Source organism: Leucobacter sp. UT-8R-CII-1-4, from assembly GCF_030010235.1.
Lineage (GTDB): Bacteria > Actinomycetota > Actinomycetes > Actinomycetales > Microbacteriaceae > Leucobacter.
In genome coordinates this window covers 230,687-346,029 of record NZ_JASCRS010000003.1, presented here as the reverse complement: position 1 = coordinate 346,029, position 115,343 = coordinate 230,687, and the positions used below count along the sequence as shown (strand labels likewise).

General features: G+C 58.9%; 107 protein-coding genes, 2 tRNA genes and 1 riboswitch (2 of these 110 running past the window's edge). Of the genes, 44 read left to right on the top strand and 65 right to left on the bottom strand.

Features of this window, described 5'->3' with window-relative positions:
- Positions 1-1,029, bottom strand: partial view of an FAD-binding and (Fe-S)-binding domain-containing protein gene (locus QBL02_RS08925; protein ID WP_282726066.1) — the 5' end (the start) only. 1,818 nt of this gene lie to the left of the window's left edge; the window shows 1,029 of its 2,847 coding nt (coding positions 1-1,029); the start codon lies at positions 1,027-1,029; the stop codon falls past the left edge of the window.
- Positions 1,030-1,150: 121 nt separating this feature from the next.
- On the opposite strand from QBL02_RS08925, the gene QBL02_RS08920 reads away from it, so the two are divergent.
- Positions 1,151-1,834: a GntR family transcriptional regulator gene (locus QBL02_RS08920; RefSeq protein WP_282726065.1), complete on the top strand. Its 684-nt coding sequence runs from the start codon at positions 1,151-1,153 to the stop codon at positions 1,832-1,834.
- A gap of 6 nt (positions 1,835-1,840) precedes the next feature.
- On the opposite strand, the gene QBL02_RS08915 is transcribed toward QBL02_RS08920, so the two are convergent.
- Positions 1,841-2,440 carry a methionine ABC transporter permease gene (locus QBL02_RS08915; protein WP_282726212.1) on the bottom strand — a complete coding sequence of 200 codons (600 nt, stop codon included), beginning with the start codon at positions 2,438-2,440 and terminating at the stop codon, positions 1,841-1,843.
- 59 nt (positions 2,441-2,499) lie between these two features.
- On the bottom strand, positions 2,500-3,561 hold the full coding sequence (locus QBL02_RS08910) for a methionine ABC transporter ATP-binding protein (RefSeq protein ID WP_282726064.1): 1,062 nt from the start codon (positions 3,559-3,561) through the stop codon (positions 2,500-2,502).
- Positions 3,562-3,745: 184 nt separating this feature from the next.
- Between QBL02_RS08910 and QBL02_RS08905 the strand changes: the two genes are divergently transcribed.
- Positions 3,746-4,696, top strand: coding sequence for a MetQ/NlpA family ABC transporter substrate-binding protein (locus QBL02_RS08905; protein ID WP_282726063.1), 951 nt, complete (start codon positions 3,746-3,748; stop codon positions 4,694-4,696).
- A gap of 76 nt (positions 4,697-4,772) precedes the next feature.
- Here QBL02_RS08905 and QBL02_RS08900 read toward each other — a convergent pair whose 3' ends face one another.
- The 12 genes from QBL02_RS08900 to QBL02_RS08845 form a co-directional block, all read right to left on the bottom strand.
- Positions 4,773-5,684 (bottom strand): alpha/beta hydrolase, encoded by a 912-nt coding sequence (locus tag QBL02_RS08900; RefSeq protein WP_282726062.1) that lies wholly within the window; start codon positions 5,682-5,684, stop codon positions 4,773-4,775.
- Positions 5,681-6,433, bottom strand: coding sequence for a 3-hydroxybutyrate dehydrogenase (locus tag QBL02_RS08895; protein ID WP_282726061.1), 753 nt, complete (start codon positions 6,431-6,433; stop codon positions 5,681-5,683). The genes QBL02_RS08900 and QBL02_RS08895 overlap by 4 nt, the downstream gene beginning before the upstream one ends.
- Complete coding sequence (locus QBL02_RS08890) at positions 6,430-7,122, bottom strand: TetR/AcrR family transcriptional regulator (RefSeq protein WP_282726060.1); 693 nt, start codon at positions 7,120-7,122, stop codon at positions 6,430-6,432. Before QBL02_RS08890 ends, QBL02_RS08895 begins: the two co-directional genes overlap by 4 nt.
- On the bottom strand, positions 7,115-8,740 hold the full coding sequence (locus QBL02_RS08885) for an AMP-binding protein (RefSeq protein WP_282726059.1): 1,626 nt from the start codon (positions 8,738-8,740) through the stop codon (positions 7,115-7,117). Before QBL02_RS08885 ends, QBL02_RS08890 begins: the two co-directional genes overlap by 8 nt.
- Positions 8,741-8,787: 47 nt before the next feature.
- Positions 8,788-9,939, bottom strand: coding sequence for a branched-chain amino acid ABC transporter permease (locus tag QBL02_RS08880; protein WP_282726058.1), 1,152 nt, complete (start codon positions 9,937-9,939; stop codon positions 8,788-8,790).
- The gene (locus QBL02_RS08875) at positions 9,936-10,811 is read right to left on the bottom strand and encodes a branched-chain amino acid ABC transporter permease (RefSeq protein ID WP_282726057.1); all 876 of its coding nucleotides are present in this window, start codon (positions 10,809-10,811) and stop codon (positions 9,936-9,938) included. The genes QBL02_RS08880 and QBL02_RS08875 overlap by 4 nt, the downstream gene beginning before the upstream one ends.
- Positions 10,808-11,524 carry an ABC transporter ATP-binding protein gene (locus QBL02_RS08870; RefSeq protein WP_282726056.1) on the bottom strand — a complete coding sequence of 239 codons (717 nt, stop codon included), beginning with the start codon at positions 11,522-11,524 and terminating at the stop codon, positions 10,808-10,810. Before QBL02_RS08870 ends, QBL02_RS08875 begins: the two co-directional genes overlap by 4 nt.
- Entirely contained in the window at positions 11,521-12,285 is a 765-nt protein-coding gene (locus QBL02_RS08865) for an ABC transporter ATP-binding protein (protein WP_282726055.1), read from the bottom strand. The genes QBL02_RS08870 and QBL02_RS08865 overlap by 4 nt, the downstream gene beginning before the upstream one ends.
- Positions 12,286-12,415: 130 nt before the next feature.
- Positions 12,416-13,597: a substrate-binding domain-containing protein gene (locus QBL02_RS08860; RefSeq protein WP_282726054.1), complete on the bottom strand. Its 1,182-nt coding sequence runs from the start codon at positions 13,595-13,597 to the stop codon at positions 12,416-12,418.
- Positions 13,598-13,817: 220 nt separating this feature from the next.
- The gene (locus tag QBL02_RS08855) at positions 13,818-14,990 is read right to left on the bottom strand and encodes an acetyl-CoA C-acyltransferase (RefSeq protein ID WP_282726053.1); all 1,173 of its coding nucleotides are present in this window, start codon (positions 14,988-14,990) and stop codon (positions 13,818-13,820) included.
- 2 nt (positions 14,991-14,992) lie between these two features.
- Positions 14,993-15,637, bottom strand: coding sequence for a CoA transferase subunit B (locus QBL02_RS08850; RefSeq protein ID WP_282726211.1), 645 nt, complete (start codon positions 15,635-15,637; stop codon positions 14,993-14,995).
- Positions 15,637-16,362 carry a CoA transferase subunit A gene (locus tag QBL02_RS08845; protein ID WP_282726052.1) on the bottom strand — a complete coding sequence of 242 codons (726 nt, stop codon included), beginning with the start codon at positions 16,360-16,362 and terminating at the stop codon, positions 15,637-15,639. The genes QBL02_RS08850 and QBL02_RS08845 overlap by 1 nt, the downstream gene beginning before the upstream one ends.
- Before the next feature lie 156 nt (positions 16,363-16,518).
- On the opposite strand from QBL02_RS08845, the gene QBL02_RS08840 reads away from it, so the two are divergent.
- Both QBL02_RS08840 and QBL02_RS08835 read left to right on the top strand, forming a co-directional pair.
- On the top strand, positions 16,519-17,298 hold the full coding sequence (locus tag QBL02_RS08840) for an IclR family transcriptional regulator (RefSeq protein WP_282726051.1): 780 nt from the start codon (positions 16,519-16,521) through the stop codon (positions 17,296-17,298).
- A 106-nt stretch (positions 17,299-17,404) separates the two neighbouring features.
- Positions 17,405-18,658 (top strand): hypothetical protein, encoded by a 1,254-nt coding sequence (locus tag QBL02_RS08835; protein WP_282726050.1) that lies wholly within the window; start codon positions 17,405-17,407, stop codon positions 18,656-18,658.
- A gap of 4 nt (positions 18,659-18,662) precedes the next feature.
- Here the strand turns inward: QBL02_RS08835 and QBL02_RS08830 are convergent, their stop codons facing one another.
- Positions 18,663-20,039 carry a M20/M25/M40 family metallo-hydrolase gene (locus QBL02_RS08830; protein ID WP_282726049.1) on the bottom strand — a complete coding sequence of 459 codons (1,377 nt, stop codon included), beginning with the start codon at positions 20,037-20,039 and terminating at the stop codon, positions 18,663-18,665.
- A 122-nt stretch (positions 20,040-20,161) separates the two neighbouring features.
- Between QBL02_RS08830 and QBL02_RS08825 the strand changes: the two genes are divergently transcribed.
- Both QBL02_RS08825 and QBL02_RS08820 read left to right on the top strand, forming a co-directional pair.
- Complete coding sequence (locus QBL02_RS08825; protein WP_282726048.1) at positions 20,162-20,617, top strand: DUF3817 domain-containing protein; 456 nt, start codon at positions 20,162-20,164, stop codon at positions 20,615-20,617.
- 49 nt (positions 20,618-20,666) lie between these two features.
- The gene (locus QBL02_RS08820) at positions 20,667-21,035 is read left to right on the top strand and encodes a hypothetical protein (protein WP_282726047.1); all 369 of its coding nucleotides are present in this window, start codon (positions 20,667-20,669) and stop codon (positions 21,033-21,035) included.
- A 37-nt stretch (positions 21,036-21,072) separates the two neighbouring features.
- Here QBL02_RS08820 and QBL02_RS08815 read toward each other — a convergent pair whose 3' ends face one another.
- The 3 genes from QBL02_RS08815 to QBL02_RS08805 are packed head-to-tail and all read right to left on the bottom strand — an operon-like array spanning position 21,073 to position 25,504.
- Positions 21,073-22,728, bottom strand: coding sequence for an amidohydrolase (locus QBL02_RS08815; RefSeq protein ID WP_282726046.1), 1,656 nt, complete (start codon positions 22,726-22,728; stop codon positions 21,073-21,075).
- Complete coding sequence (locus QBL02_RS08810) at positions 22,725-23,984, bottom strand: amidase family protein (RefSeq protein WP_282726045.1); 1,260 nt, start codon at positions 23,982-23,984, stop codon at positions 22,725-22,727. Before QBL02_RS08810 ends, QBL02_RS08815 begins: the two co-directional genes overlap by 4 nt.
- 2 nt (positions 23,985-23,986) lie before the next feature.
- Positions 23,987-25,504: a sodium:solute symporter family protein gene (locus QBL02_RS08805; RefSeq protein ID WP_282726044.1), complete on the bottom strand. Its 1,518-nt coding sequence runs from the start codon at positions 25,502-25,504 to the stop codon at positions 23,987-23,989.
- Positions 25,505-25,716: 212 nt separating this feature from the next.
- On the opposite strand from QBL02_RS08805, the gene QBL02_RS08800 reads away from it, so the two are divergent.
- The 4 genes from QBL02_RS08800 (at position 25,717) to QBL02_RS08785 (ending at position 30,197) form a co-directional block, all read left to right on the top strand.
- Positions 25,717-26,886 carry a helix-turn-helix domain-containing protein gene (locus QBL02_RS08800; protein WP_282726043.1) on the top strand — a complete coding sequence of 390 codons (1,170 nt, stop codon included), beginning with the start codon at positions 25,717-25,719 and terminating at the stop codon, positions 26,884-26,886.
- Positions 26,887-26,958: 72 nt separating this feature from the next.
- Entirely contained in the window at positions 26,959-27,279 is a 321-nt protein-coding gene (locus tag QBL02_RS08795; RefSeq protein WP_282726042.1) for an XRE family transcriptional regulator, read from the top strand.
- A 50-nt stretch (positions 27,280-27,329) separates the two neighbouring features.
- Positions 27,330-27,818, top strand: coding sequence for a GNAT family N-acetyltransferase (locus QBL02_RS08790; protein WP_282726041.1), 489 nt, complete (start codon positions 27,330-27,332; stop codon positions 27,816-27,818).
- Positions 27,819-27,968: 150 nt separating this feature from the next.
- Positions 27,969-30,197, top strand: a complete 2,229-nt coding sequence (locus QBL02_RS08785) for a heavy metal translocating P-type ATPase (RefSeq protein ID WP_282726040.1) — start codon at positions 27,969-27,971, stop codon at positions 30,195-30,197.
- 70 nt (positions 30,198-30,267) lie between these two features.
- Here QBL02_RS08785 and QBL02_RS08780 read toward each other — a convergent pair whose 3' ends face one another.
- From QBL02_RS08780 to QBL02_RS08760, 5 genes are all read right to left on the bottom strand, one after another.
- Positions 30,268-31,518 carry a M20 family metallo-hydrolase gene (locus tag QBL02_RS08780; protein WP_282726039.1) on the bottom strand — a complete coding sequence of 417 codons (1,251 nt, stop codon included), beginning with the start codon at positions 31,516-31,518 and terminating at the stop codon, positions 30,268-30,270.
- Positions 31,519-31,539: 21 nt separating this feature from the next.
- On the bottom strand, positions 31,540-33,228 hold the full coding sequence (locus QBL02_RS08775) for a thiamine pyrophosphate-dependent enzyme (protein ID WP_282726038.1): 1,689 nt from the start codon (positions 33,226-33,228) through the stop codon (positions 31,540-31,542).
- A 72-nt stretch (positions 33,229-33,300) separates the two neighbouring features.
- On the bottom strand, positions 33,301-33,945 hold the full coding sequence (locus tag QBL02_RS08770) for an RraA family protein (protein WP_282726037.1): 645 nt from the start codon (positions 33,943-33,945) through the stop codon (positions 33,301-33,303).
- Entirely contained in the window at positions 33,942-34,328 is a 387-nt protein-coding gene (locus QBL02_RS08765) for a RidA family protein (protein ID WP_282726036.1), read from the bottom strand. Before QBL02_RS08765 ends, QBL02_RS08770 begins: the two co-directional genes overlap by 4 nt.
- Positions 34,325-35,677, bottom strand: a complete 1,353-nt coding sequence (locus QBL02_RS08760; RefSeq protein ID WP_282726035.1) for an MFS transporter — start codon at positions 35,675-35,677, stop codon at positions 34,325-34,327. The genes QBL02_RS08765 and QBL02_RS08760 overlap by 4 nt, the downstream gene beginning before the upstream one ends.
- A 212-nt stretch (positions 35,678-35,889) precedes the next feature.
- Between QBL02_RS08760 and QBL02_RS08755 the strand changes: the two genes are divergently transcribed.
- Both QBL02_RS08755 and QBL02_RS08750 read left to right on the top strand, forming a co-directional pair.
- Entirely contained in the window at positions 35,890-37,056 is a 1,167-nt protein-coding gene (locus QBL02_RS08755; protein WP_282726033.1) for a PucR family transcriptional regulator, read from the top strand.
- Between the two features lie 237 nt (positions 37,057-37,293).
- Positions 37,294-37,704, top strand: coding sequence for a hypothetical protein (locus QBL02_RS08750; protein ID WP_282726032.1), 411 nt, complete (start codon positions 37,294-37,296; stop codon positions 37,702-37,704).
- Between the two features lie 287 nt (positions 37,705-37,991).
- Here the strand turns inward: QBL02_RS08750 and QBL02_RS08745 are convergent, their stop codons facing one another.
- The 8 genes from QBL02_RS08745 to QBL02_RS08710 all read right to left on the bottom strand — a co-directional run bounded on the left by QBL02_RS08745 (position 37,992) and on the right by QBL02_RS08710 (position 44,436).
- Positions 37,992-38,474, bottom strand: coding sequence for a hypothetical protein (locus QBL02_RS08745; protein ID WP_282726031.1), 483 nt, complete (start codon positions 38,472-38,474; stop codon positions 37,992-37,994).
- A gap of 95 nt (positions 38,475-38,569) precedes the next feature.
- A complete protein-coding gene (locus tag QBL02_RS08740; RefSeq protein WP_282726030.1) occupies positions 38,570-38,866 on the bottom strand; it encodes a hypothetical protein in 297 nt (98 codons plus the stop codon).
- A gap of 37 nt (positions 38,867-38,903) precedes the next feature.
- Positions 38,904-39,614 (bottom strand): peptidoglycan DD-metalloendopeptidase family protein, encoded by a 711-nt coding sequence (locus tag QBL02_RS08735; protein ID WP_282726029.1) that lies wholly within the window; start codon positions 39,612-39,614, stop codon positions 38,904-38,906.
- A 170-nt stretch (positions 39,615-39,784) separates the two neighbouring features.
- On the bottom strand, positions 39,785-40,429 hold the full coding sequence (locus QBL02_RS08730; protein ID WP_282726028.1) for a M23 family metallopeptidase: 645 nt from the start codon (positions 40,427-40,429) through the stop codon (positions 39,785-39,787).
- Between the two features lie 39 nt (positions 40,430-40,468).
- On the bottom strand, positions 40,469-40,765 hold the full coding sequence (locus QBL02_RS08725; protein ID WP_282726027.1) for a hypothetical protein: 297 nt from the start codon (positions 40,763-40,765) through the stop codon (positions 40,469-40,471).
- Positions 40,762-41,529, bottom strand: a complete 768-nt coding sequence (locus QBL02_RS08720; protein ID WP_282726026.1) for a M23 family metallopeptidase — start codon at positions 41,527-41,529, stop codon at positions 40,762-40,764. The genes QBL02_RS08725 and QBL02_RS08720 overlap by 4 nt, the downstream gene beginning before the upstream one ends.
- Before the next feature lie 539 nt (positions 41,530-42,068).
- Positions 42,069-42,716 carry a hypothetical protein gene (locus QBL02_RS08715; protein WP_282726025.1) on the bottom strand — a complete coding sequence of 216 codons (648 nt, stop codon included), beginning with the start codon at positions 42,714-42,716 and terminating at the stop codon, positions 42,069-42,071.
- 1,492 nt (positions 42,717-44,208) lie between these two features.
- The gene (locus tag QBL02_RS08710) at positions 44,209-44,436 is read right to left on the bottom strand and encodes a helix-turn-helix transcriptional regulator (protein ID WP_282726024.1); all 228 of its coding nucleotides are present in this window, start codon (positions 44,434-44,436) and stop codon (positions 44,209-44,211) included.
- Between the two features lie 121 nt (positions 44,437-44,557).
- Here QBL02_RS08710 and QBL02_RS08705 point away from each other — a divergent pair, with 121 nt between their 5' ends.
- Both QBL02_RS08705 and QBL02_RS08700 read left to right on the top strand, forming a co-directional pair.
- On the top strand, positions 44,558-45,016 hold the full coding sequence (locus QBL02_RS08705; protein WP_282726023.1) for a helix-turn-helix transcriptional regulator: 459 nt from the start codon (positions 44,558-44,560) through the stop codon (positions 45,014-45,016).
- A gap of 8 nt (positions 45,017-45,024) precedes the next feature.
- Complete coding sequence (locus tag QBL02_RS08700; RefSeq protein WP_282726022.1) at positions 45,025-45,471, top strand: ImmA/IrrE family metallo-endopeptidase; 447 nt, start codon at positions 45,025-45,027, stop codon at positions 45,469-45,471.
- 307 nt (positions 45,472-45,778) lie between these two features.
- Here the strand turns inward: QBL02_RS08700 and nrdF are convergent, their stop codons facing one another.
- The 12 genes from nrdF to QBL02_RS08640 form a co-directional block, all read right to left on the bottom strand.
- Positions 45,779-46,747 (bottom strand): class 1b ribonucleoside-diphosphate reductase subunit beta, encoded by a 969-nt coding sequence (gene nrdF, locus QBL02_RS08695; protein WP_282726021.1) that lies wholly within the window; start codon positions 46,745-46,747, stop codon positions 45,779-45,781.
- A 71-nt stretch (positions 46,748-46,818) separates the two neighbouring features.
- Entirely contained in the window at positions 46,819-48,924 is a 2,106-nt protein-coding gene (gene nrdE, locus QBL02_RS08690) for a class 1b ribonucleoside-diphosphate reductase subunit alpha (RefSeq protein WP_282726210.1), read from the bottom strand.
- Between the two features lie 29 nt (positions 48,925-48,953).
- Positions 48,954-49,367, bottom strand: coding sequence for a class Ib ribonucleoside-diphosphate reductase assembly flavoprotein NrdI (gene nrdI / locus QBL02_RS08685; protein ID WP_282726209.1), 414 nt, complete (start codon positions 49,365-49,367; stop codon positions 48,954-48,956).
- Positions 49,368-49,460: 93 nt separating this feature from the next.
- Positions 49,461-49,697 carry a glutaredoxin-like protein NrdH gene (gene nrdH / locus QBL02_RS08680; protein WP_282726020.1) on the bottom strand — a complete coding sequence of 79 codons (237 nt, stop codon included), beginning with the start codon at positions 49,695-49,697 and terminating at the stop codon, positions 49,461-49,463.
- A gap of 340 nt (positions 49,698-50,037) precedes the next feature.
- The gene (gene rlmH, locus QBL02_RS08675; RefSeq protein WP_282726019.1) at positions 50,038-50,496 is read right to left on the bottom strand and encodes a 23S rRNA (pseudouridine(1915)-N(3))-methyltransferase RlmH; all 459 of its coding nucleotides are present in this window, start codon (positions 50,494-50,496) and stop codon (positions 50,038-50,040) included.
- Positions 50,497-50,498: 2 nt separating this feature from the next.
- Entirely contained in the window at positions 50,499-51,725 is a 1,227-nt protein-coding gene (locus tag QBL02_RS08670) for a pyridoxal phosphate-dependent aminotransferase (RefSeq protein WP_282726018.1), read from the bottom strand.
- Positions 51,726-51,803: 78 nt separating this feature from the next.
- Complete coding sequence (locus QBL02_RS08665; RefSeq protein ID WP_282726016.1) at positions 51,804-52,553, bottom strand: glucosamine-6-phosphate deaminase; 750 nt, start codon at positions 52,551-52,553, stop codon at positions 51,804-51,806.
- Positions 52,554-52,582: 29 nt separating this feature from the next.
- On the bottom strand, positions 52,583-54,049 hold the full coding sequence (locus QBL02_RS08660) for a serine hydrolase domain-containing protein (protein ID WP_282726014.1): 1,467 nt from the start codon (positions 54,047-54,049) through the stop codon (positions 52,583-52,585).
- Positions 54,046-55,503, bottom strand: coding sequence for an FGGY-family carbohydrate kinase (locus tag QBL02_RS08655; protein ID WP_282726013.1), 1,458 nt, complete (start codon positions 55,501-55,503; stop codon positions 54,046-54,048). Before QBL02_RS08655 ends, QBL02_RS08660 begins: the two co-directional genes overlap by 4 nt.
- A 26-nt stretch (positions 55,504-55,529) precedes the next feature.
- Complete coding sequence (locus QBL02_RS08650; protein WP_282726012.1) at positions 55,530-56,888, bottom strand: glutamate-1-semialdehyde 2,1-aminomutase; 1,359 nt, start codon at positions 56,886-56,888, stop codon at positions 55,530-55,532.
- A 156-nt stretch (positions 56,889-57,044) separates the two neighbouring features.
- The gene (locus QBL02_RS08645; RefSeq protein WP_282726011.1) at positions 57,045-58,526 is read right to left on the bottom strand and encodes a M17 family metallopeptidase; all 1,482 of its coding nucleotides are present in this window, start codon (positions 58,524-58,526) and stop codon (positions 57,045-57,047) included.
- A gap of 15 nt (positions 58,527-58,541) precedes the next feature.
- Positions 58,542-60,194, bottom strand: a complete 1,653-nt coding sequence (locus tag QBL02_RS08640; RefSeq protein ID WP_282726010.1) for an ABC transporter substrate-binding protein — start codon at positions 60,192-60,194, stop codon at positions 58,542-58,544.
- 159 nt (positions 60,195-60,353) lie between these two features.
- Here QBL02_RS08640 and QBL02_RS08635 point away from each other — a divergent pair, with 159 nt between their 5' ends.
- From QBL02_RS08635 to QBL02_RS08625, 3 genes are read left to right on the top strand one after another with little or no spacing between them, the layout of a single operon-like run.
- Complete coding sequence (locus tag QBL02_RS08635; protein ID WP_282726009.1) at positions 60,354-61,316, top strand: ABC transporter permease; 963 nt, start codon at positions 60,354-60,356, stop codon at positions 61,314-61,316.
- 15 nt (positions 61,317-61,331) lie between these two features.
- Entirely contained in the window at positions 61,332-62,366 is a 1,035-nt protein-coding gene (locus QBL02_RS08630) for an ABC transporter permease (RefSeq protein ID WP_282726008.1), read from the top strand.
- A complete protein-coding gene (locus QBL02_RS08625; RefSeq protein ID WP_282726007.1) occupies positions 62,363-64,009 on the top strand; it encodes an ABC transporter ATP-binding protein in 1,647 nt (548 codons plus the stop codon). Before QBL02_RS08630 ends, QBL02_RS08625 begins: the two co-directional genes overlap by 4 nt.
- Before the next feature lie 107 nt (positions 64,010-64,116).
- Here QBL02_RS08625 and QBL02_RS08620 read toward each other — a convergent pair whose 3' ends face one another.
- The gene (locus QBL02_RS08620; RefSeq protein ID WP_282726006.1) at positions 64,117-64,950 is read right to left on the bottom strand and encodes a GntR family transcriptional regulator; all 834 of its coding nucleotides are present in this window, start codon (positions 64,948-64,950) and stop codon (positions 64,117-64,119) included.
- Between the two features lie 109 nt (positions 64,951-65,059).
- On the opposite strand from QBL02_RS08620, the gene lysA reads away from it, so the two are divergent.
- Positions 65,060-66,355, top strand: coding sequence for a diaminopimelate decarboxylase (lysA, locus tag QBL02_RS08615; protein ID WP_282726005.1), 1,296 nt, complete (start codon positions 65,060-65,062; stop codon positions 66,353-66,355).
- A 4-nt stretch (positions 66,356-66,359) separates the two neighbouring features.
- Here the strand turns inward: lysA and QBL02_RS08610 are convergent, their stop codons facing one another.
- Both QBL02_RS08610 and QBL02_RS08605 read right to left on the bottom strand, forming a co-directional pair.
- The gene (locus QBL02_RS08610; RefSeq protein ID WP_282726208.1) at positions 66,360-68,228 is read right to left on the bottom strand and encodes an ABC transporter ATP-binding protein; all 1,869 of its coding nucleotides are present in this window, start codon (positions 68,226-68,228) and stop codon (positions 66,360-66,362) included.
- A 42-nt stretch (positions 68,229-68,270) separates the two neighbouring features.
- Positions 68,271-69,770, bottom strand: a complete 1,500-nt coding sequence (locus tag QBL02_RS08605; RefSeq protein WP_282726004.1) for a DHA2 family efflux MFS transporter permease subunit — start codon at positions 69,768-69,770, stop codon at positions 68,271-68,273.
- A gap of 90 nt (positions 69,771-69,860) precedes the next feature.
- Here QBL02_RS08605 and QBL02_RS08600 point away from each other — a divergent pair, with 90 nt between their 5' ends.
- Together QBL02_RS08600 and QBL02_RS08595 are read left to right on the top strand one after the other, a co-directional pair.
- Positions 69,861-71,108 (top strand): benzoate/H(+) symporter BenE family transporter, encoded by a 1,248-nt coding sequence (locus QBL02_RS08600; protein WP_282726003.1) that lies wholly within the window; start codon positions 69,861-69,863, stop codon positions 71,106-71,108.
- Between the two features lie 80 nt (positions 71,109-71,188).
- Positions 71,189-72,508 carry a heparan-alpha-glucosaminide N-acetyltransferase domain-containing protein gene (locus QBL02_RS08595; protein ID WP_282726002.1) on the top strand — a complete coding sequence of 440 codons (1,320 nt, stop codon included), beginning with the start codon at positions 71,189-71,191 and terminating at the stop codon, positions 72,506-72,508.
- A gap of 43 nt (positions 72,509-72,551) precedes the next feature.
- On the opposite strand, the gene QBL02_RS08590 is transcribed toward QBL02_RS08595, so the two are convergent.
- Positions 72,552-72,878: a thiamine-binding protein gene (locus QBL02_RS08590; RefSeq protein ID WP_282726001.1), complete on the bottom strand. Its 327-nt coding sequence runs from the start codon at positions 72,876-72,878 to the stop codon at positions 72,552-72,554.
- Between the two features lie 62 nt (positions 72,879-72,940).
- Positions 72,941-74,494 (bottom strand): glycerol kinase GlpK, encoded by a 1,554-nt coding sequence (gene glpK, locus QBL02_RS08585; protein ID WP_282726000.1) that lies wholly within the window; start codon positions 74,492-74,494, stop codon positions 72,941-72,943.
- An 89-nt stretch (positions 74,495-74,583) separates the two neighbouring features.
- Between glpK and QBL02_RS08580 the strand changes: the two genes are divergently transcribed.
- From QBL02_RS08580 to QBL02_RS08535, 10 genes are all read left to right on the top strand, one after another.
- Positions 74,584-75,438 (top strand): exodeoxyribonuclease III, encoded by an 855-nt coding sequence (locus QBL02_RS08580; RefSeq protein ID WP_282725999.1) that lies wholly within the window; start codon positions 74,584-74,586, stop codon positions 75,436-75,438.
- Between the two features lie 103 nt (positions 75,439-75,541).
- Positions 75,542-76,570 (top strand): tryptophan--tRNA ligase, encoded by a 1,029-nt coding sequence (gene trpS / locus QBL02_RS08575; protein ID WP_282725998.1) that lies wholly within the window; start codon positions 75,542-75,544, stop codon positions 76,568-76,570.
- Between the two features lie 55 nt (positions 76,571-76,625).
- Entirely contained in the window at positions 76,626-78,701 is a 2,076-nt protein-coding gene (locus tag QBL02_RS08570) for a DUF2156 domain-containing protein (RefSeq protein ID WP_282725997.1), read from the top strand.
- A 215-nt stretch (positions 78,702-78,916) separates the two neighbouring features.
- A complete protein-coding gene (locus QBL02_RS08565; RefSeq protein ID WP_282725996.1) occupies positions 78,917-79,624 on the top strand; it encodes a DUF1345 domain-containing protein in 708 nt (235 codons plus the stop codon).
- A gap of 108 nt (positions 79,625-79,732) precedes the next feature.
- Positions 79,733-79,897, top strand: a riboswitch (FMN riboswitch).
- A gap of 49 nt (positions 79,898-79,946) precedes the next feature.
- The gene (ribD, locus tag QBL02_RS08560; RefSeq protein ID WP_282726207.1) at positions 79,947-81,077 is read left to right on the top strand and encodes a bifunctional diaminohydroxyphosphoribosylaminopyrimidine deaminase/5-amino-6-(5-phosphoribosylamino)uracil reductase RibD; all 1,131 of its coding nucleotides are present in this window, start codon (positions 79,947-79,949) and stop codon (positions 81,075-81,077) included.
- Positions 81,077-81,751 carry a riboflavin synthase gene (locus tag QBL02_RS08555; protein WP_282725995.1) on the top strand — a complete coding sequence of 225 codons (675 nt, stop codon included), beginning with the start codon at positions 81,077-81,079 and terminating at the stop codon, positions 81,749-81,751. Before ribD ends, QBL02_RS08555 begins: the two co-directional genes overlap by 1 nt.
- On the top strand, positions 81,748-83,052 hold the full coding sequence (gene ribA / locus QBL02_RS08550; RefSeq protein WP_282725994.1) for a GTP cyclohydrolase II: 1,305 nt from the start codon (positions 81,748-81,750) through the stop codon (positions 83,050-83,052). The genes QBL02_RS08555 and ribA overlap by 4 nt, the downstream gene beginning before the upstream one ends.
- A gap of 13 nt (positions 83,053-83,065) precedes the next feature.
- Complete coding sequence (gene ribH / locus QBL02_RS08545) at positions 83,066-83,554, top strand: 6,7-dimethyl-8-ribityllumazine synthase (protein ID WP_282725993.1); 489 nt, start codon at positions 83,066-83,068, stop codon at positions 83,552-83,554.
- Between the two features lie 135 nt (positions 83,555-83,689).
- Positions 83,690-84,649: a type II CAAX endopeptidase family protein gene (locus QBL02_RS08540; protein WP_282725991.1), complete on the top strand. Its 960-nt coding sequence runs from the start codon at positions 83,690-83,692 to the stop codon at positions 84,647-84,649.
- Between the two features lie 9 nt (positions 84,650-84,658).
- Positions 84,659-86,671, top strand: coding sequence for an ABC transporter ATP-binding protein (locus tag QBL02_RS08535; protein WP_282725990.1), 2,013 nt, complete (start codon positions 84,659-84,661; stop codon positions 86,669-86,671).
- A 47-nt stretch (positions 86,672-86,718) separates the two neighbouring features.
- On the opposite strand, the gene QBL02_RS08530 is transcribed toward QBL02_RS08535, so the two are convergent.
- Together QBL02_RS08530 and QBL02_RS08525 are read right to left on the bottom strand one after the other, a co-directional pair.
- A complete protein-coding gene (locus QBL02_RS08530; protein ID WP_282725989.1) occupies positions 86,719-87,831 on the bottom strand; it encodes an acyltransferase family protein in 1,113 nt (370 codons plus the stop codon).
- A gap of 36 nt (positions 87,832-87,867) precedes the next feature.
- Positions 87,868-88,944, bottom strand: coding sequence for a biliverdin-producing heme oxygenase (locus QBL02_RS08525; RefSeq protein WP_282725988.1), 1,077 nt, complete (start codon positions 88,942-88,944; stop codon positions 87,868-87,870).
- Between the two features lie 161 nt (positions 88,945-89,105).
- On the opposite strand from QBL02_RS08525, the gene QBL02_RS08520 reads away from it, so the two are divergent.
- Together QBL02_RS08520 and QBL02_RS08515 are read left to right on the top strand one after the other, a co-directional pair.
- The gene (locus tag QBL02_RS08520; RefSeq protein ID WP_282725987.1) at positions 89,106-90,425 is read left to right on the top strand and encodes a serine hydrolase domain-containing protein; all 1,320 of its coding nucleotides are present in this window, start codon (positions 89,106-89,108) and stop codon (positions 90,423-90,425) included.
- Between the two features lie 56 nt (positions 90,426-90,481).
- Positions 90,482-90,555: transfer RNA gene (locus QBL02_RS08515), tRNA-Gly, on the top strand.
- Positions 90,556-90,802: 247 nt separating this feature from the next.
- Here QBL02_RS08515 and QBL02_RS08510 read toward each other — a convergent pair.
- Both QBL02_RS08510 and QBL02_RS08505 read right to left on the bottom strand, forming a co-directional pair.
- Positions 90,803-91,123, bottom strand: a complete 321-nt coding sequence (locus QBL02_RS08510) for a hypothetical protein (protein ID WP_282725986.1) — start codon at positions 91,121-91,123, stop codon at positions 90,803-90,805.
- A gap of 218 nt (positions 91,124-91,341) precedes the next feature.
- Entirely contained in the window at positions 91,342-91,785 is a 444-nt protein-coding gene (locus QBL02_RS08505) for a recombinase family protein (protein WP_282725985.1), read from the bottom strand.
- A gap of 59 nt (positions 91,786-91,844) precedes the next feature.
- Between QBL02_RS08505 and QBL02_RS08500 the strand changes: the two genes are divergently transcribed.
- The 4 genes from QBL02_RS08500 to QBL02_RS08485 all read left to right on the top strand — a co-directional run bounded on the left by QBL02_RS08500 (position 91,845) and on the right by QBL02_RS08485 (position 95,947).
- Complete coding sequence (locus QBL02_RS08500; RefSeq protein WP_282725984.1) at positions 91,845-92,129, top strand: helix-turn-helix transcriptional regulator; 285 nt, start codon at positions 91,845-91,847, stop codon at positions 92,127-92,129.
- A 57-nt stretch (positions 92,130-92,186) separates the two neighbouring features.
- Entirely contained in the window at positions 92,187-93,053 is an 867-nt protein-coding gene (locus tag QBL02_RS08495; RefSeq protein WP_282725983.1) for a hypothetical protein, read from the top strand.
- 291 nt (positions 93,054-93,344) lie between these two features.
- Positions 93,345-94,589 carry an AAA family ATPase gene (locus QBL02_RS08490; protein ID WP_282725982.1) on the top strand — a complete coding sequence of 415 codons (1,245 nt, stop codon included), beginning with the start codon at positions 93,345-93,347 and terminating at the stop codon, positions 94,587-94,589.
- Positions 94,586-95,947, top strand: a complete 1,362-nt coding sequence (locus QBL02_RS08485; protein WP_282725981.1) for a hypothetical protein — start codon at positions 94,586-94,588, stop codon at positions 95,945-95,947. Before QBL02_RS08490 ends, QBL02_RS08485 begins: the two co-directional genes overlap by 4 nt.
- 14 nt (positions 95,948-95,961) lie before the next feature.
- On the opposite strand, the gene QBL02_RS08480 is transcribed toward QBL02_RS08485, so the two are convergent.
- A complete protein-coding gene (locus QBL02_RS08480) occupies positions 95,962-96,402 on the bottom strand; it encodes a hypothetical protein (protein WP_282725980.1) in 441 nt (146 codons plus the stop codon).
- 107 nt (positions 96,403-96,509) lie between these two features.
- Between QBL02_RS08480 and QBL02_RS08475 the strand changes: the two genes are divergently transcribed.
- Positions 96,510-97,391, top strand: a complete 882-nt coding sequence (locus tag QBL02_RS08475; protein ID WP_282725979.1) for an exodeoxyribonuclease III — start codon at positions 96,510-96,512, stop codon at positions 97,389-97,391.
- On the opposite strand, the gene QBL02_RS08470 is transcribed toward QBL02_RS08475, so the two are convergent.
- Positions 97,388-98,014 carry a YigZ family protein gene (locus QBL02_RS08470; protein WP_282725978.1) on the bottom strand — a complete coding sequence of 209 codons (627 nt, stop codon included), beginning with the start codon at positions 98,012-98,014 and terminating at the stop codon, positions 97,388-97,390. The two genes, QBL02_RS08475 and QBL02_RS08470, sit on opposite strands and share 4 nt — an antisense overlap.
- 70 nt (positions 98,015-98,084) lie before the next feature.
- On the opposite strand from QBL02_RS08470, the gene QBL02_RS08465 reads away from it, so the two are divergent.
- Positions 98,085-98,456 (top strand): RNA-binding S4 domain-containing protein, encoded by a 372-nt coding sequence (locus QBL02_RS08465; RefSeq protein WP_282725977.1) that lies wholly within the window; start codon positions 98,085-98,087, stop codon positions 98,454-98,456.
- Between the two features lie 71 nt (positions 98,457-98,527).
- Here QBL02_RS08465 and QBL02_RS08460 read toward each other — a convergent pair whose 3' ends face one another.
- Positions 98,528-99,682 carry an ABC transporter permease gene (locus QBL02_RS08460; RefSeq protein ID WP_282725976.1) on the bottom strand — a complete coding sequence of 385 codons (1,155 nt, stop codon included), beginning with the start codon at positions 99,680-99,682 and terminating at the stop codon, positions 98,528-98,530.
- A complete protein-coding gene (locus tag QBL02_RS08455) occupies positions 99,679-100,593 on the bottom strand; it encodes an ATP-binding cassette domain-containing protein (protein ID WP_282725975.1) in 915 nt (304 codons plus the stop codon). Before QBL02_RS08455 ends, QBL02_RS08460 begins: the two co-directional genes overlap by 4 nt.
- 201 nt (positions 100,594-100,794) lie before the next feature.
- On the opposite strand from QBL02_RS08455, the gene QBL02_RS08450 reads away from it, so the two are divergent.
- The 3 genes from QBL02_RS08450 (at position 100,795) to QBL02_RS08440 (ending at position 103,220) form a co-directional block, all read left to right on the top strand.
- Positions 100,795-102,165, top strand: a complete 1,371-nt coding sequence (locus tag QBL02_RS08450; protein WP_282725974.1) for a histidine kinase — start codon at positions 100,795-100,797, stop codon at positions 102,163-102,165.
- On the top strand, positions 102,162-102,926 hold the full coding sequence (locus QBL02_RS08445) for a response regulator transcription factor (RefSeq protein WP_282725973.1): 765 nt from the start codon (positions 102,162-102,164) through the stop codon (positions 102,924-102,926). Before QBL02_RS08450 ends, QBL02_RS08445 begins: the two co-directional genes overlap by 4 nt.
- A gap of 126 nt (positions 102,927-103,052) precedes the next feature.
- Positions 103,053-103,220, top strand: a complete 168-nt coding sequence (locus tag QBL02_RS08440) for a hypothetical protein (protein WP_282725972.1) — start codon at positions 103,053-103,055, stop codon at positions 103,218-103,220.
- A 35-nt stretch (positions 103,221-103,255) separates the two neighbouring features.
- Here QBL02_RS08440 and QBL02_RS08435 read toward each other — a convergent pair whose 3' ends face one another.
- Positions 103,256-103,759 (bottom strand): hypothetical protein, encoded by a 504-nt coding sequence (locus QBL02_RS08435; RefSeq protein WP_282725971.1) that lies wholly within the window; start codon positions 103,757-103,759, stop codon positions 103,256-103,258.
- Between the two features lie 161 nt (positions 103,760-103,920).
- Here QBL02_RS08435 and QBL02_RS08430 point away from each other — a divergent pair, with 161 nt between their 5' ends.
- Together QBL02_RS08430 and QBL02_RS08425 are read left to right on the top strand one after the other, a co-directional pair.
- Positions 103,921-105,060: an AI-2E family transporter gene (locus tag QBL02_RS08430; protein ID WP_282725970.1), complete on the top strand. Its 1,140-nt coding sequence runs from the start codon at positions 103,921-103,923 to the stop codon at positions 105,058-105,060.
- Between the two features lie 131 nt (positions 105,061-105,191).
- Entirely contained in the window at positions 105,192-105,554 is a 363-nt protein-coding gene (locus QBL02_RS08425) for a hypothetical protein (protein WP_282725969.1), read from the top strand.
- Between the two features lie 62 nt (positions 105,555-105,616).
- Here QBL02_RS08425 and QBL02_RS08420 read toward each other — a convergent pair whose 3' ends face one another.
- On the bottom strand, positions 105,617-107,524 hold the full coding sequence (locus tag QBL02_RS08420; protein WP_282725968.1) for a choice-of-anchor Q domain-containing protein: 1,908 nt from the start codon (positions 107,522-107,524) through the stop codon (positions 105,617-105,619).
- A gap of 130 nt (positions 107,525-107,654) precedes the next feature.
- Here QBL02_RS08420 and QBL02_RS08415 point away from each other — a divergent pair, with 130 nt between their 5' ends.
- Positions 107,655-108,959, top strand: coding sequence for a leucine-rich repeat domain-containing protein (locus tag QBL02_RS08415; RefSeq protein WP_282725967.1), 1,305 nt, complete (start codon positions 107,655-107,657; stop codon positions 108,957-108,959).
- A 77-nt stretch (positions 108,960-109,036) separates the two neighbouring features.
- Here QBL02_RS08415 and QBL02_RS08410 read toward each other — a convergent pair.
- The 6 genes from QBL02_RS08410 to QBL02_RS08385 form a co-directional block, all read right to left on the bottom strand.
- A tRNA-Thr gene (locus QBL02_RS08410) sits at positions 109,037-109,111 on the bottom strand.
- A 91-nt stretch (positions 109,112-109,202) separates the two neighbouring features.
- A complete protein-coding gene (locus QBL02_RS08405; RefSeq protein WP_282725966.1) occupies positions 109,203-110,780 on the bottom strand; it encodes an alpha/beta hydrolase in 1,578 nt (525 codons plus the stop codon).
- Positions 110,777-111,934, bottom strand: a complete 1,158-nt coding sequence (locus QBL02_RS08400) for a DNA polymerase III subunit delta' (protein WP_282725965.1) — start codon at positions 111,932-111,934, stop codon at positions 110,777-110,779. The genes QBL02_RS08405 and QBL02_RS08400 overlap by 4 nt, the downstream gene beginning before the upstream one ends.
- 80 nt (positions 111,935-112,014) lie before the next feature.
- The gene (locus QBL02_RS08395) at positions 112,015-113,535 is read right to left on the bottom strand and encodes an enoyl-CoA hydratase/isomerase family protein (protein WP_282725964.1); all 1,521 of its coding nucleotides are present in this window, start codon (positions 113,533-113,535) and stop codon (positions 112,015-112,017) included.
- A gap of 16 nt (positions 113,536-113,551) precedes the next feature.
- Complete coding sequence (locus QBL02_RS08390) at positions 113,552-114,760, bottom strand: acetyl-CoA C-acetyltransferase (protein ID WP_282725963.1); 1,209 nt, start codon at positions 114,758-114,760, stop codon at positions 113,552-113,554.
- Positions 114,761-115,024: 264 nt separating this feature from the next.
- Positions 115,025-115,343: the 3' portion of an isopeptide-forming domain-containing fimbrial protein gene (locus QBL02_RS08385; RefSeq protein WP_282725962.1), read on the bottom strand. Its footprint extends 9,503 nt past the window's final position; only the last 319 of its 9,822 coding nucleotides appear in the window; its start codon lies beyond the right edge, outside the window; it ends in the stop codon at positions 115,025-115,027.

Genomic DNA, 115,343 nt, shown 5'->3' with positions numbered 1-115,343 from the left:
TTGCAGTGAGGCCGCATCGGTTGCATGAATCTCAACCAGGTAGGCGGCGTGCTGATCCACCGCAATATCGGTAATGAGAGCTGGTACGTCGCTGAGTCCCTGCGCCACCCGAAGCGAGGTTGAATCGAGCAGTTCGATTGTCGCGAGCCCCATTTCGACGAGCTGCGGCAGCGCCGCTGTCGCGTCGGCAAGTGTGCGAAACACCAATAGGCCCGTTGCAATGGCGGGCAGAATCGGTACGGTTGCGAATCGGGCTTCGGCGACAAACGCGAGGGTGCCCTCACTGCCGATAACAAGGTGCTCAAGGATTTTCACGGGGTCTTCAAAATCGAGCAGCGAGTTAATTCCGTAGCCCATTGTGTTTTTCATGCTGAAAAAGGCTTGTACTCGCTCAACGAGCGCGGGTTCTGCGAGCAACTGCTCGCGCAATTTGATGAGTCCCTGATAAATCTCGGGCTCCTGGCTTCGCAATTGCTTGTCGGCATCAGCGGATCCGGTGTCGAGCACAGTTCCGCTTGGCAGCACTAACAGCAGCGATTCAACGGTTCGGTAGCTGTTCTGCTCAACGCCACAGGCCATGCCGCTTGAGTTGTTGGCGATCACGCCGCCAATTGTGCAGGCGATTTCACTCGCTGGATCGGGGCCAAGTTTGCGGCCGTGGCGCAGCAGCCGAGTGTTTACTTGGCGCACGGTGGCGCCAGGTTCGGCGATCACCTGGCTTGCGTCTTGTGAGACTCGAATGCCCCGGAAGTTACGCCTGGTGTCTACGAGCACCTCGCCGCTTACTCCCTGGCCGGAAAGGCTCGTGCCACCTGAGCGAAATGTGATGCTGAGGCCCGCCTGCTGCGCCGCTTCGAAAATGGCAGAAACTCCGTCAGCGCTTTTGGGCACCAGCACTTCTTGCGGAACAAGGAGGTAGTGCGAGGCATCGTGGGCGTAGGCGAATCGATCGATCGATCTGCTGAGCTGCTCTGTCTCGTCACTCTCTAGCGTGCTGAGTGGTGACTCGACTCGCGCCGGTGCGACCATCGGGGTGCTCCTTTGTCACTTTTGCGGCGTCGCAACCGGGTTTGGCGGTTCGTGTATGCAACAGCGCATTTAAGATTGTCTGACAACTATACCTGAATGGCAACTGCGCTACGCTACTGCCATGCCAGCAAATCCCAGCCCTGCCCTGCAACTCGGCACCGAGCTCAATATTCGCGGCGTGGTCGACGCCGTTGCTGGCCGCCTGCGCGAAGCAATCTTCGCCGGTACGCTCGCGCCAGGCACTGCGGTAACCGAGGCTCTCGTCGCCAGCGAATTCGCAATCGCTCGGCCAAGCGCAAAAGCCGCAATCGAAAAGCTCACCGCCGAGGGCCTGCTCCAACGCACCGCGAACCGAAGCGCGAGGGTGCTCACAATCGACTCAGATGCCGTTCACGACATCTACCAGACCAGGCGCAGACTTGAGTCTTCCGCACTGCGCGAACTTGCCGAGGCTCGGCACGCGCCAAGTCGAGCTCACGCAGCAAACAACCAGATTCTCGCCCTACGCAGCGAACACCCGAGCGCCATCGTCGAGCATGATCTTGAATTTCACCTCTCGATCGTCGACGCGCTCAACAGCCCCCGCATGAGCGTGCTCTACCGCCGCATTCTCTCTGAGGTGCGATTGTGCATGGCTCAGGTGCAAGGCCGCAGACTATTGCACCCCGAACTCATTGGCGACGAGCACGCTCTCATTCTGCAAGCACTCGAGGGCGGCGAAGAAACCAGAGCCTGCGAGCTACTCACCACGCATCTGCACCGCGCAGAAACCCTGCTCGTCGACTCCCTCGAAACCGAGCGCTGAGACGCACTACTGGCGCAGCGCCTTGCGCGCCAAGCGGTTACCAAGGAACTGCAACAACTGCACCAGCAGAATAATCACAGCGGTCGCCACCAGCGTGACATCCCAGCGGAAGACCTGGTAGCCGCGGGTCAGGGCGAAGTCACCGAGTCCGCCACCACCAATCGCGCCAACCATTGCCGACATATCAACAATGCCAATCACGATATAGGTGTACCCGAGCACCAGCGGCCCAAGCGCCTCAGGAATCAGCACTGTGGCAATGATTCGCAGCGGCCTCGCCCCGGTGGCCCGCACCGCCTCGATGACTCCCGGATCCACCGCCACCAAATTCTGCTCAACGATACGCGCGATAGAAAAGACACCGCCAACGATCATCACAAAAATGCCCGCGTTTGTGCCAATAATGCTGCCGGTAACCACCTTGGTCAGCGGGCCAAGCACCGCCACCAAGATAATGAACGGAATTGGCCGAAACACGTTCACCAAAAAGTTCAGAGTCGCATTAAAGCCGCGATTCGCGAGAACCCCGCCCGGCCGAGTGACCGAAAGCGCGAGGCCCAGCAGGAGGCCAATAAACCCGGCGATCAACAGGGTGAATGACACCATGTAGAGAGTCTGCCCAAGGCCCTTCAAGAGCAGCGGCCACAGCGTTTCCCATGTCGCGTTCACAGTGCGACCTCCTCGATCGTTGCTTCTGCTCGCAATTGAGTGAGCGCCGCATCAATGTCGCCACCGCGCAGACCAAAAGTGAGCGAGCCAAATTGTTTGCCCTGCACCAAGTCGACCCCACCAAATGCCAGCGAGAATTCGACCCCATGCTGCGAGACCACTCGCGAGAGCAACGCACCGATGTCACTGCCGTCGGCAATTGTCACGGTGAACAGACGTTCTGCCCCGCGATCGCGCAGGGCAGTGAGCTGTTCAGCGTTTGGCACGTTATGCACTACCGTCGCGAGAAAGGCACGCGCACGCTCGGACTGCGGGTTTGAGAACACGTCAAAAGTACTGCCAATCTCGGCCACCCGCCCCGCATCAAGCACCGCAACCCGGTCCGCGATGGCCCGCACCACCTCCATCTCGTGCGTGATCACGACAACGGTGACACCAAGCTCACGATTCGTGCGACGCAAGAGGGCCAGCACATCGGCGGTTGTCTCTGGGTCAAGCGCACTCGTAGCTTCGTCAGCGAGTAGCACTGAGGGCCTGGCTGCAAGCGCACGTGCGATACCCACCCGCTGCCGCTGGCCACCTGAGAGCTGCTCGGGGTAAGCCCAAGCCTTCTCGGTCAGGCCCACAAATTCAAGCAATTCCCACACGCGATCTTCGCGTTCTTGTTTGCTCCATTTGGCCACGCGCAGCGGAAACTCGATGTTGCCAAAGACGGTACGCGAGCGCAGCAAATTGAACTGTTGAAACACCATGCCGATGTGTTCGCGCACCTCGCTGAGCTGCCGTTCGCCGAGCCCGCTCACCACCCGTCCATCAACTGTGACGGTGCCGCTGGTAACTTTTTCAAGCCCGTTAATCAAACGAACGAGAGTGCTTTTCCCTGCCCCCGAATAGCCGATCACCGCGAAGATCTCACCTCGACGAATGCTCAGATCAAGATCGCTGAGCGCCGGCACTGCGGCGGCCTGACGCTTGCCAGGCACACCAAAGGTTTTTGTAACGCCCTCAAAACGAATGATCTCTTCGTTTGCGTCGTGTGTGGAACCCGCATATGACATACAGACGAGCTTGACGTATCGCTGTTCACCGGGCGACTTGAAGCGTAACGGTGCGAAATATATTTTGCTCCCTTGGTAGCTTTTCGGCGAACATTACCAAGCTGGCAGACCACGAAACACCGCGATCTAGCCAATACTCAGCGCGCAACCTACCGCGCAGCCCACCCACCACCAGGAGCACAGAATGTCTACCGAACGCCCCGCCCGCCCCGAAAAGCCAAAGAGCCGGCTCGGCCTCTGGATCGGCATTGCCGTTGCTGCCGTCATCGCAATCGTTGCAGCCATCGTCACACCAGCTCTGCTGAACGCAAACTCGGCCGGAAACAATGGTGAAAACGGCGCATCGGTCGAGACCGTGAAACTCGGCGTAAACGACATCGCTGCTGGTCACTGGGAAGTGCTCGTTGATCTTGCCAAGGAAGAGGGCATTGACGTTGAACTTGTTTCATTCACCGACTACAACACCCCAAACCCAGCGCTTGATGCCGGCGATGTAGACATCAACAAGTTCCAGCACCTGCGCTTCCTCGCACAGTACAACGCGACTCAGGGCGGCGACCTCGTGCCACTGGCTTCGACCGAAATCTTCCCCATCGGCTTCTTCTCAAAGAAGTGGACAAGCGTTGAAGAAATCCCGGCGGGCGCTGAAGTCACGCTCTCGAACAACCCTGCAAACCAGGTGCGCCCACTCCTCGCGCTCTACAACGCCGGCCTAATTGAGTTCACCAAGCCCGCCGACTGGAGCGTAACGATCGACGACGTTGACTACTCAAAGTCGAAGCTTGGCAAGATCACCCCGATTGATCCAACACAGACCGCCGCATCACTCGACTCAGTCGATATCGCCTTCGTTGACACGCCATACCAGCTCGCTGCCGGCCTCGGCGAAAAAGAGCAGATCTACGTTGAAGACGCCGACCGCGACGACTTGCAGCAGTACGTAAACGTCTTCGCCGTGCGCGCAGAAAACGCCGATAACCCTGCGCTCAAGAAGGTTGCCGAGCTGTACCACCACCCAGACGTGATCGCAGCCATCCAGGCAGAAAGCGGTTACCAGGGTGTCTTCAAGCAGCTTGACGAAAAGACCCTAAAGAGCGTGCTCGCTGAGCAGGAGAAGGAATTCGCACAGCAGTAGCGTTTACCCGCAACGTTCAGGGGGCCGAGGATCGTGTGATCCTCGGCCCCCTGAACGTTTGCTGACGTTCGCTCGCCTAATAATTGAGCTCCCGCTGCAACAACTCGGCGACCGCAACAGCACCGGCCTCGGCCAACACGATTGTGTAGTGGTTCAATCCTGGCAAGCGCTCATGTCGCACGGTTGAGAAGTGTGGCAGCACCCGAGCGAGATAGTCTTCGGCGTACAGGCCGGGAGCCTCGTTCGCGAGGCCAAGCGGCACACTCACAAAAAGCACCGGCTTCCCCCATGCGGCGAGCGCGGCGAGCGCATCCGGCAGGGCCGCACCGGTATTCATATCGATCGTGTCGTCTGTGGTTGTTTGCAAGCTTGTCGCCGAACGCAATTGCGCCCCGACCGGCGCCATATCGTACGCGAAATACTCTTCAAGCTCGACTGACCAAGCATCAGCAAACGCCGGGTGTCCACGCCAAAACTCGAGATATGCGGCGACCGAGTCAAAACGCATAGAGAGCCGATCGGCAGTCGATCCAAGAATGGCTTTCACCAATTGCTCCGGCTGCAAGTCGGCCGGCGCATCGAGCGGCAAGCCGCCGTCAAGCAGAACCAAGCGTGAGACCCGCTCAGGTGCCGTGTGCGCAAGCACCACCGACACAAAACCGCCCATCGAGTGACCAATTACCGGTAGCGAATCGATTCCAAGCGCATCAAGCAAACTGACCATGTCTGCCGAGTGCGCCAGCATCCCTCCTGATCCAGCGATATCTCGACTCGAACCGCGCCCCCGCAAGTCAGGGGCGATAACCCGCACACCCGGCAGTTGGGCCACCAACAGCGGCCAGACAAGGTGCGAAGAGGTGATGCCATGAATCGCCAAAACCTGGGGAACCTCGGTGCCCTCTGCCACTTCAATTGGATCCCAGATGCCGACCCGAAGTTGACCACCCGCTACCGGCACATCGATGGTGCGGTATTTGTGACTGATCATCGAGCGCTCCACCCGCCATCCATCGTGTACGAAGCGCCGGTCACCATCGTGGCCGCGTCTGAAGCCAGCCAACCCGCAAGCGAGGCGACCTCGTCTGCCTCGACGAGCCGCTTTACGGCGCTTTCGGTCAGCATGACCTTCGCGACCACCTCGCTTTCAGCGATACCGTGCACCTTCGCCTGATCCGCAATCTGTCGCTCAACCAGAGGCGTACGCACGTAGCCGGGGTTAATACAGTTGCTCGTTACTCCGTGGGGACCACCCTCAAGAGCGGTCACCTTCGAGAGCCCCTCAAGCCCATGTTTCGCTGCGACATAGGCAGATTTGAACGCGCTCGCCCGCAGACCGTGCACACTCGAAATGTTGATCACACGACCCCATCCGCGCTCATACATGCCTGGCAGCGCCGCACGAATCAACAGAAATGGTGCCTCAAGCATGATTCGCTGGATCAGCCGAAATTTCTCGGGATCAAAATCTTCAATCGGACTCACCTGCTGAATTCCGGCGTTATTCACCAAAATGTCGGCGTTCAAGCTCAGCTCGTCGAGCGCACGAGTGTCACTCAGATCGACCTGCCACGACTCACCACCGAGTTCAGCTGCGGCGGCGGCTGCGGCATCCGCGTTGATATCGGCGATCACCACTGTGGCACCACGGTCAGCGAACTCGCGAGCACACGCCAAACCGATGCCGCTCGCGCCACCGGTAATCACGGCCCGTTTTCCGTTGAGATCTTGCGTAGTCATTCGCTACTCCTTTGTGCTGCTGAGTTGGGGGCACCGAGCGCATTTGCGATGAATCGCATCATTGCGTCGAACACCTCTGGGTCTATCTCGCTTGGTCTCTGCTCATCGCCGTCTCGCTGCCAGAGCAAAAAGCGCATACCGATCAATTCGCCCATGCCCATCAGCGCCCAGGCGGCAATCTCAGGATCGAGCGCCGGGTCGATATCGCCCTGTTGCTGCGCTGCCGCAAGCCCGACCGCGTATCCTTCGACGATGCGCTGGTAGTGCATGTGCATCACCGCGGGAGAAACAAATTCTGCCTCGCGCACTACGCGATACAGTGCCGGGTGCTGCGCGGTGAAGCGGAAGAAACCCTCAAAGCCGCGCCGCTCCGCCTCAACTCGGTTGCTGGCGCCCACCATGGCTTCGCTCATTGATTGGCGTACTCGTCCGTTTAAGTCGAGCACGAGCGCTTCAAACACGCTGCGTTTGCTGTCGAAGTACAGGTAGAAGGTGCCGAGAGCTACACCGGCCCGCTCGGTTACTTTGACGATGGAGGCTTCGTGGTAGCCGTGCTCGGCAAATACGTCTTCGGCGGCTTCAAGAATGCGTCGCCGGGTGGCTTCGCCTCGCTTGGTCAGTGGCCGTCCGGTGGTTGACGAAACAGCTTGCCCACCCTTGGTTTCGGGGATACTCCTGATGTCAGGCATGTGCCTTTCCCTTCGTCTTGGGGTTTTGCGCAGGATCAACAAGCGTCTGCGCATTGTGTTGCGTACCTACTTCAGCCACACCACAGAGTTTCATCGCCAGATCTTGAAGCCTTGTTCGCGCCACTTTTTCAATCGTGCTTCGCGGTAGCTCTGCCACAAACTCGACCCGCGCAGGCAGTTTGAAACTTGCAATTCTGGTGCGCGCAAAAGCGAGCAGTTCGTCTGCACTCAGCGGTTCACGCGTCACCACAAATGCGAAACCGCGTTCACCCCAAACTGGGTCGGGCACCGCGACTACCGACGCCTCTTCAACCAGTGGGTGCGCAGTGAGCGCAAATTCAACTTCTGCGGGCGCGACATTTTCACCACCAGAGACATAAATGTTCTTCAAACGATCGATGACCCGATGCACACCGTGCGCATCGCGGGCGACCAGATCACCCGTGCGCAGCCAACCGTCGCTCATCGCGCGCTCGGTTGCCTCATCGTCATCAAGATAACCAGCGAACAGGCTTGGCCCGCGTACCCAGAGTTCCCCGGCAGCTGCGCCTTCAAGCACCAAACCAGAATCTGGGTCAACAATGCAAGTGTCCACGGTGGGATATGGCCGACCGATTGCCTCGGGATTTGCAGGCAGATCCTCGGGTCTGAGAAACAGCACGTTGGGCGCAGCTTCAGTGAGTCCATAGCCTTGGGTGAGGTGCACGCCGCGGGCAGCCCAAGACTCAGCAAGGTCTCGGGGTGTCGTGGCACCACCAACTACCACCCGGCGCAGCGAACTGAGATCAAAACGATCAAGATGCGGCACGTCGAGCAGCATTCGGTACTGGGTTGGCACGCCCATCACCGTGGTGACTCGTCGCTCCTGAATCAGTTGCAACGCACGCTCTGGCTGAAACGACCGTTCAAGCACAACTGTCGCACCGACCCACCAGGCAAGCAGAGGTTGCACGTTCCACGCTGCGACGTGGTGCTGCGGCAAAATCGCGAGCACCACGTCATCGCGTGACATCGGCATCGCCTGGCTCAGTGCCAAGTTGTTCCAGAAACAACTCGCGTGGGTGAGCACCACTCCCTTCGGAGCTGCTTCGCTGCCAGAAGTGTAGATCACCAGAAGCGGATCATCACTCTGTGGGGCGCGACGCTCGCGAACGAATAGCGCTCGCGGTGCCTGCTGCTCAATACCCACCGAGCCGAGTGGGGCGCAGCGGGGCAGCGCTGTTGAAGCTGAAGCACCGCTCGCGAACAATCTCAGAGCTTCACTCGCCAGTGACGAGTGTTCTTCTTCAATCAGCACCAAATCGGCACGACTGCGCCGAAGCAGTTCAGCGAGCTCTGCGGGGGTGAGCCGCCAAGAAAGTGGCACAAACGCGGCACCGAGCAGCGCACAGGCAAAAAACGCCACGACGTGATCAACTGAATTACCTGACACCGTGCAGATGCGCGCGCCCGACCCATAGCCTGCCCCGCCTAAGGTATCGGCGAGGGAACTCGCGCGAGCGTAAAGCGTTGCATAGTCGACGAGCACGCCTCGATCGTCGATCGCGACGCGATGTGGATCGGCGCTGGCCCGATCGCGCAGCCAGCGACCAATCGTGTGGTCACCCTCAGTGGTCATATCTCTGTCTCAGTTCTGATGCGAGTGCGGAGCAGTCGCTTCTGACGCTAGCGCCTCGACCCGTCAATTGGGTCAGTCGAATCAGCAAATTCTGTCTGGTCGAGCGCCGTGAGCCCCACAGTTTTTGAGTGTGAACGATGTCGGGCACGATTCCAAGCTTTGTCGAGCGTACCGGCGATGCCGCCCGGGAGGAACATCACCACCAAGATAAACAAAGTGCCGAGCAAAAAGAGTGGCTCAGAAAGCGGAATCCGCAGCACGTCGGGCAGACCCTGAATGAAGTCTGCCTTGGCCAGCACTGTCAGTCGCTGGTCAAGGAGTGTGTAAACGACGCCACCCACGATTGCACCCCAACGAAAACCAACCCCACCGAGCACAACCATCACCAAGACGGTGATCGTCAGATCGGCAGATACGGCTCGCGGCACCGTGCCGGATTGCAAGAGCAGGTATCCCATCCCGGCGATGCTCGCCAGCAGCGCAGCGATCACAAAGACCATGAGCTTTGCCGTGTATGGGTGCAGACCCAGCACCTGCACGCGCTGTTCGTTCTCTCGGGTGGCCCGCACGATGTGCCCAAGCCGACTCTTATCAACCCAGAGTGCAACGAGGTACACCAGCACCAATATGCCGAGGATCACCCAGTACAGGTTGCGTGTGTTCACCACACCGAGCAACCAATCGGGCACCTGCGCGGTCGCAAGCCCAAGGCCCTCTTCACCACCGGTGATCTTCGAGTTACGGCGAACGAGCACCGAGCCGGCTTGCGCGAATGCGAGGGTCACCATTGCGAAGGGAATGCCGCCGACTCGGTTGGCAATTGAACCGGTGAGCAGAGCAATCACTAGACCACCGAGCAGCGCGAGCAGCGTCGCGGGTACAAGCGGCATCTCAAGATAACGAAGCACCATGCCGAGCAGATAGGCGCCACCACCGAATGAGAGCGCGTGCCCGAAGGAGAGCATGCCAGCGGTGCCAAGCATCATGTTGTAGGAGAGCGAAAGGGCTGCGAACACCATGCATAGTGAGAGCAGTGCGAGGCTGCCAGGCATATAGGTGGGGGTCGGCAGAATTCCCGGAATCGAAAGATTCATCATGGGCAGCAGTGCCATCAGCACCACGATGCCAACACCTACGATGACCGGCGTGTAATTGCGGCGCTTTCGACGCGCATCTCCTGTGGTCATGATCGCGCTCATGCTTTCCTTCCCATCAGTCCGCGCGGTCGCACTAGCAGCACGACAGCGAGCAAAATCACGACAATAAAGTCGCCGGTTCCGCCAAGGTAGAAATTCGCGAATTGCTGCAGCACCGCGACAATCACCGAGGCAATCGCCGCGCCTGCGAGCGATCCGAGGCCGCCAACGACCGTCACGATGAAGGCGAAGATCAAAAGGGTCTGACCAAGATGCGCTGAGACGAAGGTCATGTAGTGCATTGCGAGTACGCCGCCGATGCCCGCGGCGCCACCACCAATGGCGAACACGAGAGTAAAAGCGCGGCGCACATCGATGCCGAGGGCAGTCACCATCGCGCGGTTTTCGACGCCAGCTCGAATGATCATGCCGTAGCGGGTCTTTCGCAGGAACAAGACGAGCAGGCCAAGCACCAGGGCAGCGGCAATCATCAGCACCCAGTACACATTCGGCACTCGAGCACCGAGCACCTCAGTGGTTTGTTTCAGCCAAGAGGGGCCAGAGATGTTGATTGGGTCACTCCCCCAGATACCCTCAAATAGCGCGATCGCCGCAAACGACAGGCCGACAGTTACGAGTACCTGCTCAATGTGTCGTTCATAGAGCGGCCGAATCAGTAGTAGCTCGGTGAGGGTCGCGAAGATTGCTCCGACCAGACCGCCCACCACGACTGAGACGAGGAGCGATCCCCAAGAATCAGTTCCGAGCGCTTCGGCGGTGCGCCAGCCGATGAAGGCGGCGAGGGTCAAAAATGCGCCGTGCGCAAAGTTGAGCACATGCATCAGGCCGTAGATCAGGCTCAGTCCCGAGGCAACCAGAAAGTACAGGGCGCCAAGGCCAATACCGGTGATCAGCGTGAGAACGATGGCGCTCATAGGGCTGCCTCCTGCTCCGCATGCACGCCAAGAAGGCGTTTGGTGAGTTCTTCATCGTCGAGGATCTGGGCCGCCTTGGCGACGTGCACCACTTTGCCTCCAGAGATCACAATGGCGTCATCGGCCAGTTGTCGAACGACCTCTAGGTTTTGTTCGACCAACAAGATGGGCACGGTTTTCGCCGCTTCTTGTAGCGCATCGGCTACCTCGGAGACGATCTTTGGTGCCAGCCCCTTTGTTGGCTCATCAACGAGCAAGATCCGGTTGTCATTGAGCAGTGCCCTTGCCACCGAGACCATTTGCTGCTGGCCGCCCGAGAGCGTGCCCGCCTGTTGATCTTTGCGCTGCACAAGGTCGGGAAAAAGCTCTGCCACGAACTCACGTCGCGGAGTTGCCTGGCGCTCAGCGAGGGCAAGATTTTCAGCGACCGTCAGCGAGGCGAACACTTCTCGGTCTTCTGGCACATAACCGATGCCGCGCTGCACCAGTTTGTGTGTTGGCATTTGGTCGATTCGTTCACCGGCGAGACGAACTTCACCGGATCGAGAAATGAGCCCCATGATGCCGCGTAACGTTGAGGTTTTACCGGCACCATTGCGGCCGAGCACGGCAGTAATGCCGGTCGCTGGCACTTGAAATGAGACGTCCTCGACCACTTGCTGGCCGGCAATACTGCAGCGCAGGTGCGCCACTTCAAGAATTGGATCGGTCATGCGCTCTTCCCCAGGTACGCGCTTTGCACGGTTGGATTGTTCATAATGTTTTGCGGGGTGTCGTAGGCAATGATGGTGCCGAAGTACATCACAGCGACCATGTCAACGAAGCCAAGCAACACGTCGATGTGGTGTTCAACCATCAGCACGGTGCACTGCTTTTCGACCTGCATCTCACGAATGTTTTGCACAAGCCCGGCTACTTCGCCGGAGGCGACACCTGCCATTGGCTCGTCCAGGAGTACCAGGTTGGCCTCGGTCACGAGCAGCACCGCAATCTCAAGTTTGCGTTTGTCGCCGTGCGAGATGTCACCGGCAAGGGTGTGTGCCTTGTGCGCGAGACCAACGCTTTGCAGGGTTTCGAGCGCACGTTCGGTTGCCTTATCGTGCGCTTTCGGAAATCGGAACAGTGAATAGTTGCCGCCCTCGGCAACCTGCGCTGCCAGACGAACGTTTTCTAGCACGCTGAGCCCAGGGAAATAGCTTGAGGTTTGAAACGTGCGTCCCAGCCCCGCCCGCGCTCGGGCGGGCACCGACGCCTTTGTGATGTCGATGCCGTGCATCTGCACTGTGCCGGCGGTGGGAGTGATTAGACCAGAAATTGCATTAAAGAGTGTTGTCTTGCCTGCACCATTCGGGCCGATCACTCCCACGATTGCGCCCTGCGGAATGTCGAGTTCGACATTCTTCAGAATCGTGGCGCCGCCGATCTTCAGGCCGAGACCTTTGATTTGCAGCGCGGACGGGGTTGCGGTTTGCATGTATTCAGACCTGTTTCTTCGTTGAATTGATCGCTGCGTGAATCGTGTTGCCGTGTTGTCGTGTTGTCGTGTTGTCGTGTTGTCGTGTGCGACGTCATCGCCGCGCACGACTTCTCACGAGTGACGCAATCTAGGGGGCGACCTGGTCTCCTGGAATGGTTGAGATGAGTTCCGGCACGAATGCGCCGTCTTTCGAGACAAGCTTCACCTGATACATGTCTTGGATCAGTGCGTGGTCTTCGGCGCGCACGGTGTTGCTGCCCTTAGGCCCTTCAAAGCTGAAACCCTCAAGCGCCGAGATCATGGCATCAACATCGCCGTTGCCCTCTTTAATGGCCTGCACGATCATGATCGCCGCGTTGAACCCGTCGGGAGTAAAGAGGTCTGGAGTGCCGCCGCCAGTTTCCACAGCCTTGATCATTTCGTCGTTGATGTCATTGTCTGGCGCTGCTGGGAAGTAGTGATTCAAGAAGCTGATGTTTTCAGAGGCGTCGCCGTAGGCTCCGAAGGTGGCCGCGTCGCCGAGGCCGGTGACGACTGGTGCTTTGTCGAATACGCCCTGCTGGCTCATTGCCTGCCACATCGCGCCCGAGGTTGCGCCTGCCCAAGCGACAAAGACGAGGTCTGGTGATGCGGAAATAACTTGCTGCGCGAATGGCGTGAATTCGGTCACGTCTTCGGCAACGAGCACCGGTTCAACTACCGCGCCTTTGGCTCCGAGGATCGCATCGACTGCGGCGACATTGCCCTGACCAAAGGCGTTGTCCTGTGCATACACAACAACTTTTTTGCCCGAGATGTCATCAACGAAGGTGCCAGCGGTAGCTACATCCTGTGCGCTCTGTCGACCGCTACGAAAGGTGTAGTCGTTGATTCCGGTAATGGCGTCGACTGCTGCTGGGCCTGAAACGAAGAGCACTTTGTTCTGTTCTGCTTGTTCGGCGACCTTGAGCGCAACGCCTGAGGAGGCGCTACCGGCGAGAATGTTCACTCCCTCGCCGATCAACTCTTTTGCCGCGGTGACTGCCTTGTCGGGGTCACCTGCGTCATCAAGGTATTTCACGTTGATCTTGGTGCCGTCGATTTCGCCTGAACCATCGGTTGCGTAGTCGAGGCCTGCTTTAAAGCCGTCGAGGTACTGGGCGCCGTAGCCGGCCAAGGGGCCAGTCTCGCTGGTGATCACGCCAACGGTCACCTCTGCCGGGCCATCGCCGGATTCACCGTTGCCGCCCGCTGCCGGCGCACACGCCGACAGAGCCAGGGCAGCTGAGAGAGCCACCGCACCGATGGTGAGTTTCTTCGGAACGCGCATGCGCTTGCCTTTCGTCATTGGAAGGTAAATATGAAACCTGATTCAGGTTCCAAGATCACGCTAGAGCCGAATTGCTTTTGAGTCAAGCATCGCAATTCTCCGTTGCTGCTTTGTTATCAACTAACGAGAGAAAAATACCTGTTCAATGACAAATTCTGCACAAAACACAACAAGCCCCCGGAGACACAAACGTGCTCCGGGGGCTTGCAATACGTGCGGTTTAGAGGGCCTTCAGCACCACTGCGCTGCCCTGACCGCCACCACCACAAATACCTACTGCGCCGAGCGATCCAGCGCCAGCTTCAGCAAGGCGACGGGCAAGCGTGCCAACGATCCGCGCACCAGAAGCACCAATCGGGTGACCGAGCGCGATCGCACCGCCATGAGCGTTCACAATCGCTGGATCAATCTCGAGCTCCTTAGTCGACTGCAAACCAACCGAGGCGAAGGCCTCGTTAATCTCAACAGCGGCAAGGTCGCCAGCGCTCACACCGTCAAGCTTTGCAAGCGCAGCCTTGATCGCGTTTGAGGGCTGCGAGTGCAGCTGAGTATCTGGACCAGCAACAAAGGCAGTGGCCTCAATGCTGGCGATCGGCTTCAGTCCGAACTTCTGAACTGCGGCTTCACTGACGATCACCAGTGCGGCAGCGCCGTCGGTGATCTGTGAAGCGTTGCCCGCGGTGATTGAACCGTCCTTGGCGAACGCCGGGCGAAGACCGGCGAGGGTCTCAGCGGTAGTATCGCCACGCACGCCGTCGTCGCTTGAAACCACGGTGTCACCGCGGCGCGAAGAAACCGTGAACGGCGCGATCTCACCAGCCAAGAACTCAGCCGAAGCCGCAGCCCGCTGATGCGAGAGAGCAGCAAATTCGTCTTGCTCAGCACGGCCAAGTCCGAGTGGAGTGTTCCCGCTTTCGGTCAGCGAACCCATTGCGATTTTGTCGAACGCATCGGTCAGACCGTCGTTCTCAACGGTGTCTACCAGAGTGGCATTGCCGTACTTCTGACCTGCCCGCATCGACATCACGTGCGGCGCGAGAGTCATCGATTCCTGCCCAACAGCAACCACAATGTCTGCCTCACCCGAGCGAATCAGACGGGCAGCCTGCGATACCGCTTCGGTGCCCGACAAGCACACGGCGTTAATAGTCTGCGCAGGCACATTCATTGGAATGCCAGCACCAACAGCGGTCTGACGAGCAGGGTTCTGGCCCGCGCCACCCTGCAGCACCTGGCCTGCAACCAGCAGGTCAACCTGTTCGGCAGACACACCAGCGCGAGCAAGCGCGGCCTTCACCGCGTGTGCACCGAGCACGGTCGCCGGCTGAGCGGCAAATTGCCCGGTGAATTTCACAAATGGAGTACGAGCGTATCCAGCGATAAATGCGGTCATGATTATTCCTCCTCGAGGTCTACAGTGAATGCCGCGCCAGTCATGGCGCGAATGTCTTCAAGCTCACAGCCCGGCGCGAGCCGCTTGAGCACGAGCGAACCGTCAACAACGTCAAACACGGCCCGGTCGCTGATAATTCGGTTCACAACGCCCGCACCGGTCAGCGGCAGCGAGCACTCGGTAACGATCTTAGGACTGCCGTCCTTCGAGACATGGTCCGTGAGCACAATCACGCGAGGTGTGCCAGCCACTAGATCCATCGCGCCGCCCATGCCTTTTACGAGCTTGCCGGGAATGGTCCAGTTGGCCAGGTCGCCGTTGCCAGCAACCTCCATAGCTCCGAGGATCGCGGTCTGCACATGGCCGCCGCGGATCATGCCGAAAGAAGTTGCCGAATCGAAAATCGACGCGCCTGGCACCAAAGTCACCGTCTGTTTTCCGGCGTTAATGAGGTCGGCGTCTGCCTCGCCCTCGTAAGGAAACTGGCCCATGCCAAGAATGCCGTTTTCGCTCTGCAGCTTCACAGTGATTCCCGCAGGCAGGTGATTCGCGACGAGCGTTGGAATCCCGATACCGAGGTTGACGTACTGGCCGTCTTCAAGCTCCGACGCCGCGATTGCAGCCATTTCATCTCTGGTCCACATGATTAGGCCTCCTCTGCGTTCGCCGCGCCCGGCTTTGGCCGAACAGTGAGCTGTTCGATCTCTTTACTCTGATCCTCACAGCGCACAATTCGCTGAACATAGACACCGGGGGTGTCGATCCGCTCGGGGTCGAGGTACTCGTCACTCAGGGTCTCCACCTCGGCGAGAGTGATTCGCCCGCAGGTTGCCGCCAGAGGATTGAAGTTTCGAGAGGTGAGGCGGTAGCGAAGATTGCCCTCGTGATCGCCGATATGGGCACGGACAAGAGCGATGTCAGCAACGATGCCGCGCTCAAGAATCACCCGCTTACCGTCAAACACAGCCTCTTCTTTGCCCTCGGCAATTGGAGTGCCCACGCCAGTTGGTGTGTAGAACGCGGGAATACCGGCGCCGCCGGCGCGCATCCGCTCGGCCAGAGTGCCCTGCGGCACAAACTCAACCTCGAGTTCGCCACTGAGGTACTGTTCGGCGAACAGCTTGTTTTCGCCGACGTATGAAGCCAGTACCTTCTTCACCTGTCGGTTTTCAAGCAGCAGCCCAAGACCCTTGCCGTCAACACCCATGTTGTTCGACACGATGGTCAGGTCTTTCGCACCGGTATCACGCAGCGCACGGATCAGGTTAGTGGGGTTGCCACTCAGCCCAAATCCGCCAACGGCGATAGTCATGCCGTCGCGAACGATTCCCGCCAGTGCCTCACTAGCGTCTTGATAGATCTTCGAAGCCACTCTGCCTCCTCGTATTCGGTTTAGCGTCCACGATGTGGGCGCGTCTGTTTTCCTAACATTGAGCGTATTCTTGCTTATATACAAACGGCAACAATGAGGCCCGCTGCTGGCAATATTGCTCGCCTTATGATCCGAGGATGAGGTAACGTTCACATTATGAACGCATCAGAGTCGATGGCTGGCGCGCAAGTTGTGGCGCGAATTTCCGCACTACTTCGGGCACTCAGCAGCAAAATGCCAGAGGGCACCGGCACAAGCGACCTAGCGCGGCTCACAGGCATCTCCCGCCCAACGGCTCACCGTCTGCTCGCCTCACTCGCAGCGCAGGGGTTCGTGGACCGCGATCAGCACAGTGGCGCCTGGCTTCTCGGGCCAGAACTCTATCTGATGGGCGCGATTGCAGCAGATCGCTACGACATATCTGAGCTTGCTCGCGACCACATTGCTGCCCTCGCGGAAGCAACCGGAGAAAGCGCTTTCCTCTCTGCCAGGCGAGGCAATGAGACAGTATGCCTACTGCGCGAAGACGGCTCGTTTCCGATCCGCTCATTTGTGCTTTTCGAGGGCAAACGTTTTCCGCTCGGAGTCGCCTCCGCTGGCCTCGCGATTTTGTCTTTCCTGCCAGAAGAACAAGCCGACGCCTACCTCACCACTCACGATCTCACCGCAGATCACGGCCCGGCACACGAGGCCGAACAGCTGCGTCAGCGCATTTCTGAGACCCGAGCCAGAGGTTACGCGATCAACCCCGGCCTCATTGTTGAGGGCAGCTGGGGTATGGGGGCCGCCGTTTTCGACCGCTCTGGTTCGCCCGCGTGGGCGCTCAGCTTGACCGGCATCGAACCCCGTTTTTCGCCCGAACGTCAGGTCGAACTCGGTCGGCTACTGCTGCAGCACGCGCATCGGCTCACAAAGGCACTCGCTGGATCGCGATAGCTTGCTCGACCCGGCGCGACCCGGCAAAGAACCCCAACAAGTGTCGTACACGCCGCAGCACTTGCCTCGATCTGCGGCTGAGATTTCTGGCGACTATGCTGACTAGGTGACTGTCGGCTCTCTCTCTGATTCAAAACGAAAGATGTATCGTCGACGCAGAATCGCTGCGGGCGGCATCGTCACCCTAGTACTACTCGGCGGGTACAGCGCAGCGGTTGCCGCGGCCCCCCTGCCCGAGTTGCAGGCGACACTTTCGGTTGATGCCGAAAAGCAAGTGCAGGCCGATCAATCGCTCGCTCAACAAGCGGTAGACGCACAGGCACTGCCCGCCGCCACCGGCTGGTTTGGTGAAGATCAAGTGTGGGCGAACAGCGAAGAAAGCTACCGCATTGCGAGCATCACCAAGCTTGTCACCGTGCTGGTCGGCCTCGATGCGGCACCGGTAGAAGCTGGCAGTGACGGCCCGGTGTACACCGTCACCGATGTTGATGCTGCCCTGATTGACGAGGTGCTCGCTCAAGACGGCACATTTGCACCGGCACCGGTTGGTCTCGAACTCACGACTCGGCAGATGCTCGATCTGATCCTTGTGCCCTCGGCAAATAACTACGCGATTTCTTATTCGCGATGGATCTTCGGCAGCAACGATGCCTTCGTCCAGGCGGCAAGTGACTGGCTTACTCGCAACGGTCTCGACAGCATCAATATCGAGGAGCCATCCGGTCTCTCCGACAACAATGTTGGTAGTCCTTCAGACATTGTGCGTCTCGCAAAACTTGCCCTGGAAAACCCTCTCATCGCTGAGATTGTTGCGCAATCCTCGGTAGACATTCCGGGCCTTGGCGAGATTACAACCACAAACCGCCTGCTTGTTGATTCAGGTGTCATCGGCGTAAAAACTGGCACAACCTTTCCAAACGGCTACAGTCTTGCCGCCGCAAAACGAATGGACGTTCTCGGCCGTGAACTTGTTGCCGTTGCGGTCACACTTGATCGCCCAGACGGCGAAGCTCGCGCCGCAGATACCCGGGCGGTGCTTGCCGCAATGGCCGAGTCAGGTCAGAACATCGCCCTAGTTGAGTCGGGTGAACGAATTGGCAAGGTCACCACCTGGACCGGTGAAGACGTTGCCCTGCTCGCGAGTGATGACCTTAGTGTCGCCCTTGTGCCAGGTGAGTCGGTGAAACGAACCATCGTGCTCACCGGAGTCACCGCCGGAGCCCGCGGTACCGAGGCAGGCACCATTCGGGCCACCGGTCCGAGCGGAGAAAGCTCAGTTCGTGTGGTGACCGATGAAGCAATCGCCACACCTGATTTCTTCTGGCGCTTTTTGCACCCTGGCGCGCTCTTCGGAGGCTAGAGGCTCAACTCAGCCGCTGCGCCACAACCGAGCGTGCAGCCCGAAGGGTCAGCTCTACCGAGGCGACGTCGATACGCTCATTATGTGCGTGAATTCGTTCCCGATAGCGCTCGTAACTCCACTCTGCAGAGAGCAAACCAAATCCGAAAGCGGGTACGCCTGCCATTCTGAACAGCCTGGCGTCAGAGCCGCCGGCTGCCATCACCGGCACGACCGGTGAGCCGTCGGTCTCGGTGATAGATCTGCACACGGCAGCAAAGAGCGGGTGCTCAGCAGGCGAGGCAGTAGCTGGCCAGCCTTTGAGATGTTGAATCTCAACCTGTTCGGCCTGATCTGCAAGCATCTCTCGCAGCAGCGCATCTACCTGAGTATCGCTTGTTCCGGGCAAGGTTCGAATATCAAGATCGATGTGCGCCTCATCAGGAATCACATTGTGACTGCTACCAGCACGCAGCACAGTCGGCGCAATCGTCACCCTCGAAATTGCGTGAGCATAGCCCGCGATCCCGCCAAGTTCAGCGAGCGCCCCATCAACTCGCACCGGATCAAGCAATCGTTCAGCGAGACTTGCATCAGCAATTCTGGCCGCGACAAAGGGCCGCCAAAGTTCCCCCAGTTCAATGCCGGGCTCAACCTGAGCTAGTCGCTGCAACACCACACCGGCCCGAACGGCAGCGCTCTCGGCACCGAATGGGATTGAAGCGTGTCCTGGGATCCCCCGCACAACAAGCCGCCGACCAGCCGAACCTTTTTCGGCAACGTCGATCGCCACGTGCGCACCAAGGCGCATGCCACCGGTTTCGCTGAGCGCCTCAGAAACTCGCACCACCTCTGGATGCTCTCGCAGCAACCACTTCAAACCGTATTCGCCGCCAGCCTCTTCGTCGGCCACCGCAAGCAGCACCAGATCGCCTCTGAGTAACTGCCCAGAGCGTGCGGCCTCACGCAGCACAGCAGCGAATACTGCGGTGAGATACAGCATGTCGACGGTGCCGCGGCCCCAAATCTCACCGTCAACGAGTTCGCCACCAAAGGGGTCCCGTTGCCAGCGTTCGGGGCTAGCCGGAACCACATCTAGATGGCCAAGCAGGCCGAGCGCTGGAACGCTCGGATCATCAGAGTCGCTACCGCGAAGCCGCACGATGAGGGAGGCCCGGCCGGGCGCCGACTCAAGCACCTGTGCGTCGAGGCGACCACTCTCGATCTCTTCATCGAAAAATCGCAATAGCACTCGCACGCCACGCACTTCGTGCCCGGAGGCCTCGGTCCCGTCGTTCACGCAGGCCGCCCGAACCAGTTCTTGCAGCAGCTCAACGGTGTCGCTGAGAAGATCGTCGGTCGCTGAATCACTGCGGTGTTCGATGGCGGCATTGCTCGGCATGACCTCAGAGTACCTCGGTGCGCGCAGTGTGATCACTCGGTAGCAGAGCGGCACGCAAAATTAGCGAGCAAGTTCACAGACGAGTGTCGGTAGCGTTGAGGGAGACTTCCGAGAGGATCCCCATGTCACCCCGACTTTTGTTTCGCACTTTTGCAACGGCAGAGGCTTTCACCTGGGCCGGGCTGATCCTCGCCCTGGTGCTTCGCGCTACCGGTGTCACCGACGGCGCCGTGTCAATCGCCGGCGGAATTCACGGTTTCGTGTTTCTGTCGTACTGCGTTGTCACCGTATTTATGTGGGTGAACCAGCGTTGGGGTGCGGGCACCGGCATTCTCGGCCTCGCTCTCTCGGTGATCCCGTTCGCAACTGTGCCCTTTGAAATCGTGCTCGACCGCAAGGGTAAACTCGCTGGCGAGTGGCGTCTGCGCCCCGGCGGAGACACTCCTCGCGGCTTCATCGAGCACGTTCAAGCTTGGGTGCTACGCCGCCCATTGCTCGCTATCGGCCTGCTCTTCATCGCCGTCGCTGTCGTGTTCGTTGTGCTGCTTTGGCTCGGGCCACCCGTACCCAAGGGGTAAATCTGGCCGTTGACCTGGTGATCCAGCGCCACGCAACTACGATGGTCACGTGCCCGCAATTCTTTTCAGCGTAGGTATCGCGCTTCTTGCTGCCTTTCAACTCGCCCTCGCGCTCGGCGCACCCCTCGGTGCGTACGCCTGGGGCGGACAGCACGATGGATCGCTACCGAAAAAGCTGCGTCTCGGCTCGCTCGTGAGCATTCTGGTCTATGCCTTGCTAGCCCTCATCCTGCTCTCAAAAGCTGGCGTGATTGAACTTTTTCCAATGTCATTCGCGGTGCCCGCGGCGTGGGTAGTGTTTGCCTATATGGCACTCGGAACGCTGCTGAATCTTATTTCTCGTTCACGTAAAGAGCGGGCCGTGATGACACCCATAGCCGCGACGCTTGCGATTTTTGCTTTGCTAGTGGCCCTGTAAATCGTATGAACAGACGCGGCCGACAGCGAATAAATCGCTACTGCGATTCGCGCCCGTCGTAGCTGAGCTCGCCGCCAACGAGCGTCGCCACGATGTCGAGCTCCGCAATATTTGGAGCGGTGATTGGTGACGCCGAGAACACCGTGAAGTCGGCGAGCTTTCCACGTTCGAGGCTCCCCCGATCTGCGAAAAGCCCGGTCGCTTTTGCTGCCCATTCTGTGTGCGTCCGCAAAGCTTCTTCACTCGAAATAGCTTCGCCTGCGCCGAGCGCTTGACCGCTATCAGTCAGGCGATCCACCGCAGATTGCATACCTCGGCGCAGATTGTTGTCGGCTACCGGCAAATCTGAAGAACCCGCGAGCAGAATCCCGGCATCAATCACCGAACGCCCCCGATACAGCCAATCGGCCCGATGCTCACCAACCCGCTCAAGCATCTGATCACCAACCGGGCCAATAAACCCAGCCTGCGGCGTGACGGCAATGCCAAGCTCGCCGGCACGCACCACCTGATCTGGTCGAGCAATACCGAAGTGCTCAATACGGCACGGCGCGGCAAGCTTTCCGTAGTGTTCTTGGGCCTCGGCAATCAGATCAAGCGCGAGATCAATAGCGGCGTCGCCGATCGCGTGCAGTGCGAGCGGCCAGCCCGCACTGTAAGCACCGAGCGCGCGCTCACGATAACTCGCTGGATCATCGAGCAGATAGCCAACATTGTGCTCATGCCCACAAAAATCTTCGGTCACCGCCGCAGTAGCACCGAGAAGTGAGCCGTCAAGAAACACCTTCACGTGCCCGAAGCGCACCAGATCATCCCCAAAACCCGCTCGAATACCAAGGTCGAGCCCGATACCTCGCCCCTCATCTGCCATATCGGCGCGGTGCCCGCTAATTGGCCGAAGCGCATCCATAGTCGGCATCAGTTGCGCGCGAGCATGTAGCTTTCCTCGCTCTGCGGCAGCCTGATAGACCGAGGCTTCAATAGGACTGTGCCCGATCCAGCCGCCGCCCACTCCTGCCTCGGTGAAACTGGTAATGCCCTGGGCCGCATATCGGCTGGTCGCAGCATCAATCGCGTTCACCAGCGGCTCAAGCGCGTAGGGCAAAAGCAGAGCCTGAACGAGTCCCTGTGCTGATTCTTCGATGAGGCCTGTGGGTGCGCCCTGCTCATCTCGAACCACTATGCCGCCCACTGGGTCGGTGAAATCACTCTCGAGCGCACCAACCAAGGCGAGAGTCGCCGAATTAGTGATCGACGCATGGCCAGAAGTGTGCCGAATGTACAGCGGCCGAGTGCCGGTGATCTCGTCGAGCACCGCGATATCTGGCAGCTGGCCTCCGTGATGCGATTGGTTGAAGCCAGTGGCGTGCACCCAGGCTTGCTTGTCGCCCGAACGTTCAAGCCGCTCTACCTCGGCGCGAATCAGCCGGTAGAGCTCGTCGAGGCCACGCGCCGCAGAAAGATCAACCGACGCAAGGCTGAGTCCCCACCATGCGGTGTGGCAGTGTGCATCGATCAAACCGGGTGTCGCAGTTGCGGCACCAAAATCTAGCTCACGTTCTGCACCGATGCCATCGAGTTCTTCATCAAAACCAACAATGCGGTGATGCAGTACACCTACGGCCTGTGCCGTTGGCCGGGCTGGGTCGAGCGTAATAATCTCAGCGGCACGAACAATCAGATCGAGCTTCACAAGATACCTTTCAGCGGAAGTTCTGCGGCTTCAGCAAGTTGCAGGAGGGCGGTGTCAGCACCGCCAAGATGTTCAAAAGTGAGGCCAGCTGGCAGGCCGGTTGCCACTGAGATGCCGTTTGGCAATGAGATCGCGGGCGTACCTCCGAGAGTCGCCGGGGTTGATAGCAGCACAGTGTTGCGAAGTTCTTCGGCAACATTGTTGTCTGCCGGGCCGGTCAGCAGCGGCGGTTCGACCGAAGTTGTTGGGTAAACAACCACCTGCACACCCTGCGCTAGCAGCTCTTCGCGGTAACTGCTGCTGAGCACGGCAAGCTCTTCAAGCGCTGCTCGGTAATTCTCCTCGCTCACCGGCTCTTGCACAGCAAACTCAAGAATTGCCCGGACGTCTGGTGACTCCGAGCAGGCGATCAACTCGTGAACGGTGCCGGCTCGATTGTGAGCGGCCAGATAATCTGCGATGGCGTCGATGGTTTCCGCGCGTAATACGGTGATGCCGAGTTCGAAATAGCGATCCAACGAACGAGAATTTTCGAGCTGAACTATCTGCCATCCTGCCTGCGCAAGCAGCTCAAGGCCCGTATCGAATACTTCACGGAGCGCGTCGGAGAGCCCGTCTCGGGCTTCTGCCAACACACCTATTCGCGGTGGATCGGCAAGACCCATGGCGGGCTCAGCGTTATTCGCATCGGCGCTCAGCACCGCATCGAGCACACGAACATCTGAAACCTTCGTGGCGATCACACCGATGGTGTCTCTCGTGGGCGAAATGTGCAGCACCCCGCCGTCAGCGTAACGACCGGCGCTGGGCCGAAAACCGACCAGACCGGTAAACGCGGCTGGGATACGCGCAGATCCGCCGGTGTCGGTTCCGAGTGCGGCGCGCACACGCTCCTGCAAAACGGCGAGTGCGCTGCCCCCGCTTGAACCACCTACGGTTCGCCGAGGATCAGCGGGATGCGCGGTGTTGCCATAGCTAGGGTTCACTCCCGTAATGCCGTGACCGAGCTCGTGCATCTTGCTTTTTCCAACGATGGTTGCGCCGGCCGCGCGCAGCCGCGCTACGGCCTCGGCATCTTCGTGCGCCCGATTATCTGCCAAATACCGGGTCCCACCGGTGGTGAGCATGCCCTCAACATCAATATTGTCTTTGATCGCGAGAGTCCAGTGCGAGAGTGCACCGTCGCCAGTTGGCAGCTTCGCGTCTTCAGTGATGAAGGCCTGCTCTCCCCCGGTGGGAACCCAGCGTTTAGACATGGTTATGCGGTCTCCTCGGTGAGCACAATGTGCTCGGTTTTTGGATCCTCATCGGCCGCGGTAATTGCCCACAGCTCATCAACTCGGCTGCGCTCCTTGCCGTTCTGCGGGCGAAGCAACGAGACAACTACCAGTACCAGCGCGTTGACCGCCATTGCCACGATGCCCGAAGTGAGACCACCGAGCCACGGAATCTCGGCAGGGTAGAGCACCTGCAGCACCGCAGCGAGGGCAAAACCAACAATCATGCCCGAGATGGCTCCAGCTGCGGTTGCGCGCTTCCAGAAGATGCCAATCAAAAGAGTTGGAGCAAGCTGCACAATGCCCTGATAAGAAAGCATGGCGAGACCAACCAGGCCAGACACCGAGCCAAGTGTGCCGAATGCGATCACAGCCGAGATTGCGGTGGTAATCGCGACTGCCCACTTTGCCACTCGAACATCGACCTTGTCTTTACGGCCAATCAACCCAACAATGTCATTTGCTGCCTGTGCGCCCACGGCCTGAATGTTTGCCCCGACGTTGCCCAGGGTCGCGCCAATCACCGAGATGCAGGCAAGGGTGAGCAGCAGGATGCCGCCGTCACCGGCCAGAATGAACCAGACATGATCGGGCGCTGCTGCCACGCGCTCATCTGAAGATGCGAGGTAGGCCATGGTGAGCACCGAGAAGGTGAAGATCAGCATGAGTGGCGCTGCATATCCCGCGGTGCGGCGGATCGTCTGGGTGCTCTTCACGGTGAAGAGGCGAACGAAGATGTCTGGCCAGCACCAGGTTCCAAGCGCTCCTGTGAGGGTGATCGAGACTGCGTAAAGCGGCCCGAAGGCATCGCCCGGACCACGAAGCGAGGTGAAGCCCTCGGGCACATCACCAAATCCGTGGCCGTTAGTGAGCAACGCGACAATCAGACCGATCGCAATCACGGTGCCAATGAAGTAGGCGAAGATGCCCTGCACCATGTCACTGACGATGATGCCTCGCATACCGTGGCGCACGGTCCAGATCTGACGCAGCACAATCACGGCGATACTAATCACGATTGCAAGCAGCGGGCCGACCACTCCGCCAGAGATGAACTCGAATACCAGCGCGAGGGACTGCAGGCCAAGCACGATCCACGGAATCGTAGAAACGATACCGATAATCGAGGCGACAATACGTACTCCGCGTGAGCGGTAACGCAGCGCAAGCAGGTCTGACTGTGTACCGAGATTAAACCGCTTGCCCCAGCGGAAAACCGGCTTTGACAGCGCAAGCATGAGCAGCACACCAAGCATGGCATAGGCCATGAGGTAGTAGCCGACGAGGCCACTCAGCGCTGCGAGACCCGCAAAGGAGATAAACACTGTGCCCGGCAGAAAGGTGTTTACGTACGCCATCGTGGCGTAGAACGGCCCGAAGGATCGGCCTGCGGTGGCGTAGTCATCGAAGTCGTTAGAACGTTTGCGGCCCCGCTCCATGACGGCGATTGTGAGCAGCAGGAAGAGGGCGATGCCCGCAAATCCAATCCACATATCCATAGGTATTCAGACCCTCCTCGGTCAAGTCATTGCACGTCGCAGCTCTGGTCATCAACGACCCCGCGAAGGGATTTTTACTACGTCTGCAATTTTCCCCTCGCAGCGCTCGCCACATTGCACTCACCAGCATCTCAAGGCTTAGGCAATGTTTTGCTGGCCAATGCCGTCATTTTCTCGCTCAAAATTGTGCATAAGCACATATACTCGTCAAAATGAGCACTTCGCAGCGCCCCACCCTGCGTGCGCAGCCGCAATCAGGCGACAGCGCGCGCTGGCACCGGCTGCTCGCTCAGCTTGACCCAATGACACTCACTGAGACATTTCTCAAACGGGTGACATCAATTCAAGGTTACGATCCGTCACCGGTGCCTCTCGCCGAAATTCGTCGCACCGGCAGGCTCACCTTTCAGGCTCTTATCGACGGCCTCAGCGGCACTGAACTGCCCGGCGCAATTCCCATAGCCCACGAGATCGGGGTCTCTCGCGCTCGTGCAGAAGTACCAATTGCCGCACTGATCACAGCGATTCGCCTTGATTTCGCAGTGCTTTGGGAGTCTCTCACCGCTATCGCGACGCCCGCTGACGCCGAACTGATTGTTCGCCACACTGGCATTGTCCTGAACGCGGTTGATGCTTTTGCCAGTCAAGCTCAGGCAGCATACGCAAGTGAGCTACAGCGAATGCGCGAAGACGAAGCTTCGGTAAGGCGCGGTCTCATCGCTTCACTCTTTCAAGATCTTGTCCCCAGCGAAGAGGGCATCTCACGTATCGCTCGGGAACTCGGCCTCATTGCCGATGAGCCACTGATCGTAGTTGCCGCGATTGGTGAAGACATCGGGACGCTTCGTGTGGCTGTCGCCGCACTCGAGCGAAATGGCGTGCAGCTCTTCACTCATCACCTCGGCGATAGCTTGATAATGTTTCGGCGCGGAGGCACGCTAGCCGGCTCACGAGCCGAGGCACCGCTGGCTGAGCTTGCCGCACTCAGGATTGGCGTGAGCGAAGCCGAGACACTCGGTGAGCTGCGACGTGCCTCGGTCACCGCACGCGACCTGGCCAGGCAATTGCGCCCGGGCGAAGACGGAGCGATGACCTGGCAACGGGGCTGGGCGAGACTCGCAGCTGAGCACCTGCTTACTGCGGGTAATCCGATTCTCGATGACGTGAACTCTGCACTTGAACAGTGCGGTCCGAGCGAGCGCTCCCGCCTAGAAGAAGCGGTGCGCAGTTACCTCTCGACCGGGAGTGTGGTGCTTTCAGCGCAAGAGCTGTTTTGTCATCGCAATACTGTGGCCAACCGCCTACATCGTTTTGCCGAGCTCACTGGCCTTGACCCTTCGATTCCGGCAGATGCGGCCCGACTGGTCGTTGGTTGGGCGTGAACAAGCTGTAAGAATCTGTGCGCCCGCGCGGTATCCCTTTCGTTTCGGTCAGGCATCTGAAAGAGTGGCAGCATGGAGACGCACACTGTAGAACTGACCGGACATCTTGCTCGCGCAGCTCGGGCTCTCGTTGGCACCTCGGCCTCGCACACGGCTGGTGTGGCAGGCCTGAGCAAGGCGCAGCTTCGCGATTTTGAGAAGAGCATCGGCACGCTGAACGAGGATCAGCAGGCCGCCCTACGGGCCGCTCTCGAACAGCTCGGGGCGGTGTTTATTGCCGACGGCGAGCAGAAGCGCGGCCACGGAGTGCGGCTAAAGTTTTCGGCCGACAAGGTCGAAAAAATCGAGACCTGGGAAGACGAAGGCGGGCTACCCGCCGATGACGACGTGTAACCCAAAACGCGTCATTTTGGCTTCGAAGGTACGAGTAATATTGTGCACAAATGAGTGAAGCAGCAGCACCCCCAGCACCGTCAATTCGAGCTGGCGTGGTGCCAGCAGACGTGGAACTCTGTGCCAATATCTGGACCAGCGCGCTTGAAGCCCGCGATGGCAGTGTCGATCGACAAACCATGGGCCAGCGCGTACGCGATGCATTTGAAAACGAGATCGTGCACTTTGGCGTAGCGACCTCCCCTCGGCAGGGTTTTGTTTTTGTCGAGACCGTGCCAGCCGAGGCGGGAACGGCGTTGCTGCACTATCTCGCCGTCGATCCGGCAGGGTCCGGCGGCGGAGTTGGCCGCGCGCTGCTCGCCGATGCGATCAGGCACACCAAGCAGGCGGGATTCACCCGTCTCTTGCTCGAGGTGCGTGATGTAAATAGCCGCGCAATTGAGCTCTACACCAGGCAGGGGTTCGTGGCCCTCGGTGAGCCCGTGCCCCACCCAACCGCCGGTTACCCCATGCAGAGCTACGTACTTGAATTCGTTTAGCTCGACCGGCGTTCACCCAGTGGCGACCAGTTAGCTATCGCGAACTCTGCACCCTTGCCACTTACCCCCTCCGGGTATACGTTGGAAGCATCAACACCCTGAGGGGCCTTGACCTACCCCTCAGAGTTTTGCCGAGGGGTGGAGGCTGAAATGGCAGCATCGGGTGAGTCGAATACGCACGAATCGCACACAGGTGGCGAACACAGTGAGCACGAAGGGCACCACGCCCACACGGAGCACCACGTCAGCGAACAGCGCGAACCGCATATGCAGCAGACGGGGCACTCCACGCATTCAGGGCATGAGAGTCATGCAGGCCACGAGGCTCACACGAAGCATGAAAACCCAACCAGCCACAGCGACCACTCCGGCCATGCAGGTCATGGCGGCCATAGCGGCCACGGCGATCACGTAGCCCAATTCCGCAGATTGTTCTGGATCATGCTGGTGATCGCCATACCGACAGTGGCACTTTCAAGCATGTTCGCGATGATTGTCGGCTACTCACTCCCCGAAATTCCCGGCATCGCATGGGTATCGCCAGTGCTCGGTACCGTGATGTATGTCTGGGGAGGCAAACCATTCCTCGTCGGCGCAGTCTCAGAGATTCGCGCACGAAAACCAGGCATGATGCTACTGATCGGCCTCGCCATCACGGTCGCGTTCCTTGCTTCCTGGGGTGCGAGCCTCGGCCTGATCCACCACGAGCTCGACTTCTGGTGGGAGCTCGCGCTACTCGTCGTGATCATGCTGCTTGGCCACTGGATCGAAATGCGCTCCCTCGCGCAAACGACATCAGCTCTAGATTCACTCGCCGCACTACTTCCCGATGAGGCAGAACGCATCGAGGGCGACCGAGTTGTCTCGGTTTCACCCGCAGATCTTGTTGTCGGCGACGTAGTCGTGGTGCGCCCCGGCGGCAGCGTGCCCGCCGACGGTCGCATCGTAGAGGGCCGGGCCTCAATGGACGAGTCGATGGTGACCGGAGAGTCTCAAACAGTTGGGCGTGGGATCGGCGACGTTGTTACGGCTGGCACCGTTGCGACCGATTCTGGCCTGCGGGTTGAAATCACGGCAACCGGCGACGACACCACCCTGGCCGGTATTCAGCGACTCGTGTCTGAGGCCCAAAACTCCTCCTCACGCGCCCAGCGCCTCGCCGACACGGCAGCCGGTTGGTTGTTCTGGTTCGCGCTCGGAGCAGCTGCAATTACTGCAATCGTGTGGACGCTCGTAGGATTGCCCGATAATGCCGTGGTGCGCACAATCACCGTGCTCGTGATCGCTTGCCCGCACGCACTCGGGCTTGCCATTCCGCTGGTTGTCTCAATCGCGACCGAGCGTGCAGCGCGCGGCGGCGTGCTCGTAAAAGATCGCCTCGCCCTTGAGAGCATGCGTACCGTCGATACCGTACTCTTCGACAAAACCGGCACCCTTACCAAGGGCGAACCAACTGTCACCGAAGTATTCGCCGTCGATAGTGACGATGACCGAGTGCTCGCCCTGGCGGCAGCCGCCGAATCAGACAGCGAGCACCCCCTCGCACGAGCGATCGTGCGAGCAGCAGAACGCAAGCAACTCACAGTACCGGCGAGCCGGGACTTCACCTCATCACCCGCGGTCGGAGTTACCGCAACAATTGATAGCAACACCGTGCGAGTCGGCGGGCCCCACCTGCTCACTGAGGAACAGGCAACAGAGTTGCCGGTCGCCGATCAGTGGCGCGCAGACGGGGCGATCATTCTGCACGTAATTCTGAACGGAGAAGTGATTGGCGCGTTGAAACTGGCTGATGAGATCCGCACAGAATCTCGCGAAGCCGTCGATGCGCTGCACAAACTCGGCGTGCAGGTTGTAATGATCACGGGCGATGCCGAAGCAGTGGCGCACTCGGTTGCACAAGAGCTTGGAATTGATCGCGTGTACTCTGGCGTTCGACCTGAAGACAAAGCCGCAAAGGTGCAAGAACTGCAGGCAGAAGGGCGCACCGTCGCAATGGTCGGCGACGGCGTCAACGATGCCCCAGCACTAGCGCAAGCAAATGTCGGCCTGGCGATTGGCGCGGGAACAGACGTTGCGATCGCATCGGCTGGCGTGATTCTCGCGAGTGATGATCCTCGCTCCGTGCTCTCGGTCATCGAACTCTCACGGGCTGCCTATCGAAAGATGAAACAGAACCTCTGGTGGGCTGCAGGCTACAACCTCATCTCCGTGCCACTCGCTGCCGGCGTGCTCGCACCGATCGGGTTCGTGCTGCCAATGTCGGTGGGCGCTGTGCTGATGTCGCTCTCGACCATCGTGGTCGCGCTCAACGCTCAGCTGTTGCGCCGTCTCGATTTGCGCCCAGAGTCAACCACCAAAGCGGTACTCAACGGCTAAGTAGCAGGCGAGAAATCAAAACAAAAGAGGGCCGAATTTGCACTCGGCCCTCTTTTGTTTTGTACGCTGACTAGTCGACGAGCGCACCAGCAGCAAGCCTGCCGATCACACCGGTCAGGTGGTCAATCCCAGCGATCAAATCTTCATCGCGGGTGTATTCGTTGAGGTTGTGCGAGACACCGTTCACGCTTGGCACGAACAGCATCACGGTCGGCACGAGATCCTTCATGTTAGTTGAATCGTGGCCAGCCACCGTCATCACCCTGTCGTGGGTGAGGCCAAGATCCTCGGCCACCTCGCGAGCAAGCGCAACGCCCTCTTCTTGGTAGGGGTTCTGATCCCAGCTGTGCTCTGCAACAATCTCGATTTCGACACGATCTTCGCGCTGCACCCGCTCAATCACGGCCATCAGGCGCTCGTGCGCTGCACGAATCACCTCGGCGCTTGGTGAGCGCAGATCGAGCAGCAAGCGCACCTCGCTTGCAACAACCACAGGAGAGTTCGGGTACACCGTGAGCTCACCGCACGCAGTGTGCAGTGCTTCTGGCTCAAACTCGTCGACAAGTTCGCGCGCTGCGACGACAAGGCGGGCAGCACCCAGCAACGCATCGCGGCGATCTACCATCAGCGTCGAACCCGAGTGAGCCTGCTCACCCTTGACCCGGAAATCATACTTATGCGCAGCCCAGGTAGCGTTGACGAGGCCAATGGCGACGCCGTCTTCCTCCATACTGCGCCCCTGCTGCACGTGAATTTCAGCGTACGAAGCGACATCGAGCCCAGCAAAATCGCCGCGCTCGCCAATCTCATCGAGCGCGTCACGCACAGTGATGCCCTTTGGGTCTTCAGTCGCGAGCGCCTCTTCGAGTGCAAGCTTGTCAGTAAACACGCTCGAACCCATCATCGATGGCTTGAAACGTGAACCTTCCTCGTTGAACCAGTTCACAACGGCCAGGTTGAACTTGGCTCGTTCGGGGTTCGCGCGCAGCTCATCTGCGACCCGGAAACACGCGTGTGCCGACGCCATCACACCATACGCGCCATCGAAGCGCCCCGCAGTTGGCTGCGAGTCCATGTGCGATCCGGTAAGCACATACGGTGCGCCCGGAACAAGCTCAAGCAACCCGAACTGGTTGCCAATTGCATCGTTCTGCACAGTGAAGCCGTGCGATTCAAGCAGCTCAGCGAACCATTTACGCTGCTCACCGTCGGCGGCGCTTGCCGCCTGGCGCTCAACACCGTTGGTGCCCTCTACCGCGCCAAATTGCGAGTGGATCGCCCAGTCAGCGAGGAACGATTCGGCCAGATTCTGGTCAGTCATTTTTCAGTCCTTTCGAATCGCTCAGTCGCGGGCGATGCCGGTGGCCGCGACGTCACTCGATGCCGGCGGCATGATGGTGTCTGGAATAAGTATGTGGATCAGCGCTGGCGCGTCAGCTGCGAGCGCACGATCAAGTGCGGGGCCAAATTCTTCGGTGCGCTCAACGCGCTCACCGTGGCCACCGAATGAGCGCATCCAGTCTGCAAAGTCAGGGTTCGCCATGCGGGTGCCAGAGCGGCGGCCCGGGTAGTGGTTCTCCTGATGCTGCACGATGGTGCCGTAAATCTCGTTGTCGATCACGATCACGAGTGGCTTTGCGCCGTGCGCGACAGCGGTCGCAATTTCCTGACCGTTCATCAGGAAATCGCCGTCACCGCAGACAGCCACGACGTTGCGCTCGGGGAAGATCAGCGAACCAGCAACTGCAGCTGGCACGGCAAGACCCATCGCGCCATTTCGCGCGCCGACGAGGCTCGCCGGCTGCAAATGCTTCACGAACCGGTGCGCCCAGATTGTTGCGTTGCCCGCACCAAAGGTCAGCACAGCTTCGCCAGCGAGACGGTCATCAAGTTCACCGAAAGCAACTCCGAGGTCCATCTGCTGCGCGACGCCATCAATCGACGCGTCGGGACGGTGCGCTTCGGTCTGGCGCTGTGCCTCGGCACGGCCTGACATCCACGAGTTATCGCGATCGCCACGAGCCGACGCTGGATCAGCCTGCACGAGTGCCTGCACAAACGTTGCGGGAGTAGCCAGCACGTGCTGATCGGTGCGACCCGAGTGCATAGTGGCGTCAGGGTCGGCAGTAACAAGCACTGTCTCTGCGTTGAAGCCCTGGGTGTAGCCGTCGCTGAGCACATCGGCGCGACCGCAGCCAACGAACACCAGCAGATCGGCGTTGATGTAGCCTTCGGCGACAGCGTCAGTGCGGCCGTAGCCGAGCCAGCCTGCCCAAGCTTCACCGGCGTGTGGCACAGCGTCGTAGGCTCGCCAATCGCAGAACACTGGCACGCCTGCGGCTTCAGCGAAGCTGATCAGCTCGGCGCCAACACCCTCGTGCCATCCGTCACCACCGGTGACAATCGCCGGGCGCTTTGCGGCAGCGAGGCGAGCAACGAGCGCATCAATCTCGGCCGGGTGTACCGCTGGGGCTGGGGCGGCAACTGGCAACGCAACCGCTGGCGTCGCTGGCAACACCAGCACGTCTTCTGGCAGCCCGATCACCACTGGGCCGGGGCGACCCGAGGCTGCGATGCGCATTGCCTCAGCGACAAGCTCGCCTGCACGGTCAGGGTTGTCAATAGTCATGACACGCTTCGCGGTTGAGCCAAACCAACCGGTCAGCGAGAACTCCTGGAACGCGTCACGTTCGCGGTCGTTCACTGGCACGAGGCCAACAAACAGCACCAGTGGTGTCGCGTCTTGGTAGGCGGTGTGCACGGCAATCATTGCGTTCGCCGCACCTGGGCCGCGAGTGACCATCGCAATACCTGGGCGACCGGTAAGTCGGCCTTCGGCAAGCGCCATGAACCCCGCACCGCCCTCTTGGCGGCAAACAACGGTCTCAACACCCGAGTCGTGCAGGCCATCAAGCACATCAAGGTAGCTTTCGCCTGGCACCGCGTAGACACGCTTAATGCCGTGCGCCTCAAGCGTACGAACGATGAGGTGTCCGGCCGAGTGCGGTGCTGGTGCGTGCTGCGAGGTCATGATGCTCTCCTTGTGAAGCGTTGCGAACGTTCGTCGCGGGTTTCGAAGTGTCAGTCTGCGGTAGTACGCGGTTTACGCGTTGCTAGTGGCGAGGATCGCCGAAAGCGGCTCCCCCGACTCGATGCGGGCGACAAGCGCTGGCTCGGCGGCATCCGAAGCGAGCGCGGCGTCAAGCACCTCGTCGCCAGGACCCTCGGGGCCAAGCACAAGAATGCCCTGCGCATCACCAAGCACCAGATCGCCTGGGCGCACAGTGACACCGGCAATCTCGATTGCCCGATCCAACGCGCCATCTGGTTCACCGGCAAGAGCGCCCGATCGCTTTGTGGTGCGGGCGGTGAGCCCGGTTGCGAACACCGGCAGACGATCCTGCAGTTCACGCAAAGCGGCCTGATCGGTGACGGGGCCATCGACCACGATGCCTGCAGCGCCCTGCGCGATAGCAGCGTGCGCGGTAACAGCGCCGACCGGGGCGTGCCCGCGACCCGCAACGCGGATCACGAGCACGTCACCGGGCTCGAGCGCAAGCAGCGCACGGTTTACCGCGAAGGCGTCGGGCTGCGTGAGGTCGAGGGTGCGCGCGCGGCCGACCATCTGGGGGGCACTATTGATCGGGCGAAGATCCTGATCGCAAAAGCCGTCTTCCAGAAAGTGACCGAGCGTAGGAATCTCAACGCTCTTGAGCGCTTCAATCAATTCGTTTCTGGATCGACTCATTTTTCTGCCCCTTCTCGAACGACCGCAACGCACTCAATCTCGAACGGAATGTCCCAGATGTCAACGCACACGGTTGTACGCGCCGGCTTTGCCTCGCCAAAGTACTCGGCGTAGATCCGGTTGAAGGGATCGCGCTGCGCAGCATCGGTGAGGTAGGCGTTCACCTTGACCACCAGGTCCAGGCCGGAACCGGCAGTCTCAAGCACAGAGCGTAGATTCTCGATGCAAACCCGCACCTGATCTTCAAACTCCGCTGGCGCGGTGCCGTCCGCGTGGAACGGCACCTGGCCCGTCGTGAACACAAAACCGTTCGCGACAACCGCCTGCGAGTAGGGTCCGATCGCCGGGGCAAGCCCCGGCGCCGAGTCGATCCGGCGAATCAATGGTCGACCGAGATTGCCGAGGTCGCGCCAACGCGGTCGATGTCGCGTTTGTGGTTATCGTTCAGCAGGAAGAGTGCAATGAACGACAGCGCCGCAGCAGCCGCGATGTACCAGGCGATCGAATCGCTCTGGCCGGTGAGATCAAGCAACCAGACGGTAACCGCTGGGGTGATCGCCGAACCGAGCAGACCCGAAAGCATGTACGCGATCGACAGACCCGAGTAACGAACCTTTGAACCGAAGAGCTCTGCGAGGAAGGTGGCGATTGGACCATAGTTTGCCGAGAAGGCGATCATCATCAGGCCGTACGCAAGGAACACTGCCCAGACCTCGCCGGTGTTGATCAGCCAGAAGAACGGGAAGGCGAGCAGCGCTTCTGCCGCGATACCTGCCGCGATGATTGGCTTGCGGCCGTACTTGTCAGAGAGCTTGCCAAAGAACGGGATCAGGAACAGGCCGAGCAGGCAGGCAACGAGCACTACCCAGAGCATCAGGTTTGCCGAGAAACCCTGCTCACTGGTGCCGTAGTTCATGCCCGAGGCAACCATCAGGGTGAAGGTCGAACCGGTCGAGAGCGTTGCAACGCCACCGAGGATAACCTGCTTCCAGTAGTGCTTCATCAGGTAAGCGAAAGGCAGCTTGGCCTTTGCGCCCTGCTCGCGAACCTGCTGGAAGCTTGGGGTCTCTTCGATGTTCAAACGAATGTAAATGCCGACCGCAACGAGCAGCACCGAAGCGATGAACGGTACTCGCCAGCCCCACGAGATGAGAGCTTCCTGCGAGACCGAAGCGGTAACAATGAGGAAGGCAACGTTTGCGAGCAGGGTACCGAATGGCACACCAACCTGCACAAGCGAGCCGTACCAACCGCGCTTGTCTTCTGGAGCGTGCTCAACGGTCATCAGCACCGCGCCACCCCATTCGCCACCGAGCGCGAGGCCCTGGATGATGCGGAGGGTGAGCAGGATAAACGGAGCGGCGAGGCCGATCGTGTTGTAGTCGGGCACGAGGCCGATCGCGAGGGTCGCGGCGCCCATGGTGAGCAGCGAGATCAGCAGCATTGACTTGCGGCCAAGACGATCACCGAAGTGACCGAACAGGATTGCACCGAGCGTACGTGCGACGTAGGCCGCAGCGAAGGTCAGGAAGGCAAGGATCGTGCCGACGGCAGGTGGCAGGTTCGGGAAGAACACCTGGTTGAAGACGAGCGCTGAGGCTGTACCAAACAAGAACAGGTCGTACCATTCGACAGTCGTCCCGATGACGCTCGCCGTAGCGATTTTTCGCATCTTGGACTGGTCAAGGCGCGCGTTGGGGACAGCCTCGTCCGTAGCTAGCTGTGCAGTCATTGTTTCCTCCATGGAATACGTGTTGGGCACTTCACTGGCCCACCTATCTACGTTCGCTTGTTCCCGAGAGACCGGCAACCGACATTCGCACACGGTTTACCAGTCAAATTAGGCATTTGCACAGTCACAATCAGATTTAACCTCAAAAACGTACTCTTAAGTGTGTGAAAATTCAATACTATGGGAGTACGCGCTATCGAGGGAGGAGCCGAGTGCACCACACAACAATAAACAGCGAAACCGAATGCAGCTGGTGGAACACCACTCTCGCCGACCTGCGCGGCGACATGGACGCTCTCGTCGACGACTTCGAAGTGCGACTTCGCGCAATGGGCAGCGGCTACGAAGACGTCTCCTCGGCAGACATTCGGGCAACCGCCCGCGAAACCCTGACGCTGCTCATCACGGAACTGAGCGAAGAACCACTGCCCGACGAACTGCAAGACCTACCCCACCGACTCGGTGTGCGCCGTGCGCGGCAGGGCGTAGATCGCGACCGGCTGCTTGAAGCCGTGCGCCTCGACTACCGGGTGCTCTGGGCCGGCCTCACGCGCGTAGTATCGCCCGAAGACACCGCGCTACTCGTTGCCCACGCAGAGGTCGTGCTCTCAGTGGTTGAGGACTACATCGGCGAGGTTCAGGTCGCATTTCTAAATGAGCTTGAAACCCTTGCACTCGACACCCGAGCAGCCGAAACCCGAGCAATCGCAAAGTTGCTCGCCGCAGAGCAACCTGAAGAAGTCGCCGCCGAAGTTGCACTTGAACTCGGTCTGCCGCTCGACGCCGAGTATGAAGTGGTACTAGTCCCGTCAGCCTCGGCAACAGAAGCACACCGATTGATCGCCGACCTGCAACACACCCGAGCCCGGTTTTTGCTCTGGGACTTCGACGATGGCGTGCTCTTTGTGAGGCCGCGGCCAGAAGCACTCGGCAAACACCCGCTCGCCTCAACGCGAGGTGTGGTGGTTGACGAAATTGCCGGACTCGGCGGCGTCGCCGAAGCAGCGCGCCTCGCCCACCGGCTCGCGCCATACGCGCCCGCAGGGAGACTCAGCGACGAGCACGAGCTGTGGCCGCCCGTGGCAGCGGCAACGCTCTCGTCGGTGCTACCCGGGCTCAGCCCCGCTGCGCTTTCTGGATTGGATTCGGTCTCACCCGGTGACCGCTCACGCATCATCGAAACGTTTTTGGCCTATTGCGAGACCGGTTCAGTGAAACAGACCGCCGAAACCGGCTTTGTGCACCGCAATACCGTGGTGAACCGGCTGCGCACCTTCCACGACCTCACCGGCATGGACCCCACCGTGCCGCGCGACGCTGCCCGGGCGCTGATTGCGCTGGCAGGGAGCGGAGTGCCCCCACGCACCGAAGCAAGCTAGCCGCGTAAAGATTCGTAGAGTCCTGGAAAACCAAAACGAGTTTCCCCACAGACTTCCAGTTCTCGCTCGGGACAATACGAAAATTCACAAGAAAGCGAAAGACTGTTGTTCACCAGTTAAGGCAACGTTAACGCAAGCCGACAAATGATCACTTTCTCATTACAAAAGCGCGTATTCATGCTATTTTCTCAGAAAAAATAGACTGTCGACCAGCACTTTTCCACCTATGCTGAGAGCATGAAGAACCCAGCCCTCATCCTGCTATACGGCATTCCCGTGCTCGTAATATCGCTGGGCGGATTCATGTGGGTCAAATCTGTAGAAAGTCACTACAACTATGACTCGCGGCAAGCCATCAAAGAAATGGCAGCAGCCCACGGCAGCGGTTTTGATACACCCAGCGCTGCTGAAGCACATGCGTGGCACGCAGAAGAAGTCAACAACCAGAGGGACGACGCGCTCAACACACTAGGCGGAGGCGTAGCGCTCTTCCTGATCCCCATCTCAGTGACTGCTCTCGGCCGCTCGCACAGAAACAAACTCGGCGAGAATAGTGACCGCCCGGCTCAAAGCCAGCGCCCCTCAGCCCAGCCAAAACAGCCAACGCTAAAAGAAGTGCGGCGCGACCTTAACACCTGGTATCAGTAGCGGCCTCGTCAACCGCTACAAAGCAAGCGCTCACACACGCCGGCCTCCCCGCGTACGGCCCTTCGTGCGCCTCTACCCAAAAGCCGTCACAACACCACGCCGCAAACAAATACAACGTGGGCCTGATCTTTGACTCGGCAGCCTGGAGTCATGCGGGCCGCATTCTGAGGCATAGCGAACAGGGCGTTCGATCTTCAGGGCCCGACCCAAATAATCGAGGCATGCACGATAGATGAGTTTGACCTCGCTGTGACTGGCGAGTGGTAGATGAATTGCGGAATCAGAAATTAAGCACTCTCGTTACCGATCAAATCGATGCGTTCCTGGATCTGCGCATCTGTCATCCGAAGGCTGGCACCAAACTGATGCCATTCCGGGTCATCAACATAACCCTTTGCGCCGCAGATAAGCGTCGTATCTCCGTTCTCATTTGTACCGTGGGCCGCCATGACGACCATGCCGTCTGCTCGCTGCACGATAAGAGAATCAGATTCTGCGGCGATGGTGCGCACCGGAGCCTCATCACGAACGTAATCATGGGCGGTGAGCTGAGCGACGCAAATGTCATAGAAATTGTCGGAGGTAATCAGCTCCGGAGTTGGCACGGGCTCGGGTACAGGCGTTTCAACAGGCACCTTGCTGGTCTCTACAGGCTGAGGGGTCGGCCCTGTGGTCGCGCAGCCCACCAGCAGAAACACCGCTGCAACAACTCCAGTTGCTTTCATTCCGAGCAATTTCGTTACCCCTTCCTCCGGCATTTGATACTTCATCTTAAGAGTTTGTGGAGCTAGCTAGATATCGGGCATGCAAAAAATGCCCCCGGAACCCACCACAAGGGTGAGTCCGGGGGCATTTTCATATTCAATTATTTACCGTAACGCGGCATATAGCTCGGGCGCGCGGATGAACCAAGCATCCACTTTTCAGCACTCGGCCAGCGGTCACCAAGTCGCTGAGCGACCTTCTGGTACGCCAAGATCACGGCAGCAGTCACGACAGCCTGGACCAGGGCGAGTGCCGAGATGCCAGCATAGCCAGCCTCAGTAAACACGCCATCAGCCCAAGCCAGTCCAGCAGCAACCGCTGGTAGAGCAGCAACAAGACGCACCAGGAGCACGCCCACCAAGGCAGCAACAAAAGTTCGAATCGACTGGATCTGCATCAATCCCTCCATCCGGTACGATTTCTCTGGCCTGTGATTAACGTCCGCGGCACATCTGTTCCCAGACCTTCTTGACAACAGCAAAGTCTGCAGCAGAGACCGAAGGAATAATGTCGCTGTTGCCGTTAGGCAGGCCAAGGAAAACGTGGCTGATGATTCCTCGAGTGTTCATGGCAAGCACCGCCGACTGGTCGAGCTTTTCGAACGTGCCGTCCGCACGTCCGATCCATACGGTGTCTGGTTTTACGTTAACAATAGGGTTTGACATGTTTACCTCTTCTACTGGGTTTGTGTTTGAATCACTGCCGGTAAGCCGATTCCTGATGAATGTTCGTGGATTTACAGTTGACGCCGGCCCACTGCCGTCGCCACGATCGACTGCGCCCTGGTAAATCTCAAGATGCAAGTGGTTGCCCTCGGATTCACCCGTGTTGCCTTCCTGTCCGACAGTCGCGCCAATCGCAAGACTGGTGCCTAGGGGAAGTGCTGGTTGAGAAGCGAGGTGGCAGTACCGCGCCCACGTCTCAACTCCGTCAATTGAGCCAAGATGCAGAAGCACCTGCCACCCAGCCCAGCCTCCCCAATGGTTTTCAACCACAGTTGCAGCGCCGATTGCTTTCAAAGAGCCAATCGAGTACCAGTCCTGGCCCGTATGAAATGGGCGCGAATAGCCAGTCCGCCAGCCCCAATCATCAGATCGAATCGGCTCCGTCGTGCTACTGCCATTTGGCCATACGAGTCTTGTCATATTCCCCTCTTTTCTTGTTTGTGAGACAAATGACTAAACCGCCCTAGTGCGAGACCTAAGCGGCATAGACACCGTCGATTCGGTTGCGGGTACGCATACGTCCGAGCGGATCGAGTTGAAACGATCCGCTCGGACGTATGCGATTGGCACATCAGGTGAGCAACCAGGAACTAAGCCGCTCGAGCTGCTCGCAGACGTGCGGTGCGCGAGGCAAGCTTGTCCCAGATGAGGGTGTCGTTCAGCTGAATCCAGCCCTGCGGCACGATAGTTGCTTTCAGCGACTCGACCTCATTCAGGTCGCCGATTGAGTCCAGTTCGCCTGAGTCAGAGACAAAGCCGATGCTGCCATTTGGGAGGCGGATAAGTGCTGGCATTTTAATTCCTTCGATAGTTGGGTTTGTAATTGATCCGCCGGCTTGAATGTATGGCCAGGGGTTAGATAGGTAAGACATCGAGGCGCCAAAAACGGCCCCCTGACGGTCTCCCTTGGTAATGTGCAGGTGCGAACCGAATGAGGCCGAACCAGTGTTTCCAACGGGCCCGATAATGGACCCGACAGCTACACGAGTACCGACGGCCAGTCCTTGAGTGTTCATATGGCAATAGCCCAGATACACGCCGTCGTCGCCCCTCACTTCCACGACCCATCCAAGAACAGAACTCCATTCGGATACGACTACGACACCTGCGTTAACGGACGGAATAGGTGTTCCTGTCGCATGCGGAAAGTCCAGTCCGCGGTGCGGTTGGGAGCGTCCTGCAGTAGCGCCGAACCCATCTGCTAGATCGGGATTTCTATAAAAAGGCAGAGTCACCTCTTCTCCTTTCTTTGTTGTGAGACGAGTTGTCTCGGTTTACTTGAGAACTGTGATGAGCGTGATCGCGAGACCTAGCAGCGAGCCAAGCCCGACCAAAGCGGCAACAAAAAAGCCAGCGACTGTCCAACCGGACACTTTCACTGGCTTCGCGTTTTCTTTGAGCTCTTTCACTTCACGGTCATACGAGGTTTGCCACGCGGCAAGCTCTGCGCGAGTAACAAAAGTCGTACCGAGCGCATGCACTTCACCGCGAAGATCGCGCAGATCGTCTGAGAGACCTTTGAGCAGCCGAACAATCTCGGCCTGAGAGTAGGACTCGGAGTCTTCGCTCATACGGCTGCCTTCTGCGCGAGTCCGGAAAGCGCGCCGGTAACGCCGGCGTCGACCTGCTCGCGGATTCGTTTCAGATCTGTCTCGGAGAGGGCGCCACCGAAAATCTCAACCTCGGGCGCGAGGATACCGAGCATCGCAAGTAGGTTCTTGTACCGTTCTGCACCCTTGTCAGAATCTTTCGAGAAGTTTTTCTTCGTAGGACCCATATACCCGGCCACCCAGTTGGCTTCCGCCTGCGTATGGCACGCGAACACCTTCCCGGTCGCCCAGTTGATCCAGCACCAAGACTGAACACCGTCGACAACGGCATACATCGAATCAGGCATATCTTCGTCTTCTTCCTCCGCCCGAGCGGATCTGTTCGTGGTGGCCTGGATGATGGGCCAAGGATCTTGCAGGTTCGCCATTGACGCACCGAACACTGCCCCTCGACGATTCCCCGCCGTGGTGTGTAGGTGTGGCCCCAACGATTCGGTGCCGGTATTCCCGACATACCCGATCACATCCCCGAGACCAACAACAGTTCCAACGGGGAGGCCTTGCCTGAAGAGGTGGCAATAGCCGGAAAACACGGAGCCACTGTCGATCTCCACCACCCAGCCCAGACCAGAGTGATATTCAGAAACGACGACGATACCCGCAGCCCAAGCAGGCACACGCTCACCCTCACGCTTCGGAAAGTCAAGACCACGATGCGGGCGAGCACGACCTGCAGTCGCAGCGAAACCGTCATCAAGATCAGGATTCGAATAGAAGGATTCCAACCCAGTTCCTTTCTCCAGACGAGGAAGACTCCGCAGCAGCGAAGCTCGATACTAGAAACGGTTTCGACTGCCCGAAGCGAACAAGCGTTTAGCGCGTGCATGTCAATCCCGCAGACAGCGCGTACGCAACGTCCAAGCAAGTGCAGACTTCATGACGCGGAGGCAGCATGTCCCGCCGCAAGAAATAGCCGGGCTCATGATGGCGTCGGTGGCAACGCATGTTTGCTGTGGATGAAGGGATCAAGTCGGCTTGCGCAAAGTTGATCCCCGTTGTCCGGAAGGACGTATGGACGGCCACCGGTGTTCAGCCCGGGAATACGGTAGTTCTGCACCAGAGGCGGCTTGGTAAGGGCTATCCCGACAGCGCGAGGATCGCTGGCGATCATGGCGTGACCGCGCGGTGGAGAGCTCACTGCCGCTGGGCGATCCGACCGTGGGCAGTGCGAGCCGATGTGATCCGCCCTAAGAAACACGAAAGGCCCCGAATCATTCGAGATTCAGAGCCTGTTTTCGGACATAGTTATCCGAACTGCTTTCTACTATAGCAGAGTTTTTGGAATAAACACAGAAACATCGATTCCGAGTTTCGCGAGCGCGCCACGATCCACTACATCGAGCGTGTAGTGCATTGCGCCCCAGCCGACCCATTTGGCCCCACAGAACCGGCACTTGCCGATTGGCGCTCGGCTGAGTTCTTCGGGATACCACTTCACTACGACAGCCGTTACCGAGTCGCCGCGGACGACCGCCCTTGTTTCTCCGCAACTCGGGCATGGTGCGATCATCTCGATTGAGGAGGGTGGCGATACTTCCTCGGTGATGCGATGCACCCAGTCGGGAAACTCACGGACGAACCACCCCCAGCTGGCGTCATCAATTCGCCCTCTGTGGCGCTCGGTGACCGCATGGGCCCAGACGGCTATGGTTGCCTCGATGGGGTCTTTGATCTGGCGCATGAAGAGCGCAAGCTGCATTTGTTTCAGTTTGCCCGCGATGTGGTCTTGTAGAGCGATCACGCCAAGATTGATGGGGATACCAGCACCGCCGCCGCCACTCCCCCGGGCGCCTTGCGATGTCGCTGACTCTGCGAGCTCAACAAGCAGTGGTCCGCGCTCAACCGCCTTGCCTCCCTCGTGTTCAGTGTGTGCTTCTGTGAGCCGCACCACAGCACGCTCAGTTGATTCCATGATCCTCCTTGGTGTTCCAAATGTTGCGTTCTCCGGTATTTCAATGAACCGGCAGCGTTCGAGCTCGTCGCCCGGCACTTTAGAGTTGATGTTCGTTACAGAGACGATGCCTATTGAGGCAGACAGTCGGGTGTTCGCTTTTCCGAGTTGGCATCGTTACTGTTGCCAGAGCAACGCCGTCGCATATGGCGGCGATGACGACTTCTCCTCGATCTGCTCTTCGTCGGCCATCAAGCCGCATCCCGCAACGCGAACAGACCATCGTCGGGTTCCCCCTGAGCTTCGAACATCTCCGCCTCGTGCGGCACCGACTGAGCCTTCCGCCGACAGGGACATTCACTCGAATGACCAAACGGATTGTTGCTGTTCACGCACGCAGTCTTGTGCGTAGGCACTGTCACGCCATAAAGACCGGCCCCAGTCGAACCGGTGAAACTCACTGGCGTACTGAAATCACTCATCGCGCTTTCGTCTCCTTCGAATACCAGGCGCACACAAGCGCCAACATCACGGCATAGCCAAGTAGCGAACATCCGTTCATGAGCCCGGCCCCGTCACCACGAAGTAGACGACTACCGTGCACAACATCGCCAGCATGACTAGTACTGGCAGCCACGACCAATGCCATGGGTTACGCATCATCGGCTCCTTGGCATTCCGCTGCCTCCTCCTTGAGCTGCTCGCTCATGGACAATTCGCTATTCAGCATTTCGTTCAACTTGTTCATAATTTCTCCTCGAGAATCTGCGGGATAGGTGAATACGCTGCACCTATAACACCGACATCACCGGGCCGTAGATGAAGGCAACGGGAGTTGAACCCGCAATGCATGCGCGGCCTTTCCCCGGGGCGCGCACCAACCGCATGCCCCTTCTACGCGCCGCCAACACGTCCGCTCGATATCCCCCGAGTGTTTGGGTGCCCAGTGAGGGCAGGCCGGCTGAAAATCGTTGACCCCGCACAGGGTCAGAAGCACCATCACCGACAGGTTCAAGTGGCACGACGGGGACATACCCGCCTCGACTTGCCGCACAGACCACTCCGCAACGGCTCCCCACGGCTTCAAGCAGATGCGACCAGTCACAACTCTGGCCACGCTCTCCACGCGAGTTTTCTTGTATTAAGTTCGGTCCCTGAATGTCAGTCATGGCACGCCCGGTGAAAGGGGCACTCGTGACGATGGGACGGCTGTTTAGGCCATGTAGTGAGGCGCACGGTTTCGAGGTCGTACGCCCCGTTTTTGGGTATGCAGTAGCCCAGCTACCGCCAAAACGATGAAGATTTATGATCTGACTTCAGCCGGTCATTCTTCGATAGTTCGATAAATCTCGGCACGGTTGCCGAGAACAGCCAGAGTTCCTGGCACTTTATGAAATAGGAACCGCCTCCGCATATGGCGAAGATTCTTCAGCCGACCGAGCGAGGCCGGTGAGCCCCGAGAGCTCTTTCGGCAGGTTAGATTTTTCGGATTCGTGTGAGTACTGAATGGACATTAGGCAGCCAGCTCCACAGTGACAGGGTACGAAACGACTTCAATTGATACACCGAGCGCGAAAGCAACTCGTCGCATCACTGCCGGTGACGGTTGGCGAGTGCCGTTTTCGAGTTTTGTCAGATAACCAGGATCAATCTCGCAGCGTCGAGCAAACTCGCCTTTGCGGATTCCCATTAGTTCACGAATTACGGCTACTGCTGCGCCGTTCAAATTTCTTGTAAGCATGTAACCAGATTAGGCAAGAATGGCAATAAGTAGCAACTGTGGCAAGAAGATTTTTCATTAATGCAGCCAGCAATTAGCAATTATCTTGCACTTATTGCCTACACTTGCCTATCCTGTAGATATGCCAATTACATGGATGCAACTTCAGGCAGCGCGCAAGGCGGCAGGGTTAACCCAAGCACAGCTTGCGGAGAGGCTTGGGGTGTCTCATAGGACCATCGTGAACTGGGAAGCGAACGGCGTTCCTCGAAAGTCAGAGCATCAGGTCTTTGACGTATTAGAAGAACACCTGACCGGTCGGCGCATTCGAGCTGGGCTAGGTGCTGGAACTGGCAACCTCGCCCCCTCCCCAGAGAGCTACGCAGAAGTAACAATTGGTGAAGCGTCTGATGAGCAGTTACTGACCGCACTCATGGACCGAGCGCGCGCTCGAAGAGTGATGTTCGAGGGTTCGCCAACCACCCCTCAAGATTCCAGTGTCAGTGGCTCGGGGGATACTGCTGATTCACCCCGACAAAGCGATCACGATCTGGCAGCCAAGAAGCGGAGCAAGAACCGCGGCGAAGTAGATTTCGACTAGGAGTCATATTGCAGCACTTGTACGATCTGGCAGAGTCGCTAGACGTGCGAATCGAATACGCAGACCTCACGCATCTCGACAGGGACGGAGACTGCAGCATCGATTCACGCACCATCCGGCTCCAACCCGGAATGCTTTACCGACTCGAACGCTCGGTTTTGGCCCACGAACTTGCTCATATGATTCGTGGCGACCGGCGCACGATTCTTGGCCATTACGACGATAAGGACGAACGCCGCGCAGATGAGTGGGCAGCTCACTTTCTCATCGACATCAACTCATACTCGGCCGCAGAGTCACGATTCGGCACGAACACAGAAGCCATCGCTCAGGAGCTAGAGGTTATGGACTGGATCGTAGAAGCTTACGAACGAACCATGCAACGCATCGGCAACGACGTCTACTTCAACGCGAAAATGGGTGTGGGGCAGTGGGCATTGAAAGTGACTGCGTAATCGGCGTCTATTCAACTCAAGAACAGTAAAGGCGCGTTCGGGTCAGATCTTGCTCCGGCCAGGCACCCGAACGCGAAGGGGGTTCAGCGCATGTTGGGTCACGCTTCGACGGCAATAGCTCTTGGTGTTTAGGCAGATTGGTTTGATGCAGACATTGACGCAGTAGCGGCCGCGGAGTGATGCTCGCGCAATTTCTCTAGCGATTTGATCAGCAAGCGTGTCAGGAACGCAAAAAGCCCCGCACTCACTCCGATGATGTTCGAAGTAAAGCGCGGGGCTTTTGTATCAGATGCTTTGACGAGGGCTTTTAGAAGTCCCAGTCCTCGTCTTCGGTGGCGACTGCCTTGCCGATGACGTACGACGAGCCAGAGCCAGAGAAGAAGTCGTGGTTCTCGTCGGCGTTTGGCGAGAGCGACGACAGGATCGCTGGGTTCACGTCGGTCATTTCCTTCGGGAACATTGGCTCGTAGCCGAGGTTCATCAGCGCCTTGTTGGCGTTGTAGTGCAGGAACTTCTTGACGTCTTCGGTGAGACCGACGTTGTCGTAGAGGTCCTGCGTGTAAAGCACCTCGTTCTCGTAGAGGTCAAAGAGCAGCGAGAAGACGTAGTCCTTGAGCTCTGCCTGGCGCTCTTCGCTTTCGTTGGCCAGTGCAACCTGGTACTTGTAGCCGATGTAATATCCGTGCACGGCCTCGTCACGAATGATGAGTCGGATCAGGTCTGCCGTGTTGGTGAGCTTTGCGCGGCTCGACCAGTAGATCGGCAGGTAGAAGCCTGAGTAGAACAGGAACGATTCGAGCAGCGTTGAAGCGACCTTACGCTTCAGCGGGTCCTCGCCCTCGTAGTAGTCGACGATGATCTGCGCCTTCTTCTGCAGGTACTGATTCTCAGTCGACCAGCGGAAGGCGTCGTCAATCTCTTGCGTCGAGCACAGCGTCGAGAAGATCGACGAGTAGCTCTTTGCGTGCACCGATTCCATGAACGCGATGTTCGTGTACACCGCTTCTTCGTGCGGGGTGATCGCGTCTGGGATCAGTGACACCGCGCCTACGGTGCCCTGAATCGTGTCGAGCAGGGTCAGGCCGGTGAAGACGCGCATGGTGAGCAGCTTCTCGTCTTCGGTCAGGGTCGCCCACGACTGCACATCGTTTGACAGCGGCACCTTCTCTGGCAGCCAGAAGTTGTTGACGAGACGATTCCAGACCTCGAGGTCTTTTTCGTCTTCGATGCGGTTCCAGTTAATCGCCTGAACAGCATGGCCTAGCTTGAAGTTCATCGTTCCTTCTTCGAGTTATAAGAAATCCGGTGAGCTGCGGTAGTTCTTGAGAGAGTGTTTCTTCTCAAGAATTACAGCATGCAGCTGACGCACTCCGACATATCGGTTCCCTCAAGCGCCATCTGGCGAAGGCGGATGTAGTAGATCGTCTTGATGCCCTTGCGCCATGCGTAGATCTGCGCCTTGTTGATGTCACGGGTGCTTGCAGTGTCCTTGAAGAACAGTGTGAGCGAAAGACCCTGGTCCACGTGCTGAGTTGCCGCAGCGTAGGTGTCGATGATCTTCTCCGGGCCGATCTCGTAGGCATCCTCGTAGTAGTCGAGGTTGTCGTTCGTGAGGAACGGAGCTGGGTAGTACACACGGCCCAGCTTGCCTTCCTTGCGAATCTCAATCTTCGAGGCGATCGGGTGGATCGAGCTCGTCGAGTTGTTGATGTACGAGATTGAACCGGTTGGCGGCACAGCCTGCAGGTTCTGGTTGTAGATACCGTGCTCTTGCACGCTTGCCTTCAGCTCAAGCCAGTCAGCCTGAGTTGGGATATCAACGTTTGCGTCAGCAAACAGCGCACGCACGCGCTCGGTTGCTGGCGCCCACTCCTGCTCGGTGTACTTGTCGAAGAACTCGCCCGAAGCGTACTTCGAGTCGGCGAAGCCCTCAAATACTTGCTTGCGCTCAATCGCGATCTTGTTCGATGCGCGCAGCGCGTGGAACAGCACCGTGTAGAAGTAGATGTTCGTGAAGTCGATGCCTTCTTCGCTGCCGTAGTGCACGTGCTCGCGCGCCAGGTAGCCGTGCAGGTTCATCTGGCCAAGACCAATCGCGTGCGACTTGTCGTTGCCGTCTTCAATCGAACGCACCGAAGAGATGTGGCTCATGTCGCTCACCGCGGTGAGCGCACGGATCGCCAGTTCAACTGCGCCACCGAAGTTGTCGCCGTCCATTGCCATTGCGATGTTCATCGAGCCAAGGTTGCAAGAAATGTCCTTGCCGATCTTGTTGTAGCTCAGATCATCGTTGTAGCTGGTTGGAGTGTTCACCTGCAGAATCTCGCTGCAGAGGTTCGACATGTTGATGCGACCCTTGATTGGGTTCTCGCGGTTCACCGTGTCTTCAAACACGATGTATGGGTAGCCCGACTCGAACTGCAGTTCAGCGATGGTCTGGAAGAAGTGACGCGCACTGATCTTGGTCTTACGGATGCGTGCATCGTCGACCATCTCGTAGTACTTCTCGCTCACGGCGATATCACCGAATGGCACGCCGTACACACGCTCAACGTCGTATGGCGAGAAGAGGTACATGTCTTCGTTCTTCTTCGCGAGTTCGAAGGTAATGTCTGGCACCACGACACCCAGCGAGAGCGTCTTAATACGAATCTTCTCGTCGGCGTTCTCACGCTTGGTGTCGAGGAACTTCATAATGTCTGGGTGGTGTGCGCTCAGGTACACCGCGCCGGCACCCTGACGTGCGCCGAGCTGGTTTGCGTAGCTGAAGCTGTCTTCGAGCAGCTTCATGACGGGAATAATGCCTGAAGACTGGTTCTCAATCTTCTTGATCGGCGCGCCCGACTCACGAATGTTCGAGAGCGAGAGTGCTACTCCGCCGCCGCGCTTTGAGAGCTGTAGCGACGAGTTGATCCCGCGTGAAATCGACTCCATGTTGTCTTCGATACGCAGCAGGAAGCAGGAGACGAGCTCGCCGCGCTGTGCCTTACCGAGGTTCAAGAAGGTCGGGGTTGCTGGCTGGAAGCGACCCGAGATGATTTCGCGAACGTAGCCACGAGCGAGTTCTTCGTCACCCTGGGCAAGGCCCAGTGCAACCATGACGACACGGTCTTCGAAACGCTCAAGGTAGCGCTTGCCGTCAAACGTCTTGAGTGCGTACGAGGTGAAGAACTTGAACGCACCGAGGAAGGTCGGGAAGCGGAACTTCATTGCGTAGGCTTCATCGGTTAACTTCTCGATGAAGGGGATCGAGTACTGCTCGATCAGTTCCTTCTCGTAGTAGTCGTTGTCGATGAGGAACCGCATGCGCTCTTCGAAGTTGTGGAAGAACACGGTGTTCTGGTTCACGTGCTGCAGGAAGTACTGGCGTGCAGCTTCGCGGTCTTTGTCGAACTGGATCTTGCCGTCTGCGTCATACAGATTCAGCATCGCGTTCAGCGAGTGATAGTCCATGTCGCTGACTTTTGAAGAAGCGTGATCGATCACTGCGGCTGTCCCTGCTGATTCCAAAACCGTTCCAATCCTTCTTTGACGGCGCTTACGTCGTCAGGTGTTCCAAAGAGTTCTAAGCGATACAGGTATGGCACCTGCAGCTTTCTCGCGATGATGTCTCCGGCGATGCCATAGGCTTCGCCGAAATTTGTGTTTCCCGCTGCTATTACGCCCCTGCAGAGATTTCGATTGTGCTCGTCGTTGAGGAATCGAATCACTTGCTTTGGTACGGCCCTGGTTTCTGGTCCGCCACCGTAGGTGGGAACGATAAGCACGTAGGGCTCATCTACGACCAGGGGTTCGTCTTTTGCGTAAATCGGGATGCGTTTCGCTGGAAGATCTAGCTTCTCGACGAAACGATGAGTGTTGCCTGAAATGCTTGAAAAGTAGACGAGTGCCGACATTTCTTGCTCATTATCAGCTTCACTGCGCTCAGTGATTGCCGCTGTTGCGGATCCTGTGAAACCAGCCTCAGGCTTCACTGACCCCACCCGAACCTAATCTGCGAGACGGTCAGCGAGCGCCGAGATCTTGTCCGGGCGGAAGCCTGACCAGTGCTCGTCGTCGGTAACCACGACTGGAGCCTGCAGGTAGCCGAGTTCCTTCACGGTCTCGAGCGCTGCTGGGTCTTCTGAAAGGTCGATGATGTCGTATTCGATGCCCTTGCTGTCAAGCGCTCGATAGGTCGCGTTGCACTGCACGCAAGACGGCTTGGTGTACACAGTTGTTGCCATAATTTCGACCTTTCGTGAAAACTTACACGCCTCTGCCGAGGCACTACATATAGTGTGCCACACAAGACCCGACCCCAACATGGTGTAGTTACACCAATGTAGTTTTACAGAGCTTTTCCACCGAATTTGGAATACAATTGGGGAATAACCCTGGCGCAATTCCGCGCATTTTGCGGAGTTATCCACAGGCTCTTAGTCGCCTCAAGATTTTTACTCACACCCCCTTCGCGGCGTGTCGCGCAGAGCCCAAAACCACATCATCTAGTGGAAGCCTCAGCGACCACCACTAGGCCTTGTGTGGTGAGACAAAGCCTACGAGCAACCACCGACATTCACGGGGTTACACGTGATGATAGGGGCGTCCGCCTGCAATCTCTTGCGCCCGGTAGAGCTGCTCGGCGAGGATCAACCGCACCAGTTGGTGCGGAAACACGAGCTTTGACAGACTCCAGACGAAGTCAGCGCGCTCGCGCACCCGATCGTCCACGCCGTAAGCACCGCCGATCACCACTGCAACTTGGCGCGAGGCATCAAAGGCGCCCTGTAGCTTTTTCGCGAGCGCAGGCGAGTCGACGTTTTGCCCGCGTTCATCAAGCAGCACGACGAAGACGTCGCGATCCAACTTCGCCAAAATGCGATCTGACTCTTCGCTGCGCGCAGCCTCGCCCTCACGGGCGGAGTGCGGCAGCAGCTGCCACGAGGTATCAAATGGTTTGCGCAGGCGCTGCTCGTAACGAGTGATCCCGTCGACCACCCAAGATTCATGGCGCTTACCTACCGCAAGAACCTTTACCGACATCCCTAGTCAACCCGCACAGACTCAAGGTACTCAGCGATCCGCCCAATGGCCTCGCTCAACACCGGCACCGTCGGCAGCGACACAAAACGCAGGTGGTCAGGTGTCGGCAGGTTAAAGCCTCGACCATTAGTAACCATCACATGGGTGGCCCGCAGCAGGTCAATCACAAATTGTTGATCGTCTTCGATCGGGTAGCGCGCAGGATCAAGCTTCGGGAAGAGATACATGGCACCGCCTGGCAGCACACAACTCACTCCCGGAATCTCAGTGAGCAATCGGTGCGCGATGTCTCGCTGCTCACGCAGGCGACCACCGGGAGCGCACAGCTCGGCAATGCCGGACCAGTTCGATGCCGGTGAGAGCGCAACCGGAATCGCGTATTGCCCGGGCACGTTCGCGCACATCCGCATGTTTGCGAGCAGAGTCAGACCCTCCAAGAAATCTGCAGCCATCTCGCGGTTACCAGAGGCCAGCAACCAGCCCGATCGGTAGCCCGCTACTCGCTGCACTTTCGAAAGACCACTGAAGGTAAGGCACAGGGTCTCGGTTGCGTGCAGTGCAGCATGCTCGTGCGACGCCTCACCGTAAAGAATATGGTCGTAAATCTCGTCTGCCATCAGCACAAGCCCGTGCTTCTCGGCAAGTGCCGCAAAACCACGCACGAGCTCCGCGGAGTACACCGCGCCCGTCGGGTTGTTCGGGTTGATCAGCACGATGCCCTTGGAGCGATCGGTGATCAGTGACTCGATCGCTGCGAGGTCAGGCATCCAACCGTTCTGCTCATCACAGGGGTAGTGCACCGCGTTGCCGCCCTGCAATGTGACCTGCGCGGTCCACAGTGGGTAGTCGGGCGAGGGCACCAGAATCTCATCACCTGGACTCACGAGCGCCTGCAGCACGAGTGAAATCAATTCGCTCACGCCGTTGCCAATCAGCACATCGTCTGGGCTCACGGCCTGCACACCGAGATCGGTGTAGTGCTGCGCGACTGCTTCGCGCGCTGGCAAGATTCCGCGTGAATCGCTGTATCCCTGAGCGTCAGGCAACCCTGCCCGCAACGCCTCAAGAATCTCAGGTGGGGCCTCGAATCCGAAGGGCGCCGGGTTTCCGATGTTCAGCTTCAGAATCTGGGATCCGGCTCGCTCAAGGCGCTCGGCCTCTTGCAGAATTGGGCCGCGCACGTCGTAACGCACGCCGCTGAGTTTGCTCGATTGGGTGATGTTACGCACGTTCAAAATCCTACTGCGATCTGGCGTGTCGCCCCGACCGGGCAGCACCAGATTCGCGCGCTGGATCGCCCAGCCCTGCTACACAGCAGCGACGAGCGCCACCGATTCACTGAGCTTTGCTGCCGCGGCTTGGTCGATGAACCAGTGCACATTCGGGTGGCTCTGCAACAGACTTGCGGGCAGATCTTCGGTGGTTTCGCCCTCAATAGCTGCTGCGACCGCATCTGCTTTGGCTTCGCCAACCGCGATCACTATGAGCTCACGCGCTTCAAAGATGGTGCCGAGCCCCTGGGTGATGGCCGCTGTCGGCACGTCTTCTGCACGATCAAAGTAGCGTGCGTTGTCTGCCATTGTTGAGGCAGCGAGCTGTACCACGCGTGTACGCGATTGGGCGGGCGATCCTGGTTCATTAAAACCAAGGTGACCGTTTCGTCCGATACCGAGCACTTGCACGTCAACGCCGCCGGCCTCGCGAATAGCGCGTTCATATGCTGCCGGGGCTTCTGGGTCGCCGCTGCCCTGCGGAATCAGCACCAGCTCAGCGTTCAAGCCAGCCCCGGCAACGGCGTCGCGACGAATGACTGCGTGGTAGCTGCGCGAGTCTTCGGGGTCGAGCCCAAGGTATTCGTCGAGTGCGAAACCTCGCACGCGGCTCTGGTCGAGACCGAGTGTGGCAGCGCCCTTACCCCAGGCGTGATAGACCGCTACGGGTGAGGCGCCAGTAGCGAGGCCGATCACGGCTTCGGCGTTTTCGCGCACCTGCGCGATGATGCGTTCGGCAGCGGCCTCTGCGAGTGCCGATTCTGAACTAAAGATATTGATGTGCACGGTGCACTCTCTTTCTACGCCGGGGCGTACTATCGGCTGGTGACTCGCGAGTACACGCAGCCGTCGATGTTCAACGTTTGTGCGACACCGCCAATAACATCGCCAAAGCGTGCTCGTTCTGGTGTGCCGGCTTCGGCGCCAACGGTGAAGGCGTCGTCTCCATTGATCGACACGAGCGGAGTGTCTTCGGTTGGCGCTTCGACTCCGCTATATGCGCGCAGGACGAGCTGTCCGGCAATGCCAGGCTCGGCAGAGACACCAACTTCATAGTGTGGGCACCACGGTGTGTAGCTGCGGTAGTGACCGGAGAGCCGAGCTTGTTCTTCGTTGCCTGGTGAGAGCGGTGCACGTTTTACTCGCAACGCTGCTACTGGGTTGTCGGCACCTGCCGCGATCGTGCCACTGTGCTCACGAACGAGTTCGGCGTGCACAGCGCGTGCCAGCAGTTCAGCGTGGGGCCATTCTCCCGGGGTGCTGAGCGTGACGGCCACCGTAATGTCTGAGTCAGGGTGCGCGATCAGGAAGGCACCGTATCCGATCATGCCGCCGCCGTGCGTGAGCAGAGTGCCAAGATCGGTGGGTTCGACGTTTACGCCGAGGCCGTAGCGCGCTTCGTTTACTGTGAGGTGCGGGCCGGCTCCAAGAATGTCTTCACCGCTAGGTGCGGTGGGGGTCGCGATTGCCGCAACCGCGGCTGGGAGCCAGGGGGCTCGCCCGGTGAAGCTTTCGGGGTTGCTCAGGGCGCGCCCAAACTGCAATAGTTCGAGTGCGCTCGCCGCAACGTTGCCGTCGGCGCCCGCCGGTTCGACCCAGCTTTGCTCGCTCAGGGCCGCTCCCGGTTCCCACTGCGCATCATCCCGACTTGGCACGGTGCCTGGGCAAAGCTGCTCACGTTCTGCGCCGGTGATGCTCGCGATTGCGCCAGGTATGCCAAGCGGCACAAAGAGCTGTTCGCGCAAGAGCGCCGCAAAGCTTGTGCCGGTTGCTTCGGCGAGCGCGAGGCCGAGCACTACGTATCCCACATTTGAGTAGTGAAAACGCTCGCCCGGTGCGGTTACCGCACGAGATTCAGTGAGCGAAAGCGCCTGTGCGACTTCTCCAGGGGCAGCAGAGTTGCCCGCGATCCAGCCTGCGGTGTGCGCAAGCAGGTGTCTGAGCGTTGGATCACCCGCACCTTCGGGCAGCACTAGCCACGGCAGGTGGTCGCGAACCGGGCTGTCTAGCGCAATCTTGCCCTCGACTTCGAGCCGGGCTGCGGCGAGAGCAGCTACGGTTTTTGAAATTGAGCCGATTTCGAATCGGTCACGAGGATCTACGGGCGCACCGTTTGGCCCGCGTGTGCCGAAGGCACGAGTCTCGATTGTTTCGCCGCGCGAAATCGCGACGCTTCCTCCGCTCACCGGAGCAGAGGTGAGTAGCGCGTTGATCAGGGCGCCGATGGGTTGCGCGTGCAGTATGCCGGTCTGGGCTGCGTTGTCAGGTGTTGCTTCGTTCACTGTGCTGCCTCTCGGGTAGCGGCAACACGTTCGCGCTCACGCCCAAGATCGCCCTCGTGCCGAGCGGCGAGCTGTTGCCACAGCTCCGTTTGTGCTGCCGAGGGTGTGAACCGTGAGCGTTCGGTGTTGCGTTCAGGTAGTGGGAGTCCGATGCCTTCAAGCAGTGCGTCGATTGCTCCGAGAGCTGAGTGATCCGCGTCGCTCACATCAGCAAGCACTTCACGACCGCACGCGTCTGCGAGGTCTTGCAACATTTGTGGCGATGTCAGTGAGCTGCCCGAGGCAATAATGCGCCCCTGGTCGCTCGCGGCAATCGCAAGTATGCAGCGTCGGAGTTCGAGAACGACTCCGGTGAGCAAGCCGCGCATGAGTGCACCTCTGCTGGTGCCGAGGGTGATCCCTTGGAAGGAAGCGAAAATGTTTGGCTCCCAGAGCGCTCCCTGTTCGCCCGGCCCAAGGTAGGGCAGCACGCTCGGGGCCGCGAGGTGGTCTACCTCGATCGCTTCTGCAATAAGGTCTGCGACGCTCGCTGCACCCGTGAGGCTTGCCAACCATTGGAAGGCTGATCCGGTGGCAACCAGATCCATTTCGAGGCCGTAACCGCCTCGGGCCAGCGGGGTGACGAGGGCCCTGCCGTCTGGGTGAATTTCAAGTTCGGTGTGGGTACCAAGCACTACGGTGCTGGTGCCCGAGATAATTGCGACGTCGAGCCCGGGCCTCGTGCCAAGCGCTTCTGCGCCAAGCACTGAGTCGGCACCGCCGAGTGCGACAGGAATGCCCGCACGCACGCCGATGAGTCTTGCGACTCCAGCGTCGAGGCCGCGCGACGCGGTTGATGGCACTACTGGCGGCAATTCTGGCCAGGGTCCGGTGGCATAGTCACCGGTGGTGAGGTCGTAGACCCCGCTGCCCGCCGCGGTAGAGGGGTCGGTGAGCAGTTCGCCTGTGAGCTGCTCAAATAGGTAGTCTTTTGCGCCGGCAAGTCGTGTGGTGCGTGCGGCGACCTCGGCGTCTTGCTCGCGCAGTCGCAGGTACATCGGCACCAGGTATCGCCCGTCAAATTGCTGTCCGGTGCGCTGGTAGGCGACGGCTGCGGGGTGTTCTTGTCTCAGCCATTCAGCTTCGGCTTCGGCTCTGGTGTCTTCCCAGACGATGGCGTTGCCAACCGGTTCACCGTCTGCATCGAGGCAGACCAGGGTCGGCAGCATCGCCGAGAGTCCGATGCCTACCCAACGTTCTGCCCCGGTTGCGGCGGCGAGACGCGCCAGTGCGCCTATCGCCGCCGCCATCCAATCTTGCGGTGCCTGTTCGGCTGCACCGAGTTCTGGTCGGTGCGTTGGGTACGGCTGCCGCTCCCTGAAGAGCACCCGGCCGGACTGGACCCCGACCGCTATTGCTTTGAGGCTTGAGGTGCCTAGGTCGAGTCCGATCGCGATGCCCTCGGGAGGCGTCATGCCGCGCCCTTTCTTCGTTGAATCGCTTAGCGCGAGAATTCCTGCTTGAGCACCTTCATGGCACCTGCTGCGGCCTCAAGGGTGTCGTCGATGTCACGGTCGTCGTGCACAAGCGACACAAAGAGGTTCTCAAACTGTAGCGGGTGGAACAGTACGCCGCGCACAAGCATTTCTTCGTACCAGCGCTTGAACACGCCCTCGCGGGTGTTTGCGACTGCGTCACGCCAGTTCTTGATCGGGCCGTCTGCGAACCAGAGCTGGAACACGGTACCGAGTCCGGTGACATACGCGTCGATTCCGTTCTCGTTGGCAATCGATTCGAGACCGCGCGCAAGGCGATCACCGAGTGCTCGCTGGCGCTCGTAGAGCCCTGGCTCTGCGAGCAGATCCATCGTTGCCGAGACTGCTGCACACTGCACGACGTTTGCGTTGTAGGTGCCCGAGTGCGAGTAGGTGCCGTCTGCGATCAGGCGCATTGCTTCCTTGGTGCCGCCGATTGCTGCAACTGGGAAGCCTCCGCCAACACCCTTTGCATAGGTGGTCAGGTCGGGAATCACGCCGTAGTACTCGTGGGCTCCGCCGCGGGCGATACGGAAGCCGGTGATGACCTCGTCAAAGATCAGCATTGCGCCGTACTTCTGGGTTTCGCTGCGTAGCAGCTCCAGGTAGCCGGGCTCTGGCAGGATGCAACCGGTGTTGAGTACTGCTGGCTCGGTGATTACGGCAGCGATTTCCTCACCGCGCTCTTCCATCAGCTTGACGAAGCTCTCTGCATCGTTCCAGGTCAGCACAACGAGGGTTTCCTCGAGTTCTGCTGGCACACCAAGACCCATTGCGACTGGGCGTGGGCGGTCCGCTGGGCCTGCCTTGTCCAGGTCAACGTGGTTCGACCAGTAGACGCTGTCCTGCCAGCCGTGGTACAGGCCCTCGAAGCGAACGATGATGCGACGACCGGTGGTTGCCCGGGCGATGCGGATCGCCTGGCCAACTGCTTCAGATCCCGAGTTCGCGAAACGAACCTGTTCAACGCCGGGAACCGCTGCGACGACTTTTTCAGATGCCTCAATCTCGAGTTCGTAGGGCAGTCCGAAGCTGGTGCCCTGCTCCTGGATCGCCTTGACGACGGCTTCGGTGACAACCGGGTGGCGGTGGCCAAGAATGTCTGGTCCTAGGCCAAGCAGGTAGTCGACGTATTCGTTGCCGTCTACGTCGGTGATGCGTGAGCCCTGACCCTGTTCGATGAACAGCGGGTATGGGTTCCAGCCGTTGCGCGGCAGACGCGCGGTGCTGCCTGCGCCGCCGGGAATCGTGAGCTTTGCGCGCTCAAAAAGTTCGCGAGAACGCGCGGTGCGCGATGGGAACGCTGAATCAAATGTGAGGTCCACGTTGAGCCTTTCAATTACCGCGGAGGAAACCCCGCCGCTATCTTGTTATACCAAGCATATACACACTTGTCATGTGTATGCAATCCCTGCGCACTGCGCCGGTGCAGCGAACAGGGATTGCAACGGTGCAAAACTTCACCGCGAGACAACGCGCGACTAACGAAGTGAGCCAGCAGCCCAGGCACGCATGGCCTCAGCAACCGCAAACGTCATCGCGCCCGTCGGACCCTCAGGCCAGCCAGCGATTGATGATTCGAGGTACGCGACGCCGCCAATGTCTAGGTGACCCCAGGGAACCTCGCCCACGAACTCCGCCAAGAACGTCGCAGCGTGGCGACCAACATCCGGCCTGTCCATCGGCGCGTTTTTCGCATCGGCAACCCGGCTCTCAAGAACTTCATCTTCTCCGTAGGGCAGTGGGATCGCCCAAAGCGGATCAACCGCTTCGTCACCAAGGCGCTGCAATTGCGCGGCGAACTCGGCATCGTTTGACCACAGACCAGCTCGTCGAAGACCAGCACCCCCATCGGTCAGTGTGCCCATATCAATCACTGCGGCAGCACCCTGCTTGCGCAGCCAGGCAAGCCCATCGGCAATCACGAGACGACCCTCGCAGTCGGTGTCTACCACCTCGGTCGTGCGACCGTCTGGGTGCGTAATAACATCGCCTGGGCGCACCGAGCTGCCCGACACCGCATTGTCACAGAGCGGAAGAATCACCTCAACCGGCGCACCGGCCTCGCTCGTGCGCGAAGCAAGCACAAGGGCAGCCGCGACCGTGGCAGCCGCAGCCATATCGCTCTTCATCCAAGCAAGCTCGCCCGAATCACGCTTCACGTTCAGACCGCCGGTATCAAAGGTAATTCCCTTGCCCACCACACCGAGCGTTGCATCTGACCCGGTCGCGGCCGATCCAGCCCAGCGCAGTTTCGCTACGTATGGCGGCCGTGCCGATCCACCGCCAACTGCGTTAACCGCACCAAAACCGCGCGAGGCCGCCTCTTCCGCCGTCCACAATTCGACGTCAACGCTACGACCCATCTCGTTCACCAGGCGCACAATTTCTGCCCCCAGCTGCTCGGGCCCAAGCAGATTCGCGGGACGCTCCGAGAGCATCCGCACCCAGGCGCGAGCACGCACACCAAGTTCGGCAGCCTCAGAAACGGCCACGCCGTCACCGAACACCGGCCTACGGGCTTCATTGAGCGCGGCAGCGGGTTCTTGAGTCGCGAGCCAAACTCCCGCCCACAGCGCATCGCGAAGCGAAGCAATCAGGTGGCCGGTATCACTCGAGCCGTCGACACGACCAGAGAACCAAATAGTGCCAAGGCCAGCGCTTGCCCCGCCGAGGCGAAGCCCAGCCTCAAGGAGACGCTCGGCCGTGCTTGGCGCACCGGGGCCGCGGTGCACTGGGGGCAGCGCACACACGGCCACGGTGGCCGGGCCAGCGGGCGCAGGGACCACAATCTTCCCGGGATCCGCATTGCGTTCGGTCGGCAACGCAGCAGCAACCGCCGCCGCGAGGTCACGCTCACTCAGCTGCAGAGCCGCAGCAAGACCAGCGATTCCGTCCGACGCCGGGCGTTGCCCGTCGGTATCCCACTCGTTTCCGAGCAATAGAAGATGCGATGCCTGCACGTCGCGCCCTTTCCTTTAGTTTTCTACTCGATGCACACCTGTGAGAGTCTGCGTCGAAAGGTTGTTAATCGATCCAATCAGCGGCGAAAGCACAAAGCCATCCCACGCTGGGTTGTAAGCCTCGATAACGTTCGGGTAGGCGTACACGATGTACGGGCGATCATCGAAGATAACCTGCTGCATCTCATCGATAATTGCGTGACGCTTTTCAACATCAAGCTCAGTGCCCTGTGCCTTGTAGAGCTCGTCGTAGGCCGGGTTGCAGTAGCCGCTATCGGAGTTACCGCCGAGCGAATCGCAGGTGAGCGTGCTCAGAATGAAGTCTGGCTCGTAGGGTGGCGCCCAGTTCCACATTGCGATGTCGAAATCGAGGTATTTGTTCTCTGGGGCGGTGATGGCATCCCAAGCAGCATCAGAGTCCATCTTGCGCTGCTCGACCTTAATGCCAAGCTGTTCCCAGCCGCGCTGCATGGTCTGGAACGCACGGTCACCCGAACCCGATTCTGCGGTTGGGAAGATCAGCTCGTAAGCCATACGCTCGCCATCGGCGACACGCACACCGTCTGCGCCCGGCAGGTAGCCGAGGTCATCAAGGATCTTGTTACCTGCCTCAATATCGAATGGCAAGCCCGGCAGTTCTTCGTTCTTAAAACCTGAGATTGGAGCAAGCAGGGTCGAACCCGGCTCTGCATGACCGAGGTAGGTCTGCTCAACGATTTCGTTGCGGTCGATGCCATATTCAAGCGCTTTGCGCACCTCAGGGTTGAGCAGTTCGCGATGCGAAGTCTTCTCTGGGTTGGTGTTGATGATGACGTTCTTAATTGACACGCTCTGCCCGGTTTGCACGACCATGCCGTCTGACTTGAGCTTTTCAACCGCTGTAGGCGGAGTAGTGAGACCAACCATGTCAACCTGGCCGCTCTTCAGAGCAGACACCATTGCGTCATCGTTCGCGAAGAACTGCAGACCCCAGCCATCAATTTCTGGCGCTTTGCCGTACCAGCTCGGATTGGTCTTAAACATCATCATCTGGTCCTTTTTGTAGGACTCAAGTGTGAATGGACCGCCCGAAACAATCGGTGGAGCATTGTCAAAGCTAGTGATATCGATGCCGTCACCGGTCGCCTTTGGCGCCCAGATGTGCTCTGGCAAGATGTGCAGCGCCTGCACCTGGGTCAACACATTCGCGACGGGCGCGTCATAGGTGAAAACCACAGTGTTGGCGTCGGTAGCTTCAGCATTGTTCAGGTGCGCAACCCAGCCCGAGAGAATACCGGTTGGGCCATTTGCGTACTCAAGAATCATGTTTGCGGTGAAGGCGACATCCTCAGCGTCGAGGGCCTCTCCATCGCTCCACTTAACGTCTTTTACCGTGTTGAAGGTCCAGACGGTGCCGTCTTCGTTGGTCTCCCAGGACTCTGCAAACGAGGGGACGATCTCAAGATTCTCGTCATACTCAGTGAGGTGCGGGTACACGTACTGGTACATCACGCTCGAGTAGTCAGAATCCGAGACGAAGGGGTTCAAGGAGTCAACCACTGCGGTTGAGCCAACTCGCAAGAAGTTGCCGTTTCCTCCCCCTGAGCCACCTGGCGAACAAGCGGCGACTGATACAACTAGTGCGGCTGCGGCTGCTAAAGCCATACCCGCGCGTACTGCGATCTTCATTGATCCTCCATCGACTGCTTGGTACGCGCGGCTCGCGCACCTGCCTCAGTAGGCTTAGCATACTATATGGCGCTACTTCTCATATAGGCAGTAATGTAGTTCCATCGCCCGAAGTAATTTCGGGCCGCACGCACCGCTGCTGCACTGAAAGGAACATTGATGCATCGAGGACGATATATCTGGCGCAGGACACTGTTTGCGCTCGTCACGGTCTTCGTTGCCGTGACCATCAACTTCCTGCTCTTCCGAATCTTGCCGGGCTCAGCCGCCAATAGACTCTCTCGAGTTCCAGGCGCCTCTGCCGAGATGAAGGCAGCACTTGAAGCGCAATTCGGCATCGACAAGCCGCTCTGGGAGCAGTACGTGCTCTACATCAAGGGCCTCTTCACCGGCAATCTGGGTATCTCCTTCTCCAACCGGCAGCCCGTTGCATCAAATCTTGCCGATGCCTTTATGAACACGCTCCCACTCGTACTCACCGGCACGATCATTGCGCTCATCATCGGCATCACCTTAGGTGTGCTGAGCGCCGTGCGTCGAGGCACGTTCTTTGACCACGCGATGACCAACATCTCGGTGCTCTTCTACGCGTTCCCCACCCAGTTTGTTGGCGCCATGCTGCTGATCTTCTTCGCAGGCGTGCTGCCATCGGCAGGCATGGCCGATCCATTCGCCATAGCGCTCAGCCCCGGTGAACAATTCGCAGACAGACTGCGGCACTTGATATTGCCGGTGACCACACTCGCGCTGACCCTCTACGCCGAATACCTGCTGATCATTCGATCCTCGGTACTAGAAACCCTCGGCGAGGATTACGTGCTCACCGCGCGCGCCAAAGGTTTGCCTCGCGGCCGCATCATTCGCTCATACTCGGTTCGCAACGCCATGCTGCCAACCGTCACGATGATTGCACTCGCCCTCGGAACAGTGGTGAGCGGCGCAATCCTCATCGAGGTCATTTACTCCTGGCCAGGCATTGGCCGCGAGCTTTACCAAGCGGTACTGCAACGTGACTATCCGATGCTGCAAGGCGGGTTCCTCGTGATCACCATTACCGTTGTCATCTTCAACTACCTCGCCGACCTCGCATACGCGTGGCTCGACCCACGAGTCTCAGATTAAGCAGGGAGCAAAACCATGACCTCACCAGGCACCACCGTTTTCTCACTGCCGCGCAAGCGTAGGCCTCGCGATCGCCGCCGCGGCGCATTCGCCACAGCTATTCGGCAGCCGAGCGCCATCATCGGCCTCGCCATCATCGCCGGCTTCTTACTGATGTCGATCTTCGCCCCGGTACTCACCCCCTACTCCGGCAACGAGGTGAGCTGCGGAGTCTTCGAAGCACCATCGTCAGCGCACTGGTTCGGCTGCGACGATGGCGGAGTTGACGTGCTCACCCTCGTGCTTGAGGGCGGTCGCGTCTCGATGTGGGTGGGCTTCACTGCAGCTCTCATCGCGATTGTGATCGGCTCTGCTGTTGGCATCATTTCTGGTTACTTCGGCGGCTGGGTTGATTCGGTTCTCATGCGGATCACCGATTACTTCCTCGTGATTCCTCAGATCGTGCTGATGATCGTAATCGCGGCGGTCTGGGGCCCCAGCCTCAACCACGTGATCATCGTGATCGGCGTGCTGATGTGGACTGGCACCGCGCGTATTGTTCGTTCACAGGTGAAGAGCCTGCGCGAACGCGTTTACGTGCGCCGAGTCGAAGCGCTCGGCGGAAGTCACCTGCGCATCATCATGCGGCACATTCTGCCGCAGCTCGGTCCCCTGCTTGCCGCAAGCGGCGTGCTAGCCATCACCGTGGCAATCTTCAACGAAACCGCACTCGCCTTCCTGGGCCTCTCAGATCCGAACACCGTGACCTGGGGCGTGATCATGGAACGCGCCTTCACCCGCGCAGCCATTAGCACCGGTGCGTGGTGGGCCATCGTGCCCGCTGGCATCGCAGTCGCGCTGCTGATTCTCGGTTGCTATCTTGTCGGTCGCGCAATCGAAGACGCACTCAACCCGCGCCTGAAGATCTCGCACCTCGCACTGCGCACCTGGGCGATTCGCCCACTTGGCTCGACCGAAGATGCCAAGCCGCGCGATCCGGTGAAACGCAAAAACCGAAGCGCAGCCGACACAACCGCCACCACAGACAAGACGAACGGAGCGGGCGAATGACCGCAGCAGACACCACCCCGGTTCTTGAGATTCGTGATCTGCGTGTCTGGTTCGCAAACGACCAGGGCGAAGACATTGAGACTGTGCACGGCATCAACCTGAGCCTCGCACCGGGCGAGCGACTGGGCTTAGTCGGCGAGTCAGGCTGCGGCAAAACCACCACGATTCTCGCGGCCCTCGGCCTCTTGCCCGCAAATGCGACAGTAAGTGGCCAGATTCTGCTTGAGGGCAAAGACATCATTGCTGGCGGCGATGCGACCGTGCGCCCTCATCGCTGGAAAGACATTGCGATGGTGTTCCAGGGCGCGATGAGCGCGTTCAACCCGGTGAAGACAATTGGCTGGCAGATCGAAGAGGCGCTGCGTTTTCACGGATTCGCTCGGGAAAGCATTGCCGAGCGCGTTCGCGAGCTGCTCGGCCTTGTTGGCCTGCCTGAAGGCACCGAGAAGCGCTACCCGCATGAGCTTTCTGGTGGCATGAAGCAGCGCGCGGTTATCGCGATGGCGCTCTCTTGTGAGCCGAAAGTGCTGCTCGCCGACGAGCCCACCACGGCGCTCGACGTGGTGGTACAGGATCAGATTCTGAAGCTCCTCGTTGAGCTTTCTGACCGTCTCGGCCTCGCTGTGATTCTGGTAACCCACGACCTTGGTGTGGTTGCGCAGAGTTGTTCTCGGGCAGCCGTCATGCAGGCGGGCGAAATTGTTGAGGTGGGCGAGGTTGAACAGCTTTATCGCAACCCTGCCCATCCATACACCCGCACGCTTTTTGAATCGACCCCCGATATCGCGCAGGTTGCGACAGCCGATCGCGCAGAAAGCACCACTGGTGCGACGAGTGCGGCTGGCAGTAAACCTGAGCCGTTGCTCTCGGTGAGCAACCTCACGGTGCACTACGCCGGCAAGCGCGATCACCTTGCGGTTGATGGGATTTCGTTCAGCGTTGAGCGCGGCGAAATGGTGGCGCTGGTGGGCCAGTCTGGCTGTGGGAAGACGACCACCCTGCAGTCGATTATGGGCCTCGTGCCCGAGGCGACAGGCAGCATCTCCGTTGATGGCATTGCGGCTCTTGGTGCGCGCAGAAAAGAACGCAAAACCTTGCGTTCCAAGGTGCAGCCAATCTTCCAGGACCCGTACGAGTCGCTCGATGTGCGCTTCACTGTCGCTGACACCCTTGAAGAGCCGCTGCTGATTCACCGGGTCGGAGGCAGTCGGGCTGAGCGTATGCAGCGGATCGAGGCGGCTCTCGAATCGGTTGGCCTCACCCCCGTTGAGAACTACCTGTATCGATACCCGCACCAGCTTTCGGGCGGTCAGCGGCAGCGCGTCGCGATCGCTTCGGGACTCGTGCTCACGCCCTCGCTGCTGTTGGCAGATGAGCCGGTCAGCATGCTCGACGTATCGGTGCGCTCGGGTGTGTTGAAACTGCTTGCAGATCTCAAAGACTCTGCGGGCCTTGGCATTTTGATGATCACACACGATCTTTCGACTGCGGCGGAGTACGCCGACCGAATTATTGTGATGCGCGAGGGCCGAATCATTGAGTCAGGCACGCCAGACGAGGTGGTGAATCACCCGCGGGATCCGTATACCCAGTTGCTCATCAACAGCATTCCGAGCCCAGACCCTGCGCACTCAAACGCGTAGTATTCGGGCAAAAACGTGGGGGCCGCACCTTATCTTTGAGAGGTGCGGCCCCCACGTTTTGCTCGGACGCCTGTGCGGCCAGCTTCTGGCTGTCGGCGGCTGATCGCTTATTCGCCGCCCAGCGCACGCACTCCCCATGAGCCAACTGACTCGGGGTTCAATAGGCGCGGTGTGGAGCGTGAGCCCTGCACGTAAAACAAGAACTCGTCGGCCCGGTAGGACTGCTGGTACGAGTCGAAGGCAACATCGTCTTCGGTGTAGCTCACACCGCGCACGCGCATCACAGTGTCGTTTGGTCCGAGCCCGAGCAGTTCTCGTTCCCACTGACTTGGGCGATCCACTTGAAACACCTGCTCTGCGTAGGCTTCAGAGATGCCGTGGCGTTCTTCGAGCAGTTCATAGAGCGAGCGGCCTTCGGCCAGCTGTTCTTCGTCAAGCGCGGGCACGAGGCTCAGCGGTAGGGTTGCGCGCTCGGCGACGGTTTCGCGGCCGTCGCGTAGGCGCACACGGGTAATCTCCCAGACCGGCTGCCCTTCTTGAATGTCGAGCGCACGAACGTGATTGCGGCTCGGCATACCCACAGCGATGCGCACCAGCTTGGTTGAAAACTCAACTGGGCGTTCATCTTGCGAGATTGTGCCCAGCAGTGCGCCCGCGCGACCGGGCTGACTGATCAAGCGCGGTTTTGCAACAAAAGTGCCGAGGCCCTGGTGGCGCTCGATTACGCCGTCGTGGTCGAGTTCGTCGAGCGCTCTGCGCACCGAGATCACACTTACGTCAGCAAGTTTTGTGAGTTCTGCCGTGCTGGGCAGTTTGTCGCCTGGCTCTAGGCCATCCTCTTCAATGAGGCGCAGTACAAGGTCGTAGACGCGCTGGTAGCGCAGCTCTCGACCGGCTGCCGGCTGGGGTGGTGTCGGCACACCCGATGTTGTCGTTGCCAACGCGATACCTCCGGTTTACACCATCGTGAACTTATAATTCGTCAACCTAGAGTAGCAAGCTATTGTCTCGTCATATACTGCTAGGTATAACAAGAATCCAGGAGGACTCATGACCGCAGCGCCAGCACACGACTCTCACGCGGCACGCCTGAGCGGAATGCTGCCCGAGCACAGCGACGTCTCGGCCAGTGGCGAACTTCGAATTGGCGGCGTCGCCATCACCGAACTCGCCGAACAATTCGGCACACCGCTGCATGTGTTTGATGAGCAGGGACTTCGCGAACAAGCCCGTCGATTTGTCACCGGCCTGCGCGAACGCTGGCCAAACTCCGACGTGCTCTTCGCCTCAAAATCACTACCCGCCGTCGGCATGTACCAGATCGCCCAAGAAGAGGGACTCGCCGTCGATGTGGCCGGCGCTGGCGAACTGCACCTCGCCCTCGCAGCCGGTGTCGATCCAGCGCGCATCTACTTTCATGGCAACGCGAAAACCAGCGAAGAACTCGCGTTTGCTATTGAACGCGGTGTTGGCACCATCATCGTTGACAACGAAGACGAGTTGGATCGCCTAGACGCACTGCTCACCGAGCCTCAGGCGCTGCTGCTTCGCGTGATCCCAGGCGTCGAGGCCGAAACTCACGCCTCACAAGCCACCGGCGGCACCCGCTCAAAGTTTGGCCTGCCGATGGATCAGGCCCTCGCGGCCATCGCGCGCATGCGCACGCACCCGATGATGCGTTTCGAGGGCGTGCACTTGCACATCGGCTCGCAGATCCTGAACACCACGCAATTCGCCGAAGCCGTTGCAAAGATCTCAACCGCTGGCGAGTTTCCTACCTACGACATTGGCGGCGGCCTCGGGGTGCGCTACACCCACAGTGATGATGCGCCAAGCGTCGAGTCATACCTCGACGCAATTGTCGCCGCTGCCCGAGCACACCTGCCAGCTGACGCGCGCCTGCTGATCGAACCCGGTCGCTCGCTCGTGGCACGCGCCGGTGTCAGCGTGTACCGTGTGGTTTCTGTGAAACGCACCGGTCAGGTGTTCGTCGCCGTCGACGGCGGCATGGCAGATCAGCTTGATGTTGCGCTCACTCAGCAGCGCTACGAGGCGATACTCGCGAACCGCGCCGATGAGGCTGCTGCCGAGAGCGTGCAGTTGGTCGGCCGACAGTGCGAGTCGGGCGATCTGCTGATTGACGGAGCTGAGTTGCCACGCGCAGAGGTCGGTGATGTGCTGGTCATGGCGACCACAGGCGCCTACTCGTACACCACTTCAAACAATTACAACGGCGCGCTCAAGCCAGCCATTGTTTTTGTGAGCGAAAGCAAAGCACGACTGGTCACTCGCCGCGAGACCTACGCCGACCTGCTCGCTACACACGCACCCGCTCTCGAAAGCTAACCAATCAGCTCTGCTGTGCGTACAGTTCGGCGTAGGCGCCATCGAACTCAAGTAGCTCCTCGTGGCTGCCCTGCTCGATGATGCGCCCCGCCGAGACTACGTAGATACGGTCGGCGTCGACAATGGTCGAAAGCCGATGCGCAATAGCGATGGTGGTGCGCCCGCTGCGGGCGTCATCAAGCGCACGCTGAACAATACGTTCGTTGACGGTGTCGAGCGCACTGGTCGCTTCGTCGAGCACCAACACCCGCGGGTTCTTCAGCAGCACTCGCGCGATGGCGATCCGCTGCTTCTCGCCGCCTGAAAGCCGGTAGCCGCGCTCGCCAACAATCGTGTCGTAACCCTGTTCAAAAGACACGATGGTCTCATGAATATTGGCGAGTTTAGCGGCAGCCTCAATCTGTTCTTGGCTCGCCTCGGGGTCAGCGTAACGAAGGTTGTCGGCGATACTTGCGTGAAAGAGGTAGGGCTCCTGGGTGACCACGCCGATCCTGTCCATCAGCGCCTCTTGGCGAAGCGTACGCACGTCCTCCCCGGCATAGCGCACGCTGCCTTCGCTGGCCTCATAGAGACGGGGGATCAGCGATCCGATAGTGGTCTTGCCAGACCCTGAGGCTCCAACAAAAGCGACAAACTCGCCGGGTTCAACTGTGAATGAGACCCGATCAAGCGTGGGCGCGCTCTCGACGGCAGCATCCGGATAGCGGAAAGTGACCCGCTCAAATTGCACGCGCCCGGCTCGTTCGCCTGTTTCGTTTGGCTCTTTTGCGTCTGCAGCATCGAGGATCGCCGGTTCAAGATCAAGGTATTCAAAGATGCGGGCGAAAAGCGCTCTCGAGGTCTGCAGATCGAGCGCGACCCGCATCAGTGCCATCATCGGGAAGAGCAGTCTGGCCTGCACCGTGGTGAAAGCGACGATGGTGCCCGCGGTGATACCGGCGTCGAAACCCTGGCCCTGCGCATTGGCAATGATCCAGCCAGAGACGAGGTAGACAATGGCTGGCACGGCAGACATGAAGACCTGAATAACACCGAAGAAGAGCTGGCCACTCATAGCCTGGCGCACCTGAAGTCTGATCTGGTTGTTGTTCTCAACCGCGTAGCGCTCGGTCTCTGCTCGCTGGCGCGAATAGGTTTTTGCGAGCAGCACGCCCGACACCGAGAGCGCCTCTTGAGTAATCGCGCTCATTTCGCTGAGCGACTCTTGGGTTTCGCCTGCGATTCGTGCTCGAATCTGACCGACTCTGCGCTGCCCAGCAACAAGAATCGGCAAGAGTACAAGAGCAATGATTGTGAGTTGCCAGCTCAGCAGCAACATGGCGACAAAAGCCGCGATCACCGTGACGGTGTTGCCGATCACGCTTGAGACCGTGTTCGAGAGCACGCTCGCTACGCCGCCCACATCGTTTTGCAGACGAGACTGGATCACCCCGGTTTTTGTACGAGTGAAAAAGCCGAGCTCCATCGATTGCAGATGCGAGAAAAGCTTGACCCTGAGGTCACCCATCACGCTATTGCCGACCTCGGCAGTGAACTTCGTTTGCACGATGCCGAGCACCTGGCTTACGACGAACACGAGCAACATGATCGTGACCAGCCAGATAAGCACTGGCATGTTGGGTGATCCGCTTGGCGGAAAAAGCCCATCGTCAAACACCCGTTGGGTGATAAGCGGCGGCACGATACCGAGCGCTGCCGACACCAAAACCAAAGCGATAATGATGCCAAGCCGGCCCCGGTACGGCGAAAAGAGCTCGGCGATGCGACGGCCAAGACCCTCAACCTCGGGGGCTTGCCGGTTCAGCTCGCGCTGTTTGGCGATATCGCCGCCCGAGACGCGCGATCCTCGCCCCGGCCCACCGCCCTGTCCCATGCTCATGGTCTCAGGGTAGCCCCCACCACCGTCACCGCGTGATTAGACCTTTACTGGGCCAGTCCTGGTTGGTCGTTTCACGAAGAACAGCGCGACTACGGCACCAACAAGAATGACTCCCATTGGCATCAGAATCGACTGCGACATCGCGGTTGCAAACCCCTCACGCAGCGGCTCCGGCAATGCACCGACGTGCCCCTCAGAGAAACCACCGGCCGACGAAGCTGCCTCACCAAATTGCGCGGTCAGCCGCGACTGCATCAACACGGCCATGGCAGCCGAACCGAGCACGGCACCCACCTGGCGACTGGTGTTGTAAACGCCCGAACCCGCACCAGCGAGCTTTGGCGGCAATGCAAAAGTCGTGATCGAGGCGAGCGGACCCCACATAAAGGCATTGCCAACACCGAGCACCGCGCTCGGAATCAACAGCAACCAGATCGAAGTGTCTGGTGTGGCCATCATCGAATACAGCAGAATGCCTGCCGCCACACCAACGAGCCCCACAAGCGGCATACGCTGAGGTTCATTTCGGTCGATCAGCAAACCTACTGGACGCGCAAGCGCAATCGACAGCACTGCCATTGGCACCATCATCAGTGCCGATTGAGTTGGCGTGAGACCACGCACGAGCTGCAGGTAGAACATCAGTGGCAGGCTCATGCTCGTGATCGAGAAACCGACGGTAATGATGACCAGAGTGCCAACCGAAAAATTTCGGTCGCGGAAAATCTCAAGAGGAATCAGCGGCTCGCCGCGCTGCACTTTCTGCCAAACGAAGAACAGCACCAGCACTACGGCACCAGAAATGATCAGGCTCCACACCGAGATTGGGCCCCAGATCATGCCCCAGTCAAAACTCTCGCCCTCTTGAATACCAAACACCAGCAAGAACATGCCGACGGCGCTGAGCACCACACCAAGCCAGTCAAAACGGTGTGCGTTTGTGGGCAGTACCGGCACGTAACGCAGGGTCAACACAAAGGCGATCAGGCCGACCGGCAGATTAATAAAGAAGATCCACTCCCACCCGAGCGAATCAAGCAGGAACCCGCCAAGAATTGGCCCGATCAGAGTAGCCGCGCCTGCCGTCACACCCCAGATAGCCATCGCCGATCCGCGCTCCCGCGGCGGGAAGATTCGTGTGATCACGGCCATCGTCTGCGGGGTCATCAGCGCGGCACCAAGACCCTGGAAGACACGAGCGCCAATCAGCATCTCAATGTTGCCCGAGAGCCCACACGCAAGCGATGACAGGGTGAACATCACCAAGCCAATGAGGTAGATACGACGCGGTCCGAAGCGATCACCGAGTCGACCCGTAATCAAAAGCGGCACAGCGTAAGCCAGCAGATACGCGCTAGTCGCCCAGAGCGTCGCCGTCATAGTGGTGTCAAGCGCCGACATGATCGATGGGTTCGCGACTGAGACAATCGTGGTGTCGACCAGAATCATAAAGAAGCCGAGCACGAGCGTCCAGAGTGCGGCCCACGGCCTAATCTTCGGGTCTGGCTGGGGCGCTGAAGTCTCTGGATTACTCACCCAGCAAGACTACGCCCCAGCACCGACGTTTATGCACATGCGCTGCTGCAGCGACCCGGCCCGGCGATCCACGCGTGTTAGATTCTCCCCATGAGTCGCACCGACGCGAAGACGCGCCCACCCACGCATCTCCTCGTCCCGGTAACTGCCGGGCTCGTCTGCGCTCTGGTTGGCTTCACCGCGGCGTTTGCCGTGGTGCTCGGCGGACTGCAAGCCGTCGGCGCGACACCGCGCCAGGCAGCCTCGGGGTTGCTTGCGGTCACGATCACCATGGGCATTGCATCGGTGTTGCTCTCTTGGCGTTTTCGAATGCCGATCACTTCGGCCTGGTCCACACCGGGCGCGGCCCTGCTGCTGAGCACAGGCATGGTTGCTGGTGGTTGGCCGGCGGCAATCGGCGCGTTTGTCTGCTGCGGTGTGCTCCTCACCGTCACCGGGCTGTGGCCTGGCCTTGCAAAGCTTGTTCAGCGCATACCCGTCCCGCTGGCCCAAGCAATGCTCGCTGGCATTTTGCTTCCGCTGTGCATCGCACCCGTCACCTCCCTCGCAAGCCACCCGCTTTCGGTATTGCCGATAGTGCTGACCTGGCTGGTGATGACGAAGCTGGCGCCAAAGTGGGCAGTGCCAGCCGCACTCGCTGTCGCGCTGGTTGTGATCCTGATCCACCTCAGTAACAACGGAAACGCCCCTGCCGCGAGCGCCTTCATTCCGGTCGCTGAGTGGACCACCCCAACGTTCACGATCCAAGCGCTCACGGGAATCGCGCTTCCGCTCTACATTGTCACGATGGCATCGCAGAACATTCCCGGAGTCGCCGTCATGGCGGGCTTCGGGTATCAAGTGCCTTGGCGCCCGGCGCTAGTCGCGACTGGATTCGGCAGCATCGTAAGCGCACCATTTGGTGGCCACGCGATCAACCTAGCGGCGATCAGCGCGGCGCTGGCGGCCGGGCCAGAGGCCGGCAGAAAAGAGCAACGCTGGATCGCCGGGATCACTGCCGGAGTCGCCTATATTGTGCTGGGCCTCACAAGTACCGGGCTTGCCGCGGCCGTGCTCGCGGCTCCCCCTGAGATTATGCAGACGGTTGCAGGTATTGCGTTGTTTGGCGCTTTTGCGGCGGCCTGCGCAAGCGCCATGGCCGATCCAGCGTTGCGTCTACCCGCCGCCGTCACCATGCTGGTGGCTGCCTCTGGCGTGCAAATCGCGGGCCTCAGTTCTGCTTTTTGGGCACTCCTTGCCGGTTGCCTGATCGCAGTCGCTATTTCACCGTGGCGCAAGTTACGCAAAGCGAGCACGGTGCACGCCGCCACGACAGCAAATGAAACAAGCTCCGGCTGAGCGCACCAACCCACGCATGTGAGTGCTCAGTTTGCGAATAGTGTGCGAGAGCAGACTGCGCTGCCCTCATACTTATCGTCATGGCAGTCACAGAACAACCGGTAGCAGTTGCGCCCGCCCGTAATCGCGTGCGTTACGTCGGCGTCGACCTCGCTCGCTTTGTCGCAATTGCGGGAATGATCGCGGCACACCTGATCGCGATTCGTTCGGCCCTGCCGGGTGTCAGCGAACCTGATCTGGCTGTTGCGAAAGCGGTAGGTCTGGTCAGCAACGGCGCCCCGGCCACACTTTTTGCCGTGCTTGGCGGGGTCAGCATCGTGTTTGCAACCCGCAAATACTTGCGCAACCAGCAACCTGGCAAAGCGGTTGCTTCAGTAGCGGTGCGCGGTTTCGCGTTGATCGTTCTCGGTGTGCTGCTCGGTTTTGTAGACAATGCGATTGTCGTGATCCTCGCCTATTACGGCGTGGCAATGATTCTGGCGGCTCCGTTTGTATTGATCAAACGCAATTGGATTCTCGCCAGCATTGCCGGTGTGCTCGGCCTGTTTTCTGGTTGGATCAATGCCAGCGTGCGTAAAGCGCTCGATTCGGGTCTTGAGGGGCCGCACATCAATGTCGAATTTCTCTCAACCGACCCGCTCGGTGTGATTCGTGCACTATTCCTTACCGGCGAATACCCTGCGGTGACCTGGCTGGTGTATCTGCTCACCGGAATGCTGGTTGGGCGGCTCTTGGTAGCCTCGGCTAGTTCGGGTGTGCTCGGTCGCACGGCGGCGAAACTAGCAGGCGTTGGCGCAGCCGTGTTTGTGGTGGCACAACTTGTCTCGATCTGGGCGATCAATCATCTCGACACGATCGGTGTGAAGGCCCTCGGCCTTTCGCAAGAGCAGTTGCGCGATTACATTGAGACAACCGGCGGCAGCGGTGCGCCACCGTCTGCGCGGCCACTCGCTCAGTTGCTCGCGATCCCGCACACAGGTTCAACGATGGATCTGATTCGCACAATTGCTCTCGCGGTCTTTGTGATTGGCGCGCTGGTTTGGCTGTGCGATCGTGAACGGCCGAAGCTTGCGGCTGTTGAGAGCGCATCGGCGAGCCCAGAGTCGGGTTCATCCTTGCCAGCCAGGCTTCTTGATGTGGTGCGGGCCACCGGTGCGGCACCGCTCACCATCTATTCGGCACACATTGTTATCTCTGGTGTGCTGATGTATCCGTACTTTGGTTTGCAGGGTTCCGCGTGGTTCGGCCCAACTGAGATTCCGTGGTGGGTAGTTGGCCCGGGTGCCTTTGCGCTGCAGATCTGTGTGGCTCTCGCCTTTGGCGCCGTGCTTTCTGCCACCAAGAAGCGCGGCCCGCTCGAAACCCTGCTGTCAAAGTTTGTGGGGCTGGTGGTGAGGTAATTCTGCCCGCTGGAGCAGAACTTCTGAGTGGTGCCGCTAGGCGCTACTCCCCCGATTCCTCAATCGCCTTCTCAAGGCGCTCAAGTTTGCCGTCCATTTCACCTTCGAAGCCGGGGCGAATATCGGCCTTCATCACGAGCGAGACGCGCGAGCCGAAGGGCAGCACGGCTTCGGTTGCGCGCTTCACCACGTCGAAGACCTCGTCCCACTCACCCTCGATTTCGGTGAACATACTGCTGGTGCGGTGGGGCAGGCCCGACTCGCGCACAATCTTTACTGCCTCGGCAACCGCGTCAGAAACTGAACCTCCGTCGCGCTCGGGGCGTCCGGTAGCTGGTCCGCTCGGGGCAACAGAAAAAGCAAGAATCACGGTGGGTTACCTTTCGGGTAGTTGTCTGAGTTCAGGTTAGCGTTGGATCGCCCAGCCGGCGCCTAATCTCCCGCATAGGCGCGAACGTCATCGTCGACCCAATCGAGTGAGCGCTCAACCGCTCGGTTCCAGAGTCTTAGGCGGCGTTGCCGGTCTTCATCGCCCATTCTGGCGATCCATCGGCGGCCTTCCCGCACGAGGCCACCTACTTCGTCGAGGCTTTGCCAGACTCCGGTGGCAAGGCCTGCGGCAAAGGCTGCGCCGAGCGCTGTTGTCTCTAGAATTTCGGGCCGCACCACGTCGATGCCGAGCATGTCTGCCTGAAACTGCATCATCATGTCGCTGACTGAGCCGCCGCCGTCAACGCGCAGTTCGTCTAGGCGTACGCCGGTATCAGCGGCGGCTGCTTCGATCACTTCAACTGTTTGGTAGACGCTTGCTTCGCTTGCGGCGCGGACAAGGTGTGCGCGCGTCACGAAGCGGGTGAGTCCGACGATCACTCCGCGCGCGTCCGGCTGCCATCGTGGGGCAAAGAGTCCTGAAAAGGCGGGAACTATAAATGCGCCGCCGGTGTCGGGCACACTTGAGGCGAGCCCTTCAATCTCGGTTGAATCGCGCAGCATGCCGAGATTGTCGCGCAGCCAGTGGTGTAGCGATCCAGCGACAGCAACGCTGCCTTCAAGCGCGTAGACCGGTGTCTGCCCTTCAAGCTGGTAGGCGACCGTTGTGAGCAGGCCGTTGCCGGAGAAGACTGGCTGTTCGCCAGTGTTTACGATCAGGAAGCCGCCGGTGCCGAAGGTGTGTTTTGCGCTGCCTGGGGCAAACGCGGCCTGGCCGAAGGTTGCCGCTTGCTGGTCACCGAGCACACCTGCGATGGGAACGCCGTCGAGGCCGGGCACTCCGCGCATCTCGCCGATTGTTCCCGAAGACGAAACGATCTGCGGCAGCATGCTGCGTGGAATGTTGAATGCGGCGAGCGCTTCATCGCTCCATTGCAGCGTGCGCAGATCGCAGAGTTGGGTACGGCTCGCGTTGGTCACATCGGTCACGTGCAGGCCGCCGTTGGCACCGCCGGTGAGGTTGTAGATCAGCCAGGAGTCGATTGTGCCAAAGCGCAGTTCGCCGCGTTCTGCTCGCTCGCGGGCACCGGGAATTTCATCGAGCAGCCAACGCACTTTGCCTGCTGAGAAGTAGCTCGCGAGCGGCAGTCCGGTGATCTGCCGTAAACGTTCGGTGCCGAAGGGGGCACCTGTTACTGGGTTTACCTCTGCGGCGAGCGCGTCGACAATGTGCTGCACTCTGGTGTCTTGCCAGACGATGGCGTCTGCGATTGGTTCGCCGGTTGCGGCGTCCCATACGACTGTGGTTTCGCGCTGGTTTGTGATGCCGACGCCCGCGATACGTTCTCTTCCGATGCGGGCTTTGCCGAGCGCGTCGTGCAGTAGCCGTTTGGTGGTCTGCCAGATTTCGACAGCGTCGTGACCAACCCATCCGGGCTTTTCAAAGATTTGTCGGTGTTCGCGCTGCGCGCTCGCAACTACACGAGCATGCTTGTCAAACACAATTACTCGCGTGCTTGTGGTGCCTTGGTCGATCGAAATGAGGTGGTCAGTCACTAGTGCCTCCGCTCAAAGCGCTTTGGTCCGAGCCTACTCGCGTGAGCTTTCAACGTGCCACTGTCGTACCCTCGGCATAGACTGGGGGCATGCAAAAACTTCGCCTCGCTTCTGTAAACGTGAATGGTATTCGTGCAGCGTTCCGCAAGGGCATGGGCGAGTGGCTTGAGAGCCGCGACGTTGATGTGCTTGCCATGCAAGAGGTACGCGCTGACGATTCGCATCTCGAAGAATTGCTCGGCGACGGTTGGCATATTTTGCACGACCCATGCCAGATCAAGGGTCGCGCCGGTGTCGCGATTGCGAGCCGTGTTGCACCTACTGCGCACCGAATTGGTTTGGGTGCTGAAGATCAGCAGGATTCGATCCAGTCGAGTGGTCGCTGGATCGAAGCAGATTTTGAGCTCGGCGGCAAGCCATTCACCATCGTCAGCACCTATGTGCACTCTGGTGAGGTTGATACGCCGAAGCAAGAAGCCAAGTGGGCTTTTCTTGATGCGATGGGCCCGCGCTTTACCGAGCTTGCGTCCGAGCGCGAATACGCGGCTGTGGTTGGCGACCTGAATGTTGGCCACCGCGAGTTCGATATCAAGAACTGGAAGGGCAATGTGAAGCGCAGCGGCTTCCTACCTCGCGAGCGCTCATACTTTGACCGTTTCTTTGGTCCACTGGGCGAGAATGTTACCGGTGTAGATGGCACCGAGGGTGCCGGCTACGGCTGGGTTGACGTTGGTCGCCGCTGGGCTGGCGAGGTTGATGGCCCGTACACCTGGTGGTCGAACCGTGGCCAGGCGTTTGTGAATGACACCGGTTGGCGCATCGACTACCACGCGGTTACTCCTCAGCTGGCTGAGCGAGTCACGCACTACACGGTGGATCGTGCCGCTAGCTACGACGAGCGATGGTCGGATCACGCCGCAGTCGTTGTTGACTACACGGCGTAATCCATACGAGCGCGGCTGATCCGCTGCTCTCATAATCGCAATTTTGGGGAGCGAAGCTACCCCACCAATGCCAATCGGGCATTGAGATAAGAGAGACCTTGAAATGACTGACGCAACCACCCCAGCATCGACCGAAAAGCCAAAACTGTTCAGCGGTATGCAGCCCTCGAGCGATTCGCTGCAGCTTGGCAACTACATTGGTGCGCTGAGCCAGTGGACTCAGATGCAAGAAGACTTTGACGCGATCTTTTGCGTTGTGAATCTGCACGCGATCACCGTGCCGCAAGACCCAGCCGAGCTGGTACTGCGCACCCGACGTACCGCTGCACAGTACATTGCGGCGGGCATCGACCCCGAGAAGTCGACCCTGTTTGTGCAGTCGCAGGTTCCAGCGCATGCCGAGCTTGCCTGGGTGCTGAACACGCTCACCGGTTTCGGTGAGGCGAGCCGCATGACTCAGTTCAAAGACAAGTCGCAGAAGAATGGCGCTGACGCGTCTTCGGTCGGCCTGTTCACCTACCCGATTCTGATGGCTGCAGACATCTTGCTCTACCAGGCAGCAAGTGTGCCTGTGGGCGAAGATCAGCGTCAGCACGTTGAACTGACTCGCGACCTTGCGACTCGTTTCAACTCGCGTTTTGGCAAGACTTTTGTGGTGCCCGAGGCGCACATCGGCAAAGAGACCGCCAAGATCTACGACCTGCAGAATCCGACAGCAAAGATGTCGAAGTCAGCTGAGACCGAGGCCGGGCTAATCAAGGTGCTTGATCCAGCAAAGGTGACGACAAAGAAGATCATGCGTGCGGTCACCGACGCAGACAATGAGATTCGTTTTGACCGTCAAGAAAAGCCTGGCGTCTCGAACCTGCTCACCATTTTCTCGGTGCTTTCTGGCCGCACCATCGAATCGATCGAAAGCGAATTCTCGGGGCGCGGTTATGGCGATCTGAAGAAGGCCGTCGCTGAGGTCGTCGATTCGTCGCTGACTCCTGTGCGCGAGCGCACCGAAGAGCTGATGGGCGATCCGGCTGAGCTTGACCGTCTGCTTGCTCGTGGCGCTGAGCGCGCGAACGAGCTGGCTTCGGCCACGCTTGACCGTGTCTATGAAGCGGTTGGCCTGCTGCGCGGCTAGTTCGCCAGACCAAAACTCTCTCACCTCTGGGCCATGCCTTGAATACACTGATGTCATGGCCCAGAAGCTCAACGAGGCGCTCCGCCGTTCCCCCTTCGCGATAGTTTTCACAATCGCTCTTGTCGCAGTCGGAGCAATCAGCGGCGCGCTTTTTAGCCCCGCATCGCAACAGCCCTGGTTCGAGCGAGTGGCTACAGGGCTACCCGCTTTTGCTGAGGGCCGCTGGTGGTCACCGTTCACCTCAATGTTTTTCGTGGGTGAGCCGTGGGTGTACGCCTTTGTGGTGCCACTGGTGCTGCTCAGCCTGGCCTGGGCAGAATGGCGTTTTGGCACGCTCCGCACCGTTGCACTGTTTGTTTCGGGGCACCTCGTTGGTATTTATGGGGCCGCACTTCTAGTCTGGTTGCTCGCGAGCGCTGGATCACCTTGGGCCACCATGCTGCAGAGTCATTTTGATGTGGGCCCGTCGTGTGGCGCGATCGCCGCGTTAGTTTTCGCGATTGCTACGCTGCGCTCACCGTGGCGTTTGCGCGCCAGGGCTTTGATCCTCGTGTGGATCACTATTTCGGTGCTGTATCTCGGTCAGATCTACGATGTTGAGCACGCAGTAACTATGGTCGTGGCTCTTTCTGTGAGTGGCGCGTTGCCAGCATTTCGGCACCGAAGGGGCAGACCTACCGAGCGCGAGTGGCGGTTTCTTGCCTTTGCGGGGCTTATCACTATCGGCGTGACCGAGGTGTTTGATCTTGCGGTGCCGTTTGATGGACCGCTTGGTTCGAGCACCCCGATCGCGTCGTGGATCGACGTGGCCATCGATATTGTGGTGATTTTGCTTGTTGCAAACGGTATTCGCCAGGGTCATCGCGTTGCATGGGTGATTACGCTTTGCCTTGCCGCGTTTAACTTTGTGACTGCAGCGTTGCTCATCGCTCTCGTGCCGCTACTCATTGAACTTGGTGTTCTTGAGCACCCACGCGAGATTCTCGGTTTGATACTTGCTCCGGCGGTGCTGTGGGCCGGCGAGGTCACACTTCTTGTTGTGGGCCGAAGTGCGTTTCGGGTGCATGTTCGCACGTCAAAGCGGGCGCTCGCGGCCCCTCCGCTGACTGCTGCCGAAAGCGAGCAGCAGTTGAAGCGGTTTGGCGGTGGCACTATTTCTTGGATGACCACGTGGCCGCTCAATCGCCATGCTGCCATTGCCGATGGCAGTGCTGCTTTTCAAACACACGCTGGTGTCGCTCTGATGCTGAGCGATCCGATCGTTTCAGAGGGCAGTCGGGCTGATGCGATCAGTGATTTTGCCGATGCTGCACAGAAGGCAGGTCTCGTACCCGCGCTGTTCTCGGTGAGCCAGTCATCATTTGATGCAAAGCCCGCTGGTTGGCGTTCGCTTATCGTTGCAGAAGACACCATCGTTGATCTGCCGGGCTTGGCTTTTACCGGCAAGGCTTGGGGCGCGGTGCGTACGGCCATCAACAAGGCGGGTCGCGAGGGTATTTCATTCAGAATGACTCATTTGGCTGATGAGCCTCGCCAGGTGGTCGCGCAAGTGCGCAAGATTTCTGAGCAGTGGACGGGCGACAAGAGCCTGCCCGAAATGAAGTTCACACTCGGCACCGTACAAGAGGCACTTGACCCTGAGGTAATGGTTGGCCTCGCTTTTAATGAGGCCGGTGAGATGCAGGGGGTGACTTCTTGGCTGCCGGTGTATGGACCGAGTGGCGGTGACGGCGTCGCGCCAAAGCCGATTGGCTGGACTCTCGATGTGATGCGCCGCGCCGATAATGGGTTCTCGCAAACTATGGAGTTTCTGATCGCCTCGTCTACTCAATATTTCGCTGAGGCTGGCTATCAATTTGTGTCCCTTTCTGGGGCACCGTTTATTCACCCTGAGGACCGCGAACTCACCCCCGTTGATCAAGTTTTGACGCGAATCGGCGAGCTTATCGAACCCGTCTACGGTTTTAAATCGCTGCACCGTTTTAAGCAGAAATTTAACCCGAGGGCTGAGCCGCTTTATCTGCTGTACCGCGATGAGGGTGATCTGCCGCGCATTGGTATGGCGCTCACCAGGGCCTACCTGCCGGACGCCTCGCTAAGAGACTTGCTTGCTTCGGCGACACCCGCCTAGTTCTTGTCAGTCGGGAGCCCAAGAGGTACGCGCAGCATTCCGCGGCGAGGCCGGCGAATAAAAACCGTCGCCAAACTCGCAATCGAACACCTTGTTCGCGATGAGACGCGTCGAAACACCCCGCAACGTGCACAATCGCGAACAACGTAAGCAATTGGCGAATAAGATTCGAAACTCGCGCAGATCGAGCCGCCTGGGCGGTTACACTTACCGCTATGACAGCGACACAACCAACGCGCCAACAACGAAGTGGCTCGCGTTCGATCACCGTGGTGATCGAAGTGGTTGGCATTCTTGCGCAGTTGCTGTTGCTCTATGTCGGCTTGATCTACCTGTTTAACGAAGAAACAGAGCCCCTCGCCGACCTTGTGTACTTGTTCGCATGGTGCGTGGTAGCAACCCTGTACCTTGCCGGCACAGTGTTCTGGCTCAACATTGACCTCAGAATCAACCGTGACGACCATCGTTTTTTACGCGAGACCTCGCGCAATCCGCTAATCGCCTGGTTCTCGACAATTGCTACCTTCACCGCGAGCCTGGTCGGTTTGAGCGCAGCAATCTCGCTGGTGTCAGAAGCTAGCAAGACCGATGCGTTTCACGTATATGAACTCGTCGCCGTGTGGGCGATGCTCGCCTCATGGGCAATGTTTCACTGGGGTTATTCGCGCATCTACTACGCCGCCTACCAAAAGTACGAAGCGGATCAACCACTGCACTTTCCCGGCACCGAACAGCCGCGACTCATCGATTTTGTGTACTTTTCGTTCACTAACGGCACTTCGTTTTCGCCATCAGATGTCTCGGTACGCACCTCGCGAATGCGCTGGACAGTCGTCTGGCACACAACCTTCAGCTTCTTTTTCAACGCGCTGATCATTGTGCTGACCATGAACACCATCTCTGGCGGCTTCGCGCTTCTTTAATCATCAGCAGCGAGCCTGGTCGGCACAGCCGATTACTCCGTCGAACTTGTCGATGCAGGAAGACGGTAACTCAGGGAATACTTTCCGCCAAAGAGCGTTAGAGTAAGAAGCGTGTTCCGGGGTCAGTGAGAATCTGAACCGGCGGTGATAGTCCGCGAACTCCACTCCTGTGGGGCCGAACCGGTGAAATTCCGGTACCGACGGTGATGCACGAGGCGAAGCCAGTGAAAACTGGCTGAGGCTGCGTGCGAGTCCGGATGAGAGGAACGCAAGGGCCGCCTTCGTGCGGTTACCTCGCGAACCCGGCGCGCAGAAAGAACTCATGCTCGGTCGCGATATTCTCGAAACGGCAATGCGTCGTGCGTTCGAGCTTGCTGCGCTCGGCCCGGCAGACAACCCCAACCCACAGGTGGGTTGCGTCATTCTTGATCCGGCCGGAGTCATCGTTTCAGAGGGCTGGCATCGCGGCGCCGGTACTCCGCACGCAGAAGTCGCCGCACTCGCAGCGCTGCCTACCCAGTGGCGAGACCGCTCGGGCGAGCTCACTGCCGTGGCGTCACTCGAACCGTGTAATCACACCGGCCGCACCGGTCCGTGCGCGGTTGCGCTTGTCGATGCCGGCATCGGGGCTGTCGCATTTTCAATGTCCGATCCCGGCAATGCCTCTTCCGGTGGATCAGCGACCCTGCGAGCTGCGGGGGTGGAAGTACTTGGCGGAGTGCTTGAGGCTGAGGGCAACAAAATTCTTGAAAGCTGGGTCGAGCGTAAGGCAGCACAGACCGAGCTTGAACAGCAGGCTGCGCCTAAACTGCAGAATTCCGTAGGGGTGCATGTCACAGTCAAGTGGGCTCAAACCCTCGACGGCCGTGCGGCCGCAGCCGACGGCAGTAGCCAATGGATCACTGGGAAGGCCGCCCGGCGCGATGTTCATCAGCGGCGCGCCGCCGCTGATGCGATCCTCGTCGGAACAGGAACCCTCTTCGCCGATAACCCGGCGCTGACCGCACGAGACGAGTCTCACGAAACCGGCCTTTTGGTTCCCGCTGAAGCACAGCCGATTCCCGTGGTGCTTGGCAAGCGAGAAATTCCCGCCAACGCGCTGATCCGCGAACACCCGGCGCTTGCGGCCAATGGTCTTGATGCTCCGCTGCACTTTGCAGGCGATAACCTCGCTGATCATCTCGCGGAACTTCGTAGCCGCGGTGTACGCAGCGTCTTTGTTGAGGGCGGCCCGACGATTGCGACTGCATTCTTGCGAGCTGGCCTTGTCGATGAGGTGCTCGTCTACGTCGCACCAGCCTTGCTTGGCGGCCCTCGCGTTGCGATTAGTGACCTCGGCATCGAGAGCATGGCTGACATTCAACGGCTGAGCATCACCGATGTTACGCGGCTTGATGAAGATCTCCTGATTAAAGCTTCCATTCACCACACAGAGAACGAGGAGGGCCACTAGTGTTTACCGGCCTCATCGAAGAAATCGGCGAAATAGTCGCGATTGAACCGGTCGGAGCTTCGCTTCGGCTGACCGTGCGCGGGCCCAAGGTCACAAGCGACGCGGGTCACGGCGACTCGATCCAAGTATCGGGCGTCTGCCTCACGGTTATTGGAAATTCCAATAACGAGTTCACGGCAGATGTTATGGAGCAGTCAATCAAGATGTCGACGCTCGGCAATCTCGCGGTTGGCGACGGCGTGAACCTTGAGCGTGCGGCCCGAGTCGACAGCCGACTCGGTGGTCACATCGTGCAGGGCCACGTTGACGGCACCGCTGCGCTGATCTCGAGCACACAGCACGACAATTGGCGCACACTTCGTTTCTCGCTGGCACCAGAGCTCGCCCCTTACCTCGTCGACAAGGGTTCAGTGACGCTTGCAGGTGTCTCGCTCACCGTTTCAGACATTGCACCAGCGGCCGAAGCCGAGGCTTGGTTCGAGGTGTCCCTGATTCCTGAAACCCTCGTTGCGACCACCCTCGGAACGCTCACCCCCGGCGACCGCGTCAACCTAGAAACTGACGTGCTTGCACGCCATGTGGCACGAATGATGAACTTTGGCTTCGGCGCAAACAGCGTCTCAGCTACTCAAAGCCCCCAATCAGACCTCTCCCGCGAAGGAGCCAACTCATGACCGATCAGACCTCAAAAGACCCCAGCATTAGCTCGGGAATCGCCTCAATCGAAGACGCGATTGCCGCAATTGCTGCCGGTCGTCCGGTCATCGTTGCCGACGACGAAAACCGCGAAAACGAGGGTGACGTTATTCTCTCGGCTGAGCTCGCAAGCTCTGAGTGGGTGGCTTGGACCGTACGCTGGTCGTCAGGTCTGCTCTGCGCACCGATGACCAACTCGATCGCAGATCAGCTCGATCTGCCCATGATGGTTGAGCGCAATGAAGATGCGCGCGGGACCGCCTACACCGTGACGGTCGATGCCGCCGAAGGCGTTACCACCGGCATTAGCGCGAGCGACCGTGCAACCACCCTGCGCGCCCTGGCGAACCCAGAGGCAAAGCCCACCGATGTGCGCCGCCCAGGTCACATTCTGCCGCTGCGCGCGGTTGACGGTGGCGTGCGCTCGCGCGCCGGTCATACCGAGGCTGCGGTAGAGCTGATGCGCCTCGCGGGTCTTCGCGAGGTTGCCGTAATCGGCGAAATCGTTGCTGAAGACGGTGAGATGATGCGCCTGCCAGGGCTGATTGAGCTTGGCAAAGAAGAGGGTGTGCTCGTCATCACGATCGAGCAGCTTGCCGCTTACCTCGACAAGATCGACCCCGAGCACACGCCGTCTGCGCCTTCAGCACACCGTCAGGTGAGCTTGCGCGCAGATACTCTGGTGCCAACCGAACACGGCGAGTTCCGTATGCGGGCCTACCGCGACCGTCGCAACGGTGTTGATCATGTCGCTCTGCTCGCGGCAAATCCAGACGGCAGTCTGCTGGGCAATAACTCGCTCGTGCGGGTGCACTCGGAGTGCATCACGGGTGAAGCTTTCGGTTCACTCAAGTGCGAGTGCGGCCCGCAGCTCAAGGCAGCGATGGATATGGTGCACCAGCATGGCGGCGCAGTGATTTACCTGCGCGGCCAGGAGGGTCGCGGGATTGGCCTCGCCAATAAGCTGCGCGCTTACCAGCTGCAAGAAAGCGGCGTCGACACCCTCGACGCAAACCTGCAGCTTGGCCTGCCCGCAGACGCTCGCGACTACCATGCGGCCGCAGAGATTCTGGCTGATCTTGGCTTGAGTAGCGTGCGCTTGCTCACCAATAACCCGGACAAGGTTGCCCAGCTCGAGAAGAGTGGGGTCACCGTGAGCGAGCGGGTTCCGCTTTACGTTGGCGTGAACGAAACCAATGCCGGCTACCTGGCAGCAAAGCGTGACCGCATGGGCCATATTTTGCCTGCCGACTCGGCAGCAACCGATTCAAACGAGTAGAAGCGAGCACATTATGAGTGGCGAAGGATCACCAAGCCTGAAAGTTGATGCGAGCGGACTGCGGGTAGCGGTTATCGCTGGCAAGTGGCACAAGGAGGTCATGAAGGGCCTCATCACCGGTGCGCACAACACCATCGTCGAGTCTGGTGCAGAGCATGATCTGTTTCAGGTTGCTGGCGCGTTTGAGCTTCCGCTTGCGGCTCAGGCGGCGCTCACTCCGGTTGAGCAGGGCGGCGGCGGTTACGACGCTGCTATCTGTCTCGGCGTGATTATTCGTGGCGGCACCCCGCACTTCGATTTTGTTGCGAACTCGGTCACTGATGGTCTGACTCGTGTGCAGCTCGATTCGGGCAAGCCGGTTGGCTTCGGTGTGCTTACGACCGATAATGACGAGCAAGCGCTGGATCGCGCTGGCCTGGCCGATTCACGTGAGTCAAAGGGCGTTGAGGCGGCTGAGGCTGCGCTGCACTCGGCGGTTACGCTGCGTAAGATTCGCGGCTAACACGCCCCACACACCTCACCGCGCACAGTCGTGCGCAAAGTGCCCGCTTGAATTCGCGAACTGGTATCAAGAATTCAAGCGGGCACTGTCTTTTCGGGGGTAGTCTGACGCGTAGCCACCACCGAGGAGACCCCCATGCGCCCGATTCACACCACCCTGCCAGCCCCTACCGGCGGCATGCTTCGGGCTGAGCGACCCACCGGCATCACCATGGCCTTTGTGGTGATCTTCATTGCCCTCGTCGTACAGTCGCTACCGATGCTCGTGCAGGCAATCTCCGAGGGGGTAAAGGCCGCACTGAATGGCACGGTCTACTCGTTCACCGGCACCTCCTTCGACAATGCAAACGCAACGCTCACACTGTTCTCATTCGGACTTGGCATTCTCTGGCTCTGGTTCTGGATGGCCGTTAAAGAACGACGCAGCTTTGCCACCCTTGGCTTCGAATCGATCAGCCGCGGTATTCGCCTGGGCGGGCGCGGCGTGCTTATCGGCATCATCATGATGGCGATCTGCGTACTGGTGCCTGTTATCACTGGGCAAGCTACCTTGCAGTGGGCTTCACCCGATGGCACCACTTTCGCGTTTATGGCCATCATGCTGCTCGGCTTTTTGGTGCAGGGATCGACCGAAGAAATTCTGACCAGAGGCTACCTGACACAGGCAGTTGCACGCCGCTGGGGCCTGCTCACAGCGGTCATTGTGCAGGCAGTATTTTTCGCTCTGCTGCACGGAGTTAATCCGGGAATCGGCTTCTTGCCGATCGTCAATCTGCTTCTCTTCGCGGTCTTCGCAAGCCTGATGTCACTCGCAGAGGGGAGCCTCTGGGGAGTGTGCGCAATGCACGGCGCTTGGAACTGGGCCCAGGGCAACCTCTTTGGCGTTGCCGTATCTGGCAACCCGGTCGAAGCAGCAATGCTGCGTTACGAGTCCAACGCTGGATCCGCTGATCTTTTGACCGGAGGCACTTTCGGCATCGAGGGCAGCCTCGTCACCACCGTCGTGTACCTGGTTGGCGCGTTCATCGCGTGGAAGATCTGGCAGAAGCGCCGCGCAAACACCGCCGCTGAGGGAGCTATCAGCCGCGAGCCATAGGCTTGTGGAGTGGCAGAAGACTCTGATCAGCAGACCGCTCAGCACAATGGTTCCGGCACAGCGCAGCGCCGATCCTCGTCGACTTCTTCGCAGGGCGAACCCCGCGCGCGAAAAACACGTGGTGGTCGCGTAAATCGCGGCGAAGGCCAGCAGCCAAAAGGCCCACGAGCCTCGATCAAACAGCTGCTCCCCTACCTGCTTTCGCAGCGCGGCCCGCTGACGTTGGCCCTGGTGCTCGGCATCATCGGCGCTGGCACCTCGCTTGTGCAGCCGGTTCTGCTCGGCCAGGTAATTGAGCGAGTGCAATCAAGCCAACCACTCGGCGTGCTGCTTGTGGTGTTGAGTGCGCTCGTTGTGATCGACGCGCTGCTCAGCGGGTTTCAGCACTATGTGTTGCAGCGCATGGGCGAGGGCGTTGTGCTGCACAGCCGTCGCAGTCTCATCTCACGCATTCTGCACTTACCGATCGGTGAGTTTGACCGCCGCCGCACCGGCGATCTCGTCTCACGCGTCGGCAGCGACACCACCCTGCTTCGCGCCGTGCTCACGCAGGGTCTGGTCGAGGCGATCAGCGGCCTTCTCGTTTTTGTTGGTGCGCTCGTTGGCATGCTCATCATTGACCCGGTGCTCTTCGGCATCACCTTCTCGGTGGTTCTTGTCGCGCTCGTGATTGTGGTGCTGGTCTCAGCCCGAATTCGCCCAGCCGTAACCCGAGCACAACAAAAAGTTGGCGATCTGGCCGCGCAAGTAGAGCGATCAATCTCGTCAATTCGCACAATTCGCGCCGCTGGCGCGACCGAACGAGAGCAGCGGGCAACCGAGGCAGAAGCCGAAGAGGCCTATGTTCTTGGCCTCAAGGTCGCAAAGATCTCGGCGCTCATCGTGCCAATTTCGTTCCTCGCATTGCAACTGTCTTTCCTCATTGTGCTGGGACTCGGCGGCTACCGTGTGGCAACTGGCGCAATCGGTATTGCTCAGCTCGTGATGTTTATCGTCTTCCTCTTCCTGATGGTTGCCCCACTTGGCCAGGCCTTTGGCGCGATTGCGGCGGTAAATCAAGCACTCGGAGCTCTCGGGCGCATTCAAGAAATCACCTCAAGTCCCACCGAAACAGAGCACGATGCAAAGCTCTCACCGATCGGCCGAATCGCGCCCCTCAGTGAGCTCGCAGTTGAACAGGCCCCGGCAATCAGCTTCGAAGATGTCAGCTTCACCTACCGTTCGGCCGCTCCGCAGCGCGTCGATGCACGTGAGCTCGTCACCTCTGGACGCTCGGGTCGACGAGATGCCGAGGCCGCCCCGGCAGAAATCATTGAAACACCGGTGCTGCACGAGGTTTCATTTAGTGTTCCGCGCGGATCACGCGTCGCACTGGTCGGCCCCTCGGGTGCCGGCAAATCAACTGTGCTCTCGCTGATCGAGCGTTTCTACGACCCAGAGCAGGGCACCGTGTCACTGCATGGCGCCGATCTGCGCAGCCTCGATCGCGCCGAGCTGCGCTCGCAAATGGGTTACGTCGAGCAAGACGCGCCCGTGCTCGCGGGCAGCCTTCGCGAAAATCTGCTGCTTGGTGCGCCAGACGCCAGCGACGCCGCCTGCGAACGTGTACTGCGCGCGGTAAACCTGGGTGGCCTCATCGATCGAACCTCAGAAAACATTTCTGAGGCACTCGATACCCAGGTTGGCGAACGCGGGATCATGCTCTCGGGCGGCGAGAAACAACGCCTTGCGATTGCCCGCACTCTGCTGAGTGCACCGTCAATCTTGTTGCTCGATGAATCAACCGCAAGCCTTGACGGAGTCAATGAGCGGCTGATGCGTGAGGCTCTCGACTCGGTTGCGACCGGGCGCACACTCATTGTGATTGCGCACCGACTCTCAACCGTGGTCGACAGTGATCGCATCATTGTGCTCGAAGAGGGCCGCGTTGTCGGTGAGGGCACGCACGACGAGCTGGTCGAGACTGTGCCGCTCTACCGCGAACTCGCGAAGCATCAGCTGCTCGTCGCAGAACAGGAATAGTGTTTGGGGCTGCGGCGCCCAAACACACTGCAGCGCAAGTGTGCTGGCTATTTTTTGACGATGCTCTCGTCGGCCCTCGCAAAGATCCAGTCGATCTTTGGCTCAACCAATGGCCGGAAGACCTTCGTGATCCAGCGCATAGAAAGCAGCAGGGTGATCGCGATTCCGAGCGCGACCAGCATCAGCACACCGGCCTCCCCGAACTCGCCAAACCAGGCCACCGCACCCGAAGATCGCAGCGCCATAACGACCAGACCGTGCAATAGATACACGTAAAGCGTTCGGGTGCCCCACACCGTGATGAAGCTGTGCCCACGCGGCACCAGGATCAAAAGCGCAAGGGTCATCGCCGCAGCAACCAGGATCAGCAGCAAGCGCACTCCGGCACCACCAAGAGCAATCGCCCACCACTCAGTCGGTGACCAACCGAACACTGGCGCATGATCAAAAAGCCAGGCATAGTTGTCGCGCCAAACAACCCAAGTATCAACCCGCCATTCCTTGCGAATCGGAGCGAGCAGCGCCACCCCGAGTGCGATCACTGCGAGCGCACCAGCAGCGATGGCTCGGGTCTTGCGATCCGGCGCAGTAAACCATTGACCGCTGAGCCACCCGCGGTTCGTGATGAGCCAGCCTGCAACAAAAAACGGCAAGAAGCAGAGCGTACGTGATGCCGAAAACTGTCCACCGATAGCGGGGCTGAGGCCAGCCACGAGCGCCAGCGCGATTGAGAAGAGTAATGGGTGCTTGAGTCGCACGATGTAGGGCAGCAGAATTCGCATCGTGGCGAGGGTGACCAGAAACCACAGTGTCCATGCCGGGGCCACCAACCAGTTCTTCGACAGGTCTCGGCCACCAGCGAAGAAGTGGATGAGTGCCCAGATAACTTCCCAGCCCAACCAGGTGACCAAGAGCTGCACGGTTGATCGCACCGTTTTGAGCGTCACATCGGCTTTCGAGAACAAACCAGAAAGCGCGATCATCGCTGGCATATGAAAGAGATAGATGAAGGCGTAAAGCCCCCAACCGAGCGGAGTTTGAGACCGAATTGTTGAGATGACGTGTGCCACAACAACAAGCAAAATCAGCACAAAACGTGCGTTGTCCCACACCGCCACTCGAGGTCGAGGTGCGGTGTGGGACAAGGTTTCGCTACTCACGCGATCAAGCATAGATCGTGTGGGCGGCGAGGTGAGTTAAGAGGAGACTGTCGCAGTTTCGACGGCCTGCTTCATCTCGGTGAAGATCTGTGAGTTAAATCGGTATGAGGCGCGAACTTCATCAACCATGCGTTGGCGGCCTGCTTCGTCGAGCGATTCGCCGAGTGCGTTCAGCACGTCACGGTAGCCCTGCTTGAACTCAGCAAGGTCGCCGAGCTCGGTGAAGTCGTAGAAAGCGACGCCAGCGCGGTCGAAATCGAACTGCTTCTTCACACGCTTGGCAATCATCTGGCCACCCGAAAGGTCGCCGAGGTATCGGGTGTAGTGGTGTGCGATCAAGCCAGGCAGCCAGCCCTCAGCAGTTACCTCGCGAATACGCGCTGCATATGCCGCGGTCGCTGGGTGAGCCGAGATTTCGTCGCGCCAGTTCTCACCGAGCAAGAATTCGAGGTCTTCGATCAGGGTCTGCTCGCGCACCAGCGCTGCTGGGTGCAGTGCTGCGTAACGGGCGTCTTCGGCCAGCGCCTTCGCTGACTCTTCGAGTGCCTCGTACATGTAAAAGTGCTGCACCACGAGGTCGATGTACTCTTCGCGGGTTGCTCGCATACGCATGATGTCTTCCATCACGCTTGCGCCTTCGCTGTCTGAGTGGTCACCCCAGGTTGCGGTACGAATCTGGTACGAGAATGAACCGTCGTCTTCGGGTTTTGCGTGAGGGTTGCCGCCCTGTGCCGCGTGCGGGTTGCCGCCGCCGTGACCGTGCTCGCCGTGACCGCTGTGGCTATGTGCCTCGTGTCCGCCGGCTGATGGTGCGTGCTCTTCGCGGGCAGGCACGCCGAGCTTTTCGCAAGCGCTCTTGTACAGAGCCACAACTTCGCGACGAATCTGTGGTCGCTCGTTGATCGAGCCGCTAGGCCACTCGATACGCACCTCGTGTGCACCGCTGGCGTCTTCGACGTGCCACACTCCGGCGGCGCTATCGAGTCCAGTCATGGTGCTGGCCTGCGCCTCGGGGTAGCCGAAGGCGCGAACGATCAGCAGATTGTCTTCCGGGTGGTCCCCATTCATATGCCCTGTTACGGCATCGACCACGCTCACATCAAAGTTACTCACGTGTACATCGTAGTAAGGTTTACCTCACTTTGCACCATTCATCAGATGAAGTATGCTATGGGCGATATTTGGCGCTCCCCGCTGGATCGGCTTTACTCTCAGCGCGCCAGGGTAGAATCGCAACGTTTTCTATGCGTATAGATAAAAGAGATCGGGGACCAGTGGCTGTAACACGGACACGACGCAGGGGCATCGCCGCCATCTCGCTGCTTGCCGCAGCTGCCCTCACCCTCACCGGTTGCACCGGAAACGGGTTCGGTGGCGGAAACGGCGAAGTAAACACCATTGACGCAGGCCTCGCCGGCAGCATTGATGAGGCAATCGCCAACGCAATGCAACTGAGCCAGTCATCAAACGCCATCGTCGGCGTATGGACAGGCTCGGGTGAATACGTGCACGGCTACGGCGACGGCATTACCGCGAACGCACCCATTCGCGCAGCCCAAGCCTCACAGCCCGTGATGTGCGCACTGGTACTCGACCAGGTCGAGCAGGGCAAGCTCAAACTCGATCGCAAGCTGTCGAAAGATCTGCCTCGCCAGGTCGGCCTTGACGACATTACCTACGGCGAACTCTGCAACGCGACTTCCGGCCTCGCCGATTTCAAAGACTCGACGCTTGTAGACATCTACGCAAACAACCCCACAAGGCCCTGGTCTGACCGCGAGCTGCTGGCGCACGCGCTGCCGCACTCACCGGTAAATGCACCAGGCACCGAAGTTCACGCGTCTGACACCAATGCACTGCTGATCGCCCGCGCACTGCGCGAAAGCACCGGCACCCCTATTGCTCAGCTGCTCGAAGACCGAATCTTCGGCCCCGCAGATATGTCAAACTCCGACTACCCGCGCGACATGAATACGCAGCTCGATCTGCCAAAGGGCGGCATGAACGGCCTCACCTACTCCTCGAGCGGTGGTGCGCCAGTTTGCAACGTACCCGGCGAGGCCGAAGGTGAAACTGTCGCAGTTGATCCAACCGCAGTTCCGCACGTCAGCCCATCGATGCTCGGCGGCGCAGGCGCAACCGTGACCACGGTCAGCGACCTGAAGAAATTCTACGAGCACTACGTTTCGGGCGGCTACGGCCAGAAGTCAGCAGAACTCGTAACAACGCTTACCGTTCCACCGCCCGCCGAAGGCGCTGAACCTCCAGCCGAAGGCGAAGAGGCACCAGCCCCACCAACCAACGGCTGGACCTTCGGACTCGAAAAGCAGGGCACCCTCTACGGTCAAAGCGGCGCCATCACCGGCACACTCACCGCCGCCTACCACGACCCCGTAAACAACTTCACAGTCGTGGTTTCGCTGAACAACTCGAGCGCTGGCGCAGGATTCGTGCGCGCGCTCGCCTTCCAACTGGCAGCCGTCGCAGGCAACCCTGTGGAGTGGACCGTCGAAGACCAGACCGCAGTACTCGCCGAGCGCGCAGTCTGCCAGCCAGCCGCCGAAGCACCTGCTGAAGAGGCCCCGGCCGAATAGTAGGACAGATGGGTCAGCCTTGATAGGGTTGATCCGTTGAGGCCTTGTGCCTCTTCGGGGCCGTCGTCTAATGGTAAGACATCAGCTTCCCAAGCTGAGAACGCGGGTTCGATTCCCGTCGGCCCCTCCAAGGTCTTCTTACTCAAACTCTGCACAAAAGTTTGGGTAGCAGACCTTAGAACATCAGAAGAAACAGGTCGTCCCACAAGGGTCGGCCTGTTCTTTTTCTTTGCTTGCCTGTGTGCCGCTACTGCGGTTTTTATTTCTCGACTTGTGAGCGTCACGAATGGTTCGCGCAGTTCGGCTTCCAGGTGGAATGTGTCAGTGTCGCCTGCGTTGCGCACCACAAGCACCTGTTCAAACAGAGCCTGGTTCATTTACCGCTTGATGTAATCCGGCGCACTCGGGTACACCCGCCCAACGCACTCGGCGAGTTCCAGTGCAAGGTTGAGATTCTGTTCAACCTCCTCAACGTGCACGGTGCTGGCGTTCATCTGCGGCCCGATCTCGGTCAAGCTTCTACTGATCCGAGCTTGTTCTTTGCCGAGCAGGACGACAGGGATCGAGTCAACGTAGTGCGAATCAAGGAGCTTCATCTGTTGGCGTTCGAGTTTGTCTTCTTCGAGCTTCAGGGCGCGCTGCTCGGCTTCGGTTTGCTCGCGTGAGTCACTCAGACCTTCTCGGATAATTTCTTTCACACTGACGCATAACTCCGGGGTGAGAGCTGCACTTGCTGGTAGTGCTCTTTGAGCTTATCTTCGACTTCATAGATCAGCACGGCGTTCATGGCACGATCGTTCCGCTTCGAGTGACGTCCGGCGCACATGAAGTACGGGCACCGCACCCCGGTCTTCGATCAGCTCATGCTGACGAGCAAGCGTTCTCCGCTCCCACCGCAGTAAACGGTCGAGCGGAGCTAGTGGGGGTGCTTTCTCGTGCGCTCACCCTGATTGTGCGACTTGAGAATATCCTGCACTCGCTGCCACATCACGGTGTCCGTCAGCGGCTCGTGCCGCCCAACGTAAGTGACGCCCTGGAATCGCACCACGCCCGTGTAGTAGGGATTTCCGAGGATGCGGTAGACGTAGCTCTCCGTGATTGGCGAGGAGGACACCCTGGCGGTTGCAAGGGTGCGCGGCCCCAAACGGTTCAGGCGCGAGGCAAGTTTCACAGCCGTCCAGTCGCCCGTGGCGTACAGTTCGAACGCCTGCCGAACCAACGAGGTTCGCTCTTCGCCCAGAATTACGTTGCTGTACTCACGCCTTTCGCTGTCGAATCCTTGGTGGTTGAGGTAGCCAAGGGGCGCCTTGCCGTTGGTGCCACCTAAGAAATTAGTTCCAAGTACGCCGTACTTGCGCACTTCAATAGCGGCATGAATACACGTGCAATTCCAGCATCAAGTAACTCCACGCTGGAAATATGGCGACAGAAGAGAGTGCGGATAGCTGGGAAGCGTTCGTCCGCGAACTCAGACTCCGCCTCCAACGTGCGCGCGCAGCCACGGGCCTCAGCCAAGAGAAGATCGCTCACGCCGCGGGCATCTCAACCTTTACGTATCTTAAGCTCGAAAAGGGCGAATCGAATCCCGGTACCGCCGCAAACCCGAGGCTCAAGACGCTTGTTGCACTTGCGGAAATACTCGGCGTAAATACTCGCGACCTCCTGTCTGATGACTCTCCGAGAGTTGCCGACGGAAAGCCATAGGGCCAAGAGGGTCTACATTTATAGGCGACCAACAACACCTGATATAGCCTGGAATGTATGGATGCCGAGAATGCGGAGCAAAGAATCGTATCTCTAAAGCTTTCACTTCTCGAAAACGCATATGACTCCTTGAACGAGTCGCTAGCCAAGGTAGCTCAGGCCGCAGAAGATCCCGGCCAGTGGAAGTTTGCGGTTCTAAATCTTGTCCATGCTCTTGAGTTGCTCCTGAAGCATCGGCTCCACGAGGAACACAGGCTCCTACTTTTTGAGAATGTTGATCGACCGAATAGAACAGTTTCGCTTGAACGCGCTCTAGAGCGTTTGCGGTCCGTAGAGGTCACAATCGAACCTCGTGATGTTGCAGCCATTGACCAGGCAATCAAATGGCGTAACGCCATAACCCACTATGAGACCGACTTGTTGATACATGAAGTGCGGGAGAACTACCTTCTGATCTTTGAGTTTCTTGATTCATTTCATCTGACTCATTTTCAAGGCGGTTTGACCCAGCATTTGTCAGTGGCGAATGCTCCTACGGCGGCCCAGATGGTCCAAGAGTTTCGCAGCGAGTTCGTCGAGTTTCAAGGGCGCTCCATGCATCGAAGTTGGCCTCACAAGCTTCTCACCGCACAGAAATACCCAGAGGTGTCCTGCGAAGGTATAATTTTCCAGCGCATTCACTGGGGGCGTGAGTCCCATTGGGAGGAAACTCGAAGAGAGGGGTACGTTCCACGGGAGCACTGTCGAGACTGTGGATGCAGACTCGGTGAGTTGCATGGACCTGGATGTTGCGTGGAGGAGTGTCCTCGTTGTGGCGATCAATTCACGTACTGTGACTGCGATCTCGAGTCTGATGGACTATGGGATCTTCTGCCTCCGATCAGCGAAGAAGGACTAGAAGCATTAGAGACCCCGGAAGAGTAGGGGAGTGGTTCACTCAGGGTTCCTGCGCAGCTCTACTAATCGAATTCAGCATCGAGCACACCCGTTTTTCAAAGGATCGGACCACGGACCTAAAAGCGCCTCAGGAGGACTGTGATCTAGAGCGACAAGTCGGCCTCAACTAAAGAACAGCCCCGTCTGAACTAAGCGATGAATGGCCAAATCAGTGAGGACTTGACTTGTATGAGGTAAATGTCATACTCAGGAACAACATGAGAACGCATCTAAGAAGTCGGCCGAGTTCGTTGGAGCCTCTTTGCGTAGGAGGCCCGAATGATTGAAGATCTTGAGGCACTTGGTCCTGTAGGAAACTTAGTGAAAGCCGTCAGGGTAGACGCAGAGAACGCCACTATCCACTACCGGCTCCCAGGGGGAGGCACAGGTCGCGCCACCGGCCTAGCAAATCTCCAACATGTCGCCCCGGGAGATGTCTTGATTCTTGGTTCGGCCGGCTGGGAATCCACGCCACCGGGCTTATGGAAAGAGACCAACTCTGTGGCCGTGGTTCGCGAGGTTCTCGAAGACAATACCGTTGTAGTAGAGCTCAATCATGAGCTCAAGGTGCTGTCAAACGACTTCGATATTGAGGTAGAAAAGGGCAACACCATTGAATACAACGCCTTTGACGGTGTAATTCGAGTCATTGCTGACACTCCGATTCGGAGCAGTCTGCTGAGTCAAGAGCTTGATGTCGATGATGTCAAGGAAGCTTACCTTTGGGATGCCAGCAGTTTAGGCGCGGGATTTAGCGATTTTGGAGGCTATCCTCGCGTTAAGGAGCGTGCTCGCGAACTTATTGAAACACAGCTAGAGCGACGAGAGAAGCTGGAAAAGATCAGAGCACGTCCAGTTAAAGGAGTCCTCTTCACAGGACCGCCTGGCACCGGCAAGACTCACTTGGCACGCATCATTGCACGAGAATCCAAAGCGGAGTTCTTTCTCGTAAGTGGACCATCGATCGTAAGCAAATATGTTGGCAGTTCTGAGGATACGCTTCGAAAGATTTTCGAGGCGGCCACAAAGTGCGAATCGGGACGAGCGATCATTTTTTTCGACGAGATCGACAGTATTGCGGAGCATCGTGGTGGTGATTCTCATGAATCATCTCGGAAGCTAGTCGCTCAGTTCCTTACGCTGATGGACGGATTCGACGATCAAGGTAAAAGCGTGATGGTTATTGCGGCCACCAACCGGGTAGAAGCTCTCGATCCCGCTCTAACCAGGCCCGGTCGCTTCGATTGGGAAATTGAGTTTGGCCTGCCCACCATGCAGGACCGGTTTGAGATTCTTAGCGTGCGCGCGAACCAACTTGAAACCATCGGAGAACTACCGCTTGAGGATATCGCCCTCCTAACAGAAGGATGGTCCGCAGCAGAGCTCACTGCAATATGGACAGAAGCAGCATTGGTCGCAGCCGGTGATGATCGTGAGGCCATATCGCCTGAAGATGTCTCCGTTGCGTATGAACGAGTTTCGCAAAGACCTAAACGCACAGAGGCGAAGGAGGTGTCGAAATGAGTTTGCGTGACAGGTGGCGGCGCTGGCGGAATAGGCCAAAGAAGCAAAAGGAGATGTCCAAGCCGACTGATGTCTCCAAGGATAATCTTCGCGAGTTTGTGTACCTAGACGAAGTCACGTTGACAAGCCTTCTCTCCTCGATAAAAGGAGACCTCCGGGAGGGACGATCCGAGAGCAGTTCCGATGAGTTCCAAGCTGAACTAGAAGCCTCCCTAGAAGCGAGTAACCCACTTGCTGGCAAGGCCGGTGCATCATCCCGGTTTCAGACCACAAACAGCACATCAATTCAGACGTCTAGAAAGTCAACGGTTCAGTCTTGGTTTAGGGACTTTCGTGCCATCCCAGGCTTAAGGCTGGTCGACAAATCAACCCCAGAGCGCCCTGCTTCTTCACTCGAAGCCTTGCTCTCCACTACAGACACATCGCTCCTACTCAACGAAGAACGCCTTGTCCGAGGAGAACTCATCGAGTTTCGGGTTCGACTCTCCACCGATCCCGTGTTCCATCTCAGCACGGTCACAAGTGAGCTTTCCGGCATGGCAGATGACTATCCTGAGATGTTTGCGGCCCAAGGTGGTGCAGCGGCCCTTCAGGAAGTGCAACCAGTAAAGAAGATTCTCGAGCGTCTCCTGGCTGGGCTGGTTCCCATCCGAGCGCAGGTGATCGACTACTCAGTCATCAACGTGGAGAACACTCGGTATATCGTGCATAACCAGCTCATTGAAGAGTTAGACGTTGCAGCTGAGCCTTTGGAACTAGTGGGGGTTACAGAGCACTTGGCATATTGGAAGGATCTACGCCGAGTCTTGTTCTCAGAGGCCGAGTTCACTGTGCTTGGTCGCATCTCTCGAAGTGGAGTTCAAGCCTCTTGGACTCCTGTGAAGCTAGCAGATCTCTTCCGTGAGATGGTTCCAGACCTCGTGGGCCAAATACACGCTGCAGGCAGGGTTTCATTCACACCGCAAAAGACTGCACCGGATGCCAATAGCGTGAAGCTGCGAGCTGCACTCCTTCGGTATCACGAATCTGTGACTTCTGAACTGGATGTCAGGCTGAATGCGGAACAAGATGAGTGTATCTCCGAACAATTAGATGTGCTCAGCCTTCGCTCCGCTTCGGTATCCGACCAGAAAACCGCATTCAAACTGATAAGAACCTATCTAGAAGGACTTACCGACAAGGCCCTGCATCCAGATCGTGACCTTGAGATAAGGGAAGAAGCCCGTGCCGCCGAGGGATTGTCTCTTTTCCCTGTTCTTGAATCCCAGCCCTCCGCTGCCTCGAGCAATCAAAAACTCAAGGCAGTACAGGCACCGGAAAACCTCATAGATACGGAAATCATCGCGATCTACTGGTAATGGAGCAGCATCAGCTATCGCAACCAGTCGTGCCTATCCCTGATCTGCACTCCACATGCCCGAAGATACTTCGTCGCCGTGGTTCCCGTCGTGCCGAACCGCTCGCCAACTTTGTCGAGTGAGAGCCCCGTCTCATAGAGCCGCTCCATCTCACGCAGCTGCGCCTCATCAAAGCGTTTCTCGCGCGCTGAGAGGCCTGCATTTTGAAGATGTCGACTGATCGTCGTCCGGCTGCATCCAGAGGCGTCTGCGAGCGCCAGAGTGGTCTTTCCTTCGCGAAACTGACGAATGATCTCCTTAATCTCAAGGGCAGACAACCGGTGCTGAGTCTGCTTTCTCTCGGTCGATACCTCGTACCCCGGCACAATGGACGAGCAAGAATGCTCCAATGTCTCGCGAGGAACGTAGTCGCGAATGAAGCCGAGAAGGGCCCTCCAATTTTGCGAGTCAGCCACTGATAGCCCCTCCAAATGAAGCCCCGCCCATCGAGCAAGTCGAGATGTGCGGGGCTTTTCTTTTTGGCCCCGCCCCCGATCAGGTGGCACCCGGTACGCTTGTGGGCATGCGTATCGCCACTTGGAACGTGAACTCTATTCGTACCCGCGCCCCACGAGTGGTCGACTGGCTCGTTCGCGAAGACATCGACGTACTGGCGATGCAAGAGATCAAGTGCAAGCCAGAGCAGTTTCCGGTCGAACTGTTTGAGCAGGCCGGTTACCAGCTCGAAATTCACGGCCTCAACCAGTGGAACGGTGTTGCCTTTGCGAGCCGCCACGAAATGACCGACGTCGCCCGTGGCTTCGAAGGCATGCCCGGGTTTGGCAAGCCGATCAAGGGCCAAGAAGCCGTACAAGGAGAAGGCCCGAATGGTCTGCCGCTTGAAGCACGTGCCCTCGGCGTAACCGTTGGCGACCTGCGCCTGTGGAGCCTCTACGTGCCCAATGGCCGCTCGCTCGACGATCCGCATTTTGAATACAAGCTTGAGTGGCTGAACGCGCTCCGCGCGAATGCAGAACGCTGGATCGCAGAAGACCCCGAGCTACCACTCGCACTGATGGGTGACTTCAATATCGCCCCACTGCCAGCAGACATGGGCGATCCAACGTTTATTGAGGGTGTGAGCACCCATGTATCTCCGGTTGAGCGCAAAACATTCGAAGCGTTCCTGCCAACTGTGCAAGATGTTGTGCGTCCGATTGTGCCAGAGGGCTACACCTTCTGGGACTACAAGCAGCTGCGATTTCCACGCAACGAGGGCATGCGAATTGACTTCATCATGGGCTCGCAGGCGTTCGCCGACACCGTCACCGATGCGTCAATTCACCGCGACGAACGCAAGGGTGATGGCCCGAGCGACCACGTTCCGGTGGTCTGCGATATCGACCCGACCCTACTCGGCGACACCTTTGAAGACGAATACGATCGGCCGATGATCTTCGGTTAAGCGGGCAAATCCACGTAGTTGATTTCTTGTAGCGTCGCTTCAGCTGCGCCCGCACTCAACTCTGCGGCCAAGGCCACGAGCGGTTCGACCTCACCAGCGGCGACCGCAAAAGCGCGCTCGACCACATCGCTATAGGCCGCCTCACCGACGATCCAGCCGCGACGTCTCGCCTCAGCCTCAAGCTGCGCGGCAACATCGTAGGAGGTGCGAACCAGCACCTCCTGACGCTGCGCTCGGGTGACCCGGTCGGCGTTCAGTACCGCATCGGCCACCGCAGCACGGTAGGCCCGGGTAAGGCCGCCAGCGCCAAGCAAGACACCACCAAAATAACGAGTCACCACCGCGACCACATCGCTCAGACCAGCGCTCGTAAGCGCATCAAGCATGGGCGCACCGGCTGTGCCGCCCGGCTCACCATCATCGTTCGAGCGCTGGGTGCGCTGGCCAGGTCCAAGCACAAATGCGCTGCAGTGATGCCTGGCCTTCGGGTGCTCGTCGCGTGCGGCAGCAATCACTGCTCGGGCTTCAGCCTCGGTTTCTACGCGTTCGATTCTCGTGAGAAATCGTGAGCGCGAGATCTCGAGTTCGGCCGCGGCCGGTTTCGCGATGGTCTGATACTCCACCCCTCTATTCTTGCGCGCTTCGCGAGAGAAGGCACAGGGCGCGTTGGATCACGAGCACTATGCTCGAACCATGCCAGTTCGAGTGGATGCGTGGGTTTGGGCGGTACGTCTCGCCAAAACGCGCAGTCAAGCGACCGCCGCAGTGAAAGCTGGTCACGTGCGCGTGAACGATGCGCCAGCGAAACCCGCACAGCCCGTGAACATCGGTGACACCGTGCGCGTTCGGCTGCATGGGTTTGAAAAGATCTACCGGGTGGCGGCTCTCGCCACTCGGCGCGGCAGTGCGAGTGAGGCTGCACTCCTTTATGAAGACCTCACTCCACCACCGCCACCGAAAGTGGAGCGCCCGGCAGATGTGATTCGTGATCGCGGAGCCGGTAGGCCCACGAAACGAGATCGCCGCGAAATCGACCGGTTGCGTGGGCGCGCTGAGGAACTGTAGCGGCACGGTCCGCCCGCGGTTACCCTTCGGCGCGAAGGGGGTCGCAGGGTTCAGCCCCGCGACCCCACCAACTAGTCCTTTGCGGCGAGCGCGTCTTTCAGCTTGACCTTGGCGCCGGTGCGCAGAATCGATCCCTCGTAGATACGAGCGCCGAGCCACCACACGATAGCGATTGAGACAGCAAGCACGCCGAGCGAAAGAAGCGGCTCCCACCACTCGGCAACACCCAAGTACAGTCGCATCGGCATGCCGATGGGAGCCGATAACGGAACGTAGCTCATGATCGCAAGAATCTTCAGGTCTGTGCTGAAGGCGACAATCGCGATGTACGGGATCATTACGAGCCACATCACCGGACTGATCGCCGAGCCAACGTCTTCTTGCCTTGAGACGAGAGAAGCGAGCGCCGCATAGAGCGATGCCAGCAGCACGAATCCGAATGCAAACAGAATCGCGAACCAGATCAGCGCCGTGCCGAGTTCGCCCAGCAGCAGATCCTGACCTGTGGCGAGCATCCCGACTGAGCTGAGCGCTGCAATTGCAACCACTTGGCCGAGCGCCAGAATGCTGTTGCCGAGAATCTTGCCGGCAAGAATTGAGCGTGCCGAAACTGTTGCCAACAGAATCTCAACGATGCGGGTTTGCTTCTCCTCGACCACACTTTGCGCGATGGTCGCACCGAAGGTAATCGCGCTCATCATGAAAACAACGCCAAAGGCAATGGCGATGAAATAGGCGAGCATCGGGTTTTCGGCGGTTGGCGCCAGCAATTCGATCTCGGGTGAAACCGAGAGCGCTTGAACGAGCGACATTGGTGGACTATCGGCAGCGAGCACGGCAACCCCGGCAGGGCTTGACGCATCAGGCACCACGGCCGCGTCTACTGTTTCGTCGAGCACGGCCGCTTCGGCAGCAGCTCGATCGGCCACCGTCGTTACTTCAAAGGTGTCCGTGCTCACCTGGTTGGCGGTCTCGGCAACCACCGCGACCTTGGTTGGCCCGCCGAAGCCTCCGGTGTTCGAAGAGATGCCGCTAAACAGTACGGTACCGAGCACCAGCAGAAGCAACATGCCGGTGGAAATCAGAAAGGCTTTGCTGCGCAGCTTCGTACTGATCTCGCGTTCAGCGACAAGCCAGGTTGCCTGCGCTGCACTGATCCGCTGTGCTGACCCCGCTGACCTTGAGCCGGAAGTGGTTGATGCCTGGTTCTGGGTTGGCGAATTCACTGCACTACCTCCTTGAAGATTTGTGCGAGCGACGGCGTGATCTTGCCAAATCGTTGCACCTTCGAATCGTTTGCTGTTTCGTCGACTCCAGAGACGGCTCGGGCGAGCACCCGCTGCGCTTCAGCCTCAGTTTCGGCTTCAAAACGCACGTATCCACCGTCAAGGTGAGTCACGCGCACACCTGCCTGGTCGCGTACCCAGCCAGCGTCGGCCTGCGCACCGGTCAGTTCAAGTTCAAATTCGCGCCCAGAGTGCCGTGCGCGCAGTTCTTCGCGCGATCCAGCGGCAAGAATTCGACCAGCACCGATGACGACCACATCGTCGCAAAGGCGCTCAACGATGTCGAGTTGGTGAGAGGAGAACAGCACGGGCACGCCCTGGGCCGCATAGTCGCGCAGCACACCGAGCACGACGTCAACCGCCATTGGGTCAAGGCCCGAGAACGGCTCATCGAGCACAAGAGCACTCGGTCGGTGCACCAGCGCGGCAGCAATCTGGGCTCGCTGCTGGTTGCCGAGTGACAGGCTTTCGAGGGTGTCATTGCCGCGCTCGCCAAGGCCGAGGCGCTCAAGTAGGCCGTCGACTTCGTTGCGAGCATCGCTCGTTGAGAGTCCGTGTAGTCGTCCGAGGTACACCAGCTGTTCGGCGACCTTCATCTTTGGGTAGAGGCCGCGTTCTTCTGGCATATACCCAAACCGGGCACGGTCTGCGGCGGTGATTGGCGCCCCATGCAAGGTCACGCTGCCTGAGTTTGCCGCTAGCACCCCGAGAATAATTCTCATCGTGGTGGTTTTGCCTGCACCGTTGCCGCCAACAAAGCCCGTCATTCGGCCACCGGCAACGCTGAAGCTCACGTCTTCGAGCACCTTGCGGTCGCCGAAGCTTCGAGTTATTGAGTTCAACTCGATCATGTCGCCTCCCCCTCGTAAATAAGTACCGTGCTTAGGTATCGTGTGTGACGCCCCGCCCGCTGCGAAGCTTGATAGTTCTAAATTATGGTTTTCTGGGCGACGTGGGATCCCCCTCGAGTCGGAATCTTGAGCGTGTGCAAAGGCCGCGCTTCCGCCGCAGGGCTGAGGCGGCTTTATCGACAGGTGACTAGCCTTAGAACTATGACGCGAACGCAGGGGCAGGGCTGGTCACGCCCGCGGATAAACGAGACTGGCTTGCGCAATGACGCCATTTTGGCTGCTCTGCTCGCGCTCGGCGCTGTCACGACTTCGCTTCTTTACGAGCGCAGTGGTCTCTACGCAGATGTCGCACCCGTTTGGGTGTGGGTCATTGGGCTCGGACTTTGCACACTGCCACTCGCATTGCGACGTAAATACCCGGTGCCAGTTGCGCTTGCTGTTGGCGCTGGATTTTTTGTCTGTGGCCAATTTGCTGTGCCAGAAGCCCTGATGATCAACATCTGCTTCTTTATCGCGCTCTATACGGTTGGCGCGTGGGAATCTAACCGTTCTCTCGCGATGTGGAGCCTCATTCTTATCGCGATCGCCATGTGCACTTGGCAGATCGTGTGGCTGATCATTTCTTCGTCTGACCCCAACTGGCTGCCGGGATTTTCACGCGTTGGCTTGTTCTCGGCTTTTGCGACCTTCGCAGCACTGCAGATCATCATGAATCTGTTCTATTTCGCTGGCGCACTGTTTTTCGGTCTGAGCGCTTGGCGGGCAGCCCGTACCAAGGCGGTACTTGAAGCGCAGGGACGCGAGCTGGAGCTTGAGCGACGAACCAGCGCAACCCAGGCTGTGGCTCTTGACCGCCTGAGCATTGCGCGCGAGTTGCACGACGTTGTCGCACATCACGTCTCGGTTATGGGGTTGCAAGCCGCTGCCGCTCGCCTGTCGCTCGACAATGATCCAGCGACTGCGAAGCAGGCCCTCAGCGTGGTTGAAGAGAGCGCGCACACCGCGGTCGCCGAATTGCGCTCGCTCGTACACACGCTGCGCAGCCCGGAGCCCGATGAACCAGGCTCGACCGTGGGCGTCGCGCGTATTCCGATGCTTGCCACCGAAGCTCAAAACTCTGGCACGCCAACCACTTTTATTGTGGCTGGCGAGCCGCGGGCGTTGCCTCTGCTTGTTGATGTTGCCCTTTACCGTGTGGCTCAGGAGGCCCTCACCAATGTGCGTAAGCACGCTGGTCGAGGGGCAAGCGCAGAGATTCGTTTGCGGTTTGCTGAAGAGAGCGTGGAACTTGAAGTTACCGACAATGGAGTGCGGCAATCGCTGCGTGGATCTGGCACTGGCGCTGGATCGCTGCTCCCTGGTGCGGGCCTTGGACTTCGGGGAATGCGAGAACGGCTTGGCGCCGTTGGCGGCAGCCTTGAAACTCAGCGGCGCGAAGTCTCACGCGGGCCAGAAACCAGCGGATTCTTGCTGCGAGCCACCGTGCCCCTCGCGCCGACACCGCTCACATCGACACCGCTTGTTGCTGGCCGAAGCGCCTCAACCACACCCCCTACGGAGCAACACGCATGATTCGAGTTTTGTTGGTTGACGACCAAGCGCTGGTGCGCTCAGGGTTTCGGGTGATCCTCGAAACCCAACAAGATATTGAGGTTATCGGCGAAGCAGAAAACGGGCTCGAAGCGGTCGAGCTTGCTGCCGAGCTCACCCCAGACGTGATCTGCATGGATGTCGAGATGCCGCAGCTCAACGGTATTGAAGCGAGCCGTCAGATTCTCACCGCTGCCGCGAACCCCAAAAACTCGCTAGGTGCACCCGCGATTTTGGTGCTCACCACTTTTGGGCACGAAGAGTACATCTTTGATGCGCTCGCTGCGGGAGTCAGCGGGTTTCTGCTCAAAACCTCACGCGCCGAACAGTTGGTCGATGCTGTGCGGACGCTTGCAGCGGGCGGTGCTTTGCTCGGACCAGATGTGACCCGCGCCGTGATGCAGCGGGTCTCGGCGCAGCATGTCGAGCAGCCCGGCGCTGTGCCGCAGCCGTCGCGCGCTGCGGCCACCGACGGAACCACTTCTCACGGCGAAGCCACAAGCAACGCCACTGCTGGGCTCAATAACACTGCCGCGATGGATGCCGCGGGGCTCACCGATCGAGAGCGCGAGGTGTTGGCGCTGGTTGCAACCGGTCGTTCAAATGGCGAGATCGCCATCGAACTTTTTCTCGGCGCGGCAACCGTGAAAACGCACGTGTCAAACCTGCTGCAGAAGCTCGGTGCGCGTGATCGTGTGCAGCTTGTAGTGTGGGCGCACACAATCGGTGCTGAAGTTTTATAGAGAGCACGCTGGATCAACCGGCCAGCGCAGAAAACCCTCTGCACTTGCCCCAGTGTTTTCCGTCACTTTGCCAGAATTCGGCGGTTCACGTCGTGGCGTGCCGCAAGACTGCGCTAGCGTCGAAGTATGGAACGCGAACTGGACAACGAGTACGACGTCGCCGCGGACCGGCTAGATGATACGCCGATTTTCGATGAGCTTCTGTCGGGCTACCGTGAAACGTACCCAGGCATTCTGCAACCGCTCGTTGTTCGCGCTCGCACCCAGGCTCGTGCTGGTTCACGCCACGCCTAAGTTAAGCGTTCTCAGCAGTCACCTTCACCAGGCAGTTACCCCGCCGCACACTCTTCGCTCTGCTCGTTGATCACCCATGAGCTAGCCGAACGTTCAAGCACGATCGTGCCGCATTTCCCGGAGCTGACGTAGGTCGAAAAGAGCGTCGCTTCGTTCTCGCTTTCTGAAACCACGCTCACCTCTACCTCAGCGTCTGTACCGGTAGCAGCATAGGCCGCAGCGGTTACTGTGACCATCTCTTCGCATGATCCCGGGGCGGTACCAAAGCTTGCCGTCATTTCGGCAAGCATGCGTTCGACCAGTTCGTCACTCATCATCGAGCAAGCAAGCTTTGCGTCAGGTTCGCGCGAGGCAGTAAGCCAAGCACGATAGGCCTCTTCTGGGCTTTGCGTTGCACCAGTTTCTGCAGCGCCCGCATCGTTCGTCGGAGCTTCTGACACGGTCTCTGGCGCAGTTGTTTCGGGGGCACTAGCGCATGAGGTGAGCAGCGCGGCAGCTGCGAGACCAACCAAGACTAGGGAAGAACGGAATGTACGCATAACCTGCAATCTGATTTGGGGAGCTGTTATGTACTGTACCGTTCGCTTCAAAAGCACCGCAGATATTTCGAATGGTTGAGCAACACTTTGTGGGCCTCTCTTGACAGGCCGCTGACACGGTGATCGACTTTTGACGTGGGACCAAGCAATGAGGAGTCACGATGAAGTTCAAGAACAACGAGACGACCAGCACAAAGAAAGACGCCACCGCCACAGCACCGGTGCTCGCGATACCACGAAAAATCAACCCCTTCACATTTGGCCTTGTTGGCACGCTTGGTGTGCTGGTGGCACTACTCATCGGCGCGGTTGTTGGTCAGCTAGCCACCGTGCTCGTCTACATCGGCGTCGCGCTGTTTCTTGCCCTGGGGCTCGACCCCATAGTGAGATTTCTTGAGCGAAAACTACCTCGTCCGGCTGCGGTTACCTCTGTGGTGCTCGGCGTGATTATTGTCTTCGCGGGGATCATGCTCGCCATCATCCCGATCCTGATCGACCAGATTGCCACTCTCATCAAAGACGCACCCGGCATGGTGCAAGACATCACGACAAGCTCATGGTTCGTGCACTTCACGGAGCAGTACGGGGATTCGGTCAACAAGGGCATTCAGGGGGCCCTGCAGTTCATTCAAGACCCCAATAACCTCACCCAGATCGGCGGCGGGCTACTCGCGGTCGGTGCCGGTATCGCCGGCGGTGTCACCGGCGTCATGATCGTTCTGATCTTGACGCTCTACTTCATGGCGTCGCTGCGCTCAATGAAGGGTGTAGCTGCACGATTTGTGCCTGCCTACGCTCGCCCACGCTTCTCCGAGCTGCTCGAGGATGTCTCTGGTGCAGTAGGTCGCTACGTGATCGGCCAGGTCAGTTTGGCCACCATTAACGGCGTGCTCAGCCTCATCTTCCTCAGCATTGTTGGTGCACCGATGCCAGCGCTTTTGGCACTTGTGGCGTTTATCGGCTCGCTGATCCCACTTGTTGGCACCCTGAGCGGTTCGATTATCAATACCCTGCTCTGCTTCTTTGTCTCGCCGACAACCGCGCTCATCACCGGCATCTACTACCTTGTCTACATGCAGATCGAGGCGTATGTGATCAGCCCAAGAATCATGAGCAAGGCAGTTGCGGTGCCCGGGGCGATCGTAGTGATTGCCGCGGTCGGTGGCGGCAGCCTCGGCGGAGTGCTCGGTGCGCTAGTTGCAATTCCGGTTGCCGCGAGTGCGATCATCATCATTCAAAAAGTGCTCTTCCCCGCGCAAGACGCTAAAAAGGTCGCACCAAAACAGGAGCCAATTGCTTAGCAGGTAGCTCGGCACTTGATTCACCCCTACCCCGCGCTTGGATCAGCGGGGCGAGAAATATGGCGCAATAAACGCGTGTCCAAATTCGTGTCCGAGCTACGCTCAGGAAGGCTCACACGAAAGGCATTCCAATGACGTACTACCCCAAACTGCAGGCAGCTACTCTCTCGACCATCGAACCCGAAGTGCACGGCTTGATCTCCAAGCGCACCGCTTCACTCAATGGTGTTGAGGTAACCGAGGTCACCTTCCACGCTGGTTCAAAGTGGTCGCAGGATCTTAAGGACTATGCGGGAACCGATTTGTGCGAATTGCCCCACGTTGCACTCGTGACAGCGGGCACCCTCGCAGTTGAGGACCGTGATGGCGAAATTCTCGAATTCAATGCCGGTGACGCCATGCTGCTGCCGCCCGGCCATGATGCTTGGGCCGTCGGTGACGTCGACTGCACATTCGTCGAGTTCTCGCGAGGCAACGACTACTACGCTCAGTAGCAATCGTCGCCTCGCGCGGGGTGCAGCTAGACAGGTGTTTGCCTGTTTAGCTGTTTCGCTGTTTAGCGTCGAGCGAATCGCCTCCGGGCGAGGGCAAGTCCGAGACCTGCCAGCAGCAGTCCCCCGCCGATCAGCCAAATGTTCGCCGGAGCATCTTGACCGGTGTTGGGCAGAGGCTTCTTCGTGCCGTTGGGGTCTGGATCAACGCCTGGCTCAGGTTTTGGTCCGCTCTTAACGAGCAGCGTCGCGGTGCCGGTGTCAGCGGTAAGCGTCGCGGCACCTGCGGTCACAGTTGCGACCGCGTTAAAGGTCGCATTGTCGGTTTTTGCTCCGGCCAAAGTCGGCACCTCAAAATACTGAGGATCGACCGAACCAGCAGCAAAGGTCAACGTCTGCGTGGTGTGCGTGTAGTCAGTTCCGTCAACCGCCGTACCGCCCGCAGTTGTCACTGCGATCGTCACGTCATGTTCGCCTGGGGTCACAACCGTAACCGGGAACCGAGCAGTATCACCGGCGTTCACGTCACCCGCATCACCGATCGAGAAGACCGCTTCACGAACCTCAACTGCGCCTGCATCTGGAGCGCTGCCCTGAGGCCGGGCGATCCCACGCTGATCAGCGTTAATGTCACTTGAAACGCCTGCATCAATCAGTGGTGAACCTTCAGCAGGAATACGCACTTGGCTCTTGCCAAGGCCACCGGCTTGCAATGCACCCAGCTTTAGATCTGTCGCCACGGTCGCCGTTGGCATTGCGGGCGTCGCTGAAGTCACCACGTTTCCGCTCTCAACAATCGGCTGATCGTTGAGGGTTGAGATTGCGGCTTTATCGCCAGCGTCAAAGGCCGAGTTTCGCGCGATCACATAGTCGCTTGAGGCTGCTGTAATCGCGCCTTGAACCGTGACCTGGTCCAGAGAGACCACGTCAGCCGCATCGCGTGACTCCTCGATTTCAATTGTGACTGCTGGACTTGGATTCACGAATGTTGAGTTCACGATCTTGGTCACGCCGCGCGAGCTGTATGTTGAACCACCAATTGTGAGCATCGACTCCGTGGTTTGAGTATCATTCGGGCGCATAAAACTGTTGTTTTCAAGGACGATGCCCGGCACACTCAAGGTCACGCCATCTTCAAGCCCGAGGGTCATAGATATCGCCGAGCCATTGGGGTTGATGTCGGCAAAGCTATTGCCCGAGATAACTACGGGGCTTTCAGTGAAATTGGAAGACTCGACCCCGAAGTAGAGATTGAACCCGGCGTACTGGTCGTTAGGGTCATCACTAAATTCAACAACGTTGTTGACATAGCGCATCTGCTGACCGGCTTCGATGGTTGCGCCCTTGCTGCCCAAAAGTTCCCGCACTCCGGTAAAGGTGTTGCCTGAGACCTCAAGCGTGCCAGACGCTCCCCCGTAAATATCGAGCGGGGATTTCACATCACTAAAACTGCTATCGATAGCTCGGAACGAGTTTGGCTTCATAGAGGTATCGACCGCGATTCCGTCCCAGTTAATGGGACCAATCAGTTGTGAATCTTGAAAAAGCAAATCACCCTGATTCGAATTCCAGTTGATCCCATAGTTCAGTGGAGTGCTTCGCCGCGCGTCAAGTGTGAGATTTTCTATGGCGAGTGAATTCGTCGCGTAAATCAGCGCGTTGCTGAACCAACTGCTCTCATCTGTAACCACTCCCGCACCGAAAATTGTGGCGCCCGAACCCTCACCGACAATACGAACAGCGTCATTGCTAAGCAGGACTGACGCTGGTCGAATTTCAAGCCCCTCAGCGACCCGGATCACATCTTCGCCCGGGTTCGCATCGGCCTGAGCGAGCGCTTCGCGCAAGCTGCCTGGGCCAGAATCATCGCCGTTTGTCACTTCAATTTCTGCAGCAAGGGCCGGTGTCGCACCGATCACAATGCCACTCAAAGTGAGCGCGGCAACAGCACCGAGTGAGAGTACTCGTTTCATTTCACATCCCAGGTCTTGATTTCAAACAGTTTTTTAAGGCTAACAAGTGTGCAAAAAATCCGATAGGGCAAGTCTGGTATACATTTTCGCGGCCTGTCTTTTATGAGCACTTGAATGTAAAGTAGGCCGCATGAGCGCGACCGTACAACCAAACTCTTCACGACTCAAGAAATTCGCTGGCCTCGGAGTCTTTGCAGGGCTCATGTTTTCGATGCTGAGCGCGCCGGCAATCGCGGTTGCCGCACCCACAGATGAAGTCGCTTTCGAGAATGCAGCATTTAAGAATTGCGTACTCACACAACTTGGCTTTGCAGAAGATGCGACGATAACCGAGGCCGATCTCGCATCGCTCACCGCGCTCACATGCAAGAACATGTTGATCGAAAATATCGAACCTCTGGCCTTCGCAACCGGCCTGCGCACCCTCGACCTTCAGCACAATATGGTTTCAGACCTTGCGCCTCTGGCGGGGCTGACCAAGCTCGAAGTACTAGCCCTAGTATCGAACAATGTCGCAGATCTTCAGCCCATCGCCGGGCTCCCCAAGGTCACGTCACTCGAACTCAATGGCAATCGAATTACCGACCTGACGCCCATTCAGAACATCACGACGCTTCGCTACCTCTTGCTGCACGACAACCAAATCTCTGATCTGACTCCGCTCGCTGGGTTGAGCAACCTGCAAAACATTCAGATTAGAAACAACCACATCACTGACATCTCACCCATCGGTGGGCTTACAAAGCTGACCGCGTTTAATGGCGCGGCCCAAGTAATTGCAGACGCCGAGGCAGTGGTGGGCACGCCAACGCTCTCACCCATACGTGCCGCCGACGGATCACCCATTCCGCTCTCGGTCACCTCTGGCGACGGAACCGTGTCTGGCAATGAAGTGATCTGGAACCAGGCCGGGGTAGGCGGGGTCACCTGGAATGCGCCGTTCACGCTCCCGAACGGAAATACTGGCACGTTCTCTGGTCGACAAGCGGTCACCGTCAGCCCGGCTCCCGCGGTAGCGCTCGAAGGCATTCCGCTAAATGGTGTCGTAGGCACGTCATACACTTTCGACTTTGCACTGACCGGCTACCCGTCGATTCCAGAAGTGAGTGTAATTAGCGGATCAATTCCGGCCGGTCTTTCCCTCTCACGTGATGGCAAGATCACCGGCTTGCCAACAAAAGCTGGCAGTTACGATTTCTTGGTGAAAGTCTCGAATGGCCTTGCCGAACGGGAATACAGCTTCACCGTGGTGATCACAGACAACGAAGCACCGAAGCCAAAGCCAGAGCCCGAGGTCGACAAGGGCGCCGAGGCAGGTGGAAAGCTAGCGAACACTGGCGCCGATGCTCCAACTGCCGGTGCGCTGCTTGGAACGACGCTTGTAGCGGCAGGCACGGCTCTCGCACTGACTCGGTTGCGCAAGACTCGACGCTAGGCGTCAAGCGCTTCCGTGCACAGTAACGGGTTCAGAAATCACGAAGAAACGAAAATGCCCCACCGAAGTGGGGCAATTGGAGCCGACTTCGGGATTTGAACCCGAGACCTGTTCTTTACGAGGGAACTGCTCTACCCCTGAGCTAAGTCGGCGTTGCCGGGTACACCCGGCACAAGAACCTACTTTATCACCAGATCGACCCGCACACGCACATCGGGCTAAAGCGGGTCGAATCGGCGAGAACTAGGCTACGCAGCGCGCGCCGGCCTCGGGCATTGCCCCCGTCAGGAAGTAGTTTTCTACGATCTCGTTGACGCAAGAATTCTTGCCGTAGGCAGTGTGGCCTTCGCCTTCGAACACAAGCAGCGAACCACTCTGCAACTGGTTCGCGAGTGATTCTGCCCAGCGCAGCGGAGTCGCTGGATCACCCGTTGTACCGATCACAAGAATCGGGTCGGCACCAGGTGCGCTCACTGCAGTGCGGTCGTCTACGCCCGGTACAGGCCAGGCCGCACAACCGACATCACCGTAGCCTTGGAACGCGCCAATCGTTGGCGCAATCTCTTGCAGCTCGGCCGCATCGGCACGCATTTGTTCAAGGTTCAGCGGCAACGGGCTCGGGTAATCGAGACAGTTGATTGCTCCGAAAGCCGACATCAGATTACTGCTGTACACCCCGTCGACACGGTCGTTGTAGGCGTCAGCGAGCGCAAGCGCAATTTCGGCACTCCCGTCACTTGCTGAGAGATACAGCTGGTCAAGGTATGGCCAATTCTGTTCTGAGTACAGAGGCATAATAATTGCGGTGATCAGCGTGCCTGACGATACGATTCTGCCGTCATCTCCGGTGAGTGGGTTTGCTTCAACTGAATCGAGTAGGACTCGCCACTGCTGCATCGCCTGGTCGGCATTGCCGCTCAGCGGGCAGTCTTCGCGAGTGAGACAGTCGGTCACGTAGGCGCGAAGGGCCAGCTCGAACCCTCTGGTCTGCTCACGCACAACTTCTGCTTCGGTACTTGTCGGATCAATTGCACCGTCAAGCACCAGCTTGCCCACCCGATCTGGGTAGGCATCTGCGTAGCGGGCACCGATGTAGGTGCCGTATGAATAACCGAGGTAGTTCAGCTTTTCGTCGCCCACGATTGCACGAAGCATATCGAGGTCTTGCACGGTAGAACCGGTGTCAACGTGGCCAAGCAGCGGGCCGGTTTCTTTCAGGCAGGCTTCACCGTATGCTTTGTTTTCTTTGAGCGCCGCATCGATCCAGGCCTGGCTGCCTTCTTCGAGCCCATCGGTTGCGCTCTTGCCGTAGAGCACCCTGTCGAGCCCGGCATCATCGAGACAGCGCACCTGCGAGGATTCGCCTACCCCGCGCGGATCCCAACCAATGATGTCAAAGGACTGCTGCAGTGGCTTGCCCACGCCATAGTCGATGCTGTTCGCGATGTAGTCGACACCCGAGGCTCCTGGCCCGCCCGGGTTTACAAAGATCGTTCCCTGCGACTTGCCACCAAGTGCCGACTGCTTCACCAGTGCCAGCTCGATGCGTTCTCCGCTCGGTTCACTCCAATCGAGCGGTGCGCTCACTCGCGCACACTCTTTGCCCTCGTAGCACTTCACCCAATTTGGTACTTGCGCGGTGAAATCAACCCCGTTGACTTCTGGCAGTTCAGAGCGCTGCGGGGTGCCGCTCAGCACGCCAAATAGCGCAGCGCACGAGCTCAAGAGCAACGCGGCAACTGCCGCAACAGCGATCACGGCAAGTCGCCTGCGGCGCTTCGGGCGAAACGGTTCTGTGTCTTCGTTTAGCTCGTCAATCACTGGTATTCCTCCTGCGTCGACGCTACGACGATATTGGCGAACATGGCCTCAAGTACTAGACCTGGGGTGACACCGCGCGTGAGCCTCTTGCGCGCGGTGTCGATTGCGTCAATAACCTGCATGGTGCGCTGCTCGCCCCACTGACCAGCAATTTTTTCGATAGCTTGTTGGTGCTCTTCGTTCACTGACGGCAATCCGGATCCGACAGCGGTGAGCAGAACATCTCGATAGAGCGAGAGCAAGTCGGTGAGAATTCGGTCGAGCCCGTCGCGCAGGCTTCTGGTCGCGCGCCGCTTTTGGTCTTCTTCGAGTGCTTTCATCTGAGAGCGCAGTGCTGGAGGGATCGCCGCCCCAGGCGCCAAGCCCATGTTTCGCATCGCATCGGCCCGCTCGTCGGCGTCAAGCATTTCAGTGAGCGCATCAGCGTCTGCCTGCGCCACTTTAAGTAGTTCTGCGGCGGCTCGCATGCCCCCACCGAGCGTGGTTACCCGCAGCGCCAATTCGACGGTGCGCTCGCGTCGCTCAAGTGCGGCCGGGTCAGAAGCCAGTCGTCGCGCCATACCAATGTGGCTTTGCGCCAATCGTGCTGCCCGCTCGGCAAGCGCAAGGTCAGCACCGTCGCGCTCGTGCAGCAGGCGGGCGATCTCTGCGGGAGCCGGCGTGATCAATCGCATCGATCTCGCGCGCGACCGAATGGTCGGCAGCAGGTCTGCCTCGCTTGGCGCACAAAGCACCCAAATCGTGCGCTCAGGTGGTTCTTCAAGCGCCTTCAGCAGCACGTTTGATGTGCGCTCTGGCATGCGATCGGCGTCTTCAATGACGATGACGCGGTGCCTGCCCTCTGCAGGGGCAAAATGAGCCGAGGCCACGATTTCTCGCACATCGTCGATCCCGATCACCACTTTTTGAGTGGTGAGCACCGCTGCGTCAGGATGCGTTCGCGCACGCACCTGGGCGAAGACCGATTCGCGCTCACTTTCATCGCGGGCAATCAAGGCGGCCGCAAAACGTAGGGCGAGATTTGACCGGCCTGAACCGGGTGGCCCGGTAATCAACCAAGCATGCGAGAGTTCGCGCTCGGCGCCGGGTGCCGCCGCTTGCTCGAGCACACGCACGGCGTCGGCCTGCCCGATGATTTCGCTCCAGTAACTCACGACTCAAGGCTACCGGTCACCTGCGACACTGCGCAGTGAAGTGCCTGTCGGATATGTCGACAGGCACTTCGGGCCCTGCTTTAGTGGAAAGCTTCGCCAGTTTCGGCTCGCGCCACAAGCCAAGCTGCAGGCTTGAAGCGTTCACCGTAGGCTGACGCGAGTTCATTCGCCCGATCCACGAAACCTCGAACTGATCCTTCGTACTGGCTGATGTATTGCAGCGCGCCACCTGTCCAAACCGGGAATCCGATCCCGAAGATTGACGCGATATTGGCCTCTGCCACATTCAGCACTGCCCCCTCTTCGAGGCAGGCGGCCGCTTCGAGAGCCTGGGCAAAGAGCAATCGTTCCTGCACATCAGCAAACGGCACCGACCCCGCGTCGGCACCGCGTGCATCGGCAATTTCGATCGAGAACTGTTCTGCCTGCACCAAAGGGTTCGCCTGGTAGCCGCTTTGCTCTGCGGCACGCACCAAGCTTGTGCGTGATACCCCGTCAGCCGCGAGCGCTGCCGCTTCTACCGCTACCCGGTGAGCGAGACGGGGCAGATAGCTTTCAGATCGCTGGGCAATGTAAGCAACAGCTTCGGCCGTCTTGCCACCCTTCGCAAGCGCTTCGGCCACTGCTGGCGAGTTGTGTTCGCTCTGCCATTTCGAGGCCGCCCGCGAGACGGCAGCAAGGTCAGAGAACGTCGCCTTAATCATGTTCTTTGAAACCTGCCCATTGGCAAGGTGTACAAAGTATCGGGTCTCAACTGCGAGCGCGGTATCGATATCAACGTATGCACCCTCGACCGCTGCCGCGAGGGCGGCACGTGGTGCCGGCATTGGTGCGCCCTTAAGCTGCGCGCGCAACATGGCTGGCATTGCCGGCATTTGAGCAGCGAACGCAGGGTTCGCTGGTGATCCACCGGGCAGCTTGAAGCCCTTCTGATCCCACGGCTGCAGCACTTCTGGGTGCTCAGCGATCCAGGCGCGCGCTGCGCCGTCTAGCTGATCGACCTGCTCAACAATCTGATCAACCAGCCCGACACTGTGTGCGTCACGCACTGAGAAGCGTCGTGCCGGCAGAATCACCTCGGCGAGCGCACGCTGCACTCCGAGCATACGAACGGTTCTGCTGACACCGCCGCCGCCTGGCAGCAGGCCAAAGCCCACCTCTGGCAGGCCGATCCGGCTGCCCGGCACATCTGCAGCAATTCGGTGGTGCGCGGCAAGAGCCACTTCAAGGCCACCGCCGAGAGCCGCACCATTAATGGCGGCAACAACTGGCTTGCCAAGCTTTTCAAGACGCCGCAGGTCATGCTTCATGCCGTCTACGTGAGCTTCTTGTTCGGCAGATTTTTCTACCGAGTACGCCGCGAGAGCGTCGAGATCACCGCCTGCAAAGAATGTCTTTTTTGCAGAGGCAATAATGACTCCGCGCACCTGGTCGATCTCTGCATAGAGGCGATCGACCACGCTGCGAAGCGAGGCCTCAAATGCGGCGTTCATCAGGTTGACTGATCCGCTCGGATCGTCCATCGTGAGTGTGACGATGCCGTGGGCATCTCGTTCGTAGCGAATCGCGGTCGCCAGGGCTGCTGAATCTTGTGTCTGCATTGTCTCTGCTCCTGACCTAGACGCGCTCAATAATGGTTGCGATGCCCATGCCTGAGCCGATGCACAGCGTGGCAAGGCCCCGCTTCAGGTCCCGACGCTCAAGCTCATCAAGCAGGGTTGCGAGGATCATGCCACCGGTTGCGCCAAGCGGGTGTCCAAGCGCAATGGCTCCACCGTTCACGTTGACCTTCTCGTCTGGTACGCCAAGATCTTTTTGCCACTTCATCACCACGGCTGCGAACGCCTCATTGAGTTCAAAGAGGTCAATGTCGTCGATGCTCAGACCTGCTCGGTCAAGCGCCTTCTGGGTTGCCGGGGTGGGCCCGGTGAGCATGATCGTCGGTTCTGAGCCGATTACCGCGGTCGAGATAATTCGTGCACGCGGTCTCAGTCCCGCTGCTTCTCCGGCGGCTTTCGAACCAATCAGCACCAGCGAGGCACCGTCAACAATGCCAGAGCTATTGCCGGGGCCGTGCACGTGACGAATTTCATCAACCCAGTGGTACTTCTGCAGGGCGACCTCGTCAAAACCAGCTTGAGCACCCATTGCAGCAAAACTGGCCGGTAGCGCTCCAAGTGATTCGACAGTTGCCCCAGGTCGGCGATGCTCGTCGTTATCAAGCAGCACGACTCCATTGATATCACGCACTGGAATCACCGACTTTGCAAAGCGGTCCTCACGCCATGCGATGTCTGCCCGCTCTTGCGAGCGCGCGGCATAGGCGTCGACGTCTTCGCGGCTAAAGCCCTCAATCGTGGCAATCAGGTCGGCGCTAATACCCTGCGGCACAAAGTACGTGTCGTAGGCGGTGGTTGGGTCTTGTGCTTGTGCTCCACCGTCGCTACCGATTGGTACACGGCTCATTGACTCGACACCACCGGCAAGTACCCAGTCTTCATACCCCGAGGCGACTTTCTGCGCCGCCATGTTTACAGCTTCAAGGCCAGAACTGCAGAAGCGGTTGATTTGTACACCCGGCACTGACTCAGGCAGACCCGAAAGCAGCGAAGCTGTGCGCGCGATATCGCCACCCTGCTCGCCGACAGGCGACACCACACCAAGCACAACATCATCGATCAGATTGGCGTCGAGACCGGGGTTTCGTTCCAGGATCGCATCGATCAGTGGCACCACGAGGTCAACCGGTTTTGTGCCGTGCAACGCACCGCCTCGGTTTTTGCCGCGCGGCGTTCGTACGGCGTCGTAAATATAAGCGTCCGTCATTGCATCCTCCAAGTGGCCTATTTGCACATCTCGGATGGCACACAATGGTGCGCTGTGCATCATCCTCGAAACTGCACGCTGGGGCGTCAACTTCAGTATGCCTCATGCCGCAGACAAGAAATCAAAGTTGGCCTGAATGCACAACCCGAGTGCCGTTCAATCCACAAACTGCACAACTGAACAGCACAATGGGGCCGTCTACAACACGAGGATCGGCCCGCCTCAAGAGCGGAACCGATCCTCGTGTAATGGAACTACCAGCGACTAGCTATGCCGAGCGCGCGTGCGCTTTCGACCAGCCAGGTAAGTGGCGCCACCCAGCAATGCCATCAGGGCAATTGCTGCGAGCAGCCCACCGGCAACTTCACCGCCAGTGTTTACCAGCGGATCGGCAGGTTTCACCGTCACTGTCGCATCATCAGTCAGCACCGAATCATCAGTAATCGAAGACTCGGTTGTCACCGAAGCCACGTTCACCAGCTGGTGGTTCGGCTGATCATACGCAGCCTGCAGCACGTTCACGTTGAGAGTCAGAGTGACCTTCTCGCCCGCCGCAAGCGGCTCAGTGAGATTCCAGGTGACC

Coding starts and splice junctions, on each gene's coding strand:
- QBL02_RS08775 (WP_282726038.1), bottom strand. CDS start 33,228: ATGACCTCGCAGCACGCACCAGCACCGCACTCGGCCGGACACCTCATC.
- QBL02_RS08760 (WP_282726035.1), bottom strand. CDS start 35,677: ATGACTGCACAGCTAGCTACGGACGAGGCTGTCCCCAACGCGCGCCTT.
- QBL02_RS08435 (WP_282725971.1), bottom strand. CDS start 103,759: ATGCGTACATTCCGTTCTTCCCTAGTCTTGGTTGGTCTCGCAGCTGCC.
- QBL02_RS08830 (WP_282726049.1), bottom strand. CDS start 20,039: ATGCCGAGCAATGCCGCCATCGAACACCGCAGTGATTCAGCGACCGAC.
- QBL02_RS08800 (WP_282726043.1), top strand. CDS start 25,717: ATGAGCACTTCGCAGCGCCCCACCCTGCGTGCGCAGCCGCAATCAGGC.
- nrdE (WP_282726210.1), bottom strand. CDS start 48,924: ATGGACTATCACTCGCTGAACGCGATGCTGAATCTGTATGACGCAGAC.
- QBL02_RS08910 (WP_282726064.1), bottom strand. CDS start 3,561: ATGTCATATGCGGGTTCCACACACGACGCAAACGAAGAGATCATTCGT.
- QBL02_RS08430 (WP_282725970.1), top strand. CDS start 103,921: ATGAAGTTCAAGAACAACGAGACGACCAGCACAAAGAAAGACGCCACC.
- QBL02_RS08600 (WP_282726003.1), top strand. CDS start 69,861: ATGAGTCGCACCGACGCGAAGACGCGCCCACCCACGCATCTCCTCGTC.
- QBL02_RS08750 (WP_282726032.1), top strand. CDS start 37,294: ATGAAGAACCCAGCCCTCATCCTGCTATACGGCATTCCCGTGCTCGTA.
- QBL02_RS08440 (WP_282725972.1), top strand. CDS start 103,053: ATGGAACGCGAACTGGACAACGAGTACGACGTCGCCGCGGACCGGCTA.
- QBL02_RS08540 (WP_282725991.1), top strand. CDS start 83,690: ATGCGCCCGATTCACACCACCCTGCCAGCCCCTACCGGCGGCATGCTT.
- ribA (WP_282725994.1), top strand. CDS start 81,748: ATGACCGATCAGACCTCAAAAGACCCCAGCATTAGCTCGGGAATCGCC.
- QBL02_RS08920 (WP_282726065.1), top strand. CDS start 1,151: ATGCCAGCAAATCCCAGCCCTGCCCTGCAACTCGGCACCGAGCTCAAT.
- QBL02_RS08880 (WP_282726058.1), bottom strand. CDS start 9,939: ATGAGCGCGATCATGACCACAGGAGATGCGCGTCGAAAGCGCCGCAAT.
- QBL02_RS08455 (WP_282725975.1), bottom strand. CDS start 100,593: ATGATCGAGTTGAACTCAATAACTCGAAGCTTCGGCGACCGCAAGGTG.
- QBL02_RS08785 (WP_282726040.1), top strand. CDS start 27,969: ATGGCAGCATCGGGTGAGTCGAATACGCACGAATCGCACACAGGTGGC.
- nrdF (WP_282726021.1), bottom strand. CDS start 46,747: ATGAACTTCAAGCTAGGCCATGCTGTTCAGGCGATTAACTGGAACCGC.
- QBL02_RS08795 (WP_282726042.1), top strand. CDS start 26,959: ATGGAGACGCACACTGTAGAACTGACCGGACATCTTGCTCGCGCAGCT.
- QBL02_RS08495 (WP_282725983.1), top strand. CDS start 92,187: ATGGATGCCGAGAATGCGGAGCAAAGAATCGTATCTCTAAAGCTTTCA.
- QBL02_RS08420 (WP_282725968.1), bottom strand. CDS start 107,524: ATGAAACGAGTACTCTCACTCGGTGCTGTTGCCGCGCTCACTTTGAGT.
- QBL02_RS08425 (WP_282725969.1), top strand. CDS start 105,192: ATGACGTACTACCCCAAACTGCAGGCAGCTACTCTCTCGACCATCGAA.
- ribH (WP_282725993.1), top strand. CDS start 83,066: ATGAGTGGCGAAGGATCACCAAGCCTGAAAGTTGATGCGAGCGGACTG.
- QBL02_RS08500 (WP_282725984.1), top strand. CDS start 91,845: ATGGCGACAGAAGAGAGTGCGGATAGCTGGGAAGCGTTCGTCCGCGAA.
- QBL02_RS08710 (WP_282726024.1), bottom strand. CDS start 44,436: ATGCTTACAAGAAATTTGAACGGCGCAGCAGTAGCCGTAATTCGTGAA.
- lysA (WP_282726005.1), top strand. CDS start 65,060: ATGACCGCAGCGCCAGCACACGACTCTCACGCGGCACGCCTGAGCGGA.
- QBL02_RS08855 (WP_282726053.1), bottom strand. CDS start 14,990: ATGACCGCATTTATCGCTGGATACGCTCGTACTCCATTTGTGAAATTC.
- QBL02_RS08715 (WP_282726025.1), bottom strand. CDS start 42,716: ATGGAATCAACTGAGCGTGCTGTGGTGCGGCTCACAGAAGCACACACT.
- QBL02_RS08395 (WP_282725964.1), bottom strand. CDS start 113,535: ATGCAGACACAAGATTCAGCAGCCCTGGCGACCGCGATTCGCTACGAA.
- QBL02_RS08415 (WP_282725967.1), top strand. CDS start 107,655: ATGAGCGCGACCGTACAACCAAACTCTTCACGACTCAAGAAATTCGCT.
- QBL02_RS08735 (WP_282726029.1), bottom strand. CDS start 39,614: ATGACAAGACTCGTATGGCCAAATGGCAGTAGCACGACGGAGCCGATT.
- QBL02_RS08625 (WP_282726007.1), top strand. CDS start 62,363: ATGACCGCAGCAGACACCACCCCGGTTCTTGAGATTCGTGATCTGCGT.
- QBL02_RS08810 (WP_282726045.1), bottom strand. CDS start 23,984: ATGTCTAAACGCTGGGTTCCCACCGGGGGAGAGCAGGCCTTCATCACT.
- QBL02_RS08770 (WP_282726037.1), bottom strand. CDS start 33,945: ATGAGTCGATCCAGAAACGAATTGATTGAAGCGCTCAAGAGCGTTGAG.
- QBL02_RS08445 (WP_282725973.1), top strand. CDS start 102,162: ATGATTCGAGTTTTGTTGGTTGACGACCAAGCGCTGGTGCGCTCAGGG.
- ribD (WP_282726207.1), top strand. CDS start 79,947: ATGCTCGGTCGCGATATTCTCGAAACGGCAATGCGTCGTGCGTTCGAG.
- QBL02_RS08900 (WP_282726062.1), bottom strand. CDS start 5,684: ATGATCAGTCACAAATACCGCACCATCGATGTGCCGGTAGCGGGTGGT.
- QBL02_RS08640 (WP_282726010.1), bottom strand. CDS start 60,194: ATGAAGATCGCAGTACGCGCGGGTATGGCTTTAGCAGCCGCAGCCGCA.
- QBL02_RS08450 (WP_282725974.1), top strand. CDS start 100,795: ATGACGCGAACGCAGGGGCAGGGCTGGTCACGCCCGCGGATAAACGAG.
- nrdH (WP_282726020.1), bottom strand. CDS start 49,697: ATGGCAACAACTGTGTACACCAAGCCGTCTTGCGTGCAGTGCAACGCG.
- QBL02_RS08790 (WP_282726041.1), top strand. CDS start 27,330: ATGAGTGAAGCAGCAGCACCCCCAGCACCGTCAATTCGAGCTGGCGTG.
- QBL02_RS08475 (WP_282725979.1), top strand. CDS start 96,510: ATGCGTATCGCCACTTGGAACGTGAACTCTATTCGTACCCGCGCCCCA.
- QBL02_RS08570 (WP_282725997.1), top strand. CDS start 76,626: ATGGCCCAGAAGCTCAACGAGGCGCTCCGCCGTTCCCCCTTCGCGATA.
- QBL02_RS08390 (WP_282725963.1), bottom strand. CDS start 114,760: ATGACGGACGCTTATATTTACGACGCCGTACGAACGCCGCGCGGCAAA.
- QBL02_RS08860 (WP_282726054.1), bottom strand. CDS start 13,597: ATGCGCGTTCCGAAGAAACTCACCATCGGTGCGGTGGCTCTCTCAGCT.
- QBL02_RS08490 (WP_282725982.1), top strand. CDS start 93,345: ATGATTGAAGATCTTGAGGCACTTGGTCCTGTAGGAAACTTAGTGAAA.
- rlmH (WP_282726019.1), bottom strand. CDS start 50,496: ATGTCGGTAAAGGTTCTTGCGGTAGGTAAGCGCCATGAATCTTGGGTG.
- trpS (WP_282725998.1), top strand. CDS start 75,542: ATGACTGACGCAACCACCCCAGCATCGACCGAAAAGCCAAAACTGTTC.
- QBL02_RS08635 (WP_282726009.1), top strand. CDS start 60,354: ATGCATCGAGGACGATATATCTGGCGCAGGACACTGTTTGCGCTCGTC.
- QBL02_RS08630 (WP_282726008.1), top strand. CDS start 61,332: ATGACCTCACCAGGCACCACCGTTTTCTCACTGCCGCGCAAGCGTAGG.
- QBL02_RS08825 (WP_282726048.1), top strand. CDS start 20,162: ATGTCACCCCGACTTTTGTTTCGCACTTTTGCAACGGCAGAGGCTTTC.
- QBL02_RS08780 (WP_282726039.1), bottom strand. CDS start 31,518: ATGACTGACCAGAATCTGGCCGAATCGTTCCTCGCTGACTGGGCGATC.
- QBL02_RS08725 (WP_282726027.1), bottom strand. CDS start 40,765: ATGAGCGAAGACTCCGAGTCCTACTCTCAGGCCGAGATTGTTCGGCTG.
- QBL02_RS08740 (WP_282726030.1), bottom strand. CDS start 38,866: ATGCAGATCCAGTCGATTCGAACTTTTGTTGCTGCCTTGGTGGGCGTG.
- QBL02_RS08465 (WP_282725977.1), top strand. CDS start 98,085: ATGCCAGTTCGAGTGGATGCGTGGGTTTGGGCGGTACGTCTCGCCAAA.
- QBL02_RS08485 (WP_282725981.1), top strand. CDS start 94,586: ATGAGTTTGCGTGACAGGTGGCGGCGCTGGCGGAATAGGCCAAAGAAG.
- QBL02_RS08565 (WP_282725996.1), top strand. CDS start 78,917: ATGACAGCGACACAACCAACGCGCCAACAACGAAGTGGCTCGCGTTCG.
- QBL02_RS08870 (WP_282726056.1), bottom strand. CDS start 11,524: ATGACCGATCCAATTCTTGAAGTGGCGCACCTGCGCTGCAGTATTGCC.
- QBL02_RS08610 (WP_282726208.1), bottom strand. CDS start 68,228: ATGGGACAGGGCGGTGGGCCGGGGCGAGGATCGCGCGTCTCGGGCGGC.
- QBL02_RS08805 (WP_282726044.1), bottom strand. CDS start 25,504: ATGGATATGTGGATTGGATTTGCGGGCATCGCCCTCTTCCTGCTGCTC.
- QBL02_RS08875 (WP_282726057.1), bottom strand. CDS start 10,811: ATGAGCGCCATCGTTCTCACGCTGATCACCGGTATTGGCCTTGGCGCC.
- QBL02_RS08905 (WP_282726063.1), top strand. CDS start 3,746: ATGTCTACCGAACGCCCCGCCCGCCCCGAAAAGCCAAAGAGCCGGCTC.
- QBL02_RS08865 (WP_282726055.1), bottom strand. CDS start 12,285: ATGCAAACCGCAACCCCGTCCGCGCTGCAAATCAAAGGTCTCGGCCTG.
- QBL02_RS08890 (WP_282726060.1), bottom strand. CDS start 7,122: ATGCCTGACATCAGGAGTATCCCCGAAACCAAGGGTGGGCAAGCTGTT.
- QBL02_RS08655 (WP_282726013.1), bottom strand. CDS start 55,503: ATGACGCCTCCCGAGGGCATCGCGATCGGACTCGACCTAGGCACCTCA.
- QBL02_RS08915 (WP_282726212.1), bottom strand. CDS start 2,440: ATGGTGTCATTCACCCTGTTGATCGCCGGGTTTATTGGCCTCCTGCTG.
- QBL02_RS08895 (WP_282726061.1), bottom strand. CDS start 6,433: ATGACTACGCAAGATCTCAACGGAAAACGGGCCGTGATTACCGGTGGC.
- QBL02_RS08745 (WP_282726031.1), bottom strand. CDS start 38,474: ATGAAGTATCAAATGCCGGAGGAAGGGGTAACGAAATTGCTCGGAATG.
- nrdI (WP_282726209.1), bottom strand. CDS start 49,367: ATGTCGGCACTCGTCTACTTTTCAAGCATTTCAGGCAACACTCATCGT.
- QBL02_RS08705 (WP_282726023.1), top strand. CDS start 44,558: ATGCCAATTACATGGATGCAACTTCAGGCAGCGCGCAAGGCGGCAGGG.
- QBL02_RS08595 (WP_282726002.1), top strand. CDS start 71,189: ATGGCAGTCACAGAACAACCGGTAGCAGTTGCGCCCGCCCGTAATCGC.
- QBL02_RS08885 (WP_282726059.1), bottom strand. CDS start 8,740: ATGACCACTGAGGGTGACCACACGATTGGTCGCTGGCTGCGCGATCGG.
- QBL02_RS08840 (WP_282726051.1), top strand. CDS start 16,519: ATGAACGCATCAGAGTCGATGGCTGGCGCGCAAGTTGTGGCGCGAATT.
- QBL02_RS08580 (WP_282725999.1), top strand. CDS start 74,584: ATGCAAAAACTTCGCCTCGCTTCTGTAAACGTGAATGGTATTCGTGCA.